The organism is Streptomyces sp. NPDC048603, assembly GCF_043199475.1.
In the GTDB taxonomy this organism is placed as follows: Bacteria; Actinomycetota; Actinomycetes; order Streptomycetales; family Streptomycetaceae; genus Streptomyces.
The window spans coordinates 55640-169444 of the sequence record NZ_JBICVY010000010.1; the positions used below are offsets into that span (position 1 = coordinate 55640).

The following is a 113805-nucleotide window of genomic DNA, read 5'->3' on the forward strand; positions in this document are numbered from 1 at the left end:
GAAGCGCGGCATCTTCCCGCCGGTGAGGCCCATCATGTCGGTCCACACCAGTACCTGCGCGTCGCAGTCGGCGCCGGCCCCGATGCCCACGGTCGGGATGTGCAGCGACCGGGTCACCTCCGCCGCCAGCTCCGCCGGCACGAGCTCCAGCACCACGGCGAACGCGCCCGCGTCCTGTGCCGCCTTCGCGTCGCGCAGCAGCTGGTGCGCCGCCTCGTCGCCGCGGCCCTGGACCCGGTAGCCCATGGCGTTGACCGACTGCGGGGTCAGCCCCAGGTGGGACATGACCGGGATGCCCGACTGCACGATCAGCTCGGTCTGGCGCAGCGAGCGTTCGCCGCCCTCCAGCTTGACCGCGCCGACGCCCGCCTCCTTGACCAGCCGGGTGGCGCTGCGCAGGGCCTGCACCGGGCCCTCCTGGTACGAGCCGAACGGCATGTCCCCGATGACCAGGGCGCGCTTCGTGCCGCGGACCACCGCGGCCGACAGCATGGTCATCTCGTCCATCGTCACGGGGACGGTGGTGTCGTAGCCGAGGTGGCAGTTGCCCATCGAGTCGCCGACGAGGATGACCGGGATGCCGGACTCGTCGAAGACCGACGCGGTCATCGCGTCGTAGGCGGTGAGCATGGGCCACTTCTCGCCGCGTTCCTTGGCGAGGGTGAGGTCGCGGACGGTGATGCGCCGGGTGCCCTTGCCTCCGTAGAGGACGGGGCCGGATGTTTCGCGGGCAGGCGAAACGGGGGCATGCGTCATTGCAACTGCTCCTTGTGTCATCTCGAGGCACCCTGACGGTGTCCCCGGACTCACTCACATCGTCGCACCCGGGCGGGCCGGGGCGGAAGTATCGGGCCGGGTGCGGCGGCACACAGGAGCCGGGCGCGGCGGCGTGCAAGGGCCGGGTACGGAAGCTCCCCGCCCCGGCGGCGGCGCGCGCGGGCGGAATGTGCGCGTTTCGTGACAAGGGGAACCTGTGTCCTGCGCACCTTCGTCCTCCCGGTCGTACGAACCGGAACGGTACGTCACGGAAGGCTCCGGATATCGCCTAGGGTCAAGGGGCGGGGACGGAGCGCGAGCACGGCAGCGAGGACAGTGGTATGGCACAGGCGTATATGACGGACACCGGGAACGGCGGCTCGGAGCCCGAGCCTTCCGGGTCCCGCGTCCGCCGCCGCCTCGCCGACCTGCGCAAAGACGGGGGCATCTGGAAGCGGGGGATCGTGCTGGCGGTGCTCGCCGGCCTGCTCTCGCTGGTGATGGTCTTCCACGCCTACCTGCCGAACGACATCGGCAACACCGGCAGCCTGATCGAGACCTTCCTCCCCTGGCTCGGGGTGGCCGTTCCGCTTTTGTTCGCCGGCGCGTTCGTCCGGAAGTCCGCCACCGCGCTGCTGGCGATACTGCTGACCCTCGCCGTCTGGCTCAACCTCTTCGGCGGCCTGGTCTTCGACAAGTCCGGCTCGGGCGGCAACCTCACCGTCGCCACCCACAACGTCGACGCCGACAACACCGACCCCCGGGGCACCGCCGAGTCGGTGGCCGCGGCCGGGGCGGACGTACTGGCCCTGACCGAGCTCAAGGCGAGCGCGGTGCCCGTCTACGAGAAGGCCCTGGAGGGCACCTACAAGTACCACGCGGTCGAGGGCACGGTCGGCGTGTGGAGCAAGTACCCGCTGACCAGCGCCCTGCCCGTGGACATCAAGATGGGCTGGATCCGGGCGATGCGCGCCACCGTGAAGACCGAGCAGGGCGATGTGGCCGTGTTCGTCGCGCACCTGCCCTCGGTACGGGTCAAGCTGAACGCCGGCTTCACCGCCAACCAGCGCGACAACAGCGCCGAGGCGCTCGGCCAGGCACTGGCCCACGAGCCGCTGCGCCGGGTCATCCTGCTCGGGGACCTCAACGGCACCATGAACGACCGGGCTCTCTCCCCGGTGACCTCGCAGATGCGCTCCACCCAGGGCGCGGCGGGCGACGGCTTCGGCTTCAGCTGGCCGGCCCAGTTCCCGATGGCCCGGATCGACCAGATCATGGTCCGCGGGATCAAGCCGGAGGCCTCCTGGACCCTCCCGCGCACGGGCAGCGACCACCTTCCCGTCGCCGCCCGCGTCACCGTCCGTCCGTAGGGGCCGGGCCGTCCGTAGGGGCCGGGCCGCGCGTCAGGGCCGGGGCCCCGGCCCTCAGGGGTGCTCGCGCCAGCCGTTGGTGATGGGCAGCCGCCGGTCCTTGCCGAAGCCCTTGGCGGAGATCTTGGTGCCCGGCGGGTATTGGCGGCGCTTGTACTCCGCCCGGTCGACCATGCGGATCGTCTTCGCCACCAGCTCGGCGTCGTAACCGGCCGCCACGATCTCCGCCAGGCCCTGGTCCCGGTCCACGTACCGCTCCAGGACGGCGTCCAGGACCGGGTAGTCGGGCAGCGAATCGGTGTCCACCTGGCCGGGGCGCAGTTCGGCGCTCGGCGGCTTCCCGATGGAGTTCTCCGGGATCGGCGGGGTCTCGCCGCGCTCCCCGGCGGTCCTGTTGCGCCAGCGGGCCAGCCGGAACACGTCCGTCTTGTAGACGTCCTTGATCGGCCCGTAGGCGCCGACCGAGTCGCCGTAGAGGGTGGAGTAGCCGACCGCCAGCTCGGACTTGTTGCCCGGCGCCAGCACGATGTGCCCCTCCTGGTTGGACAGGCCCATCAGCAGGGTGCCGCGCAGCCGGGACTGCAGGTTCTCCTCGGCCAGCCCGGTCAGGCCCAGCGAGCCCATGTACGCGTCGAACATCGGCTCGATGGACACCGTCCGGAAGTGCAGGCCGGTACGCCGGGCCAGCTCGGCGGCGTCGTCCCGGGAGTGCTGCGAGGAGTACTTGGACGGCATCGACACGCCGTACACGTTCTCCGGGCCGAGGGCGTCGCAGGCGAGGGCGGCGACCAGGGCGGAGTCGATGCCCCCGGAGACCCCGATCAGCACCGAGCGGAAGCCGTTCTTGCGGACGTACGCGCGCAGTCCGGTGACCAGTGCCCCGTAGACCTCGGCGTCGTCGTCCAGCCGGTCGGCCTGTCCGCCGGTGACCTCCGGCTCGTACGGCTCCACCGGCTCCCCGGAGACCACCACGCGGTCGATGCGCAGGCCGTCGGCGACCACGCCCTCCGGTGCGTCCGGGGCGGCGGCCGGCAGGTCGAGGTCGACCAGGACGCAGCCCTCGCGGAACTGCGGGGCGCGGGCGATGACCTCGCCGTCGCGGTCGACGACGATCGAGTCGCCGTCGAACACGAGCTCGTCCTGGCCGCCCGTCATGGCCAGGTAGGCGAGGGTGCAGCCGGCCTCCTGGGCGCGCTTGCGCACCAGCTCCAGGCGTACGTCGTCCTTGTTGCGCTCGTAGGGCGAGGCGTTGACCGAGATGAGCAGGCCGGCCCCGGCGGACCGGGTGGCGGGGACCCGGCCGCCGTCCTGCCACAGGTCCTCGCAGATGGCCAGGGCCACGTCCACCCCGCGCACCCGGACCACGGGCTGGGTGTCGCCGGGCACGAAGTAACGGAACTCGTCGAACACCCCGTAATTGGGGAGGTGGTGTTTGGCGAAGCGGAGCACCACCTCGCCCCGGTGCAGGACGGCTGCGGCGTTCTCGGGCGCGCCGGCCGGGCGGCCGAGCCGGGATTCGGTCCCTCCGGCCCGGTCCAGGTAGCCGACGACCACGGGGAGTTCACCGAGTCCCTCGGAGGACAGCCGGGCGGCCAGTTCGAGGAGTGCGGCCCGGGATCCCTCGACGAAGGAGGCGCGCAGGGCGAGGTCCTCGACGGGGTAGCCGGTCAACGCCATTTCGGGGAACGCCACCAGGTGGGCGCCCTGCTCGGCGGAGTGCCGGGTCCAGTGCACGATCGCGTCGGCGTTGGCCGCGATGTTGCCGACGTGTGCGTCGATCTGATTCAGCGCGAGGCGAAGTTGAGGCACGGATCCAGTGTAATCGTCTTTCTGACGCGATGTCCTGGAACCTACGGAGTGACCCCTGTCTCCACGGCGGGAGACAGGGGTCACGGGGGGCCTGGAGGTCAGCTGAGGTTGCCCGACCAGATGGCGTTCTCGTAGCCGACGGCCGCCGGGGAGATCTCGAACTGGAGGCCCTTGGTGCCCTCGGTGAGGCCGTACCCGAAGACCGCGGTGGCCGACTGGCCCGGCAGCAGGGTGCCCTCGAAGGGCTTGTAGACCTCGTCGTCGAACAGCCGGTCCACTTCCACGCCCTTGTCGTCGCGGGCGGAGGGCAGGGCCAGGCGGATCTCGATCTTCTTGTCGGAGCCGTTCTTGATGGTGGCCGTCACCTTGGCCGCCGAGGTGGGGCGGTCCGGCATGTAGGCGTTCGGCTCGGGCTTGTAGCCCTTGACCTCAGTGACGGTGACCTCGACCCCGTCCTGGTAGCGGTAGGTCTTGCCGAAGGCGAGCGGGCTGTCCGGGCCGGGCAGGTCGTCGTAGCTGTCGCTGTCGCCGTACCCGGAGTCGGAATCGGAGTCCGACTCGGAGTCAGAGTCGGAGTCGGAGTCGTCCTCGTAGTCGTCCAGGCTCCGCTCGTAGCGCGCGTCGTCGCGCTTGTCCGCGTCCACGGAGATCTGGATGGTGAAGACGACGCCCACGATCATCGAGAGGAAGGAGAGCGAGCCGAGGACGATGCCGGTGATGGCCATGCCCTTGCGGCCACCGCCCTTGTTGGCCTTGGCGAGGCCCGCGACGCCGGTGCCGATGGCGGTCGCGCCGAAGGTGAACACGACCGCGAAGAGGTACGGCACGAAGCCGAGCACGAAGGCCAGGGCGCCGATGATCAGCGAGCCGAGGGCCAGTCCGTTCTGGTCGGCCGGCGGCGTGAAGGCCGGGCCGCCGGGGTACGGGGCGGCCGGGTAACCGGGGTACTGGCCCCAGGCGTTGCCGGGGCCACCCGGCGCGCCCGGGGTTCCGTACGGCGCGGGGGCGCCGGGCGCGGGCGGGACGAACGCGCCGGGCTGCGGCGCGGCAGCGGCCGCGCCGGCCGGAGCGGGCGGCGCGAAGGGGTTCGGGGCGGAGGCGGCGGCCTCTGCGGGGGCCCCTGCCGGGGCCGGTGCCGGAGACGGAGACGCGAACGGGCCCGGCGCGGCAGCGGCCGGCTCGACGGGGGCCGGCGCCGGGGCGTCGACGGGGGTCGGGGCCGGGGCCGGGGCCGCAGGGGCGTCCGCCGGCGCGGGCACCTTGTCGAGCGACAGCGTGGGCGCGGCCGGGGCTTCGGCGAGCGTGGGCGCGTCGGTCTCGGCCGGCGTCTCCGCCGGAGCCTCGGCCGGAGCCGGGGTCTCAGCGGGGGCGGGCGCCTTGTCGAGGGAGAGCGTGGCCGGTGCCGCGTCCGCCGGTTCGGCGGCCGGGGTCTCGGCGGGTATCGCGACGCCCTCGGTGACCGTCGGCTCGGGCGAGCCGGCGGGCGGGGTGGTGTGCGGCTGGTTCGAGGGCGGCGTGCTCATGCCTGGGACGTTCCTCACGTGGCGGCGATGTCGTGCGGTTTTGCCGCCCAGCCTGTCATGAGCCTGACCCGCCCTCAAAGGGGGTTTGCCCTCGCCGTCCTTCCGTTGCGCGCGTCACGCCACTCCGGGGCAACGAGCCCGCCCGTCCACGCGTCTTGCAGGGCGGATGCGGATGCGGATGCGGATGCCCGCGCGGCATCCCGACGCCGTCCCTGACCCACCCTGCTTAGGATGAGTCGCATTATGTCCACACAAGGTACGCGGTTGATCGCCGCTCTCCTCGGTCTGAGCGCCGCCGCTTACACCGCGTGGGTGCTCGAAGTCGTCCTCTCCACCGGGCTGAACCCCATCGAGACGTACGTCAGCGAGCTCGCGGCCCGGGACCAGCCCCTCGGCGGCTTGTTCCGCGCCACCGACTTCACGGCCGGACTGCTCGCCTTCGCGGGCGGCCTGCTGGCGCTGATCCGGCTGGCCAAGTACCCCGAGACCCGCCGCCTCTGGTCGGTGATCGGCTGGCACGGCGTCGCCCTGTTCGGCGCGGCCACCGCAGCCGACGCCTGGCTGCCGCTCAGCTGCAAGCCCACCGTGGACCCGGCCTGCGCCTCCCGGGAAACCGCCGGGCTGGTGCCCGCCACCCACCAGGCGCACGCCATCAGCAGCAGTCTGGCCATGTGCGGCGCGCTCGTCGCGATCGTCGCGCTCACCGTCGCCGCCCGCCGCTACGGCTGGTTCGCCCCGCTCGCCCGGTACGGCCCCGCACTGGTGGTGCTGGAACTCCTCGCCACCGCCTGGACCCTCGGCGCGATTGCCATGTTCACGGCCGGACGCGGCACCTGGGCGCTCGGCGCCGGCCAGCGTCTGCAGGTGCTGCTGGTCGCGGTCTGGCTCGGCGTGCTCGCGTACTCGGTGTACCGGGAACGCCGGACATGAGCGCCGGGCCGGGTTTGGCACCTGGAGGGAACTGGTCCGGTTTCGTACGGGCCGGCCGGGACGGGGTGCCGCTGCACGTACGCGTCGAGGGCCGCGGACCGGTCTGTGTCCTGTCCGCAGGGCTGGCCCTGAGCTGGTTCGACTGGGACGCCGTCACCGCGCTGCTCGCTCCGCACCGCACCGTGGTCCGCTTCGACCGCCCCGGCCACGGGCTCAGCGCCCCCGCCGCCGTACCGCCGACGGCCGCCGGGGAGGCGCACCGGATCGCCGCTCTGCTCGACGCGCTCGACCCGTGCCTGCCGGCCGGTCCGGTGACGGTGGCCGGGCACTCGATCGCCGGGTTCCACGCGGAGGCGTTCGCCCGCCTGTACCCGGACCGGACCGCGGCCCTGCTCCTGATCGACAGCAGCGTGGAGGAGGACGTCCGTACGACCGCCGCCGGCACCGCCGTACGCACCGCTGCCGCGCGCGCCCTCGGCTCGGCCGTGACCGCCGCCGGGCTGCCCGCCGCCCTGGGACCGCTGGTCCGCCGCGCCGCCGTACGGCTCTCCCGGAGCGGCCGGACCGACGGGGCCGGCCGGACAGGCCCGGCCGGCGGTGCAGGCCGGGCTGACGGTGCCGACAGGGCTGACGGTGCCGACGGGGCGGCCCGGCCCGCGGCCGCGCGGGACCTCGTCCGCCGCTGCTACCGCACCGGCCGGGTCTGGCGCGGGGCCCTGCTGGAGAACGCCCGCTACCCGGACATGGCCGCCGAGGTCCTGGCCCTGCGGAGGACCCGTCCGCTGACCGCTCCGGTCGTGGTCCTCGCCGCCCACGACGGCTCCGCGAGCCGTCCGGCCCTGCGCTGGCTCGCCCGGCAGGCCGCCCTCGCGGACACCCTCGGAGCCCGCTTCGAGGTGGCAGAACCGGCCGGCCACCTGCTGATGCTGGACCGCCCGCACGAGATCGCGCGGGCGGTGCTGGGCGCGGCCGGCCCTGCCTGACGTACCGGACCGGTCCGGACCGGGTCCGGACCGGGGCCGGATCGGACCGGGAGACCGGGCGCGGCCGTACGGGTGAGCGTACGGCCGCGCCGGCCCCGGCGGCGTGCCGCTACTCCTGCGGCTTCGCGCCCCGCTGCTTGAGCATGTCCGCCATCAGCAGCATCTCCGACTGCTGGGCGTCCACCATGCCCTGGGCCAGCTTGCGCTCGACGGGGTTCTCGCACTGCTTCGCGCAGCCCTCGGCCATCGCGACGCCGCCCTTGTGGTGCTCGGTCATCAGCTGCAGGTAGAGGATCTCGGCCTGCACGCCCTCGGCGGTGCCGAGCCGGGCCATCTCCTCCTTGGTGGCCATGCCGGGCATCAGCGCGCCGGGCTTCGTCTTGACGCCGCCCATCTCGTGACCGCCCTGACCGCCGTGGCCACCGCCGTGCCCGGAGTGCCCACCGGACCCGCCGGACCCGCCGGATCCGTCAGACCCAACGGACCCGCCGGACTCGGCCATCCACGCCATCGGCGCCTGACCGGGCTCCACCTTCGGCAGCCCCCACAGGTCCAGCCAGCCCAGCATCATGCCCCGCTGGTTGGCCTGGGTGTTGGCGATGTCGTAGGCGAGGCTGCGGACCGCCTCGTCCTTCGTGCGGTCCCGCACGATGAAGGACATCTCCACCGCCTGCTGGTGGTGGACCGACATGTCCCGGGCGAAGCCCGCATCGGCCGAGGCGTTGTCCGGGGCGTCCGCCCCGGAGCCGGAGGACCCGCTCGCCACGGCGACCGTGGCCGCCGCCGCGAGCACCAGCGCCAGCAGCACCGCGCCGACCGCCACCCGCACCGTACGCGCCGGACGGGCCGCGGGAACGGCGGCGCCGTCGACCACGGCCACGGCCACGGCCACGGCCACGGTCTCGGCTACGGCCTCGGCACCGTCCCCGGCCCTTGTCCCTTTTTCCGCCTGGCTCACTGAGCCGTCACACCCTGCGTGCAGGCGGCACCCGGCTCGGGGGTCTGCGGGCCCTGCACGTACTTGCCGAAGAACGTGTCGACCCGCGGGTCGGCCGCGCTGTCCACGGTCAGCTGCTTGCCCCAGGCGCTGAGCATGATCGCGCCGGACTGCTCCTTCACCGGGCTCATCAGCGAGTACGGGGTCTTCTTGACCTTCTCGGCGAGCTTGTCGATCTCCGCCTTCGGCGCCTTCTCGTTGTACGTCACCCAGACGGCGCCGTGCTCCAGCGAGTGCACCGCGTTGACCTCGGGGATCGCGCTCGGGTAGACGTCGCCGTCGCAGTTCATCCAGCGCGGGTGGTGGTCACCGCCCACCGGCGGGGTCATCTCGTACTTGACCTGGGTCTCGACGTGGTTCCGGCCGAGCTTCTTGGCGTCCCAGTTCTTCTCGCCGTCCACCGGCTTCTTCAGGGCCTCGGTGCGCTTGTTCTCCTTGTCCTTCTGGTCCATCACCACGTAGCCGGCGCCGCCGACGATGCCCGCGACGATCAGTACCGAAACGGTGATCGTGATGATCTTGATGCGGCGGTCCCGGGCCTGCTCGACGCGCCGCATCTCGGCTATCCGCTGCTGCCGGGAGCTGCCGCCCTGGTTGTTGGTCTTGGTGGCCATCTTGGTGTGCCTGTCCTTCTGCTGAGGGGGGTGGGTGGATCGGCGAGGGTCGTCGGCGACCGGACCGGTCAGGTCCGCAGCACCTGAAGGACATGCAGGTCGGGTGCCCGGGCCGGGGGCTGCACCGGCCGCGCCGCGCCCGCCGCCCGCACCGCGGCGACCGGCGCCGGCTCGGCCCCGTGCGTGGCCACGGCGGGCGGTGGCACGGGCACCAGGCCGGGCGTGACGTGCGAGAAGGGGGAACAGGCGGGCAGGTCGTACGGGCACACGTACGAGGCGTGCGCCCGGTGTGCGGGGACGGGCCCGGGGCCGGGCCCGGTGACGGGAGCCGCGGCGCGCACGCCGGGCGGCCCCGGCAGGGCCCCTGAGGCCGGACCGGAAGCCGCTCCGGCGACGCCGTGCGCCACGAGCCGGTCCGCGGCCTCGCCGCCACCCGTACGCGCGCACAGGAACAGCGCTCCGACCAGCGTCCCGAGGGCGCACAGCAGCGCCGCTCGGCGTACTCCGCGCCCGCGCTGCGTGTGAGACCTGCCCCCCATGGGCGCCGATGGTAGTGCTCATGACGCCCGAGCGGTCAGTGCGGGGTGCCCGGTGACTCCGGGGGTGCGTAATCTGGCGGAAACCACGGCCCGCGATACTGGCCGCGCCAGGTCCTGGCGATGGTGGTGCACAGGTCGTCTGAACTGCGAGGATGAGCCCATGGACAAGCAGCAGGAATTCGTCCTCCGGACGCTCGAGGAACGCGACATCCGGTTCGTGCGCCTGTGGTTCACCGACGTGCTCGGCTTCCTCAAGTCGGTCGCGGTCGCCCCCGCCGAGCTGGAACAGGCATTTGACGAGGGCATCGGCTTCGACGGCTCCGCGATCGAGGGCTTCGCGCGGGTCTACGAATCCGACATGATCGCCAAGCCGGATCCGGGGACCTTCCAGATACTGCCGTGGCGCGCCGAGGCCCCGGGCACCGCCCGTATGTTCTGCGACATCCTCATGCCGGACGGCTCCCCCTCCTTCGCCGACCCCCGCTTCGTCCTCAAGCGGATCCTGGCCAAGACCTCCGACCTGGGCTTCACCTTCTACACCCACCCGGAGATCGAGTTCTTCCTGCTGAAGGACAAGCCGCTGGACGGCTCCCGGCCGGTCCCGGCGGACAACTCCGGCTATTTCGACCACACGCCGCAGAACGTCGGCATGGACTTCCGCCGCCAGGCGATCACCATGCTCGAATCCATGGGCATCTCGGTCGAGTTCAGCCACCACGAGGGCGCCCCGGGCCAGCAGGAGATCGACCTCCGCTACGCCGACGCCCTCTCCACGGCGGACAACATCATGACCTTCCGCCTGGTCATGAAGCAGGTCGCGCTGGAACAGGGCGTCCAGGCCACCTTCATGCCGAAGCCGTTCTCCGAGTACCCGGGTTCGGGCATGCACACCCACCTCTCCCTCTTCGAGGGCGACCGCAACGCGTTCTACGAGTCGGGAGCCGAGTACCAGCTCTCCAAGGTGGGCCGCTCCTTCATCGCCGGCCTGCTGCGCCACGCGGCCGAGACGGCGGCGGTCACCAACCAGTGGGTCAACTCCTACAAGCGCATCTGGGGCGGCTCCGGCCGCACCGCCGGCTCCGGCGGCGAGGCCCCCGCGTACATCTGCTGGGGCCACAACAACCGCTCCGCGCTGATCCGCGTCCCGATGTACAAGCCGGGCAAGATGGGCTCCTCCCGGGTCGAGGTCCGCTCGATCGACTCGGGCGCCAACCCGTACCTGACGTACGCGGTCCTGCTCGCGGCGGGCCTCAAGGGCATCGAGGAGGGCTACGAACTCCCGGCCGGCGCCGACGACGACGTGTGGGCCCTCTCCGACGCGGAACGCCGCGCGATGGGCATCGAGCCCCTCCCGCAGAACCTCGGCGAGGCCATCACCCTGATGGAACGCTCCGAACTGGTCGCCGAAACCCTCGGTGAACACGTATTCGATTTCTTCCTGCGCAACAAGAAGCAGGAGTGGGAGGAGTACCGCTCGGAGGTCACCGCCTTCGAACTCCGCAAGAACCTCCCGGTGCTGTAACCGCGGGCCACAGGGCCCATCGGGCGGACAGACACGGCAGGCAGGGCCGGCGACGGTGCGTCGCCGGCCCTGCCTGTGTGCGGGGTGTTCCGGTCAGAACTGGAACGTGCCCTCCGGCGGGATCGTGATGTCGCCGATGGGCTTGGTCAGCAGATCCACTCCGCCCTGCTGGATGTGCAGGACGACGTTGTCGTAGTGGATCTGGATCAGGTTGACCCGCCAGTTCCCGTTGGGGCACACGTCCCGCGCCGACGGCTGCTCGGGAATGGGGAGGTTCACGTTGCTGAAGGTGATCTGGCCGTTGCGCGCCTGGAAGGTCCTCGTCGGGCCGGTCACCTGGTTGAACTCGGTGCCCTGCCCGGGTGCGATGTTGCCGCCCCGGTTCGAGCACACGTACTCGGCCTCGACGGAATCCGCCGTGATGAAGGCGCCGGTGGCGCGGTTGCCCAGGCCCGCTGCCTTGCCGCTGCACGTGATGCCCGAGGTCAGGGACGTGGTGCAGGTGACCGGTCCGATGAAGTGCTCGCCTTGGGCGGTGGCCGTCGTGGTGCCTGCGGCACCGGCGACGACGGTGAGGAGCGCGGTCGCGAGGACGCGTCGCATGGGGTCTCCGTTTCCGTGGAGGGGAGAGAGGTGCGCGACGCTCCTCCAGGGGGCGTCGCCGACAGAGCAATCTCACGCCGGACGCAGAGTCATGCCCGGATTGGGATGCTCGGAGTAGAGACGGTCACCGCGAGGATGACTTTCCCGGCGCGTCTCCTGTCACGGACAGGGGGCCTCGGACGCGCGAGAGCCGGGACACCCGACGGGTGTCCCGGCTCTCGCGCGTTCGGGGGCGTTCGTGCGGTCAGTTGACGACCGGGCGCCAGGCCGCGCGGGGGGCGTCCGGGTCGGGGGTGGTGTCGGTGCGGCGGGTGGGGGCCGTGGTGGCGTGCAGGCGGGCGTCGACGCCCAGGACCACCGTGGTGGTGCCGGTGGCTTCGACCAGGCCCGCCGGGGCGCCGGAGAACATCGTCTGGGACTGGCCCCAGGCCGGGGCGCCGGTCAGCGGGGTGGAGCCCACGGTGCCCTTGTCCGCACGGCCCGAGAGCAGGGTGCCCGCGACGCTCACCGCGCCGTAGCCGGCCTGGCCGCCGTGCTCGGTGACCGGGGAGACGGCCGGCCTGCCCGCGGGGGCGGCGGTGACCAGGGCGGAGCGGACCACGCCGGAGTCGGGGCGGCGGAAGTACAGCCGGACGCCCTGGCCCTCCGGTGCCGCGGTGAGCGGGACGGTGGTCGGCGGGAGGCCGGTCACGAACGGGCCCTGGAGCGGGGCGTCCGCGGCCGGCCGGGTCCAGGCCAGGACGGTGCGGCCGGTGGAGGCGAAGACATGGGTGCGGCCGGCCGCGTCGGTCGCGGTCACCGGGTCGCTCTGCAGGTCGCCGCCGCCCAGCTGCTGCCAGGGGCCGAAGCCGCCGGCCGGCAGCTGGGTGGCGGAGCGCAGGCTGCGCCTGGCGTCGCGTACGTAGACGGTGAGGAGGCCGTTGCGGTCCACCGCGGTCGCGGGGCCGCTGATCGCGGAGTAGCCGTCGGCGTCGGCGGCCTCCGGAGTGCCGGCCGACTGCCAGGCGCCGAAGGTGCCGTCCGGGGTCTTCTGGACGGCGTAGACGACCTCGCGGCGGTAGTCCTGCGGGCGCTGGCCGAGGGTGGTGCGGGTGCCGACGACCGCGATCCGGCCGTCGGGCAGGCGGGCGGCGGAGACCCCGGGGTCGATGCCGCCGCCGGGGAGCAGCACCGGGCCGGTCCAGGCGGCCTGCGGGCCGGCGCCGGCCCGGGTCCAGTACGCCATCCCGCCGTCGAGGGAGGCGAAGGCCCAGAGCTTGCCGCCGGCGCCCTGGACGAGCCAGGAGGTGCTGTCGGCGCGGGTGTAGCGGAGGCTGTGGGCCCAGATGTGGCCGGTCGGCAGGTTGCCGACCTTGCGGTCGCCGCAGCCGTAGGGGGAGCCGCAGTGGTTCTGGTGGTCGGCCCAGCCGTACGTCCGGAGGGAGCCCACCTTCGCCTGGACCGTCTGCGGGTCCAGGCTCCTGGGCAGGACGCCGTTGTGGTAGCCGAGGTAGTTCTGGACCGTGAAGTGCGGGCGGTCCTTGACCTGCGTGTACCGCTCGACGGCGGCCTGGGCGAACCGGGCGCCGAACATGTGGTCCTGGTGGTCGTCCGGGGTACCGCTCTTGGGGTGTTTGCCGGGCGTGGGGTCCTGCATGCGTATCGTCGTCGGCCGGTAGCGGTCGAGGACGCCCGCGATGGTGGATATCGCCTGTTCCTTGGTGTACGTGAACGGCTGCTTGACCGGGCTGTCCTTGGTGAGCACGGAGTTCAGGGCGGGTATCCGCCCGTTCCACAGGCCGCGCAGGCTGTTCGGGCGGTCGGCGCCGATGTGGCCGGCCTCGCGCAGCTGCAGCCACACCAGGTTCACCTGGGGCTTGGCGATGAGGGTGTCGACCTCGGCCTGGCCGCCGCCGGCGGTGGGTATGGAGACGCGGTTCCAGGCGGACGCGCGGTCGCCGGTCGCCATCTCGGCGTAGGCGGCGCGTATGCCGTTCTGCCGGGCCTCGGCGTAGGCGGCGGTGTCGGCCGGCGGCTTGGGCTCCTTGCCCTTGGCGTTGATGCCGTCGGACTCGCCGGAGGTGAGATAGGTGGTGGTGACCTTGGTCCCGGCGAGCAGGGTGCGGCTGACGTCCGGGTTCATGAAGAAGAGGTCGTCGTCGGGGTGGGCGACGATCTGCAGCACCGAGCCGTCGGCGGGGCCGGCCGGGCGGATGCTCGTCTTCCGGTCCGCGGGCTCGCGTGCGGCGTCCACGCCCGTCTCCTGGCCGTAGGCGACGGCGAGGACGCCGGTGGCCCCGGCGGTGAGGACGGTGAGCATGGCCGCGAGGCGGATGCGGAGGGCGGGAAGCATCAGTCACCCCTGAGTGGTCGGTACGGTGCGGAAATTCGCCGAGCAGTCAGATAGAGGCCAAAACGGGGAACTTGGTTCACCGCGTCGGTAGGTGACACCACTCATTCCGGTTGCGAGCGGAGGTGATTGTGCCCCGCGCATTTGTGAAAGGAAAAATCGCCCGGGATGCGGACCGTGAGTGGACGTCAGGTTGTCCGCGATCATCGGGCATTGGTAATGATCATTGTGGTTCGTTTGCGTATGGCCTGATTTGCGGCACCGTCCCGGGCGGGTCGGCTGACCGTCGCGACAGCGCACACGGACCTCCGGATACCGGAAAACGCCTGGTCGGCAGGGGGTTTGGCGCTCCCTGCGGGTGGCCTTGCTGGGATCTGGCGCCGGGGCGGCAAGCAGGCCGGACGCAGTCGCCGGCCTGCTGTGCCCGCACCGCGCACCGCGAATCCGGCAGGTGATGTGATCTTTGACACGTGTGGGCCGTGTGCGGCACCGGACGCCGCCCCGAAGCCTCCTCGACCTGCCCGGAGGCGGCCCGGCCGCGCCTCCGCAGACCGGATCTGACGCAGTGGCGGCGGGGGTCCGGCGCCGCGGGCACGCTGCGGATAGGCTCGGACGGGAACAGGGGCACGGCGCAGGAGCGGGACGAAAGGCGGCGGGATGACGGTCCCGGGACGCAGGAGCAGCACCTTCATCCGGCTGCTGCGCAGCGGGTTCACCGACCCCCAGGCCGCCGCGCGGCTGCTCGACTCCGAGGCGCTGGCCGCCGTACGGGCCGATCCGGTCCTGCTCGACGCACTCGGCGCGACCGCCGACCCCGACCTCGCGCTGCGCGGCCTCGTCCGCCTCGCCGAGGCGCAGCAGGAGTCGGACCCGCCCGCGCTGCTCCCCACCCTCATCACCGCCAAGCCGCTGCGCGACCGGCTCCTCGGGGTGCTCGGCGCCTCCGAGGCCCTCGGCGACCACCTGGCCCGCCACCCGCGCGACTGGCAGGCGCTGGTCACCTACGAGGCGGCCGATCTGCACCCCGGCCTCGCCGAGTTCGAGGAGGGACTGGCCGAGGCGCACGACCCGGTGACCCTCCGGGTCGCCTACCGCCGCTGCCTGCTCTCCATCGCCGCCCGCGACGTCTGCGGCACCACCGACGTCGCCCAGACCGCCGCCGAACTCGCCGACCTCGCCACCGCCACCCTCCGCGCGGCCCTGCGGATCGCCTCCGCCGCGGCCCCCGAGGACGCCGCGCAGTGCCGGCTCGCCGTCATCGCCATGGGCAAGTGCGGCGGCAACGAGCTCAACTACGTCTCCGACGTCGACGTGATCTTCGTGGGGGACGCCGCGAACGGCGCCGACGAGGCCAAGGCCCTGCAGGCCGCCACCCGGCTCGCCTCGCACCTGATGCGGATCTGCTCCGAGACCACCGTCGAGGGCACCATCTGGCCCGTCGACGCCAACCTCCGCCCCGAGGGCCGCAACGGCCCCCTGGTCCGCACCCTCGCCTCACACCTCGCCTACTACCAGCGCTGGGCCAAGACCTGGGAGTTCCAGGCCCTGCTCAAGGCCCGCGCGGTGGCCGGCGACGCCGAACTCGGCGCCGCCTACATCGATGCCATAACGCCCATGGTCTGGCAGGCCGCGGAACGCGAGAACTTCGTCGCCGACGTACAGAAGATGCGCCGCCGCGTCGTCGACAACATCCCCGCCTCGCACGTCGACCGCGAGCTCAAGCTCGGCCCCGGCGGCCTGCGCGACGTCGAGTTCGCCGTCCAGCTGCTCCAGCTCGTGCACGGCCGCAGCGACGCCACCCTGCGCTCCGGCACCACCCTCGACGCCCTGCACGCCCTGGCCGCCGGCGGCTACGTCGGGCGGGCCGACGCCGCCCAGCTCGGCGACGCGTACCGGTTCCTGCGCGCCATGGAGCACCGCATCCAGCTCTACCGGCTGCGCCGCACCCACCTCGTCCCCGAGGACGAGGCCGACCTGCGCCGCCTCGGCCGCTCCATGGGCCTGCGCACCGAACCCGTCGCCGAGCTCAACAAGGCCTGGCGGCGGCACGCCTCCGTGGTGCGCCGACTGCACGAGAAGCTGTTCTACCGGCCGCTGCTCGACGCCGTCGCCCAGCTCGCCCCCGGCGAGACCCGCCTCTCCCCGGCCGCGGCCGGACAGCGCCTGGAGGCCCTCGGCTACGCCGACCCGGCCTCCGCCCTGCGCCACCTGGAGGCCCTCGCCTCCGGAGTCACCCGCAAGGCGGCCATCCAGCGCACCCTGCTGCCGGTGATGCTCGGCTGGTTCGCCGACTCCGCCGACCCGGACGCCGGGCTGCTGAACTTCCGCAAGGTGTCCGACGCCCTCGGCAAGACCCCCTGGTACCTGCGGCTGCTCCGGGACGAGGGCGCCGCCGCGGAGAACCTCGCCCGGGTGCTGTCCGCCGGCCGCCTCGCCCCCGACCTGCTGATGCGCGCCCCCGAGGCGGTGGCCCTCCTCGGCGACCCCGAGGGCCTGCAGCCGCGCACCCACGAGGCCCTGGACCAGGAGGTGCTGGCCGCCGTGGGCCGGGCCGAGAACCCCGAGGCCGGCGTCGCCGCCGCCCGCGGGGTCCGCCGGCGCGAGCTGTTCCGTACCGCCGCGGCCGACCTCATCGCCTCGTACGGCACCGAGGACCAGCCCGTCACCGAGGACCCCGGCGTCCTCGTCGACCGGGTCGGCGACGCCGTCTCCGACCTCACCGCCGCCACCATCGGCGGAGCCCTGCGCGCCGCCGTACGCCACCACTGGGGCGAGACCCTGCCCACCCGGTTCGCGATCATCGGCATGGGCCGGTTCGGCGGCCACGAACTCGGCTACGGCTCCGACGCCGACGTCCTCTTCGTCCACGAGCCGCGCGAGGGCGTCGACGAGCAGGAGGCGGCGAAGGCCGCACAGACCGTCATCGCCGAGATGCGCCGCCTCCTCCAGCTCCCGACCGCCGACCCGCCGCTGCTGATCGACGCCGACCTGCGCCCCGAGGGCCGCTCCGGCCCGCTGGTCCGCACCCTCTCCTCCTACGCCGCCTACTACCGGCGCTGGTCGCTGGTCTGGGAGAGCCAGGCCCTGCTGCGCGCCGTACCGGTCGCCGGCGACGAGGACCTCGGCCGCCGCTTCACCGAGCTCATCGACCCGCTGCGGTACCCGGCGGAAGGGCTCGGCGAGGACGCGGCCCGCGAGATCAGGCGGCTCAAGGCCCGGATGGAGTCGGAACGCCTGCCGCGCGGCGCCGACCCCACCCTGCACACCAAGCTCGGCCGCGGCGGACTGAGCGACGTGGAGTGGACGGTCCAGCTGATGCAGCTCCGCCACGGCTGGGCCGAGCCGGGCCTGCGCACCACCCGCACCCGTGCCGCGCTGGCGGCGGCCTCCGCGGCCGGACTGATCCCCACCGACGAGGCCCAGGTCCTCGACGAGGCGTGGGTCCTGGCCACCCGGGTGCGCAACGCGGTGATGCTGGTCCGCGGCCGGGCCGGGGACACCTTCCCCTCGGAGGCCCGCGAACTGGCCGCGGTGGGCCGCTACCTCGGCTACGGAGAAGGCCGGGTGGGCGAGATGCTGGACGACTACCGCCGCGTCACGCGCCGCGCCCGCGCGGTGGTCGACGACCTCTTCTACGGCGCGTAGCGGCGGCCCCGGCGGCGGCCCGCCCCGCCCTTCAGCCCCGGGACGGCCGGTGCGGCCCCAGTTCGCGGAGGACGTCCGCCAGCTGGGGCGCGGTCAGCGGCACCGACGGCAGTGCCGTGGCCTGCGGGCGGAGGCCGTCCAGGAAGAGGGACAGGCAGCGGCGCCAGCCGTCCGGGACGACGGCCGTGAGCGCCGGGACGGCGCGGCCGAGGGCGGCCAGGGTGAACAGCAGGTCCTCGCAGGCGAGGTCCGGGCGTACGGTCCCCTCGCGCTGCCCGCGTTCCAGCAGCAGCCGGACCGTCTCGTGGTTGTGCACGTGCACCTCGTCCAGCGAACGGACCCCCTCCAGGCCCGTGGTCATCAGGTCGTTGGTGCCGCGGTCGGCGGCCAGCACCGTGAACACCGCCTCCAGGTAGCCGGTCAGGCCCGTCCAGGCGTCCGCGGCGGCGCGGGCCTCCTCGCCCGCTTCCACCGTCCCGGCCAGCGCGCCCCGGAAGACCTCGTCGACCAGGGCGGCGCGGGTCGGGAAGTGCCGGTACAGGGTGGCGTTGCCGACGCCGGCCCGGCGGGCGATGTCGTCGAGCGGGGCCTCCAGGCCCTGCGCGGCGAACGCCTCGCGGGCCGCCGCGACCAGCCGCTCCCGGTTGCGCCGGGCGTCCCGCCGCACCGGCCCCGACTGTTCCGTTCCGCTCCGCACCATGCGTGCCCAACTCCTCGCCGTCCGGGCCCGGTCTCCCGGCCCGATCCACCGGGGATCACTCCCCGGTACGCATGGTAGCCTCGGCGCCGAGAAACGGGGAGGGCTCCCCGTTTTCGGCTCGGGAGGGGACGGTGACCATGAAGGACGCGACGGGCGCGGCACTGGTGCTGGGCGGCGGCGGACTGCTCGGCGGCGCATGGACCATCGGGATGCTGGCCGGACTGGCACAGGAGGGGGTCGACCTCACCGGCGCCGACCTGATCCTCGGCACCTCCATGGGAGCGGTGACCGGAGCCCGGCTCGCCGCCGGGCAGCACCTCGACCGCCTCTACGCGGCGGAACTGGCCGGAGGCAGCCCGGTCGACGTCACCGTCACCGCGGGCCAGACCGCCCGGTACCTGTGGGCGGCGCTCGGCTCCCGCGACCCGGAGCGCGCGATCCGCCGGCTCGGCCGGGCCGCGCTGGCCGCCCGTACGGTCCCCGAGGCGGAGGTCTTCGCCGCGGTGGACACCCTGCTCGACGGGGTCCGGGACTGGCCCCGCAGGGACGTGCGGTTCGCCGCCGTGGACGCCCTCTCCGGAGCCCTGCGCACCTTCGGCGTCCGCTCCGGGGTCAGCCTGACCGAAGCCGTCGCCGTCAGCTGCGCGGTCCCGCTGGTCTGGCCCGCCGTCACCCTGGACGGGCGCCGCTGGATGGACGGCGGCACCCGTTCCACCGCCAACGTCCACCTGGCACACGGCTACGGCCGGGTCGTCGCGCTCGCGCCGGTCCCCAAGGCCGTCGGCCCGCACCCGGACGCCCGGACCCAGGGCGCCGAACTCGCTGCCGCGGGCTCACGGGTGAGCGTGCTCACCCCGGACCGCGCGGCCCGGAGGGCGATCGGACGGAACCTCCTCGACCCCCGGCGCCGCACCGCGGCGGCCCGGGCCGGCCACGCCCAGGGCGTCACGAGCGCGCCCGCGGTGGCCGGGGTGTGGCACCGCCAGGACGCGTGACGGAGAAGGGGAGAGAGAAGAGGGAGGAGAAGGAGGGGGCGCTCAGGCCCGGGCCCGGACCCTGACCCGGGTCAGCAGGGCAGCCGCCGGATGCGGGCCGGTCTCCCGCGGGTGCTGCGGCAGGCGGTGGGGGAGGGCGCCGTACCAGGCGCGCGAGACGGCGTAGCCGAAGGCCAGGCACAGCATGCCGCCGACCGCGTCCAGCCAGAAGTGGTTGGCGGTGGCGACGATGACCACGAGGGTCGCGGCCGGGTAGAGCAGGCCCAGGATCCGGGCCCAGGGCGCCGCGGCCACGGCGAAGATCGTCAGGCCGCACCAGAGCGACCACCCTATGTGCATGGAGGGCATGGCCGCGTACTGGTTCGACATGTTCTTGAGGTTCCCGGAGGCCATCGAGCCCCAGGTGTGGTGCACCAGGACGGTGTCGATGAAGTCCTGGCCGTTCATCAGCCGGGGCGGCGCCAGCGGGTAGAGGTAGTAGCCGACCAGGGCCACACCGGTGGTGGCGAACAGCACCAGGCGGGTGGCGGCGTACCGGCCCGGGTGCCGGCGGTAGAGCCACACCAGCACGCCGATGGTCACGATGAAGTGGAGCGTGGCGTAGTAGTAGTTCATGCCCACGATCAGCCAGGTCACCGAGTTCACGGTGTGGTTGACCGTCTGCTCCACGGCGATGCCGAGCGACTGCTCGACGTCCCAGATCCAGTCGGCGTTCCGCATCGCGGCCGCCTTCTGCTCGGGCACCGCGTTCCGGATCAGCGAGTACGTCCAGTAGCTCACCGCGATGAGCAGGATCTCGAACCAGATCCGGGGGCGACGGGGGGTGCGGAGCCGGCCCAGAGCGGCACGCCGGTCCTCCGGGCGGTTACCCGTTCCGCTTGTGGCGGGTGACGAGGTGTCCGTCCGGGTCTCCAGTGTGTTCACGCTCGATTCACCCATGGGGAGAGAGTCTGCCAGATGGCCGACCACGGGCGATCCTCCCTCGGGACGGTCTTCCGGCCCACCCGTCCGCCTTGGGGACGATACGTCCCGGAGTGCCGCACCGGGCATCTTCCGGGGAACTTCCCGCAGCCGCTCCGGACATACCGGCCAAAGCCCCGCCTCAGGCCCGGCCCGGCCCCGAGGCGGTGCTGCCCCGGACCACCAGCTCCGGCATGAAGACGAACTCGCTGGGCGGGGCGGGCGTACCGCCGATCTCCTCCAGCAGGGTCCGAACCGCCGCCTGCCCCATGGCCTGCACCGGCTGCCGGATGGTGGTCAGCGGCGGGTCGGTGAACGCTATCAGCGGGGAGTCGTCGAAGCCGACGACCGAAACGTCCTGCGGGACCCTCAACCCCTGCTGCCGGGCGGCCCGGACGGCACCCAGCGCCATCATGTCGCTGGCGCACACGATCGCCGTGCAGCCCCGCCCGATGAGCGCGGTCGCGGCGGCCTGCCCGCCCTCCAGCGTGTAGAGGGAATGCTGGATGAGCTCCTCCGCCTCCGCCTCGGTCATGCCCAGCCGCTCCTGCACGGCGGCCCGGAAGCCCTCGATCTTGCGGAGCACCGGCACGAACCGCTTGGGCCCGACCGCCAGCCCGATCCTGCTGTGGCCCAGCGCGGTGAGATGGGTCACGGCCAGGTGCATCGCTGCCCGGTCGTCGGGCGAGACGAAGGGGGCCTGCACCTTGTCGGAGAAGCCGTTGATGAGGACGTACGGAACGCCCTGCCCGCGCAACTGCTCATAGCGGGTCATATCGGCGGTGGTGTCCGCGTGCAGTCCGGAGACGAAGATGATGCCCGAGACCCCGCGGTCGACGAGCATCTCGGTGAGCTCGTCCTCGGTGGAGCCGCCGGGGGTCTGGGTGGCGAGCACCGGGGTGTAGCCCTGCCGGGTCAGTGCCTGCCCGATGACCTGGGCCAGCGCCGGGAAGATGGGGTTGTCCAGCTCGGGGGTTATCAGCCCGACCAGTCCGGCGCTGCGCTGCCGCAGCCGTACGGGCCGTTCGTACCCGAGGACGTCGAGCGCGGCCAGCACGGACTCGCGGGTGCCCGCGGCCACGCCGGGCTTGCCGTTCAGGACCCGGCTGACCGTGGCTTCGCTGACCCCCGCCTGAGCTGCGATATCGGCCAGCCGCGCGGTCATAGGACCGGACCTTACAAGGTCTCCGCTCATGCTGCCCACCACGTGCACGAATCCGCGGGAAGCAGCACGCTGCGGGCGCCGGGCTCGACGGGGGCGCTCGACAGCACCGGGCGTCCCGGAACGGGCATTTCGACCGGTTCCGGCCGGGTGTTGACCGTGCAGGCGAAGCCCGGCCGGGAGAAGAACAGCACCCCCTCCGGCGAGGGCAGCCAGCGCAGCGGCCCGGAATCGGGGGAGCCGAGGCCGGGCAGCGCCCGGCGGAGCTCCAGGGCCGCCCGGTACAGCTCCAGCGTGGAGTGCGGGTCGCCGGTCTGCGCGGCCACGGTCAGCCCGGCCCAGTCGGCGGGCTGCGGCAGCCAGCTCCCGCCGGGCCCGAATCCGTACGGCGGCTCGGTCCCGGACCAGGGCAGCGGCACCCGGCAGCCGTCGCGCAGCCCGTCCTGGCCGGCCGTACGCCGGTACGCCGGGTCCTGGCGGAGGTGCGGCGGCAGGTCGGCGACCTCGGGCAGGCCGAGCTCCTCGCCCTGGTAGACGTACGCCGACCCGGGCAGCGCCAGCATCAGCAGGGCGGCGGCCCGGGCCCGGCGCAGGGAGCCGTACCGGGTGCGGTGGCGGACCACGTCGTGGTTGGACAGCACCCAGGTGGTGGGGGCGCCCACGGCATGGGTGGCGGCCATCGACTCGTCGATCACGGTCCGGATGGCCGGGGCCTCCCAGGGGCACTTCAGGAAGCGGAAGTTGAACGCCTGGTGCATCTCGTCCGGGCGGACGTACAAGGCCAGCCGCTCCGAGCTGGGCGCCCAGGCCTCGGCGACCCCGATGCGCTCGGCGCCGGGCGTTCCGTAGCGGTCGAGCAGGGCCCGCCAGGAGCGGTGGATCGTGTGCACGCCCTCCTGGTCGAAGAAGGGCAGCGGCTGGGAGCCGATCAGGGTGGCCTGCTCGCCGGCGCCCACGTCGGGCAGTCCGGCGGCCTTGACCATGCCGTGCGCGACGTCCACCCGGAAGCCGTCCACGCCGAGGTCCAGCCAGAAGCGCAGCACGGCGGCGAACTCCTCCGCGACCTGCGGGTGCTCCCAGTTCAGGTCCGGCTGCTGTGGGGCGAACAGGTGCAGGTACCAGTCGCCGGGGGTGCCGTCGGGGTCGGTGACCCGGGTCCAGGCGGGGCCGCCGAAGACCGACTCCCAGTCGTTGGGGGGCTCGGCGCCGCCCGGGCCGCGGCCGGGCCGGAAGTGGTAGCGGTCCCGGAGGTCCGGGCGGGCGAGCGCCTCCCGGAACCACACGTGCTCGTCGGAGGTGTGGTTGGGGACCACGTCCACGATCACCCGCAGGCCCAGCGCGTGGGCGGCGCGGACCAGGTCGCGGGCGTCCGCGAGCTCGCCGAAGAGCGGGTCGACGGACCGGTAGTCGGAGACGTCGTAGCCGCCGTCGGCCTGCGGGGAGGCGTAGAAGGGGGTCAGCCAGACGGCGTCCACCCCGAGCCGGGCCAGGTGCGGCAGCCGCTCGCGGATCCCCCGCAGGTCGCCGACGCCGTCTCCGTCGCTGTCGGCGAAGGAGCGGACGTACACCTGGTAGATCACGGCATCGCGCCACCAGCCGCGGCTCGCCGCGGCTCCGCTTGCAAGGTTGCGGCAAGTGTTTCCAGCGGCACGGCAATCGCTTGCAAGGCCGCGATCGGTGAGCTCCTGGGTCATACCGGGTCAACGCGAGGGGCACCCAACGGACACGCGGATGTAACAATCGCCTCCGCTTGCAGAAAATTGCGGCAAGGTCTTTCGGTCTGCTTTCAGCCTTGTTACGTTCCTGGCAACTCGGGACCGCGAGGGCGCGGCCGGGATCATCGAAGGAGTTCATATGCGGCGTGGCATAGCGGCCACCGCGCTGGTCGCGGCCCTGGCGCTCGCGGCGACGGCTTGCGGCGGTGACGACAAGGACAGCGGCGGCGACGCGGCGACCGGCGGAGAGCTCTCCGGCACGGTCACCTGGTGGGACACCTCCGGCGACGCCGAGAAGGCGACCTTCCAGAAGATCGCCGAGGCCTTCACCGCCAAGCACCCGAAGGTCACCGTCAAGTACGTCAACGTCCCGTACGGCGACGCGCAGAACAAGGTGAAGAACGCCTTCAGCAGCGGCTCCGACGCGCCCGACGTGATCCGCGCCGACGTCGGCTGGGTCGCCGACTTCGCCTCCCTCGGCTACCTCGACGAGGTGCCCGCCGGGACCGCGAAGAAGGTCGACGCCGACTTCCTGAAGCAGGCGGCCGCCAGCGGCAAGTACGAGGGCAAGACCTACGCCGTCCCGCAGGTCATCGACACCCTCGGCCTCTTCTACAACAAGAAGATGCTGGCCGACGCCGGGGTCCAGCCCCCGAAGTCCCTGGAGGAGCTGAAGACCGCCGCCGCCACGATCAAGGCGAAGACCGGCAAGACCGGCCTCTACCTGCGCGGCGACGACTCCTACTGGAGCCTCCCCTACCTCTACGGCGAGGGCGGCGACCTGGTCGACGCCAAGACCAAGACCGTCACCGTCGACAACGAGGCCGGCGTGAAGGCCTTCAAGGCCGCCCGCGACCTGGTCACCTCCGGCGCCGCGACCACCAACGCCACCGACGGCTACGTCAACCAGCAGACCGCCTTCAAGACCGGCCAGGTCGCCATGATGATCAACGGTCCGTGGGCGGTCGCCGACACCTACGCCGGTGACCAGTTCAAGGACAAGGCCAACCTCGGCGTCACCGCCGTCCCGGCCGGCTCCGCCGCCCAGGGCGCCCCGCAGGGCGGCCACGACCTCGCCGTCTACGCCGGTTCCAAGAACCGCTCCGCCGCGCACGCCTTCGTCGAGTACATGACCTCCCAGGAGGTCCAGGTGCAGACGACCAAGGAGCTCAGCCTGCTCCCGACCCGGACCGCCGCCTACGAGCAGCCGGACGTCAAGGGCAACGAGATGGTCGCCTTCTTCAAGCCCGCCGTGGACAAGGCCGTCGAGCGCGCCTGGATCCCGGAGAACGGCAGCCTCTTCGAGCCGCTGAAGGTCGAGTGGACCAAGGCCGTCACCGGAGCGTCGAGCCCCGAGGACGCGGCCAAGGCCGCCGGCGCCGAATTCCGCAAGATCCTCAAGGGCTGGAAGTAAGGATCACGATGGCTGTCCACACCAGCCAGTCGGTGGCGAAGGCCGCGGGTGAGGAGATCACCCGCGGCCCGAGCCGCGGGCGGCTCCGCCGCGCACTGGCCACCCACTGGTACGCCTGGACGATGGTCGCCCCCGTGGTGCTCGTCCTCGGCGTGATCATCGGCTGGCCGCTGGTCCGCGGCGTCTACCTGTCGCTGACCGACGCCAACGAGCGCAACGTCGCCCGCACCATCGGCGCCAACCACATCGAGGCCACGTACGAGTTCGTCGGCCTCGACAACTACACGGCCGTGCTCGGCGACCCGGTGTTCATGCAGCGGCTGGTGTGGACGGTGATCTGGACCGTCGCCTGTGTGTCGATCACCTTCGTGCTCGGCCTGGCCCTGGCCAACATGCTCAACCGGAACTTCCGCGGCCGGGCCGCCTACCGGATGGCCCTCATCCTCCCGTGGGCCGTCCCCGGCTTCGTGTCCGTCTTCGCCTGGCGGTTCCTCTTCAACCGCGACAACGGCATCCTCAACAAGCTGCTGGAGGGCGGCGGCATCGCCGGCGTCCCGTGGCTGGACGACCCGACCTGGGCCAAGATCGCGGTCATCGCCGTCAACGTGTGGCTCGGCGTCCCCTTCATGATGGTCGCGCTGCTCGGCGGCCTGCAGTCCATCCCCGGCGAGCTCTACGAGGCCGCCGAGATGGACGGCGCGAGCGCCTGGCAGCGGTTCCGCCACATCACCCTGCCCGGACTGCGTACCGTCAGCATGACGGTGATCCTGCTCTCCACCATCTGGACCTTCAACATGTTCCCGGTGATCTTCCTGCTCACCCGGGGCGGGCCGGGCGACGCCACCGAGATCCTGGTCACCCAGGCCTTCCGCGAGGCGTTCGTGGAGAGCCCCCGCGACTTCGCCGGATCGGCCGCCTGGGGCGTGCTGATCCTGCTGCTGCTCATGTTGTTCGCGCTGGTCTACCGGCGTTCGCTGCGCAAGCAGGGAGAGGTGTGGTGACCATGGCCACCTCCGTACGCAACCCCCGCACCGTCCGCCCGCGCGGCACGCGCTCGCCGCTGGCCTCCTTCGGCCTGCACGCCACCCTGGCGGTCGCGTCCGTCATCGCCGTCTTCCCGGTGCTGTGGGTCCTGCTGACCTCGCTCAAGCCCGCGAACCAGGCGATGACCACGGACTTCGTGAAGGAACCCACCTTCGCGAACTACGAGCACCTGCTCGACGACACCCACTTCCTGGACTGGTTCGGCAACTCGGTGCTGGTCGCCGGCGTCACCACCGTCCTCGGCGTGTTCATCGCCGCCACCACCGGCTACGCCGTCAGCCGCTTCAAGTTCCCCGGCATGCGGCCGCTGATGTGGACCCTGCTGATCACGCAGATGTTCCCGATGGCCATCCTGATCGTCCCGCTCTACAACCTGATGGGCGACATGGGGCTGCTCAACCAGCCGCTCGGCCTGATCATCACCTACCTCACCATCGCGGTGCCGTTCTGCGCCTGGATGATGAAGGGCTTCTTCGACACCATCCCGGTGGAGATCGACGAGTCCGGCCGGGTCGACGGCCTCAACCCCTTCGGCACCTTCTGGCGGCTGATCCTGCCGCTCGCCAAGCCCGGCCTGGCCGTCACCGGCTTCTACTCCTTCATCACCGCCTGGGGCGAGGTCGCGTACGCCTCCGCCTTCATGGTCGGCGAGGAGAACCTCACCCTGGCCGGCGGCCTGCAGACCTTCGTCACCCAGTACACCTCCAACTGGGGTGCGATGACCGCCGCGTCGGTGCTCATCGCCGTCCCCGCCGCCGTCTTCTTCGTCTTCGCCCAGCGCCACCTGGTCGCAGGCATGACGGCCGGCGCCACCAAGGGCTGACCGCGGGGCTGACCCCGCCGCGGTCGACGAGGGCCCGGGCCTCCGCACAGGGCCCGGGCCCGCCCAGCCGACGCACGTACCGCCTACGCACGCACCGCCCGACGCACGTACCCGTTCCAGCACGGCACCGCCCCCGACCACGGCGGCGCCGTCCCACCCCGAAACCTTCAGGGATGACATGACCCAGCACCTCGCTGCCCCCGCCGCCGCACCGACCACCGGCACGCACACGGGATGGTGGAGAGACGCGGTGATCTACCAGGTCTACCCGCGCAGCTTCGCCGACGGCAACGGCGACGGCATGGGCGACCTCGCGGGCGTGGTCGGCAGACTCCCCTACCTCAAGGAGCTCGGGGTCGACGCCGTCTGGCTGAGCCCCTTCTACGCCTCCCCGCAGGCCGACGCGGGCTACGACGTCGCCGACTACCGGGCCATCGACCCGATGTTCGGCACCCTGCACGACGCCGACGCGCTGATCCGCGAGGCCCACGCCCTGGGCCTGCGCATCATCGTCGACCTCGTGCCCAACCACTGCTCCGACCAGCACGAATGGTTCAAGCAGGCGCTGCGCGAGGGCCCCGGCTCCCGGGTGCGCGAGCGCTTCCACTTCCGCCCCGGCAAGGGCGAGAACGGCGAGCTGCCGCCCAACGACTGGGAGTCCATCTTCGGCGGCCCCGCCTGGACCCGCGTCGAGGACGGCGAGTGGTACCTCCACCTCTTCGCCCCCGAGCAGCCCGACTTCAACTGGGACCACCCGGCCGTCCAGGACGAGTTCCGCTCGATCCTGCGCTTCTGGCTGGACCTGGGCACCGACGGCTTCCGCGTGGACGTCGCCCACGGCCTGGTCAAGGCCCCCGGCCTGCCCGACATCGGAGCCAGGGACCAGCTCAAGCTGCTCGGCAACGACGTCATGCCGTTCTTCGACCAGGACGGCGTCCACGAGATCTACCGCTCCTGGCGCCGGATCCTCGACGAGTACGAGGGCGACCGCGTCCTGGTAGCCGAGGCCTGGACGCCCACGGTCGAGCGCACCGCCCGCTACGTCCGCCCCGACGAGATGCACCAGGCCTTCAACTTCCAGTACCTGACGACGGACTGGGACGCGGCGGCCCTCCGCGAGGTCATCGACGGCTCGCTGGAGGCGATGCGCCCCGTCGGCGCCCCCACCACCTGGGTGCTGTCCAACCACGACGTCACCCGGCACGCCACCCGCTTCGCCAACCCGGCCGGCCTCGGCACCCAGCTGCGCGAGCCGGGCGACCGCGAACTGGGCCTGCGGCGGGCCCGCGCGGCGACCCTGCTGATGCTGGCGCTGCCCGGCTCGGCTTACGTCTACCAGGGCGAGGAGCTCGGCCTGCCCGACGTCACCGACCTGCCAGACGAGGTCCGCCAGGACCCGTCGTTCTTCCGCGCGGCCGGCCAGGACGGCTTCCGCGACGGCTGCCGCGTCCCGATCCCGTGGTCCGGCACGCAGGCCCCGTACGGCTTCGGCACCGGCGGCAGCTGGCTGCCGCAGCCCGACTCCTGGGCGGAGCTCAGCGTCGAGGCGCAGACCGGCGACCCGTCCTCCACCCTGGAGCTCTACCGCACCGCCCTGCGGCTGCGGCGCGAGCGCCCGGAGCTGGGCGCGGGCGACGGGGTGGAGTGGCTGGCCGACGCCCCGGCGGGTGTCCTGTCCTTCCGCCGCGGCGATGTCGTCTGCACGGCGAACACCACCGGTACGGCGATACGGATCCCCGTCCCCGGCGAGGCCCTGCTCTCCAGCGGCGCCCCGGCCGAGGACGGGCTCCTGCCCGCCGACACCACGGTGTGGTGGCAGGTGACGTCGGGGTGACCCAACCTCTCCGGCTGACGGACATCGCCGCGCAGGCCCAGGTCAGCGAGGCGACGGTCAGCCGTGTGCTCAACGGCAAGGCGGGCGTGGCGGCCGGCACCCGGCACAAGGTGCTCGCCGCCATGGACCTGCTCGGCTACGAGCGCCCGGTCCGGCTGCGCCGCCGCAGCAACGGCCTGGTCGGCCTGCTCATCCCCGAGCTCACCAACCCGATCTTCCCGGCGTTCGCGCAGGTCATCGAGCAGGCGCTGGCCGGGCACGGGTACACGCCGGTGCTGTGCACGCAGACCCCCGGCGGGGCGACGGAGGACGAGCTGGTCGAGCAGCTGGAGGAGCGCGGCGTCACCGGCATCGTGTTCCTCTCCGGCCTGCACGCCGACCGCGCCGCCGACCCGGCCCGCTACCAGGGCCTGGTGGCGCGCGGGCTCCCCTTCGTCATGATCAACGGCTTCAACGAGCACGTGAACGCCCCGTTCGTCTCCCCGGACGACCGCGCGGCGGCCCGGATGGCGGTCCGCCACCTCGCCGACCTCGGCCACGAACGCATCGGCCTCGCCATCGGCCCGACCCGTTACGTGCCCTCGGCCCGCAAGGCGGAGGGCTTCCGCGCGGCGATGGCGGAACTGGGCCTGCCGTGCGCCGAGGCGGACGTCCAGCCGACCCTGTTCAGGGTCGAGGGCGGCCACGCGGCGGGCGGCGCGCTCATCGACCGGGGCTGCACGGGCATCGTCTGCGGCAGCGACCCGATGGCACTCGGCGTGATACGCGCCGCGAGGGAGCGGGGGCTGCGCGTCCCGGAGGACGTCTCGGTCGTCGGCTTCGACGACTCCCCGCTGATCCCGTTCACCGACCCGCCGCTGACGACCGTGCGGCAGCCGGTGCGGGCGATGGCGACGGCCGCGGTCGGAGCCCTGCTGGAGGCGGTCGGCGGTACGCCGGTCCAGCGCACGGAGTTCGTCTTCCAGCCGGAGCTGGTCGTACGCGGCTCCACCGCCCAGGCCCCGTAAGGGGCCCCACGAACTCGGGGCACATCCCCGAGACCCCGCCAGGTGCCGGGGCCCTCTGTCCAGGGCCCCGGCGCTGTCGTTTCGTCGCGTCTCGTCAGCTGTGCGGGGTGGCGTGACTGCGAGAGTTATCGGTGGAGCGGTTCCTCGGAGAGGGCGTCACGGAAGGCCTGAACGATGTCCTCGGGTGCCGGCGAATCGCCGGACGCGCACCGCAGGCGGTCCGCGAGTGCGCTGTCGTTCCGCTCTTCGAGCAGCGCGTGGCAGTCGTCGCAGAGATAGATCCGGCTGGGCAGGGTGAAGGACCTGGGTGATGCCGATCTGGGCGCGAGTCGGTACGTCCAGGTCACGTCCGGCCGTCCGCAGATCAGACAGGCCTGGTGGCTCCAGGTGATTTCGGGTCCTTGTGGGTCCGGGTCGGGACTGTAGGACCCGTGGTATTCGCGCATGGCGGGCCTCGGGAGACGGGGTGGACCGTCAGTTGCCGGTTCCGGTGGCGGGGGCGAGTTTCCAGACGCCAGAATAGCGCCGGATGTCCCAGCCCCGGTATTTGACGTGGACGACCGGTGGGTATCCGGGCCAACTGATGTGGTAGGCGACCATGGGGAACTTCGTTCGGTCCGCCTCGTGGGCACCGAAGTCGCGGTTGAGGTCGTGAGCGTAGGTGCCGGTCGATCCTCGGACCGGATCGTCCGAGTGGTGTCCGTTCGCGGTCGCGTCGTTGGTGTCGCACGTCCAGTCGGTCTCGTTGGGGACGCTGACTCCGCAGTAATAGTCGTAGCTGAAGGAATACGGGTCACCGCTCCAGTGATCAGTCAAGAGCCCCAGGGTCCAACGGTGCGATGAGCCCCCGTGTAGCGTCTGTTTCAGCTGCACTTTGACGGAGGCCTTGACCGTGCACCTTCCGTTGTCGCACCGGTCGAGCTTGGCCATCCCGGAGTCGGATTTGTAGTGGAAGCTGTCGGCCTTGTTGTTGCCGTGCAGGCTGTATCCACGTGGCGTGACCGTCCGTAACTCCCTCTCGGGGCCGTTCGTGGTGGTGACACTGCCATCCTGTGCGGCCTGCTGGGCGTCGCTGGGTGACGAGCCGCTCCTGGCCGGGGTGATGGTGACGTTTCCCGTGTCCAGCCGGGTGATCAGCGACGAGCCGTCGCCGAACTCGACCACGGTTTGGTAGTACTCCGACTCGGTTGGATCCGACGGACGCGGTGCAGTACCGGTTGCGAGCAAGGCGGCGGCAACGGCGCAAGCTGCTGCCGTGAATCGCCGGGAACCGATCTTCCGGAGGCGTCCCGACGCCGGCCTCAGGGCTGACCCGCTCTCACTCTGTAGGCTATTGGTGACTCTGTGTCGCATCCCTGCATTCTTGCCTGAAGGGGTGGAAGAAGCCGGAAGGCGCACTCGTCGACCGGGGCTGCACGGGCATCGTCCGCGGTGGCGACTCGATGGCGCTCGGCGCGATACGCGCCGCGCGGGAACGGGGCCACTCGGGGCACATGCCCGAGACGCCGCCAGGTGCCGGGGCCCTCTGTCCAGGGCCCCGGCGCTGTCGTGTCCGGCCGGCTATCTGCGGGTCGCGTGGCCGAGGAAGGCGCCCCAGGCGGTGGGGGAGAGGCTGAGGTGGGCGCGGTGGGGGCGCTTGGAGTCCCGGACGAGGACGGCGCCGGGGGAGCCGGCTGCCTCGACGCAGTCAGGGCCGTCCGCCGTGCTGTAGCTGCTCTTGAACCAGGCGACTTCGACGCACTCGTTGCTGTCGCTCGGGCTGTAGCTGCTCTTGAACCAGTGCAGTGCCGCGCGGTCTCCGTGGGACAGTTCGATTCTCATGTCTCCCCCAGAAGCTTTTCGATGAAGGCCAGCGACTCCCGTGGGGTGAGAGCCTGTGACCGGATGATCCCATACCGCAGTTCCAGTAGCTGGATGCTCTTGGCGTCCGTGATCAGACGGCTCGGCAGCTGACCTTCGACGTACCCGACGCTGGAGCCGTCCCTGAGTTTCAGGACCTGAAGGTGTCCACCCATGCCTGCGTGGTCTTCGCAGTTGGTCGGCATCACCTGGATCTCAACGTTGCGCATCCTTCCGATGTCGAGCAGATGAGCCAACTGTCCACGCAACAGCTCGCGCCCTCCTATCGGCCGTTCCAGCGTGACCTGCTCCATCACGAACGACAGGGCGGGCGGCGGCTGCCGTTGGAGCACTTCTTGCCGGGCCATACGCGCAGCCACGTACCGCTCCACCTCGTCCGGAGTGAACGCCGGCCGCCGCATCTCGTACAGCGCTCGGGCGTACTCCTCGGTCTGGAGGAGGCCGTGAACGTTATGGTTCCCATACGCGTTGAGCTCTACCGCAGTGGACTCCAATTGGGCCAGATCGCGCACCCTCTTGGGATAGCGAGCCTTCTCGATATCGGCCTTCATCGCCGAGATCTTCCCAGAAGCCCCAAGAATCTCATCGGCCTTGTCCAGGAATTCCGGGCGGGGAATGCGGGCGCCGCGCTCGATCTTGTAGATCAGTTCCTGGCTGTACCCCATGCGCGTACCGAACTGCGCGCGGTCGAATCCGCCCGCCTCGCGCCACATTCTCAGCTGCCGCCCCACAGCGGCGATCACCGCTCCGGACTCGTCCTCGGGATCGAGCTCCCAGCTCGACTCGTCCGTGCCGTCTGTGCTCAACTTCCACCTCCGCGTGGACTGGCGGTACAGGTCGGGACCGCCCTGGACACGGGCCGTACACAGCGGCCCCGCCCCTTCTCAGGCTACGCACGGCCGACCACGCTGAGTGACGTGAATCAGGAAATCTCCTTCGCCGTCACCCTGCCCGCGACCCCGCGCGGAGCCCGCCTCGCGCGTCGGCTGGCCGTCGCCCAACTGGCGGCTCACTCCGTGCCCTTCGAGGACGCGGCGCAGGTCGTCGCGGAACTCGCCGGCAATGCCGTGACGCACGGCCGCGTGCCGGGACGCGGCTTCCGCCTGTCCATGGACGTACGGCCCGGCCGCACGCTCCGTATCGAGGTTTCCGATACCCGGTCCGAGACCGCTCCGCCGCTCGCGGTCCAAGTCCCGTCGGTCGAGGCGGAGTCCGGCCGCGGACTGTTCCTGGTGTCGGCTCTCGCCGCGCGCTGGGGTGCGCACCAGGAACTCCCGCCCCTCAAAACGGTGTGGGCGGAAATCGATCTTTCCCCCGCCAATTCACCGGATCGGGGATCCCGCGACCCGGCCGACCGTGCCTCGGTTCGGCTCGACGCCTAAGGGCAAACAACCGGGGGAAATGACCTCGCCAACCTCCCCCCTCCCCCTCTCACTCGGACGGGTGAAATGGGCCAAGCCAGCTGGCGAATATGCCAATTGGCGGGGCAGGATCTGCCCGACAACCCCAGACACGCGAACGGCCCCCGTACGGGACTGGCATCCCGGCCGAGGGCCTCGCCGCAGAGGAAGCTACAACCTTCCCGATGGCTGATCAGAACCTTAGCGCGCCCAGGCGCGCCCTGTACGGCATCCAGCACGACAACCGTGTCCTGCGTGACCGGTACGTGAAGATCGCGAACCACCTGGCCCAGCACCGCGAGCTGAGCATCACGGCGATCGGACTGGCCACCCACATCCAGTCGCTCCCGACGGGCGCCAAGGTGACCATCAAGTCCCTCTCCGAGCGCTTCCCCGAGGGAGAGGTACGCATCGCGGCCGCCCTGCGGGAGCTGGAGGAACACGGCTACCTGCGCCGATACCGGGACAGGCTGCCCTCGGGGCGCATGGTCAGTCACGTCGTCTCGTACAACGTCCCGCACGCCTTGCGGCGGGACGACGAGCCCGCGCCGGAGCCGCCCGCCCCGCTGCGGGAAGCCCCCGAGACGCCGGAGGCACCGGAGCCGGAGGCCCCGGACGGGCCGACGCTTCCCGCCACGCCCGCCCTGCCGCAGCCCTCCGCCGAGGCAACCCCCGAGCTGCACGCTCAAGCAGCGGAACTGCTCGCACGGCTGCGGCTGCGCGACCCCCGCCTCATCCTCTCCGAACGGGACGTGAACCGGCTCGCCCCCGCCGCCACGGCCTGGCTGGAACGCGGCGTCCGGCCGGCCGTGGTCAGCGGTGTGCTGTCCGAGGGCCTCCCGCCGGAGCCGATCCGGGCCCCCGCGGCGCTGCTGGCGCACCGGCTCCGCGAACTCCTGCCGCCCGTCCTCCCGGCCGCCCATCCGTCGGCGCCGCTGCCCCCGGACCTGACGATCCACCCCCTCCGGACCTGTGACGACTGCGACCTGGCCTTCCGCGCCCCGGCCCCGGGCCGCTGCGTGGACTGCGCCGCCAAGCCGGCCGCCACGGCGGCCTGAGCGTGACGCGGATGGCGGCGACAGCTGCCGAGCCGTCCGGCCATGATGACCAGGGGAGAGCGCGCGCAGTGGACCGACATCGTCTGACCTGCGACGGATTGGTGAAGAGCCATGGGGGTGGGTTCCGGCTCGGCCCCCTGTCCCTCGACGTGACCGAGGGCGTGACCTGCCTGGTCGGCCCGAACGGCGCCGGGAAGTCGACCTTCTTCCGGCTCGCGGCAGGGCTGGAGAAACCGACCTCGGGCACGCTCCGGCTCGACCGGAGCGAGGGCGCGGGCTCGGGACGTCCCGCGGCCCTGGGGTACCTCCCTCAGGATCCGGAACTGCCCGCGGGGGCGACCTGCGAGGAGTTCCTGCACTACGTGGCCTGGGTCCACCGGATTCCCGCCCGGCGGCGCGCCTCGGCGGTGAGCGGGGCCCTCGCCCTGACGCACCTGTCCGACCGCGCGACGAGCAGGATCCGGACGCTCTCCGGTGGCATGGCCCGCCGGCTCGGCGTCGCCCAGGCTCTGATCCACGACCCGGCGGTGCTGCTGCTCGACGAACCCACGGTCGGACTGGACCCGAGGCAGCGCATCGCCCTGCGGGAGACGATCTCCGCCGTGGCCGTCGACCGCATCGTCATCGTTTCCACCCACCTCGTGGAGGACGTACGCGGTCTGGCCGACCGGGTCGTCATCCTCCACGGCGGTGACGTCGTCTTCGACGGGGACGTGCCGGCCCTGGAAGGGACGGCCGATCCCGACGCCCCCGGGGACACCGACCTGGAGCGCGCCATCGCGGCCCTGATGGGAGCCCCGGAATGAGGACGCCGGCTCTGCGCTACGCACTCAGGACGCTCGTCGGGCCATGGGCGGTGCTGCCCGTCATCGCCCTCGAAGTCATGAACTTCGTCCAGCGCGGCATGCCCTGGCGGGGGGAAGCCCTGTGGACGGTGGACTGGTTCGCCATCGCGCTCTTCATCCTCGGACCCCTGCTGGCCGGTGCCGCCGCGGTCGACGCCTCCCGCCTGTCCCGGGACGGGAACATCCACCTCGTCCTGGCCACCGAGCGGCCGTACCGTCCGTACCTGAGGGCCGCCGCATGGTGCGCGGGCCCCGTCGTGGCCGTGCACCTGCTCACCATCACCACCGGCCTTCTCGTGAGCGGCATCCACGGTCACCCGCAGTGGCCCGGACTCACCGGTGCGGTACTCGTCCAGGTCCTCGCGGTCTGCTGGTACGTCGCCATCGGTTCCGCCGTCGGCCGGCTGGCCGGCCCGCTCGTCGCCGGAGCCACGGCCGCGGTCGGCGCGTTCACGCTCCTCCACCTGCTGGGCGGGGGGAGCGGCGGACGCTTCGAGCCGCTCGCCCTGGGCGGGGCGACCGTCTCCCGGCTCGGCTACGAGTACGCCGCCGGCTATCTCCTGTCCCAGATCGTGCTCTTCTCCCTCACGGGTGCGGCACTGCTCCTGCTGCCGCTGCGCCTGCGCTCGGGCAGGAGGGTCCCCACGGCAGGGGGCGCCGCCGTACTCGCCGCACTCCTGGTGGCCGTCATCGGGAGCCGGTACACCCTGCCGGACCAGCGGCTGGTCGCGAAGGCCGAGAGGCCGTCCGACTGCACCGGAACCACACCCGAGGTCTGTCTCTACCCCGAACACCGGCGCTTCCGCGGCCAGATCCTCCGGCACGTCGACATGCTGACCGAAGCGGCGCGGTCCCGCGGATACACGGCCCTGGTACCCCGGCGCATCGAGGAACTGAGCCGCACCCACCGGGTGACGTCACCGGAAGTCGCCGGCCTGGAAGTCCCCGCCGACGCCTACACGACCGGCAGGGTCACCCTCGAAGACGTGGCCTCCGCACTCGTCCGCCCCCTGCACTGTGCGGGCCTGTACGAGGAACCGGGTCCTGGAGTGAACTACTGGCGGCGGGAGTTCTCCCTCTACGCGACCCTTCTCGGCACCGCCGGGGCCGAGGTCGATCCCCGGGAGTTCCCGGAGCCGGCCCGGATCCTGACACCGGAGGAAGCCACGGACATCAAGGCCGACTACGCGCGGTGCCGGCTGGAGGGTGCGTGACCGGCCGCTTCACCCTGGTCCGCGCCTGGGCCGGCGTGCACGCCGGACGGCCGGCACTGGTCCTCCTCCTGGTCTGCATGTTCTTCGGCTATCCCACGTCCCGGCCCGGCTACTACCGGTGGGCCGTGATCATGGAGGAAACCGTCACCCCACCCCAGTGGGCCGCTGCCGCCACGGCATTCACCCTCTCGGCGGCCCTGTACGTGCTACGCCCTACGAGGACCACCCACCTGGGGCGGTACGCGGTCCAGGGTCCGTGTAGGCGAACCGAATGACCCGGACTCGATCAGGGAATAGCCCGCACAAGCGGAGAACAGGGATGGCGCCAGGCAAGCAGTAGACATCTGGGTCGTCATCGGCGGGCTCGCCGTCCTCAGCCTCGCCGGCACCTTCACCGCCGCGCTCTTCGTCAGGGTGCACCGCATACGGTCCAGACGTCGCGGAGGACCTTCCAGGTCTTCATGCGGGCGAAGAGGTGCTCAACGCGGGTGCGGACTTCAGTCGATGGTTTCTCTGCAATCACTCGACATGGAAAGGCGGATCGGCGCAGGCCAGACTTTCTGCGTAGCCGGATCCGCAAACGATCAGCGGGTGACAGCAGCCGCGTGATCGCCAGGCTCGCGCCGCGCCGCTCGCGACGGCGGTCTCTCAGGACCGCGGGCCACCAGTGGTTCAGCAGTACATCGACGAGAACGGAGTTCGCCTGTGAGTTTCAAGCGCACGTCGGCCATCGCCCTGTCCACACTCGCTCTGGCAGCCGCCGGCACGGCCGTGACTGCATCGCCCGCCGCTGCGGACGGCAGTTGCGCCGCGGCCACACTCTGCCTGGACGAGGACAAGTACCTCGCCAGTATCGATATCACGTCGAAGACCACCGTCAAGAACTGCATCAAGCTCCCCAGGTTCGGTCAGGAGCGCTTCGTAAACGGCATCAGGTCCTACGCGAACAAGCTGCCGGTCAGTGTCGATGTCTACTGGTACGACGGCACCAAGTACATACAGGAGGGGACGATCCGTCCCGGCGGCTCCAGCAGGGACACCACCGCGGTGTACAAGTTCGGCATGAGCGGGGCCACATGCACGGGTGGCGGTAACCCCAACATCCTGCTCACCTGACGTACCTCTGTGGCAGCCGGTGGCGTGCCACCGGCCCAAGCCCCTGGCCTGGCGGCGAACTGCCGTCAGGCCGGGGGCTCGCCGTACTGCCGGCGGGGCCGGCTCTCGACCTGCCTCGCCGAACCGATCACGGCACCCGGCGCCCGCATCAACCTCAGCTTGTTCGTGCCGGACACTCGTTGACCGCGTCAGCGGCCACCTCCCGCGCCTGCTTGGCCGCGCGGCGGGCATGATCGAGCAGTGGGCACGCGACCACCGGCAGGCATTCCGTATTCCGTTCCGCGGAGTGAGCCACACCGCGATCTGGGGACGCTGCGCCGACTGCGTATCCGCGACGGCCGCCACAGCGGCCCGACCGATCGCTCCTACCCGTCGAAGGCAGGGAGGGCGAGGGCGATGGCCCCATAGACGAAGGGGGCGGCGAAGACGAGCCCGATGGTGGGCCCGAGCAGGTCCGAGGCCTGGCGGCCCCATCCTCCACCGCAGCCGACCATTGAACTCGGCCGGCTCGGGTCGTACGCGATCCGGATGGTCTCTTTCTCGGACGAGCTGAAGAAGGAGTGAGTCGTCCCGCCGGTGTCGGTGTACGCGTACCTGACCGTGTTGTCGAGCCAGACCCGCGACGCGTCGTCGGGCCAGACCCGCGACGCGTCGACGGGCCAGACCCGCGACGCGTCGACGGTGATGCCGTGACGGGGGAGATACCAGTTGTCCCAGGCGGCCCAGAGGGCGGAGGCGACCCAGGAGATGACCTTGATGCCGAGGGCGCCGGTGAGCAGCACCGCGACCGCACGGCCCACGTGCTCTCCGGCGATGCCGACGATGACGGAGAATGCCACGTGTGCCACGTGCGCCACGCTGATGATGAGCTTCGTCCCCTTGACGCGGGTCCGCACCGGGTCTTCTCCGGCCTCTTCCTCTTCCTCGCCGGCCTCGTCGGGAGACGGCAGGCTGCGTGTGGTGACGAGCGTGGAGCCGTCGATCCCCTCATCGTCGCCTGCGCGCTCGGGCAGCGCGACGTTCACCGCATCGGCGAAGGCCCTGGCGGCGGCGCGACTCACGCCCTCGATCCGGTGAAGCGCCGATTCGACGCCGGCCGGAGCCGTCAACTCGACCGCGACGACGCGCCCTTCGGCATGGACCCACCGGATCGCCGCGAGTGGAATGTCCAACTCTTCGTGCGGGCGGCGGAGGACCAGCTCGTCGCCCTCGGAGCGGAGTTCGGTGCCCTCTTTACCCTGGAGAACGGGTATGGACGAAGTCATCGACATGGGCGTGATCGTAAAAGGTGAACCGCAGACCGGTGAAGGCGGTGCGGGGGTTCTGGTCGGGTTCCGTGCTGCCGTACGGTCCCCACATGGTCACCATGGTTCTCATCGGCTACGCCGCCCTCTCCGTGGCGGTCTTCTTCTTCGCCCTCATGTGGGTCTGGGGCGAGCAGGACAACGTGAAGAAGGCAACGGAGTTGGACGAGATCGGCATAGAGGTCCAGGCGTACCTCACGTACCTGGAGCCGATCCGCGACACGACGACCGCGCGCGTGGTGTACACGTTCCGGGGGCCGAACGGCGAGGAGGGCCGGCACCAGACGGGGGTGAGCATCTCCCCCGTACACGTCGTGGGCAACACGTACCCGCTCGTTCACCATCCCCGGCTCCTGAACCGACTGCAGATGGGGACGAAGAAGACGGTCCGCAAGGTGCGCCAGGACCGCGAGGCCGAGCTGAAGTCCGCCAAGCGGCTCGCGCTCACGTCCTTCGTGGTGTGCGCCCTGGCGGTCGGCGGCCTCGCCCTCAGCCCCTGAACCGCCCCCGTCGGTCGGCCCACGAGCGCGGCCGGGTAGCCATGCGGCCCCCTCGCCCGCTGTCCGGCCGCGGGCCAGGACGGCAGCGCCGTCGGCGCGCTATTGCCAATTCAACTGAATTCGCAGCGGCGCGGTCACCCCGTCCTGAGCCACTGCTTCCCTGTGGCGAAAGCCGACTTCAGGCCCTGCCCGCTTACTCTTGGTGGGCAATGTTGAACCCTCGGTGATCAGGTGAAGGGGTCCGCGCGTCATGCTGTCAGATGACCTGAAGAAGTACCTTGACGACAATCCGGCATTTGCGACCGTCGCCACGATCCAGCCCGACGGCAGCCCTCAGCTCTCGGTCGTGTGGATCAAGCGGGACGGTGACGACATGCTGTTCTCCACGACCGTGGGGCGTCGCAAGGAGCTCAACCTTCAGCGGGATCCGCGCGTGACGATCATGATCAACCCCCCGGACGCCCCCTACACCTACGCCGAGGTGCGCGGGACGGCCAGCATGACCACCGAGGGCGGCCCCGAGCTGATCGACGAGCTCTCCCGCAAGTACACCGGGAAGGACTACGCGGACTTCAACCCCGCATCCGCGCAGGACAGTCAGCGCGTGGTCGTCCGCGTCACCCCGCGCAAGGTGGTCGGCTCACTGTGAGTCCGGCGCACTCGCCCCGGCCGGTCGCACTCCGACCGGCCGGGGCGTTTGTGCGCCGGGTGGAGCTGTTCAGTCGAGGCAGAACTCGTTGCCCTCGATGTCCTGCATCGTGATGCAGGACTCGTTGATGCCGTCGGCACGCTGCACCAGCACGCACACGGCGCCCAGCGCCTCCAGCCGTGCGCGCTCGGCCTCCAGCGCGGCGAGGCGCTCCTCGCCCACGAGCCCGGTGCCGGCCCGCACGTCGAGGTGCACCCGGTTCTTGACGACCTTGCCCTCGGGCACGCGCTGGAAGAACAATCGCGGGCCAACACCCGTGGGATCCACGCAGGCGAACGCCGAACCCTGGTGCTCGGCCGGCAGCGAGCGATCGAAGGCGTCCCACGTGTCGAACCCCTTGGGCGGCGGCGGTACGACGTACCCCAGCACCTCACACCAGAAGAGGGCGACGCGCTCGGGCTCCGCGCAGTCGAAGGTGACCTGGAACTGCTTGATCGATGCCATCGGGCCACCGTAACAGGGGACCCGAACGCGCAAATCCCTTTTATCGCCGGCATGTTGGCCGGGGGCTGACCTGCACGGGTCGTGCCCGCAGCGGACAGGCCGGCAGTCCTCAGACCCGGAGCGCGTGGACGAAGCCCCAGATCACCAGCGGAGCAAGGATCAGCACCCCGAAGAGGGACAGCCACGTGACCACGTGGTCGAGAATCCGCTGGAACGGATTCCGGGGCACGAGCACGTCCGATGGCTTCCGCGGGTCGTAGCTGGCAGGGACCCAAGGCTGGGCGCTCACGTGTTTGAACAAGCGGGTAGTGCCGGTGCTGTCCGTGTACGAGTACGTCCACGGCCTGTCGGCCTGCACCGCAATGACGGTCATGCCGTTCCTGCGCAGGCGGCGTTCGTGGAACAACGACCCGCCGAAGAACATGCCGAGCCAGAACAGCAGGACAATGAGGCACCCGAATATCCCGCCGAGGACGATGCGGCCGGGGCCGTCGGGACCGTCCGCATCGTCGACGAGGACCGCGGACAGGGCGATGACCGCGGCCAGGAACCCCAGCGAGAACCACGCGAGGCCGCGCCGGAACCTCTGGACCCAGGTCCTGGCGAAGGTGTGCACGACGACCAGGGTGCCGCCGTCGACCTCCTCGGCAGGAGCGGGCAGCAGCGCGTTCACGGCGTCGGCGAAGGCGACGGCCGCCGCCGCGCTCACGTCGTCGATCCGGTGAGCGGCCGGTGTCGCTCCCGCGAGAGCCCGCAACTCGATCGTCACGCTGCGCGTCTCGGCATGGACGCGGGCAATCGCCCTGGCGGGAACCGTCAACCGCTCGCCGGTACGCTCCAGGACCAGCTCATCCAGCTCCCAGCGCAGAACCGAGGAGCCCCGCCCCTGCAGGATGGGAATAGCGGATGTGTTGGACATGGGCAAGATCGTAAGGAGGGAATGGGGGCTTCCGGCGGGAACAGGTCTTCCGTCCCACCCCGTGGACGGGGCGCAGCCAGGAGCGGTGGTCGTACGCGCGGGTACGCACCGCGCCCGCCCTAGAGTGATCTTGTCGACCGGCGGGGGAGCCGGTCAGGGAGGGGGAGTCATGGCGTTCCGCAGGATTCTGACCGCGCTCGGCAAGAACGGGCCCAGTGTGGAGACGGTGGTGGAGACCCCGGAGGTCCGTCCGGGCGGGATGCTGCGCTGCGCGGTGACCGCGGTGGGCGGCGCCGCCGACGCCGACATCGAGCGGATCGGGTTGGAGCTGGTCGTGCGGGCCGAGGACCACGAGTTCGACCGTGCCGCCTGGAAACACCCCTACACGGTGGCGACGGCCGACTTCGACGGCTTCCGGCTGGCCGCCGGCGAGACGGTGACGCGCCACGTCGAGATGCAGGTTCCGTGGGAGATGCCGCTCACGCACGGGCGGGGGGAGGCCATCCCCGGCGGCAGGGCCGCCGTCCGTACCCGGCTGGCCGTCGACAAGGCGGTGGACCAGGGGGACTTCGACGAGATCCAGGTGCACGCGCTGCCGGCCCAGGACGCGATCCTGCAGGCCTACGCGGACCTGGGGTTCCGTATGCACGAGGCCGAGGTGAAGATCGGCCTCCTCAAGCAGGCGCCGAACATGCGGGCCCGGCAGACGGCGAAGTACTGGCAGGAGATCGACCTCTACTTCCCGGAGTCCTCGGAGTGGGCGCGGCACGAGCTGGAGACCGTCTTCATCGCCCGCGAGGACTCTCTCGACGCCCACCCGGGCGGCAACCCGCCGGCCAGGTTCGTCTACGCCGATCTGGATCAGGCGGCCTGGACGGAGAGCCTGGACCGGCACCTGAAGCGCTTGTACATCGTCTAGGCGTGTCGTGAAGGCGCCGGGGTCCTCTGTCCAGGGCCCCGGCGCCGTCCTGTGCGGTGGTGACGAGACGGCGCTCCGGACCCAGTTCTGTGTCGCGGTGCCGGTGCGGACGGTTCCCGACCCCCTCGGGGCCCGTGCCTATGATCACCTCGCTGGGGAATCAGTGACGCCCGCCTGCCGACCGGCGGCGTCACTCTCAAGGGGGGCAGCAACCATGGTCACGGGAACGACGCCATCGGACGAGGACGAGTCGAACAGTGACTCGTCCGCGGGCAGGAGGCCGATCCGCCGCATCCTGATGAGGAGCGGTGCGCTCGTGGCCTTGATCTGCGCCGTGATCGTCGCGTACTTCTTCGTTGCCGGCCGCATCCCCGGCGACTCGATGGATGTCGCCTGGGAGAACTATGAGATCTGGGCCATCGACGAGGGGGACCGGGAACGGCCGCACGACGGCGACGGGTCCTGGCTGGTCGGGGACACGCTGGTGCGGAGCGGGTTCAACGGGGCGGCCGGCCAAGACGCCGGGACCGGCCGGAAGGTCTGGGAGTACCGGTCGCCGGGCAGTTCGAAGCTCTGTGCTGCCGTGGCCGATGTCGAGCACTCCGTCCTGGTCGTCACGCGCGACGACGAGAACCGGCCCGCCTCGGCCAGGAGGCAGTTGTGCAGCACGCTCGCCGGGGTCGACATGAAGAACGGCCGCGAGATCTGGCGCACCCAGGTTCCGGCCGCACCCCGCGAAGGGCGCCCGGTGTACAACGAGCGTGTTCAGGTGACCGCAGGCGGCGGCCTGACCGTGCTCACCCACCAGGGACTGCGCGCCGTCGACGTACGCACCGGGGCGCCCCGCTGGACGGCGGCCCTTCCCCCCAACTGCGTGCCTGCCCTCGCGCGGCCGGCCCTGCGGCACGTCGGCGCCCTCCTCGCCTGCGATGGCACGGAGAAGAAACCGAACGGGATCGCCGACGATGCCGAACTGCACGCTGCTGCCTTCAACCCGGCCACCGGCAAGCTCCTGTGGTCCACCCCGATCGGCGACCGTGACCCGGAGACGTGGCGCAGCGGCGACGTGCGCCTCCTCTCCGCCGACCCGCTGGTCGTGGGCACCGTCAAGGACACCTATTCCTTCAACGGGGACGGCCGGCCCAACCCGACCCTCGGAGGGACGTCGACCAGCAGCCACTCGGTGATGGACGACACCATGCTCTATACCGCCGACCTCACCGGAGGAGGCACAGGAAGGAGCGGGAGGAAGAGCCCCTACACGCATGCCGTCCGCGCCCTCGACCTGACCACCGGCCGGATCGCCTGGGTGTCCGACCTCGACTTCGACATCCACGCACTCCATCTCCGCGATGGAAAGCTGACCGTGGTCGGCGAAGACCGTGAACTGTACCTGTACACCGCCCCGAAGCTGTACGTCCTCGACGCCGCCACCGGCAAGGAACTCGACGCCCGCCGCTTCCACTACGGTGTGGTTCCCGTGGGCGATGCCTTCGAGTACAAGGATCTGCTCATCGTCGGCAGCGAGGCGTACAGACGTTCGTGACTCGATGACGGCGCGGTCTACTGCCGGTTGGCCCATGAACTGAGCTTCGGTTCTTGTTCCCGACCGAGCCGCCCTCGCCGGCATCTCTCGGACGGTCGACTCCCAGGGGGGTGAGGCCGGCGGTCGCTCCCGGGCGCTTCAGCGGAAGGCGGGGAGGGCGAGGGCGATGGTGCCCCAGACGATGAGCGCGGTGAGGGCCACGAAGACCAGCGTCACGGGCAGCCACTTGAAGACGGCACCCAGGCTCTTGCACGCGACCACGCGGGCGGGGTGCCTGGGGTGGTAGGCGACGTGGTACGTCTCGCCGCGTCTGCCGTCGGGGTCGGGGGCGGGGCGGAGCCTGCCGTCGGTGGCGGTGTAGCCGTAGGAGACCCGGCCGTGGATGAGGACGGGCTGCGCCTCCATCGTGATGCCGTGGCGGGGCAGGTACCACTCGTTCCACACGATCGACACCATGCGGACCGCGAGCCGGCCCATCGGCAGGCCGGTGCCGCCGAGCAGCAGCACCGCGAGCGCGCGGCTCACGTGATCCCCTGCGATCACCACCCCCGCGGCGAGGGCGACGAGCCCGAGGCCGACCGCGATCAACGTGCAGCGGATGACGAACTCGGCCGGCTGCATCGGCTCCGCATCCTCCTCGCCGACCGCCTCCTCGCCGTCCGCCTCCCGGCCGGCGTCCGCGTCGTTCAGGGGCGTGACCGTCACGAGGGTCGAGCCGTCCACCGGGTCCTGGTCGGCGCGGCGGTCGGGCAGCGAGCCGTTCACCGCTTCCGCGAAGACGGTGGCCGAGGCACGGCTCACGCCCTCGATCCGGTACAGGGTCGACTCCGTCCCGGCCGGGGCCGTCAGCTCCACGGCCACCACCCGCCCGTTCGCGTGCACCTGCGCGACGGCGGCGAGCGGGATGCGGACCTCCTCGTGAGGGCGACGCAGGAGCAATCCGCCGCTGTCGGCGCGGAGTTCGGCGCCCCGGTCACCCAGGAGGACGGGTATGGACGAGATGATCGACATGCGCGAGATCGTAAGGGGTGGGTGTTCCCCCGAGGTATCCCGAAGACGTACGGTCACCGCTGTGGACATGGTCATCTTCGTACTCGTCGCGTTCGTCCTGGTGGGCGGCGGCCTGCTCCTCTTTGGTCTGATGACGTTCGGCGGTGAGAGGGAGGTGCTCAGGAAGGCGAGGGAACTGGAGGAGACGGGCGCCGAGGTCCCCGCGGTCCTGGTCGCGCTGGAGCCACTGGTCCGCACCGACACCCTGCGCGCCCACTACGAATACCGGACGGCGGGCGGCGAAAGGGCCCGGCACACGACGGGCGTCGCCCCCAACCCCCTGCACGTCGTGGGCGAGAGGTACCCGCTGGTGCGGCTGCCGCGCGTGACGACCAATGTCCACCTGGGCACGATGGCCGCGGTGCGCAAGGAGCGCCGGGACCGCGAGAGGTACGTCCGCCATGCCGTGTGGACGATGATCGTCGGCTTCGCGGCGTGCGCAACGGCCGCGACGGGCCTCGTCCTCGTCCCCTGACCCGGCGGGCCGGCAGTGCGATGCCGGGCGCCGGAGCCCTCTGTCCAGGGCCCCGGCGCCGACCTGTGCGGAGGGCCTAGGAGACGGCGTACCGCACCCAGTTCTGGGTGGCGGCGCCGGTGCAGACCACCTGGCGGACCTCGCGGCGGCTGCCGGACGGGTTGGCGCCGTCGTCGAGGCACAGGCCGGTGGCCGCGTTCTTGACGGCCACCTGGCTGCCGCCGAGGTCGACGAGCTCCCAGCGCTGGATCGCCCCGTCGTGGCAGACCTGCTGGGTGACCCGCGAACCGGGGACGGTTCCGTCGGCGCCGATGCACCTGCCGGAGTGGCGGGGCTGCATACGGGTGGTGGTCGGGTCCGCGGCCGTGAACATCGTCGCGAACTCCTGGTGGTAGGCGGTCTTGCAGCCGAACTGCTGGACCACGGCGCCCGGATCGCGGGACGCGCCCTGGATGTCCAGGCACTTGCCGGTGGCGGCGTTGACGTACTTGTGCGCGCCACCCGGTACCGCGGCGGCGGAGGAGGAGGACGGGGAAGGCGTCCCGGCCGGGGCGGCCTGGGCGTAGCCGATGCCGCCGGTCAGGGCGGCCGTGACGGCCAGGGCCAGGGTGGCGGAACGCATGCGTGACACGGTCGTACGGGCCATGGGGATCTCCCGGATGCTCGCGGTGACGACAGTGATGAGCGGTGATGTGCGGTGATGTGCGGTGACGTGCGGTGACGTGCGTGACGAGTGGTCAGGCACATGCCGGGGGTCTGTGACGGTGTCCCTGTCGAGCCTCCGGCGCAGCCATATCCCACCGGAAGCCGGTGCTCCCCGGCGACTGGATTACCGGCCATTCCCTGCATGTCGGACACGCCGCGATCGGAATGGCTTGCCCCGGCATCAACGGACCGGTACCGCGCCCCGGTTCGGTCCGGGCTGCCATGATCGGAAACAATTCTGCAATCTCTTGCGCAAGGTCTTGCAACACAAGGGGGTGCCCCCTACGGTCGCCACAATCCCCACCTCTCCGCCAGGAGGCCCCCATGCCCCCCACGCGCAACACCAGACCCCCACGTCGCACCACCAGAGTGGTGGCCGCCGCCACCCTCGCCGCCGCGACCCTCACCGCCGGGGCCACAGCCGCCACCCCCGCCGCGGCCGTGCCGCCCGGGGGGAAGGACGTCACCGCCGTCCTCTTCGAGTGGCGGTTCGCCGACGTCGCCCGGGCCTGTACCGACTCCCTCGGCCCCGCCGGATACGGCTACGTGCAGGTGTCCCCGCCCCAGGAGCACGTGCAGGGGTCCCAGTGGTGGACCTCGTACCAGCCGGTCAGCTACAAGATCGCCGGGCGGCTCGGCGACCGGACCGCCTTCAAGAACATGATCGATGCCTGTCACGCCGCCGGCGTGAAGGTGATCGCCGACTCCGTCATCAACCACATGGCCGGCCCGGCTGACCCGGGCGCCACCCTCACCGGCACCGGCGGGTCCACGTACTCCAAGTACTCCTACCCCGGCCTCTACTCCGGCGCCGACCTGGACGACTGCCGCGCCGAGATCTCGAACTACCGGGACAAGGGCAACGTCCAGAACTGCGAACTGGTCAAGCTCGCGGATCTGGACACGGGTGAGGAGTACGTGCGCGGCCGGATCGCCGCCTACCTGAACGACCTGCGCTCGCTCGGCGTCGACGGCTTCCGCATCGACGCCGCCAAGCACATGCCCGCCACCGACCTGGCGAACATCAAGTCCCGGCTGACCGACCCGAACGTCTACTGGAAGCAGGAGGCGATATTCGGCGCGGGCGAGGCCGTCGACCCCGCCGAGTACCTGCCGAGCGGCGATGTCCAGGAGTTCCGCTACGCCCGGGACCTCAAGCGGGTCTTCGAGAGCGAGAACCTCGCCTACCTGAAGAACTTCGGGGAGGCGTGGGGGTACATGCCCTCCGCGCAGTCCGGCGTCTTCGTCGACAACCACGACACCGAGCGCGGCGGCGACACCCTCAACTACAAGGCAGGCTCCGCCTACACCCTCGCCAACGTCTTCATGCTGGCCTGGCCCTACGGATCCCCGGACGTCCACTCCGGCTACGAGTGGAGCGACAAGGACGCCGGCCCGCCGAACGGCGGCACCGTGAACGCCTGCTACCAGGACGGGTGGAAGTGCCAGCACGCCTGGCGCGAGATCTCCTCCACGGTCGCCCTCCGGAACACGGCCCACGGTCAGGGTGTCGTGAACTGGTGGGACAACGGGGCGGACCAGATCGCCTTCGGGCGCGGCAGCAAGGCCTACGTCGCCATCAACCACGAGGGTGCCCCGCTCACCCGCACCTTCCAGACCTCCCTCCCCGCCGGGGACTACTGCGACGTGCAGAGCGGCAGCCGCACCGTCACCGTCAACGCATCCGGGCAGTTCACCGCCACCGTCGCGGCCGGAACCGCCCTCGCCCTGCACACCGGCGCCCGCACCTGCGCCGTCGGGTCCGTGACCTCCGGCGCGTCCTTCGGCGTCACCGCCACCACCGTCCCCGGCCAGAACATCCACGTCACCGGCGACCACCCCGCCCTCGGCAGCTGGAACACCGGCGCCGCCCCCAGGCTCGACCCGGCCGCCTACCCCGTCTGGAAGCTCGACGTCACCCTGCCCGCGGGCACGACCTTCGCCTACAAGTACGTCCGCAAGGACGCCTCCGGAAACGTCACCTGGGAGAGCGGGGCCAACCGCTCCGCCACCGTCCCCGCCAACGGCAAGGTCACGCTGACCGACACCTGGCGCAACTGACCGCCGCCCCGCCCCCCTGCCTCCCCGACCAAGGAGCCCTGCCTTGATTCGCCCCGCAGCAGGCACCGTCGCGGCCGCCCTGGCCGTGACCCTCCTGCCCGCCCTGCCCGCCACCGCGGCGGGCGCGCGCCCGCCCGCACCGCCCTCGGACGCGAAGCTCGCCGCCGAGCCGGCCCGGCACGACCTCACCCGGGAGCAGTTCTACTTCGTGCTCCCGGACCGGTTCGCCAACGGAGACCCGCGCAACGACCGCGGCGGGCTCACCGGCGGACGCCTGGACACCGGCTTCGATCCGGCCGACAAGGGCTTCTACCAGGGCGGCGACCTCAAGGGGCTGACCGACCGGCTGGACTACATCAAGGGCCTGGGCACCACCGCGATCTGGCTGGCGCCGATCTTCAAGAACCAGCCGGTGCAGGGGACGGGGGAGGACGCTTCCGCCGGCTACCACGGCTACTGGATCACCGACTTCACCCAGGTCGACCCGCACTTCGGCACCAACGCCGACCTGACGAAGCTGATCGACAAGGCCCACGCCAAGGGCATGAAGGTCTTCTTCGACGTCATCACCAACCACACCGCCGACGTCGTCGACTACGAGGAGAAGTCCTACGGGTACCTGTCGAAGGGGGCGTTCCCGTACCTCACCAAGGACGGCGTCCCCTTCGACGACACCGACTACGCCGACGGGAAGGGCGGGAAGAGTGGGAAGGACGGGAAGAGGAAGTTCCCGGCGGTCGACCGGGACTCCTTCCCCCGCACCCCCGTCGTCCCCGAGACCAAGAAGAACCTCAAGGTCCCCGCCTGGCTCAACGACCCCACCATGTACCACAACCGGGGCGACTCCACCTTCGCCGGGGAGTCGAGCGAGCAGGGCGACTTCGTCGGCCTCGACGACCTGTGGACCGAGCGCCCCGAGGTCGTCACCGGGATGGAGCGGATCTACGAGAAGTGGGTCCGGGAGTTCGACATCGACGGCTTCCGCATCGACACCGTCAAGCACGTCAACACCGGCTTCTGGACCCAGTGGGCCACCGCCCTGGACGCGTACGCGGCGAAGCAGGGCCGCCCCGACTTCTTCATGTTCGGTGAGGTGTACTCCGCCGACACCGCGGTCACCTCCCCGTACGTCACCCGCGGCCGCCTCGACGCCACCCTCGACTTCCCCCTCCAGGACGCCGTCCGCGCGTACGCCGCCCAGGGAGCCGGATCCGACCGCCTGGCCAGGGTGTTCGCCGACGACCACCGCTACACCACCGACAAGGCCAACGCCTACGAGCAGGTCAGCTTCCTCGGCAACCACGACATGGGCCGCTTCGGCACCTTCCTGAAGCAGGACCGCCCCGGTGCCCCCGAGACCGAACTCCTCGCCCGCTACCGGCTCGCCAACGAGCTGATGTTCCTCACCCGCGGCAACCCCGTCGTCTACTACGGCGACGAGCAGGGCTTCACCGGCGCCGGCGGCGACAAGGACGCCCGCCAGACCCTCTTCGGCTCGAAGACCGCCGACTACCTCGACGACGACCAGCTCGGCACCGACCGCACCCACGCGAGCGACGCCTACGACGACCGGCACCCGCTCTACCGGCAGATCGCCGGCCTGTCCCGGCTGACCGGAGCCCACCCGGCCCTCCGCGACGGCGTCCAGACCGAGCGCCTCGCCGAAGGCTCCGTATACGGCTTCACCCGCAGTGAGAGCAGCGGCCGTACCCGCCACGAGTACGCCGTCGCCGTCAACAACGGCGACGCCCCGGTGACCGTCGACCTCCCCGTCGACAGCGCCGTCCGCACCCGCTTCCGCACCCTGTACGGCGGCCCCGACACCGGAGCCGACACCGGCGCCCGGGTCACCGCCGACGGCCGGCTCCGCCTCACCGTGCCCGCCCTCGGCTCCGTCGTGGCCCGTGCCGAAGCCCCGCTGCCCGCCCCCGCCGCCGCCCCCGCGGTCACCCTCGCCGCCCCGGCCGCCGGAGCCACCGGCACCGTCGAGGTCTCCGCCGGCGTCACCGGCGGCGGCGCCCTGAACCGGGTCGTCTTCGCCGCCCAGACCGGCAACGGGCCCTGGCAGGTGCTCGGCTCCGCCGACCACGCCCCCTACAAGGTCACCCACCACCTCACCGCCCCGGCCGGCACCCCCGTCCGCTACAAGGCCGTCGCCGTGGACACCTCCGGACGGACCGCGAGCGCCCGCGCCGAAACCGTCACCGGCACCCCGCCCGCCCCCGAGACCCCCACCGCCACCCAGCGCGACTACGCCGTCGTCCACTACAACCGGCCCGACGGGAACTACACCGACTGGCGCCTCTACACCTGGGGCGACATCGCCGAGGGCGAGTCCAGGCCCTGGCCGCAGGGAGCCCCCTTCACCGGCCGCGACGCCTACGGCGCCTTCGCGTACGTCCGCCTCAAGCCCGGCGCGAGCTCCGTCGGCTACCTGGTCATCGACAAGGACGGCACCAAGGACGTCGCCGCCGACCGCACCATCGACGTGACCAGGACCGGCGAGATCTGGCTGGACCAGGGCAAGGAGGCTCCCCGGCCGCAGCGCCCGGCCTACCCGCCGCAGGACACCACCAAGGCCGTCCTCCACCACCAGCGCCCCGACGGCGCCTACGACGGCTGGGGCCTGCACGTCTGGAGCGGGGCCGCCACCCCCACCGACTGGTCCAAGCCGCTGATGCCCGCCCGCTTCGACTCCTACGGCGCGGTGTACGAGGTGCCGCTCGCCCCCGGCGCCGGCTCCCTCTCCTACATCCTCCACAAGGGCGACGAGAAGGACCTGCCCGCCGACCAGTCCCTCGACCTGAAGGCCACCGGCCACGAGGCATGGCTGCTCTCGGGCCGCGAGAAGTACCTCCTCCCGCAGCCCGCCGGCAGCTCCGCCGCCCTCGACCTCACCACCTCGCACGCGATCTGGATCGACCGCGACACCCTCGCCTGGAACGCCCCCGAGTCCGCCGCCTCCCTCCAGCTCCTCGCCTCCCGCGCGGGCACGGTCAAGGCGGAGAACGGCACCCTCACCGGCACCGCCGACGCCTCCGTGCTGCGCCTGACGGCCGGCGCGCTGACCGACGTACAGAAGCGGAAGTTCCCGCACCTGGCCGGGTACAGGGCGTTCACCGTCGACCCCCGCGACCGCGACCGGGTACGCGAGGCCCTGCGCGGCCAGCTCGTCGCGAGCGCCCGCGCTGCCAACGGCGCCGTCCTCGCCGCCACCGGCGTCCAGCTCGCCGGGGTCCTCGACGACCTGTACGCCAACGGTGCCACGCTCGGCCCGGTCTTCACCCGACACGGGGTGACCCTGTCGGTGTGGGCGCCGACCGCCCAGAAGGTCGCCCTCGAACTCGACGGCCGCACCGTCCCCATGCGCCGCGACGACACCACCGGCGTCTGGTCCGCGCAGGGCCCACGCTCCTGGAACGGCAAGAAGTACCGCTACGCCGTCACCGTCTGGGCCCCGAGCACGCAGGCGCTGGTCACCAACCTGGTCACCGACCCCTACTCCACCGCCCTGACCACCGACTCCACGCACAGCCTGGCCGTGAACCTGGCCGACCCGGCGCTCGCCCCGCAGGGCTGGCGCGACCTGCGCAAGCCGGCCGCCGAGCCGGCCGCCCAGGCACAGATCCAGGAACTCCACATCCGCGACTTCTCCGTCGCCGACCGCACCTCCCGCCACCCCGGCCAGTACCTGGCCTTCACCGACGCCGCCTCGGCCGGCATGAAGCACCTCCGCGCCCTGGCTGCCGCCGGCACCTCCTACGTCCACCTGCTCCCGGCCTTCGACATCGGCACCATCCCGGAGAACCCGGCCGACCGCACCGAACCCTCCTGCGACCTGGCCTCCCACGCGCCGGACTCCGAGGAGCAGCAGGCGTGCGTGACCGCGGCCGCCGCCAAGGACGGCTACAACTGGGGCTACGACCCGCTGCACTACACCGTCCCGGAGGGCTCGTACGCGAGCGACCCGAACGGCACCGCCCGCACCGTCGAGTTCCGGCGCATGGTCCAGTCGCTGAACGGCGCCGGACTGCGCACCGTGATGGACGTGGTCTACAACCACACCGTCGCGTCCGGCCAGTCCGACAGGTCCGTCCTGGACCGCATCGTCCCCGGCTACTACCAGCGGCTGCTGCCCGACGGGAAGGTGGCCACCTCCACCTGCTGCGCCAACACCGCTCCCGAGAACGCCATGATGGGCCGCCTGGTCGTCGACTCGATCGTCACCTGGGCCAAGGAGTACAAGGTCGACGGCTTCCGCTTCGACCTGATGGGCCACCACCCCAAGGAGAACATCCTCGCGGTCCGCAAGGCCCTCGACGCCCTGACCGTCGAGAAGGACGGAGTCGACGGCAAGGCGGTCATCCTCTACGGCGAGGGCTGGAACTTCGGTGAGGTCGCCGATGACGCCCGCTTCGTCCAGGCCACCCAGAAGAACATGGCCGGCACCGGCATCGCCACCTTCTCCGACCGGGCCCGCGACGCGGCCCGCGGCGGCGGCCCCTTCGACGAGGACCCCCGCGTCCAGGGCTTCGCCTCCGGCCTGTTCACCGCCCCCAACGGGTCGCCCGCCAACGGCACCCCGGACGAGCAGCGCGCCCGCCTGCTGCACGCCCAGGACCTGATCAAGGTGGGCCTGACCGGCAACCTGGCCCCGTACCGCTTCACCGACAGCGGCGGCCGTACGGTCACGGGCGCGCAGGTCGACTACAACGGTCAGGCGGCCGGATATGCCGCCGCCCCCGGCGACGCCCTCGCCTACGCGGACGCCCACGACAACGAGTCCCTGTACGACGCGCTGACGTACAAGCTGCCCGCCGGCACCGCGGAGTCCGACAAGGCCCGCATGCAGGTCATCGCCATGGCCACGGCGGCCCTCTCCCAGGGCCCGGCGCTCTCCCAGGCCGGCACCGACCTGCTCCGCTCCAAGTCCCTGGACCGCAACTCCTACGACAGCGGCGACTGGTTCAACGCGATCCACTGGGACTGCCGGAACGGCAACGGCTTCGGCCGCGGCCTCCCGCCGGCCGCGGACAACCGGGCGAAGTGGCCGTACGCCAAGCCCCTCCTCACCCGGCCCGCCCCCGGGTGCGCGGAGATCGGGGCGGCCTCCGGTGCCTACCGCGACCTGCTGCGGATCCGCACCACCGAACCGGGCTTCGCCCTCGCCACGGCGGCGGAGGTCCAGGACCGGCTGGCCTTCCCGCTGTCCGGGACGCAGGAGACCCCCGGTGTCATCACCATGACCCTGGGTGACCTGGTGGTGGTCTTCAACGCGACGCCCACCGAGCAGGCCCAGCGGATCCCGTCCCTCGCCGGGACCCCCCACCGCCTGCACCCGGTCCAGGCCTCCGGCTCCGACCCGGTGGTCAAGCGGTCCTCGTACGACACGGCCGCGGGCACCTTCACCGTCCCGGCCCGCACGGTCGCGGTCTTCACCCGGTAGTCCGCCGGGCCCGACGACAGGACAAACCGGTACATCGAAGGATGTACCGGTTTTGTCGTTCCTCGCGTCGATTCAATGATCTTCGCCGGTCCGTACGGTTTTTCGCATGTCATCACCGAACGGTCGGACCGGAACACCGGACGTGCCGACGTGGCGGACAGTGGCCACGCCGGTCCTGTTCACCGTGGCCCTCCCGCTGGCCGTGTTCTACGTTCTGCGGTCACAGGGGGTCAGCCAGTGGCTGGCGCTGACGCTCAGCGGGGCGGTCCCGGCGGTGCGCATGGCCTTCGAGGCCGCAGCGCGGCGCCGCGTGAACGGCTTCGAGGCATTCATGATCGGCATGCTGGCGGTGCGCATCGTCACGTCGCTGCTCACCGCCAGTCCGCGGGTCATCCTCGTCAAGGACGCCGGACTCGGGGCGGCCGCCGGGCTCTGGATCCTGGGCTCGCTCCTCGTGGCGAAGCCCCTCGCCTTCCAGGTCGGCCAGTACTGGAACGGGCCCGCCGCCGCGCGCGCCCGCGAAGCCGCCTGGAGCGTCTCGCCGGCGCTGCGCAGCGGACTGACCCGGCTGACGGTCCTGTGGGGCTGTGCCCAACTGCTGGACTGCGGTGCCGGAGTGCTCGTCGCCCTGCTGCTGCCGGTGGAGGCCGTCCCGGCACTCAACCGGGCGAAGGGACTGGCCGTGCTGTGCGCCGTCCTCCTCGTCACCATCGCCTACAGCCGCCGCCACGGGCGGCGACACGCACTGTCCCTCTTCGGTTCGGCACCCCTGAACACCAGAAGGGAAGGCTGATCACCATGACTCGCCACCGGACTGCGTCCCGCGCTCCCGAGGCGCTGCGCGAGACGCTCGCGGAGCTGCGGCGACTGGCCGCGCTCCCGCTCGAACACGGCCGGACGCTGCCGTCGGGCGCCTACACCTCCCCCGAGATGTACGGCTGGGAGGTCGAACGGATCTTCCGGCGGGAGTGGCTGTGCGTGGCACGGGCCGACGAGATCCCCCGGCCGGGGAGCTATCTGCGGCTGGACGTCCTCGGCGCGCCCCTGGTGATCACCCGGGACGAGGAGGGCGAACTGCACGCCCTGTCCCGGGTGTGCCGCCACCGCTTCATGGACCTCCTGCCGCCCGAGACCGCGCCCGAGCAGGGCAGCCTGAAGCGGCTGACCTGCCCGTACCACACCTGGACCTACCGGCTGAACGGCCGGTACGCGGGGCAGCTCGCCGGTGCTCCGCTGATGCAGCGGGTCGAGTTCGACCGGGCCGGCTGCCGGCTCCCGGCGTACCGCGTCGAGGTCTGGAACGGCTTCGTCATGCTCAACCTCGACCCCGGCGCGGCACCGGCGGCAGCCGGACTGCGCGGGCTGGAGCCCCGGCTGAGCGGCCATGGCATCGCGGACTGGGTGACCGTCCACACCCAGACCTGGGAGGGCGTACCCGCCAACTGGAAGGTGGCGGTGGAGAACGGCTCGGAGAACTACCACCACATGGGTACGCATGCGGCGACCCTGGATCCGGTGCTGCCGGGCCGGGACACCGAGGTCGACAACTGCGACGGGCGCTGGTTCACGATGTTCACGCCCCTGTCGGACCCCGGGCGGGGCGGCGCGGGCACGGCGGGGCGTGAGGGATCCGGCCGGGAGCCGCGGCCGGGAATGCTCATCGCCGGGATCTTCCCCCAGTTCGTCCTGGCGGTCCTGCCCGACAGTGCGGTCGGCATCCGCTGGCTGCCCACCGGTCCGTCCACGCACGACACGCGGATCACGGCCATGGTCCCGCCCGGAGTGCCGGACGCACCCGGTTTCGCGGAGCAGTTGGCCGGCATGCGCGATCAGATCGCCCGGATCCAGGAGGAGGATCTGGTGGCCGTCCGTGGCGTCCAGCGCGGCCTGACGTCCCGCCCGGAGCCGTCCGACGGCCGGTTCTCCCATCTGGAGCGCCCTCTGTGGCAGTTCCAGCGCTACCTCGCGGAGCGGCTGCTGTGAGATCGCGTTCACCTGGTCGGGAAGGGGCGCGGTCACACCACGCTGAGCCGGTCCAGCCGCTTCTCCAGCAGGATCACCCCGTAGACCCGGCCGTCCTTCCCTACCTTGTTGGGGAGCTCCCCGACCACCCGGTAGCCCGCGCCCTGGTAGTACGCGAGCAGCCGGGGGTTGGTGGAGACGCAGTCCAGCCGCGCCCGCTCCCGTCCGGTCCGGGCGATCCGCCGCTCGGCATGTTCGAGCAGGCGGCGTCCGGTGCCGGCGGGAGCGGTCGCGCGTTCCACCATCAGCCGGTGCACGTAGCCCGCGACCGGGGGCTGAACCCCCCACGCCTCCTCGTCGGACCACCACAGCTCGTAGGCGCCGACCAGCCGGCGGTCCTCGTCGGCGGCCAGCCACACCTCGCCGTCCCGCATCCGCTCGCGGAAGTGGGCCTTGTCCTTGTCACCGACCTTCCACTGGTCGATCCCGGTGCTCTTCATCCAGCGTGCGGCGGAGTCGTACAGGGCCACCAGTGTCCCGGCGTCCTTCTCCTCGGCGTGCCGGAACACAATCCCCTCATCAATGATCACGCGGGAATTATGACGCGGCGATGATCATCAACACAGCGGGGGATCAGCACTGGATCACCGCCGGACCACCAACGGATCGCCAACGGATCACCAACGGGGCGGGGGCACCAGCCGGGCCAGCCGCCCCACCAGGTCGCCGAACGGGCCGTCGGCCGGCTCGCCCGCCAGCATCCGTACCGCGATCTGCGCCATCTCCTCGTCATAGGCGGCACTCACGGCCACCAGCGCGGCGAAGTCGTGCACGAGCTGCAACTCCAGCTCCGCCCGCGGGATCCGCCTGCCCTCCAGCCAGATCAGGGCCGTCGACTCGGCGAGCGACACCCACGACCGCACCACGAGCTCCAGCCGCGCGGGCGGTTCCGACACCCCCAGGTGGACCAGGATCTGCTCGTACGCGGCCCGCCGGACCTCGTCGATCATCGCGTTGGCCCGGCTGCTCCCGGCCGCCGGGCCGCCCCGCATCAGCGCCGAGAATCCGGGCCCGTGTTCGTCGACGAAGGAGAAGAACCGCCCCATCACCCGCAGCAGCCGCGCCCCGAGCGGCCCTTCGTGCGGCTCCTCGAACCGGGCCGCCAACTCGTCGGCGGCACGCCGCAGCGCGGCCTCGTACAGGTTCTGCTTGCCGGGGAAGTAGTGGTACACCAGCGGCCGCGATATACCCGCCGCCGCGGCGATCTCGTCGATCGACACGTCCTCGGGCGACCGCCGGCTGAACAGCTCCAGCGCCACCGAGATCAGCTGCCGGCGCCGCTCCTCGACACCCATCCTCCGCCGCACACCGGTTGTCATGTGTGACACCTTACCCACCGGCCTGCCCGTTCCGCTTGGCCGGATTTCACGCATGAGCGCGCTGTGTCCCGTCCCCAACTCCCGGTGACCTGGCGGCCGGTGTTCGCCTGGTTCGTCCCGGCGGCCGCCGGGCGAACGGAGGTTTTCGGCCAACGACCCGTCTCAGAGGTCCAGGACCAGGCGGTCGCCCGTGGCGCGGGAGACGCAGAGGAGCATGGAGTCCTCGCGTTCCGCATCGGTGAGGAGGGTGTCGCGGTGGTCCACCCCGCCCGCCAGGACGCGGTGCCGGCAGGTGCCGCAGAAGCCCTGGCCGCAGGAGTAGGGGGTGTCGGGGGCGGCCCGGCGGATCGCGGTGAGGGCGGATTCGCCGGCGCCCACCTCGACCGTGGTGCCCGAGCGGTGGAGTTCCACCGTGAAGGGACGCGCGTCCCCGGTGGGGGCGCCGGCCGGGGCGAAGCGTTCCAGGACCACCTCGGTGCCGGGCCGGACGGCGGAACGGACCGCCTGCATCAGGGGTTCCGGGCCGCAGCAGTAGACCAGGGCGGCCTCGGGGACGGCGGTCAGGTCCGGCAGGCCCTGCTCGTCCTCCGGGACGACGGTGACGCGGTCGCCGTGGACGGCGAGTTCGTCCAGGAAGGGCATGGAGGCGCGGCTGCGGCCGCAGTAGAGCAGGGTCCAGTCCGCGCCGGCCGCCTCGGCAGCCGCCAGCATCGGGAGGACCGGGGTGATGCCGATGCCTCCCACGACGAAGGCGTACGACCCCGCCGGGCGGAGGGCGAAGTGGTTGCGGGGCGGGCGGACGTCCAGCGTCATGCCCGGCCGGAGGGCGGCGTGGGCTTCCGCCGAGCCGCCGCGGCCGTCCTCCACCAGGCGTATCGCGATCCGGTAGCGGCCCGTGTCGGCCGGGTCGCCGCAGAGGGAGTACTGGCGGACCAGGCCCGAGGGGAGGCGTATGTCGAGGTGGGCGCCCGGGGTCCAGGGCTCCGGTTCCGGGGATTCCAGGGTCAGCAGGGCGACGCCCGCTGCCGGCTCCGTGCGCGAGGTGATCCGCGCGGGGATCCAGCGGCGCGGGGAGCGGCCCGAGACGGGGACGGGCAGGGCCGGCAGCGGCCAGAGCGGGGAACGGCGGATGCGGGTGCGCAGGGTGCGGCGGGTGAGGTAGGCGGTGCCTGCCAGGGCGGCCAGTTTCAGTGCGCGGTTCATCGGGCGGTTCATCGGGCGGTACCGCCGTTCGCGCCAGGCGAGCTAGCCAGATAGGCCACCGCCTGGGCCGTGGACCCCTCCTGCGAGGGGTGGTAGGTGCGGGAGAGGTAGGTGGGGATCGAGCGGAGCATCGCGCCCGTGGCGGGCAGGGTGCCCCGCTGTCCGGCCCGGTAGAACTGCCCGAACGTCGCCCGGCCTTCGTGCAGCGTCGGGTCGTTCTCCATGAAGAAGCGGGCGCCGCGCTGCCACAGGAAGACCAGGGCGGTGAAGGCGGTGGCCCAGGTGCGGGCGCGGCGGCGGTAGCCGCCGTCCACGTGCATGAAGAGGTCGAAGGCGACCGAGCGGTGTTCCACCTCCTCGGCACCGTGCCAGCGGAGCAGGTCGAGCATCATCGGGTCGGCGCCGCGCCGGTCCAGTTCGTCCGCGTTGAGCACCCAGTTGCCCAGGAACGCCGTGTAGTGCTCGATCGCCGCGATCATCGCCACCCGCTCCAGGAGCCACCAGCGCTGTGCCCGGCCCGGCGGGAGGGTGCGGTCGCCGAGGAGCTTCTCGAACAGCCAGTCCACCTGGGCGGTGTACGGCGTCGGGTCCAGGCCCAGGCGCTTGAGGTGGGGGAGTACGTCGTCGTGCGCGGCGGCGTGCATCGCCTCCTGGCCGATGAAGCCGACCACGTCCTCCCGCAGGCGCTCGTCCTTGATCAGCGGCAGTGCCTGCTTGTAGACGTGCACGAACCACCGCTCGCCCGCCGGGAGGAGGAGGTGCAGCACGTTGATGGTGTGGGTGGCGAAGGGGTCGCCGGGCAGCCAGTGGAGGGGCGTGTCCTGCCAGGAGAAGGAGACGTTCCGTGCCTGCAGGTCTATGTGTTCCGACGCCACGCGGGCGGGGGCGGGAGCGGGCGGCTTATTAGACATGGCGTCAATGTACTGAGGGGTAAGGCATGTGCAAACCCCCTGTGCACCGCCTTCTTCCGCCCGTTCACATGTCCATGGCCCCGGCACGGCCCGACAGGGCCCCACACGGGAGCGGTCAGCGCAGTACGCCCGCCTTCGTGCCGTCCGCCAGCCGGCCCGTCAGCTCCACCTGCGCCCCCTCCGGGGCCTTCACCGCCAGGTGGTTGCCGCCGCTCCGGCCCGTCGCGCCGCCCGAGACGGAGAGGGAGGTGAACTGCCCGCTGCCGGCTGCCAGGACGTACCACTGCCCGCCCTTCGACTTCCACAGCACGCCCGCCAGGACGCGCGGTTCGCGCGGCCCGCACGCCGGGGAGCCCTCCGCCTGCGCGGCGGCCGTGGCCGCCGGCGCGCCCGGGGCGAGGAACGAGGCCTGCACCCGGTCCGCGGTGCCCCGCCAGGTCTCCGCCCGGGAACACAGCCACATCGCGGTGCCGTTGCCCTCCGGCAGCGCCTGCTTCGCGTACGTCCAGGAGTTGACGGCGCGCACACCGTGCGAGCGTACGGAGGACAGCAGGCAGGCCGGCTTCGCCCAGTCCGCCGCCACCGCCTGGGCCGCCTGGGTACCGGGGGAACCCGCGGCACCCGGGGCGCCCGGGGTGCCCGAGGTGAGGCGGGCCGGGGTGAGTTCGCCGAGGTCCGTGACCAGGGTGGTGGTGCCGGCCGCGGTGAGGGTCAGCGCGTTCCAGGAGGTGCACGCGCCGGACGCGGGCGGCGAGGGGACCGGCGGGGTGGCGCCGTCCGGGGTCAGCCGGAGCGGGGCCGGGGCCTCGGCCGGCTTCACCAGGTCGCGTACGGAGACCGCGGTCACCCAGGGCGCGGTCAGGTAGCGGACGTTGCCGTCCACCCGGCTGAGCACCAGCGCGCCGGAGGTCTCCGCGCCGGCCCCGTCGGTCCGGGCGAAGTCCAGTGCCGCGCCGGCCTGGCCCGCGCGCGGCTCGGCGTACCGGACCACCCGCAGGCCGTCGTGGAGCAGGACCACCACGGCCTGGTCCACCTCGCCCGCGTAGAGCAGCTGGGCCGGTCCCATCGGCGGGCCGGAGGGGGTGCCGGGGGTGGCCGAGACCACCACGCCGGCGCCGGGCCGGGCCCACACGGCCAGCGCCCGGCGCAGCAGCGCGGTGTCGCCGGTCCGGGAGCCGCGGGCGGGCCAGGCCGAGAAGTCCGTACGCGAGGCGGTGCGCCAGGCGGTGGGCGCGGCCCGGGTCAGCAGGGCCGGGTCCAGGGCCTGTTCGGCGGCGGCGTTGCGCGCGTACGGCGGGGCGGCCGGGCCGTCGGCTCCCCAGCCCCCGCCCGGCAGGCCGACCAGCGCGCCGCAGACCAGCAGGGCGGCACCGGCGGCGAGCGCGGTCCGCCCGTACCGGCGGCGGCGCAGCAGGTCGGTGGGCCGGGCCTGGAGCACGCACGGGTCGAACTCGGGGGAGGAGAGGAGCAGTGCCTCGACCACCTGGCCGTTCGGCGGACCGCTGGACGGGCCGTTCGACGGACCGCCCGCCGGGCCGCTCCCCGGGCCGTCCGCCGTTCCGTCCGCCGGAGGCGCGGACTCGGCGAGCGCCCCGGCCGGGTCGGCGACGCCCGCACCGGCCAGCACCCGCAGCAGCTCCGCCTCGGGCAGCCGCTCCAGCACCCGCAGCGCGCAGGCGGCCCGGGCAGGGCCGCTCAGTCCGGCCAGCCACTGGTCCAGGGCCAGTTCCTCGGCCCCGCCCGAGCGCGGGAACAGCCGCAGGCCCCAGACCTGCGGCAGCAGCGGCGGCAGCTGGGCCCGCCGGGGCAGGGCCCGGAAGGTCAGCGGGAGCCCGGCCTCCAGGGCCGCGCGCAGCACCCGCTGCCGGACGTACGCGTACCCGGGACCGGACGTGCCGCCGCGCTGCGCCGGCACCGCGGCGGAGGTCCGGCCGGACCGCTCCGTGCCGCGACCGCGCGGCAGGGCCCGCTGGGTCAGCGCGTGGGCGGTCAGCACACGGCGCTTCCGCCCGAGCGAGGGAGGCAGCACCAGATGGGCGATCCGCACCAGCCGGGGGTAGTGCTCGACCAGCGCGGCCTCGGCCTGGTCGAGCCCGACGGCAGCGCCGGGAGCGGGTTCGGCGGGTCGGGTGGCGGTGTCCGGAGCAGTCACGTTCAGCAGAACGAGCGAACGGTCGGCGGGTCACCGGACGCCGTCAGCCCGGAAACCAATCGGTCAAAAACGGTCGACCGGCCGCGTGCCGCCGTCTACGATCATGATCGGCGGCATCGCGTGCCGGTCACCGACCGGGTGAGGCATGGAGGTTCCGCGAGGTGCCCTTGGAGGCATTCACCCATGGCAGTAGAGCTCAACCACACCATCGTTTTCTCCCGTGACAAGCGGGAGTCCGCCGAATTCCTGGCGCACGTCCTCGGTCTCGAGATCGGGGTCGAATGGGGTCCCTTCATCCAGCTCGACATGAGCAACGGGGTCGGACTGGACTTCGCGACCGTCCCCGCCGAGATGGCCGAGAGGATGATCCCGCAGCACTACGCGTTCCTGATCTCCGACGAGGAGTTCGACGCCGCCTTCGAGCGGATCCGGGCGCGCGGGATCACGTACTACGCCGATCCGCAGATGAAGCGGGAGAACGAGATCAACCACGAGCACGGCGGCCGGGGCCTGTACTTCCGGGACCCCAGCGGGCACGGCATGGAGATCATCACCCGTCCGTACGACCTCACCGGGGCCGAGTAGCCGTGTAGCGGGGAGTCTGCCTCGACCGGTCACCGCCGGCCGGTCGCGGCACGGACCCTCAGGCCGTCAGGCGGGCGCGCAGGGCGTCGACCGACTCGTCCGGGATGCCCAGGCCCTCGCGGACGTACTTCTCCATCGATCCGTAGCGCGTGCTGACCTCGTCCAGCGCGGCCTCCAGGTACGCCGGGACCACGCCGATCAGCGCGAGCGCGATGTCCGGGTTGCCGCCGGCCGCCGTGAAGCCCTCGATCATCGGGGCGAAGGCCTGCCGGACCGCAGGGTTGACGGACAGGTACTCGGCCATCAGGGTCTCGTCGTCCGCGCCCAGCAGGGCCAGCACCACCGTCGCGCCCCATCCGGTGCGGTCCTTGCCCGCCGTGCAGTGGAACAGCAGCGGACCGGCCTCCGGATCGGCGAGCTCGGTCAGCAGGGCGCGGTAGGCCGCCTGGCCGGAGGCGGAGCTGACGAAGGACCGGTAGATGTCGCCGAAGAGGGCCTCCGCCTTGCCGCCGCCGAGGTGTTCCTCCGCCTTGATCGGGTCGGCGAGGATGTCCTTGAGCTGGGCCGCGACCGGCACCCGGCCCGAGTTCATCTTGTCGGCCAGCACGTCCTCCACCAGCAGCCGGGCCCCCTCGGGCACCCGGTCCGGGTGGTCGTCGCGCTCGGCGCCGGTGCGGAAGTCCAGGACCGTACGCACGCCCAGGGCGGCCACCGCCGGGTCGGCCGCAAGGTCCAGCCGGTCGAGCTGCCCCGAGCGGAGCACCAGGCCCTCGCGGACGGTGCGGCCGCCGGCGAGCGGGGTGCCTCCGAGGTCGCGGAGGTTGGCGACGGTGGTGGACGGGATGGCGGTCATCGTGGCGGCTCCTGGGGCACGAACGGGCCGGACGGCCGGGCAGCCGAACAGCCGGCTCAGCTGTACAGCTGAGTCATATGATTTTCCGACGTTTTGTTGAGGAAAGGTAATCGACGGTGATCGAGAGCCCGACCCCGATCCCCAGCGCGACCAGGTGCCCGACGTCCGTGAACGTCCGCTCCCGCCGAAGCACCGGCTGCAGCGCCAGCGCCAGCAGCCCCGCCCGGACCCCCGTGCGCACCGGTCCGCGGGGCAGCGCCGAGGTCATCGCCCCCAGCACGGCGTTGAACCCGTAGCTGGTCCCCACGTCCAGCGCCCGCCGGGTCTGCGTGCCGGGCGAGGTCGCGCGCAGCGCCCCGTAGACGAGCAGGGTGGCGGTGGTGTGCCCGAGCAGGAAGACACCGGCCGTCCACCAGGCCCCGTACGCGTACTCGGCGTACCCGAGGACCGCGAGCAGCAGCAGCGCGTACGCCAGCGGCATCGGTTCCTCGACCACGAAGGCGCTGCTGAGCAGGGTGTCCCAGCGCCCGGCGGCGAGGTTGTCGACGTTGGTCGAGCAGCCGCGCAGGATCCGCTCCCGCTCGGCCGGTTCCAGCCGCTCCAGGGCGTACGCCCCGAGCTGGACGCCGCCCGCGTACACCGGTGCCAGGAGGAGAGAGGTCACCCGATCATGATCCGGCATACGGGTCGGGCGAGCGCGGGCGGGGGCGTGCGCGGGAGCGCGAGCGGGAGTGTCATGCGACAAGTTGCAGGTCACCCGCTCTCCCCGGGCCGCGCGGCAGGTGGCACCATGGAGCGGCCATGCCAAAGGAATCCGCGCCGATGCGCGTCACACGGGCCGCGATGTTCGCGGCGGTGTGCGTGGCATTGGCTGCGATGGGGCATTCGTCCATGTCCGGTACGGATGTTCCGGCCGGTGGCCTGATGTCGGCCTTCGGAGTGACCGCCGTACTGGCCTGGCTGGGCGCCGGCCGGCGCCGCGGGCCCGTGGGCATCACGGTCTCGCTGCTGACCGTCCAGGGCGTCCTGCACACGGTGTTCTCGGCGGCGCAGGCCGGAGCGGCCTCGGCCGCGAGCCGCACCCTCACCGCCGCGCCCGCCGTGCCTGCCCCGCCGGCGGCAGGGCACGCACACCACCACATGCCGGAGACGGTGACGGGGGCGACTGCGGGTCCGGGCACGGGTCCCGCCGCGGACATGGGCGCCGGCCTGCCCATGGACGCCGTGTCCATGCACGGCATGCCCATGGATGGCATGGACGGCATGGCGGGCATGGTCGGCATGGCCGGGCACGGCGGTCTCGGCATGCTGGCCGCCCACCTGACCGCCGGGCTGTTCTGCGCGCTGTGGCTCGCCCGGGGCGAAACCGCCGTCTTCCGGCTGGCGCGCGCCCTGCGCGTGCTGGCCGTCTCGGCCGCCGGGCCGGTGCGCCGGGTACTGGCCCTCGCGCGGGCATGGGTGCCCGCGCCGCCGCCCCGCCCCGCGTTCGCCCGTCCCTTCGTACGCCCGCGCCGGCTGCGCGGTGCCGTGCACGACCATGCCGTGGTGCGGCGGGGCCCGCCGCGGGGGCCGTGCACCCGCGCCACGGCCCCCGGCCGTCCTGCCTTCGCCTGAACCTGCGGCGAACCGGCGTGACCTGGGGCCCGTTTCCCCATGTCTTCGCCAACACCTAGGACCGTCATGGCCATTGACGACATACCCGACGCCCGCGTCCGGGACATCAACGACAACGACAACGACAACGACGACGTCAGCGTCAACGACAAGACCGACGAGAGCGCCGGGGCCGCCGCTCCGGCACCCAAGGCCGGCAAGAGCGGCTGGGCGGCCGTCCGCCCGCTGCTGCTGCGCCTGCACTTCTACGCGGGCGTGCTCATCGCCCCGCTGCTGTTCCTGGCCGCGGTGACCGGCCTGCTCTACGCCCTCTCCTTCCAGGCCGAGAAGATCATCTACTCGGACGAGCTGACCGTCGCGAAGGTCGGACAGTCCGCGCTGCCGCTGAGCGAACAGCTCAAGGCCGCCCAGGAGGCCGCACCCAAGGGCGAGGTCCTCGGGATCTGGCCCGGCCCCGACGCCGAGGCGACCACCCGGGTGATCATGGAGAGCCCCGAGGTCGGTGCCGAGGAGACGCTCACCGTCTTCGTGGACCCGTACACCGCCGAGGTCCGCGGCAAGCTGGCTACCTCCGGTGACGCCCTCCCGCTGCGCGCCTGGCTGAGCGAGTTCCACGCGAGCCTCCAGCTCGGCGAGACCGGCCGGATCTACAGCGAGCTCGCGGCCAGCTGGATGTGGGTGGTCGCACTGGGCGGACTCGCCCTGTGGATCGGCCGGCGGCGCAGCCGCAAGGCCGATCTGGTGGTGCCGGACCGGAAGGCGGCGCCGGGCCGCCGCCGGACGCTGTCCTGGCACGGCGCGGTCGGCCTGTGGGCCGCCGCCGGCCTGGTGGTGCTCTCCGCGACCGGTCTGACCTGGTCGACGTACGCCGGTGAGAACATCGGGCAGCTGCAGGACCGGCTCGGCGGGGCAACCCCGTCGGTGTCCGCCTCCCTGAACGGCGGCGCTGACGCGGGCGGCGACGAGCACGCCGGTCACAAGGTCGACGCGGACGGCAACATGGTGATGCCGCCCCGGGCCGACGTCGGCGTGGACAAGGTCCTCGCGGCCGCGCGGGCCGCCGGGGTCACCGAGAGCGTGCAGATCACCCTGCCGGCGAAGGGCAAGGGCTACGTCGTCAAGGAGCGGGACAAGACCTTCCCGGTCCACCTGGACGCGGTGTCCGTGGACCCGGCGGACGGCAAGGTGATGGACGAACTCCCCTTCGCGGACTACCCGGTGCTGGCCAAGCTCACCCGCTTCGGCATCGACGTCCACATGGGTCTGCTGTTCGGCCTGGTCAACCAGCTGGCCCTGGCCGCTCTCGCCATCGGGCTGATGTTCCTCGTCTTCTGGGGCTACCGCATGTGGTGGCTGCGGCGGCCCACGAAGGAGCGCACCCTGTCGGTCGGCCGCGCGCAGCCGCGCGGCGCCTGGCGGAAGCTCCCGGTGACCGTGCTGCTGCCGCTGGCCGCGGTCACGGCGCTGGTCGGCTGGTTCATCCCGCTGCTGGGGATCAGCCTGGCGGCGTTCCTGGTGATCGACGTGCTGCTCGGCCTGGTGGCGGGCCGCCGGGCCAAGGCCGCCGCGGCCTGACCGGTGACTGCGGCCTGATCGGTGACGGCGGCCTGACCGTGGTCGCCGCCGGATGAAGGGCGGGCCCGTACTCCCGGAGGGGGAGTACGGGCCCGTTTTCGTGCTCAGGGCGCGTATTTGTAGCCCACCCGGCGGACCGTCTGGATCGCACCGCGGTGCTGCGTGCCGAGCTTCCGGCGGAGCCGGGCGACGTGGACGTCGACCGTACGGCCGTCACCCACGTGGCCGTAGCCCCAGACCGTGGTGACCAGCTGGTCCCGGCTGTGCACCCGGTGCGGGTGCGCGACCAGGTGGGCCAGCAGTTCGAACTCCAGGTAGGTCAGGTCCAGCTCACGCCCGTCGACCTCGGCCGTGCGCCGCGTCGGGTCGATCCGTACGAGGGCGTCCCCCGTGCCGGTCGCGGCCGAGGCGGCCGGCACCCCGGCGGGGGCCCGGTCGGCGGCGGGCGCCGGGGCGACGGGCTGCGGCACGAGGCCGAGCGGCGGCTGCTGGTCGGCCGGCACGAGGACCAGGTAGCCGATCATCGGCGGCTGGCCCGGGAGGGTCGGCAGGGTGTGCGGCGGCGCGGGCAGCCAGGTGGCGCCGGGCGGCAGCAGGTCCACGACCCGGGCCACCTCGTCCCGGTCCACGGCGCGCAGCCGGTGCCGGGGGAAAGGGGCGGGAGCGGAGGCGGACGCGTGGGGATGGGCGGCGATCGCAGCGGAGGAGAGGGTACGGGTGTTCGGCATGAGTGGTCAGCTCTTTCACGCGAGTCGGCAGATGACTGGACGTAGTCGTGCCGCGCAGACCGAAGGTCTTCAGGGAGCCGTTGTCGGGTCCGGGAAGGCTTTAGAGGGCCGGCGCGTTCTCCGCGCGACAACACACCCGGTCGAAGTCGTGGTGCTGACGGGACGGCCAGAACGGCTCGAGGTCGCTGCGACCGGTCGAGGTGTGCGGGTGGCTGGCCATGGCGCCATTGAATCAGACAGGGGCCGCCCGGGGCAGTGCGCGTCTCAGCCAATGGATCGGAGTCTCATATTCAGCGCCGCATTCCGGATTTGTCCTGAACTGAAGCGCTCATTCCGCCGGTTCGGGGAGGAGGGCCTTGCCGGGGCGTCTCGCATGGTGGCCGCTCAGAGGCTCCCCGGGTGCGTACGGAGGGGCCCGGAACACGGCGACGCCCGCCGGGCGCGAGGGCTCGGCGGGCGTCGTGCGTGGCGGGCGTCGTACGGGAGGCGTCGTACGGGGCGGGCGTCGTGCGTGAGGGAACCTCGTGCGCGCCCGGAGTCAGACCAGGCCGGCCTTCTCCAGGCCGGTGCAGCAGGTGTCCACGATCAGGCGGGTGACCACGTACGGGTCCACGTTCGCGTTGGGGCGGCGGTCCTCGATGTAGCCCTTGCCGTCCTTCTCGACCTGCCACGGGATGCGGACCGAGGCGCCGCGGTCCGAGACGCCGTAGCTGAACTCGTTCCACGGGGCGGTCTCGTGCATGCCGGTGAGGCGCTTGTCGATGTCCGCGCCGTAGTTCTTCACGTGGTCCAGCGGCTTGCTGCCCTCGCCCAGCGCCTCGCACGCCGCGATGATCGCGGGGTAGCCCTCGCGCATCGCCTTCGTGGAGAAGTTGGTGTGCGCGCCGGCGCCGTTCCAGTCGCCCTGCACCGGCTTCGGGTTGAGGGTCGCCGAGACGTTGAACTCCTCGGCCGTGCGGTAGAGCAGCCAGCGCGCGATCCACAGCTGGTCGGCGACCTCCAGCGGACCGACCGGGCCGACCTGGAACTCCCACTGGCCGGGCATGACCTCGGCGTTGATGCCGGAGATGGCCAGGCCCGCGGTGAGGCAGTTGTCCAGGTGCTTCTCGACGATCTCGCGCCCGAAGATCTCGTCCGAGCCGACGCCGCAGTAGTAGCCGCCCTGCGCGGCCGGGAAGCCGCCGACCGGGAAGCCGAGCGGGCGGGCCCCGTCGAAGAAGGTGTACTCCTGCTCGATGCCGAAGATCGGCTCCTGCCCGGCGAACTTCTCCGCCACCGGGCGGAGCCGGGCCCGGGTGTTGGAGGAGTGCGGGGTCATGTCGATGTTCAGGACCTCGCACAGGACGAGGAGGTTGTTCCCGCCGCGGATCGGGTCCGGGCAGGAGAAGACCGGCTGCAGCACGCGGTCGGAGGCGTGGCCCTCGGCCTGGTTGGTGCTCGAACCGTCGAAGCCCCAGATGGGGAGTTCCGCGCCGTCCTCAAGGATCTTCGTCTTGGAGCGAAGCTTCGCGGTCGGCTCGGTGCCGTCGATCCAGATGTACTCAGCCTTGTAGCTCACGGGGCCCCATCCTCAGACTCTGCGGGTGCTGCCTGCACTTCGGGTACTGCCTGCGTATTGCCTGCACTGCGGGTACTGCCGGGCACTGCGGGTCGCTGCGGTGATGACCGCAGCGTGCCCCGTCGCGATTTCCCGTCCGTTGCCCGTGTGTGAACCCCGTGTTACCGGGGGTTCCGGCCCAGGTCGGGTCCCCGGTGCGGGTCGGCGAGGGTGCGCCCGTCCGGGGGGTCGCGCCGTAGGGCAGACTGGCCGCGTGACCATTTCGTACGATTTGACCGCCGAGTCGACGGGCCGTCCCGGCCCCCTGCCCCGCATCGGCCTGCTCGGCACCGGCCCCTGGGCCCACCGCACCCACGCCCCGGCCCTCGCCGCCCACACCGGCTCCGAGTTCGCCGGTGTCTGGGGCCGCCGCCCGGAGGCCGCCGCGGAACTGGCCGGGAAACACGGCGTGAAGGTGTACGAGGACCCCGACGCGATGTTCGCCGACTGTGACGCCGTGGCCTTCGCCCTGCCGCCGGACGTCCAGGCCCCGCTCGCCGTGCGTGCCGCCGAGGCCGGCTGCCACCTGCTGCTGGACAAACCCGTCGCCACGACCGTCGCCGACGCCCGTGCCGTCGCCGGGGCCGCAGAGCGGCACGGCGTGGCCTCGGTCGTCTTCCTCACCCTCCGGTTCGCCGAACCCGCGGCCGGCTGGGTGGCGGAACAGGCGGGCCGGCGGGGCTGGTTCACCGCGTCAGCGCACTGGCTCGGCGCGGTCTTCGCGCCCGGCGGCGAGTCCGGCGCGGCCGGCGCGCCCAGCCCGTACGCCGACTCGCCCTGGCGCCGGGCCAAGGGCGGACTGTGGGACGTCGGGCCGCACGCCCTGTCCGTCCTGATCCCGGTGCTCGGGGACGTCACCGGCATCACCGCCGCCCGCGGTCCCGCCGGCACGGTCACCCTGCTGCTCCGGCACGAGACCGGCGCCGCCAGCACCGCCGTGCTCACCCTGGCCGCGCCGCGCGCGGCGGCCGGCGTGGGCCTGGAACTGCGCGGATCCGAGGGTGTGTTCACGCTGCCCGACTGGGGCGACGTACCGGGGGCGTACGGGCGGGCGGTGGACGCGCTGCTCGCCGCGGCCCGTACCGGGGTGCCCGATCCGCGCGGGGCGGCGTTCGGCCTCCGGCTGACCGAGATCCTGGCGGCGGCGGAGGACCGGCTGGCGGCGGAGGACCGGCCGGCGACGGAGGGCTGAAGGTCGAGGGGGCCTACTTGATAAGGGCGTTCGCCACGATGATCGCCACGCCGATGGTCGCGTCCGCCGCGCCGATCGCCAGCGCCGAGAGCAGCCGGTAACCCCTCCGCAGGGCGATGAGGGAGCCCCACCCGAACAGCAGTGCGGTGTTCAGGCCGAGCCCGACGGCGGTGGTGTCGGACTCGGCCCAGCCGGTGACGCCGGCGAGGACCAGCAGCAGGACGGACGGCAGGGTGGCCGCCACCATCGGCCACTCGCGCAACAGCGTCACCATCAGCAGGTGCCAGCGGTGCCCGGCCGAGCCGCGCCGGTGGGAGGACATGTGGTGCGCGTACCCGTGGGCGAGCGCGGCGGTGATCGCCGTCACCAGCACCCAGCTGGCGTCGTAGAAGGGGGTGTACTCGTCGCCCTTCCGCTGCAGCGCGGCGAGCAGACCGCTGGCCAGGACCGTGCCGTACACCCCGCCGAACAGCAGGTCCGACACCCCCTGCGGGGTGTGGGGGGACGGCTCCTGCACCCCTCCGCGGGGATCGGCGGCCGGGGCCCGGTCGGGGGTCGGCTGGTCGGCGGCCGGCTGGTCGGCGGTCACGGTGGTCCTTCCGCTCAGGTCGATGATCTGCCCCGTTCAGGGCTTTTGTCCGACCTGCCTCACCCTACGAGACCCGAGTGTCGGATTCCTGTATGCGGCTGCGACCTGCGGTGACCTCCGCGACCACCCGGACGAGCGCCGCCAGGGCCTCGCCGAAGGCCCGGTCCGGCAGGGCGGCGTATCCGACGACGAGGCCCTCGCGCGCCGCACCCCGGACCGGGTGCGCGGGATGCCGGTAGCCGGACAGCCCGTCGAGCGCGATGCCCGCCGCGCGGGCGGCGGCCAGCGCGGCCGCCTCGGTACCGGGCGGCAGCTCCAGCACCGCGTGCAGCCCGGCCGCGATCCCGGTCACCCGGACCTCCGGCGCCCCGGCGGCCAGGGCCGCGACGAGCCGGTCCCGCCGGTCCCGGTAGCGCTGCCGCATCCGGCGCACCTGGCGGTCGTACGCGCCGCACTCCAGGAAGTCCGCGAGGGCCAGCTGGTCCGGGGTGCTCGCCCAGGACTCGCGTACGCCCTTGGCCGCCAGTACCTCGTCGCGCACCCCGTCCGGCAGCACCAGCCAGCCGAGCCGGATGGCGGGGGAGAGGCTCTTGCTCAGCGACCCGGCGTAGACCACGTGCCCGGGAGCCAGGCCCTGCAGGGCGCCGACCGGCTTGCGGTCGTAGCGGAACTCCCCGTCGTAGTCGTCCTCGATGACCAGCGCCCCGGGGTGCGACCGGGCCCACTCGGCGGCGGCCGCCCGGCGGGCCGGGTGCAGCGTCCCGCCGGTCGGGAACTGGTGCGCGGGGGTGAGCAGCAGGGTCCGCGCGCGGGCGGGGAGGGTGTCCGGCAGGTCGGTCCGGGCGCCGTCGGCGTCCACGGGCACCGGGTGCGGGCGGACCCCGGCGGCGTTCAGGATGCCGTGGTGGAAGGGGAGGCCGTACGCCTCGACGGCCCAGTCCCGGGGGCGGACGGCGGCGAGCAGCCGCAGCCCGTTCGCGAAGCCGGAGCAGACCACCACGTGCTCGGGGTCGGCCCGTACGCCGCGGGCCCGGGCCAGGTACGAGGCGAGGGCCCGGCGCAGCTCGGGGCGGCCGCGCGGGTCGCCGGGCCCGAAGGCGTCGGTGGGTGCGGCGGTGATGGCCCGGCGCGCGGAGGCGGCCCAGGCGGTCCGGGGGAACGCGGAGGGGTCGGGTTTGCCCTGCGCCAGGTCGAACCGGGGCGGGCGGCCGATGGCGCCGGGGGCGGGTGCGGCGGGGTCGAGGCAGGCGGGGCCGGCTCCGGTGGATCCGGGAGCGGGGCCGGGGCCGGTGGAAGCGGGTCCGGTGCCCGCGCGTCCGGGACCGGCGGGTCCGGTGCCCGCGGGCGGGCCGTCCGCGCGAGCCAGGCCCTCGGCGACCCGGGTGCCGGAGCCCTGCCGGGCGGTGAACCAGCCCTCGGCGACGAGCTCGGCGTACGCGTCGGCGACCGCGCCCCGCGCGATGCCGAGGTCGGCGGCCAGGGCACGGTACGGCGGCAGCCGGGTCCCGCCGGCCAACCGCCCGCTCCGCACGGCCTCCCGCAGCACCCGCGCGAGCGCGGGCCGGCGCGGCCCGTCCGGCGGGAGCTCCAGGTGCAGGTCGCTGCCGGTACCGGTGCCGGTGCCGGTGCCGGTGCCGGTGCGGGTCGTGCCGTCCGTGCCGTCGCGGGTCATGCGCCGACCCTACGCGCGAGCCGCCACCCGGCCGTCAGGCAGCACTCCCGCCGCCGGACGCGTCACGCCGTGCGGGACATCGCGTCCCGGACGGCCTCCTCGGTGCGGGCCACCACGGCCGTGCCGTCGTCGGCGGTGATGATCGGGCGCTGGATGAGCCTGGGATGGGCGGCCAGGTGGGCGATCCACCGGTCACGCGCCTCCGCGGTCTCCTCGCGCGGCAGCTCCCGTACGCCGGTCTCCCTGGCGAGCGGGTCGGACGTACGGGTGATGTCCCACGGCTCCAGGCCGAGCCGGCCCAGCACCTCGCGGATCTCGGCCTCGTCGGGCACGTCGTCGAGGTAGCGCCGGACGGTGTACTCGGCGCCCTCGGCGTCGAGCAGCTGCACCGCGCTGCGGCACTTGGAACACGCGGGATTGATCCAGATCTCCATGCCCCCAGCCTAGGTCCGACCTTCCTGGCCAGGGCCTTTGTCAGTGCCGGAAAGTAGAATCGAAGGCAGAACGACAGAACGCCAACTACCGTTTGGGAGGCTGTAGATGGCCGCTGCCGCGATCATTTCCCCGCCGAGGAAGAAGCCGCTTCCGGCGGGTCTGCCGCGCGAGTGGTACGAGTCCCACAACCGCCGCCTCAAGGCCATGCGCCTGGCCATATCCCTGCTCGACTCCGGCACGTACGACGCCGAGCGCGCCACCAACCGCAAGATCCGCACCATGGCGGTCCGCACCGGCATACGGCGCCCGTCCAACACCACCTGCCGGATGGTGCGCTCCCTGATCCGCGACGCCCACTGACCGCACGGACCACGCGAATCGCACGGACCACGCGAATCGCACGGACCGCACGGACCGCACGGATCACACGGACCCGGTGAGCTCCCCAGAGGCAGGAACGGAGACGGGGGCCGGGGCCGGAGCCGGATACGGCTCCACGACCCGTACGAGGCCGGTGTGGGTACCGGTACCGCTCCCGGTACCCACGCCCGCGCCGGCCGCCCCGTCGTCCAGGCCGGACCAGATCACACCGACGAGAAGGCCCGCGGCGGCCGCCGTCGCCGTCACCGCCGCCATGCGCCGCCGGTACTTCCGAGGTACCCGCATCCCGGATCCCCTTTCGCTCGGCCGCCGGCATCGGACGTCCGGCTTCCGGTTCTGTCGCCGTCGAGCGAACCACGGGAACCGCCCGCGCGGCACCCCTCGCCATCAATTGCGCACATCATCACAACAAACTGATCATGCGGTGCCCACACCCGGCCGCTCACGACCCGGCCGTGGGGACGGACAGCACCAGCACCGCCACGTCGTCCCGGGGGCCGCCGTCCGTGAAGGCCGCCAGGTCCCGCCATACCGCCGATGCCACCGCTGCCGGGGGATCGCCCGGCAGCGACACCACCGGGACCCGCACCAGCAGCGGGTAGAACAGGCCGGCCGCGTCCCTGGCCTCCGTCACCCCGTCCGTGTGCACGAGCAGCCGGTCGCCCGCCCGCACCGGTACGTCGACCACGGCCGGCGGCGCCGCCTCCACGAGCCCCAGCCCCAGCGGAGGCGCCGGATCCACCGCGAGCTCCTCCGCGGCCGTCCCGCGCAGCAGCAGCGCCGGAGGGTGGCCGCAGGAGACCACCCGCACCAGGTCCCGGCCGGGCGGGAACTCCACCAGCAGTGCCGTGGCGAACAGCTCCGTGTTCTCCTCCCCGGCCGCGTCCTGCACCAGCCGCCGGTCCAGCCGGGCGGCCACCCGGCCCAGCTCCGGATCGTCCAGCACCCCCTCGCGGAAGGCGCCGAGCAGTGAGGCGACCGTCCCCACCGCCGCCAGCCCGTGCCCCTGCACGTCCCCCACCAATGCCCGTACCCCGTAGGGGCTGTCCCGTACGTCGTACAGGTCACCGCCGACCAGGGTGCCCTGCTGCGCCGCCCGGTAGAGCCCCGCGCAGCGCACCGGGCCCACCTCCTCCGGCACCGGGGGCAGTACGGCCATCTGCGCCGCCTCAGCAACCGTCCGTACGCTCACCAGCTGGGCGTCCCGGCGCTTGCGCACCCAGGCGATGACCACGCTGAGCAGACCCACCGCCGCGACCGTCCACAGGTCCGTGCCCTGGGCGTTCCCCACGCCCACCCCCAGCGCCGACAGGGCGAACAGCAGCACCACGCCCAGGGCGAACAGCGCCGTCCCCGTCGCCCCGTACGCGAACGCCGCCATCGGAGGCACCGCCGCCAGGAAGTAGCCCAGCTCCACGGTGCCGGGGGTGGCCCGCTGTGCGAGCACCAGCACCACCGTGGCCACTCCGGGTGCGGCCCGCGCCCAGCGCGGCGGCGGCGCCCCGCGCAGCCACCCCGGCTCCTGGCGTCCGCGTCCCCGTCTCACCCCTCCACCCTCCTGCCCCCGCCGGGCCCGCGCACCCCGGCCGCGCCGTCGGGGGCCCTCCGGGTGGCCGCCGGGCCGCGCCGCCCCGAGAGTGGTCCCGTGTCCGACGATCCGCACGCGCAGGCACAGAGCGCGGCCATGAGCACCCGCCTCAACTGGCTGCGCGCGGGCGTGCTCGGCGCGAACGACGGGATCATCTCCACCGCCGGCCTGGTGGTGGGCGTGGCCGGAGCGACCACCTCCCGGACCGCACTGCTCACCGCCGGCGTCGCCGGACTGCTGGCTGGCTCGCTGTCCATGGCGGCCGGGGAGTACGTGTCCGTCAGCTCCCAGCGGGACTCCGAGCGGGCCGCCCTCGACGAGGAGCGCCGCGAGCTCGCCGAGGACCCCGAGGCGGAACTCGACGAGCTCACCGACCTGCTGGCCGAGCGCGGCCTCACCCGGGACGTGGCCCGGGAGGCCGCCGTCCAGCTCACCGAGCGCGACGCGCTGCGCGCCCACGCCCGGGTCGAGCTGGGCATCGAGCCGGACGAGCTGGCGAACCCCTGGCACGCGGCCCTCGCCAGCTTCACCGCCTTCACCGTCGGCGCGCTGCTGCCGCTGCTCGCGATCGTGCTGCCCGAGCCCTCGCGGCGGGTCCCGGTCACGGTGACCGCAGTGCTGCTCGCGCTCACCCTGTGCGGATGGCTGAGCGCCCGGCTGGGCGATGCCCCGGTACCCCGCGCGGTCCTCCGCAACGTGCTGGGCGGGGCCCTCGCCATGGCCGTCACGTACGCCGCCGGCAGCTGGCTGGGCGCGGGCTGACCCCGCGCCTCCTCCGGCGCGGGCCACTCCGTTCGGCGCGGGCTCGGACGCGCCGGGGCGCCTTCCCGCACAATGAAGCACATGCGGATCGCGGTCACCGGCTCGACCGGTCTCATCGGCACGGCCCTCGTCCGTTCGCTGCGCGCCGACGGGCACGAGGTGGTCCGCCTCGTGCGCCGCCCGCCCGCCGCCGCCGACGAGGCGCGCTGGGACCCGGGCACCGGATACGTGGACCCGGCAGCCCTGGCCGGCTGCGCGGCCGTGGTGAACCTGGCCGGCGCGGGCGTCGGCGACCACCGGTGGACCGAGGCGTACAAGAAGGAGATCCGGAACAGCCGGGTGCTCGGCACGACCACCCTGGCCCGGGCGGTCGCGGCCCTCGAAGAGCGCCCGTCGGTGCTCCTCAACGCCTCCGCCGTCGGCTACTACGGGGACACCGGCGACCGGGTGGTGGACGAGGGCTTCCCGGCGGGCGAGGGCTTCCTGTCCTCGGTGTGCGTGGCCTGGGAGGCCGCCGCCGCACCCGCCCACGAGGCGGGCGTGCGCACCGTGTTCGCCCGTACCGGGCTGGTCGTGGCCCGCGAGGGCGGGGCGTGGGGCCGGCTGTTCCCGCTGTTCCGGGCCGGCCTCGGCGGCCGGCTCGGCGACGGCCGCCAGTACTGGCCGTTCATCGCCCTGCACGACCACGTCGCGGCGCTGCGCCACCTGCTCGACACGTCCGCGCTGTCCGGGCCGGTGAACGTGTGCGCCCCCGAACCGCCGACCAACCGCGAGGTCACCGCGGCGATGGGGCGGGTGCTGCGCCGGCCGACCCCCTTCCCGGTGCCGGCCCCGGTGCTGCGGCTGGCCCTGGGGGAGATGGCCCAGGACGTGCTGGGCAGCCACCGGACCCGGCCCGTACGCCTGCTGGAGTCAGGCTTCGCCTTCCGGTACCCGGACATCGAGGGCGCCCTCCGGGCGGCACTGGACCGCGGCCGGGGCGCCTGAGCCAGACCTCAGGCCGAGTGAACCGAGCCCGGAACGGCAGAAGCCCCCGCCGGTGTGGGCGAGGGCCTTCGTGTTGACGATCAGGTCAAGCGGAGCGGGTCCCGGAAATAGAGGACCACCGCGATTCCGATCCCCGGCTCGTGTACGTAGACCACGGTGACGGCTTCGGCGGAGTCCTTCGCCAGCGGGGTCGTGTATGTGTACTCGACGGCCGTGCCGGGGAACCGGGCAGGGATCGGGCGGCCCGCCGTGGGGTCAAGCTCGATCGACTCCAGGGCCTCACGTACCCGGTCCTGCTCGCCGGGCGTCAGCCGCTCGAACGACTCCACGGCGGCGGGGAGTTCTTCGAGGGGTTCGCTCATGTGCTGCTGCCTCCGGGATGCGCTGCGGCCAGAGCATCCATGATGGCAGGCGAGTTGGCGATGGTAAGCCGGTGACGGTAGGCGCGCACCACGGCGGCGACGGGCTCCAGGTCGTTCGTGGGCGCCGAGCCGATGGCCTCCGCCAGCTCCCTCTCGAAGTTCTCGCGGTCGCCGGGGAACCCGAAGCGGCCGAGTGCGTTGCGGAGGTCGTCCACTGTGCGGACGTCCGGCAGGTCCGTAGGGCTCTCGTGGGCCTGGGCGCTCATGGTCGTCTCCTCCGGTGGCCGACGCTTGTCGCTCTGGGGCTTGAGCCTGCTGTGGAACCACCCCACCAGTTACACAGTATCGGCTCGATGGCGTCATGCTGCGGGGTCGGGTCGACCGTGCGGAAACAACGCAGCTCCCGCCGGGGCAGAACGGGGCGCGCAGCGGTCACGCCTCCGGCGGTACGACCGTACGGCATGCGGCAGGGCGGGTGAGGCTTCGCCGAACGGCGGCGCGAGGCCGGCGTCCGGAGCCGCTTCATGCTTCTGCCCGCTCGCGCGCAGCCCGTGCCCACCGCGTGCGCCGCCTGAGCCCTTTCCGTCAGACACGGCCGGAACCATCCGGCCCGGATCGGTGTGCGACCGGTCGTGCCCCGAAAGCGACCGGTGTGCGTCCGGATCCGGTCGTAATTCTGGAGCCGAACTCGGGTATTCCTGGATCCCGTTGGGGAAAGAGGACCAGACAAGCCGCGCCGACCTCGGGGAGGGGCACGTGCTCAGCAGCGCACACCACGCAGACGTCGTCATTGTGGGAGCCGGAGTCTCAGGACTCGCCGCGGCACACCACCTCATCGCAGCGGGGGTCTCAGTCACCGTCCTGGAAGCCGCGGACGACCCCGGCGGCAGGATGGCCACGGAAGTGACGGCCGAGGGCTTCCGGCTCGACCGGATCGGCCGGCTCCTCGACACCTCCCACCCGGAACTCGACCGCACCCCCGGGCTGGAGGACCTGGCGCTGCGGCCCTTCGCGCCGGGCGCGCTGGTCCACACCGAGGACGGCCGCCGGCTCCGCGCCGGGACGGTCACCCCGGTCCGCGCCCTGGCCGGCCGCTCGCTGGACCAGGCCCGGCTGGGCGCGGTCCTCGGACGGCTGGCCGCCATGCCGGTGGAACGGGTGCTCGCCCGGCCGGAGCGCACCGCCGAGGCCGCCCTGCCGGCCCGCGGCGGGGCACTGCTGCGGCCGCTGCTCGCGACCCTGCTCTGCGATCCCGCGCTGGGCACCTCCAGCAGGGTCGCCGACCTGGCGCTGCGCGCCTTCGCCCGGGGGCGGCTGGGGGTGCCGGAGGGCGGGGCGGCGGCGCTGCCGGAGCGGCTTGCGGCGGCGCTGCCGCCGGGCACGGTGCTGACCGGGGTCCGGGTCCGGTCGGTCTCGGTGAACGTGGTCACCACCGAGGACCACGGGGAGTTCCGATGTCGGTCGGTCCTGCTGGCGACGGGGGCGCGGGCGGCGGCGGACCTGCTGCCGGGGCTGCGGGTGCCGGCGTTCCACGAGATCACCGTGCTGCACCACGCGACTCCCGGGCCGCTGTCCTGGGACGGCTCGCTGCTCCTGGACGCGGACCCGCGGTGGCCGGTCTCGCACACCGCGGTGATGAGCGCGGTCGACCCGACCCGTGCCCCCGCCGGGCGGGCCCTGGTCACCACCACGGTGCTCGGCCCGCCGCCGCCGATGCGGACGGTGGCCTCCCGGCTGGCCCGGCTGTACGACACGGCCACCGGCGACTGGGACCTGCTGGCCGTGCACCACACCGCCGAGGCCGTGCCGGCGATGCCGCCGCCGTACGACGTGCGGCGGCCGGTCCGGGTGCTCTCCGGGCTCTACGTGTGCGGGGACCACCGCGACACCAACACCGTGCCGGGGGCGCTCCACTCGTCCCGTCGTGCCGCCGCCGCGATCCTCCGCGACCTCGGCATCCCTCTCCCCACCCCCGACCCGGCGGTCCCGGCCGCGGCCTGACCCCTGCCCTGCACTGCCCGGCCCTGCCCGGCCCGGACCTGCCCCGCAGGCCCGGGGCCGGGCCTCAGTGGAGGGACGAGACGCGGTCGCGGTACTGACGGACCGCGGCCGCCTCGCGGTACGGCTCCAGCCGCCGCTCGAAGTCCCGTACGTACTCCACCGCCCGCACCGACCGCATCTCGTTCGCCTGCTGCGCCGCCTCCGCGCCCAGCGCGCACGCCTGTTCCAGCTCACCCAGCCCCAGCCGGGCGGTGGCCAGGACCACCCGGCAGAACAGCCGGGACCGGGCGAGGCCCGCCGCGCGGAGCTGCAGCGAGCGTTCCGCGTGCTGCGCCGCCGCCCGGTACTGCTGCAGGTCCCGGTGGCAGTGGGCGAACTCGTCCGCCAGCTGCGCCTCGTCGTAGAAGCGCGCCCAGTGCGGCACGTCGTCCCCGGGCCGGGCCGCGCCCAGCGCCCGTTCCGCCCGCACCAGCGAGGCCGTCGCCGCCCGCACCTCACCCAGCACCGCGTGCCCCCGCGCCTCCGAGGAGTGCAGCAGGGCCTGCACCACCGGCGGCGGCCCGGAGCCCACCCCCTGCTGCGCGACCCGCGCGAGCTGCACCGCCTCCCGGCCGTGCCCCAGGTACACCGCCTGCCGGCTCATGGTGACCAGCACGTACGAGCCGTACGGCCGGTCGCCCGCCGCCTGGGCGAGCCGCAGCGCCTGCACGAAGTACCGCTGGGCCAGGCCGTGCGCCGCGATGTCGTACGAGGTCCAGCCCGCCAGCCGGGTCAGGTCCGCCGCGGCCGCGAACAGCCGCCGCCCGGTCGTCTCCCCGTACGTGCCCCGCAGCATCGGCTCCGCCTCGTGCTCCAGGTACCGCACCAGCGCCTGCCGCGCGTGCCCGCCGCCGTACGCCTGGTCCAGCGTCCGGAACAGCTCCGCCACCGACCGCAGCGCCGCGATGTCCCCGGCGGTCACCCGCTGCCCGGGCCCCCGGTCGACCTGCCGCTGCCGGGGCACCTGGCTCGGCCGGCCCTGCAGCGGGACCCGGGCCGCGGCCGCGTCCCCGCGTCCGACCCGCTCGTCGGCCCGGCCGATCAGCCAGTCCCGGCTCGGCACGACCAGCCCGGCCGGGGTGAACGCGATCTTCCGGAGCTCCGCGTGGGAACCGGAATCCTTGCGCCACAGCCCGCTCGCGATGTCCACGGCCTCCTCCGGCGTGGCGGCGAACTCCAGCCCGGCGTAGACCGGGGCGCACGCGTCCAGGCCGAGGTCCTGCGCCGAGAGCCGCCGGCCCAGCCGACGGGTGAACACCTCCGCGATCAGCGCCGGGGTGGTGCCGCGCGGCTGCTGCCCGCGCAGCCACCGGGTCACGGAGGTCTTGTCGTACCGGAGATCGAGTCCGTGCTCGAGGCCGAGCTGATCGACCCGGCGGGCCAGCCCCGCGTTGGAGAAGCCCGCTTCCGCGATCAGCGCCGCGAGCTGCCGGTTGGGGACGCGCTGCGCAGGTCGTTCCGTCATCAGCTTCCACGGTTTCCTGGGGTGACGGACCGGTCACCCGGCCCTGTGAACGGCGTGAATGTAGCGGCGAACTTCCCTCACACCGCCCGCTCTGCCCCACATTCATCCGATCGTGTGCAGAATCTGCACGGCTCTTTACGGACCGGGGTGTCATCCCCGCGTACGCTGCGCCCCATGAGCCGCCCGCACCACCCCCCGCATCACCCTCCACAGCACCCGCCGCCCGGTGCGGACCTCCGCGGTGCGGCCACCCCCGAGACCACCGCCCCGCTGCCCGCCCCCGAACTGACCGAGTCGGAGTGCCGGCGCTGCGGCACGCTCATCGCCGGCCTGGACGGCCGCTACGCCTGCGGGGTGTGCGGCTGGGTCAACGACCACTCCGAGGGCCACCGGCGGCTGCCCCGCGCGGACGAGGACCCGGACCGGCCGCGGGGCCGCCGGAAGCGGAATACGAACCCGCCGTACCCTTGCTGAGTGCGTTACGTGCATACGGCAGGTTCTATGAGGAGGCGCTGCGGTGGCTGAGCTGCGGTTTGTCCGGCTGGGCTTCGGCCCGGACGCGGTCGAGTACACCGAGGCCTGGGAGGAGCAGCGGCGGGTCCACGCCGCGCGCTTCGCCGACGAGACCGAGGACACCTGCCTCCTCCTGGAGCACCCGCCCGTCTACACCGCGGGCCGGCGCACCGAGGACAGCGAGCGCCCCCTCGACGGCACCCCCGTCGTCGACGTGGACCGCGGCGGCAAGATCACCTGGCACGGCCCGGGCCAGCTGGTGGGGTACCCGATCATGAAGCTGCCCCGCCCGGTGGACGTGGTCGCCCACGTCCGCCGCCTGGAGGAGGCGCTGATCCGCACCGCCGCCGACTTCGGCCTGGAGACCACCCGGGTCGAGGGCCGCAGCGGCGTCTGGGTCCTCGGCGACCCCGTCGAGGACCGCCCGAAGCCCGGCGGCCTGTCGCTGGACTTCGACCCCCGTCTCACCGACGAGGAGTTCGACCCCCGGCTGAACGGCCCCGAGTACGCGCCGTCCAACGCCGGCCAGCGCCGCGAGGACCGCAAGCTCGCCGCCATCGGCATCCGCGTCGCCAAGGGCGTCACCATGCACGGCTTCGCACTCAACGTGAACCCGGACAGCACCTGGTTCGACCGGATCATCCCGTGCGGGATCCGCGACGCCGGTGTGACCTCCCTCTCGGAGGAACTGGGCCGCGAGATCACCATCGCCGAGGTCCTTCCGGTGGCCGAACGCCACCTGGCCGAGGTGATGGCCGGGGCCGCACTTGCCCCGCGCGAGATCGAGCGTCCGGTGGGGACCCCCGCCCCCGCGGAGTCACCCGCCTGACCTACCGACGGGTAGGCCGGTCAGGGAATGCCCCCGGGCACTCCCGGGTTGGCCGGACGTAAGAGCGTACGAAAATACGGGCGTACCCTGGTGGGCGCCGAGGAATCACAGTCACAGGGAGCCGGTCGTGTCCGCAGTCGCACCCGACGGACGCAAGATGCTGCGCCTGGAGGTCAGGAACAGCCAGACCCCCATCGAGCGCAAGCCCGAGTGGATCAAGACGCGGGCGAAGATGGGCCCCGAGTACAAGGCGATGCAGAGCCTCGTGAAGAGCGAGGGCCTGCACACCGTGTGCCAGGAGGCCGGCTGTCCGAACATCTACGAATGCTGGGAGGACCGCGAGGCCACCTTCCTCATCGGCGGTGACCAGTGCACCCGGCGCTGTGACTTCTGCCAGATCGACACCGGCAAGCCCGAGGCCCTGGACCGGGACGAGCCGCGCCGCGTCGGCGAGTCCGTGGTCACCATGGACCTGAACTACGCCACCATCACCGGCGTCGCCCGCGACGACCTGGCCGACGGCGGCGCCTGGCTCTACGCCGAGACCGTGCGCCAGATCCACCAGCAGACCGCCGGCCGCGAGGGCGGCCACACCAAGGTCGAACTGCTGGCCCCCGACTTCAACGCGGTCCCGGAGCTGCTGGACGAGGTCTTCGCCTCCCGCCCCGAGGTCTTCGCGCACAACATCGAGACCGTGCCGCGCATCTTCAAGCGGATCCGCCCCGGCTTCCGCTACGAGCGCTCGCTGGAGGTCATCACCAAGGCCCGCGCGTACGGCCTGGTGACCAAGTCCAACCTGATCCTGGGCATGGGCGAGGAGCGCGAGGAGGTCAGCGAGGCCCTGCGCGACCTGCACGCGGCGGGCTGCGAGCTGATCACCATCACCCAGTACCTGCGGCCGACCCCGCGGCACCACCCCGTGGAGCGCTGGGTGAAGCCGGACGAGTTCGTCGAGCTCGCGAAGGAGGCCGAGGAGATCGGCTTCTCGGGCGTCATGTCCGGCCCGCTGGTCCGGTCCTCGTACCGCGCCGGCCGCCTCTACAACCAGGCGATGGAGAAGCGGGCCGAACAGCCCGCGGCGCCTGCCGCCGGGACTGTGTGAACTCACGCACAAATTCTTACCAAGCGGTAACCAATAGTGACGCGGCCCCTACGCTCGTAACAACGAGCCGTAGGGGCCGCGTCAATGTTTCATGGCTGTTTGACCGCGGGGTCACTCAGGAGTAACACCGAACAGTGATGCTGGCTCCACGCACCGCGACGACGAAAGACTGAGAGAGGGAAACATCATGCAGGCCGCGCCCGTCCGCGCCATCGCCATCCCGACCCTTGGTGACGCCATCCGCGGCATCGAGTCGATGCTCATCCGCGGCGCCCGCCGCAACGCCTGGACCGCCGTCCTGGAGGACCGCCGCCGGGCCCGCGACCGGGTCGAAACCGAACACGTGCTGGAGGCCGTGGCGACCCGGACCCCGCAGGCCACGTAAACTTCGCCTTATGGCGAGGAAGTCGAACGCAGACACTGCGAACCCCGGGCGATTCAAGCAAATCGCCATGACGTACAAGATGACGCGGAAGGCCGATCCCAAGATCGGATTCATTCTCGCGGCGGTGGCGCTCGTCACCTTCGGTGTCTTCCTCGGAATCGGCTTCCTGATCGACCACCCGTGGTACCTGGGCATCCTGGGCTTCCTGGTGGCGTTCCTGGCGACCGCGATCGTCTTCGGGCGGCGCGCCGAGCGGGCTGCCTTCGGGCAGATGGAGGGCCAGCCCGGTGCGGCCGCGGCCGTCCTGGACAACGTGGGCCGGGGCTGGACCACCACTCCGGCCGTGGCGATGAACCGGAACCAGGACATCGTGCACCGTGCGGTCGGCAAGGCCGGCGTCGTGCTGGTCGCCGAGGGCAACCCGAACCGGCTGAAGCCCCTGCTCGCGGCCGAGAAGAAGAAGATGGCCCGGATCCTGCCGGACGTACCGGTCTACGACATCATCGTCGGCACCGGCGAGGGCGAGGTCCCGCTCAAGAAGGTCCGGACGACCCTGTTGAAGTACCCGCGCGTGCTGCCCGGCCCCCAGGTCACCCAGGTCAACGACAAGCTGCGGGCCATGGGCGACCTCATGAGCAACATGCCGCTGCCGAAGGGCCCCATGCCGAAGGGCATGCGGATGCCGCGCGGCGGAAAGATGCGCTGACCTGACATTCGTACGACAAGACGTATACGAAGAAGGGGCGTCCCCTGAGCCGAAAGCCCGGGGACGCCCCTTCTTCGCGTCTTCTGCGCGTCTTCTGTGCCTCTGCTTCGCGTTCTGCTTCGCGTTCCGCGCTGGAGCGTGTCTCTAGATCCGGACCTGGACCGCGCGGGAGATCCGGTCGTGCAGGCCGCGTCCGTCACGGTCCCAGACCAGAGCCGGGATGACCAGGAGCAGCAGCACGGTGCGCAGCAGCACCCGGAGGATCCCCAGCCGTCCGCCGCCCTCCGCGACCACCCGCAGGCCCATGACGCGCTTCCCGGGGGTGAATCCCACGGTGCCCACCGTCAGCACGGCCAGTACGGCGAACACGGGCAGGGCCCAGTTGCCCGCACCCACCCAGTCGCGGTTCGTGATCAGGCCGAACGCGATCAGCTGGCAGGCCAGCCAGTCGATGAGCACCGCCCCCAGCCGCCGCCCGAAGCGGGCCACGGAGCCTGGGCCGTGCTGCGGCAGGCCGAGCTGCTGGCCCGGGTAGCCGAAGTCGACGCCCATCTCCTCGGCGGCCGCACGGGGGCCGGAGAGCCATGATCCGATTGCTTGCCTGTTGTCCACCCGACCACGGTACCCGGGTGGCTCAAGCACTCCTCGACGGGACCCTGGTTAACTTGTGCGAAACAAATGGGTCATGCTTGAGAAATCCCGTCTGCTTATGGTCGGGTCAGCGTGCGGCACCGCACTGACGCACCACGAGCTATAAAGCCCGCCCTGCCCCGGGGTCGGGAGTAGGAGGAGTTGGATGTTCCAGAACGCCGACGAAGTGAAGCAGTACATCGAGGAGAACGACGTCAAGTTCGTCGACGTCCGCTTCTGCGACCTGCCTGGTGTGATGCAGCACTTCACCATCCCGGCTCGGGCATTCGACCCGGCGGAGGAGCTCGCCTTCGACGGCTCCTCGATCCGCGGCTTCCAGGCCATCCACGAGTCCGACATGGCGCTGCGCGCCGACATCAGCACCGCGCGCCTGGACCCGTTCCGCCGCGACAAGACGCTGAACATCAACTTCTTCATCCACGACCCGATCACGGGTGAGGCCTACAGCCGCGACCCGCGCAACATCGCCAAGAAGGCCGAGGCCTACCTCGCCTCCACCGGCATCGCCGACACCGCGTTCTTCGGTCCCGAGGCCGAGTTCTACGTGTTCGACAGCGTGCGCTTCGCGACCTCCGCGAACGAGGGCTTCTACCACATCGACTCCGAGGCCGGCGCCTGGAACACGGGCTCCGAGGAGAACAACCGCGGTTACAAGGTCCGCTACAAGGGCGGCTACTTCCCGGTCGCCCCGGTCGACCACTTCGCCGACCTGCGCGCCGAGATCTCCCTCGAGCTGGACGCCCAGGGCCTCCAGGTCGAGCGCCAGCACCACGAGGTCGGCACCGGCGGCCAGGCCGAGATCAACTACAAGTTCAACACGCTGCTGGCCGCGGCCGACGACCTGATGCTCTTCAAGTACATCGTGAAGAACGTCGCGTGGAAGAACGGCAAGACCGCGACCTTCATGCCGAAGCCGATCTTCGGTGACAACGGCTCGGGTATGCACGTGCACCAGTCCCTGTGGGCCGGCGGCGAGCCGCTGTTCTACGACGAGGCCGGCTACGCGGGCCTGTCGGACACCGCCCGCTACTACATCGGCGGCATCCTCAAGCACGCCCCGTCGCTGCTCGCCTTCACCAACCCGACGGTGAACTCGTACCACCGCCTGGTTCCGGGCTTCGAGGCCCCGGTCAACATGGTGTACTCGCAGCGCAACCGCTCCGCCGCCATGCGCATCCCGATCACCGGCTCGAACCCGAAGGCCAAGCGCGTCGAGTTCCGCGCGCCGGACCCGTCGTCCAACCCGTACCTCGCCTTCTCGGCGCTGCTGCTCGCGGGCCTCGACGGCATCAAGAACAAGATCGAGCCGATGGAGCCGATCGACAAGGACCTCTACGAGCTCTCGCCCGACGAGCACGCGAGCGTCCCGCAGGTCCCGACCAGCCTGGAGGACGTCCTCAAGGCCCTGGAGGAGGACCACGAGTATCTCCTGGCCGGCGGTGTCTTCACCCCCGACCTGATCCAGACCTGGATCGACTACAAGCGGACCCACGAGATCGCCCCGATCGCGCAGCGCCCGCACCCGCACGAGTTCGAGCTGTACTTCGACCTCTAGGCAACAGGCGAAAGGCCCCGCCGCTCTCCACGGAGAGCGGCGGGGCCTTTCCCTTTCTCCGGATCTGTTCAGCTCAAGGCCAACATCAAGGCCGGGAATCTCGGCAAGCCGGGCTCCGCCCGAGGTGTACGAGCCTGCCGGGTTCGTCGGTGTGGATCTCGGCATCGTCAACATCGCCACGTACGAGGACCTTCGCCGAGGCGGGTGCCGCGGGCGGGAAGCGACCGCGACACCCGCCACGGCGGGAGGGTCTTCGGGAGCGTGAGAAGACGGGGAGAACGACGGTCAGCTCAGGGCTGCGGCGTTCGGCACGACCACTCCGTACAGGTCGGCGATCGTCGCCAGAGCGGCCTTGTGCACCTGCTGCGCCGACATGTCGCCGGCCGGGGACGGCAGCGGGCGCGTCGCCGAGGCGGCGGCGACCACGGTGGGCTGGTTCCCGCGCAGGAACGCCCCCTCTGTGGTGAACGTGACGCACATGTTCGTCATGAACCCGGCGATCACCACGTCCTTGTTGCCGGCCTCGTCCACGCGCTTGGCCAGGTCGGTGTCGACGAAGCCGTTCGGCTTGGTCTTCACCACGACCGGCTCTCCGTAGATCGGCGCGACCTTGGGGTGGATCTTCCCGATCTCCGCGTTGACGTCGTACGGAGTGCCCTTGCCGCCGTCGTTCACGACGTGGATGACCTTGCCCCCGGCCTTGCGGGTCTTCTCCAGCAGCGCGGCCGCCTCGTCCAGGGCGGGCTTCCACCCCTCCAGCTCCATCACGCCCTGGGTGTAGGTGTTCTGGTAGTCCACCATGATCAGAGTGGAGGTGGAGAGCTTCGCGGGAGTGTCCGGCAGACCGTTCAGCTTCCGCAGGGTCGTCGTCTTCGAGACGTCCACCGCCTCGGCCGAGGCCACGGCCACGGCCGCGGCCTTCGGCTTGGCGTCCTCGTTGCCCTTCTCAGAGTCGCCGGAACATCCCGTGGCCAGAAGGGCCACGCCGGTGAAGGTCGCGGCCAGGGCGGTGGCGGTCAGGCGCTTGCGTATCGACTGCATCTTCGTTTCCTCAGCCCAGCTCGTTGACGGACGGAACCACGACGCCCCAGAGGTCCTCGATGGTGGCGAGCGCACCGGCGTGGACCTGCGCGGCGGGCACCTCGGCACCGAGGGCGGGCAGCGAGCGGGTGGCGGAGGCGTCGGCGACGACGGTGGCCCGGTTGCCGCGCAGGAACGCGCCGTGGGCGGAGTACTGGATGCACATGTGCGTCATGAATCCGGCGATCACCACGTCCTGGTGGCCCGCCTTGTCGACCAGCTCGCCGAGGTTGGTCTCGTTGAAGGCGTTCGGGGTGGTCTTCACCACGACCTCCTCGCCCTCGACCGGGGCGACGGACGGGTGGATCCGGCCGATGTCCTGGCGGATGTCGTACGCGCCGCCCTCGCCACCGTCGTTGATGACGTGGATGACGGTCGCGCCGGCCTCACGGGCCCGGGCCAGGAGGAGGGCGGCGGCCTCGAGCGCGGCCTGCCACCCCACCAGCTCCATCACGCCCTGGGTGTAGGTGTTCTGGTAGTCCACCAGGATCAGGGTGGAGGAGGCCAGGACGGCCGGGGTCTGGTCGAAGCCGCTGAGGTCGCGCAGGGTGGTGGAAGGCATGGTGGGACCGTCTTTCGGAAGGAGTCGGGGAGCCCGCGAAGGGCACGCCTCCACGCTAGGAACTCCGCCAAGTGACGGCAATGTCATGTAACTTGCAGATACCGACACCCGCAGCTCAGCGAACGGATCCTGCCGTGGGCGACATCGACCGGTTCATAGTGGTGCTCCTCTTCGAGGGCGTCGATCTCCTCGACGTCACGGGCCCTCCGGAGGTCTTCGCCCTGCTGCAGCGCGAGACGGGGAACGCCGGCGGGTACCAGGTGTCGCTGGCCGCCGAGACGATGGAACCGGTCACCACCTCCGCGGGGGTGCGCATCATCCCCGACATCACCTTCCGGGAGGCCGCCGAGCGCTCCATCGACACCCTGCTGGTCCCCGGTTCCGTCGAGGTCGACGAGGATCGCCGCGTCCACGCCCTCACCGACCCCGGCATCGTCGAATGGGTCGGCAGGCTGGCCGACAGGTCCAAGCGGGTGGCCTCCGTCTGCGTGGGCGCGCACCTGCTCGCGGCGGCCGGCCTCCTCGACGGGAAGCGCGCCACCACCCACTGGTCCACCGCCCAGCAGCTCGCCGCCGACCACCCGGCCGTGAACGTGGACGCCGACCCCATCTTCATCCGCGACGGCAAGGTGTGGACGGGGGCGGGCATCACCGCCTGCCTCGACCTGTCCCTGGCCCTGGTGGCCGAGGACTTCGGCGAGGCCATGGCCCTGCGTGTGGCGCGGCAGATGGTCATGTACCTCAAGCGCCCCAGTGGGCAGAGCCAGTTCAGCGTCCCCACCGAGGCGGTCGCCACGACCCGCCGGATGGAGGACCTGCGGCACTACGTCACGCAGAACCTCGGCGGCAAGCTGACCATCCCGGGCCTCGCCGAGTACGCGCACATGAGCGAACGGCAGATGACCCGCGTCTTCAAGACCGAGCTGGGCACGACCCCGGCCGCGTACATCGAGTCGGCACGGGTGGAGACGGCCCGGAACCGGCTGGAGTCCACGGACGACACCCTGGACCGCGTCGCGGCGCTCTGCGGCTTCGGCACCGTCGACACGCTGATCCGCGCCTTCCGGCGCAAGCTGAACACCACGCCCACGGAGTACCGCAACCGGTTCCGGCACTCCGGCTGACATCGCCTGCGGACGCACCCTTACGGCGTTCCCCGGATGCGTGACTGCCGCGCCTGGAAAGGGTGTTGAGGCTTACGGGCCAGTGGTGCTCCGCGAGGACTGTGACATGATCGATCATTCAGCCTCGTCATGAGGGGGAAGCACGCCGCATTCGTGCGGAATCCGGCGTGTGAGGACAGGGTGGGGGGTCACCGTGGGGAACATCATCAAGGGAGGCAACGCCTTCGTACCGTCCGTACCGCTGCGGATCGCCGTACGGAACGGGCTGGACGCCGCGGCGTTGCTGCTGACGGAGGACGGGCGGGTCCGGGGGGACGGGGACGTCGTGTTCCACGGCGCGCCCTCCCATCCGTCCGGCGCCGTACGGCTCCTCGGAGGCGAGGACGGCACGGCTTGGGTGGAGGCCGGTCTCACGGCGGTCGAACCGGAGATCGTCCGGGTGCTGGTGATCGGCGCGACCGAGACGGGCTCCATGCGGGACGTCGACGGGCTGTCGGTGGACGCCCTCGCGCCCGACGGCACGTCCGTCGCCCGCTACGACGTGACGGACGGCGGCGCCGAGACGGCCATGGTGCTGGCGGAGCTGTACCGGCGGGCGGGCGGCTGGAAGTTCCGCGCGGTGGGCCAGGGATATCTGGGGGGCCTGGCCGAACTCGCCGCGGACCACGGTGTGGACGTGGCGGAGGACGGAGCGGAGCCGGCACCGGGGCCGGCGCCGGAAGTGGTGCCGGAAGTGGTGCCGGAAGTGGTGCCCATGCCGACGGTGGCAGCCGTACCGCAGCCCACGGTGACCGTGTCCGAGCCGGCGCCTGTCGCGCCGCAGCCCATGGCGCCGGCCGGGCCCGCCCTGGTGGCTGCGCCGGTCGGGCCGGCCGACTCGTGGACGTACGGGCCGGTGTTCGAGCCGTACACGACGAGCGGCGAGGACAACGACGTGATCTCGGTGGACGGGCTTCCGCCGGGTCCGGTGGTCGTCGAACTCGCGGTCAAGGGTGACGGGTACACGGGGCTGTTCCCGCTGGACCGGCGCAACAACAAGAAGCCCTACCTCGTCAGCAGCACGGAGCCGAACTTCCGAGGGCGGCTGATGACGCTCGCGCCCGAGCGCCGTCCGCTGCGCCTGCGGCTGCGCGCGGCCGGGCCCTGGAAGATCCGGGTCTTTCCGCTGGCCGACGCCCACCGGCTGACGGAGGAGTGGCTGGAACACGGCGGCCCCGACGTCCTGCTCCACACCGGCGGCCCGGCGGACCTCACCATCCACTACAAGGGCAGCTCCAATCTCTCCGCCTACCTCTACGAACTCCGCGAGCACAAGGACCCCGCCGTCCTGCCCGAGAAGCGGCTCCTCTTCAGTGAGATCGGGCGGCGGCGGGAGACCGTGCCGCTGCCGGAGGGGCCGGTCATCGTGCGCCTCAAGAGTGCGGACGGCCCCTGGCGGGCACGGCTCAAGAATGTCCAGGCGGACAGCCGGCCGGTGGTGCACTCGCCGGTCCACGCGGCAGCGGCACCCGCCCCGGCCCCGCGCCCTGTGACGGGCGGCGGCGTGGCCAAGGAGGAAGGCATCAGCGGCAAGCTGCGGAACTGGGTCCGGCGGGGCACCCGCTGAGCATGTGCGGCGAGCCGGACAGGCCGCGGGCCGCCCCCCGGTCGGGGTGGCGGCCCTCCGCGAGTGGCGGCCTGCGCCGTGTGCGCCCGTGCGGGGGCGCTCGGCGTCAGCCCAGGATCGTCATGCCGCGCGTCAGCTCGCGCAGCGAGCGGACCGCCAGCTCGGCCGGGGAGCCGGGCCCGGTGGCCTCCGCGTCCGTCTCGGACCAGACCTCCAGGGAGACCCGGATCGCGTCGGTGGCCGCGGCGGCCAGCAGGCGGACCTGCAGCGGGTCCGCGGACGGGCCGGCCAGCCGGGCGACGACCGGGACGAGCTCCTCCTCCGAGTCCTGGTTCACGCGGTACCAGACGGCCCTGAGGGCAGGGTCCCCGGCGGAGGCGCGGAGCAGGCCGCGGGTCCAGTTGAGGCCCTCGGTGACGGCGACCGTGCCGCTGAGGGAGCGGGTGACGGCACGCTCCAGCGCCTCGGCCAGCGGAGTGCCGGGCTCCTCCTCGGCGAGCAGTGCCCGCCACTGCTCTCCGCCGCCCGCGAGCAGCGGCGCGACCGCGTCCTGCTTGTTGCGGAAGTAGCGGTAGAAGGTGCGCAGTGCCACGCCGGCGCGGTGCGCGATCTCCTCGGCGGTGGTGCTGTCGGGGCCTTGTTCGGCGAACAGCTCGCAGGCGGCGCGGGCGATGTCGAGCTGGGTGGCGGCCTTGCGCCGTTCGGTCAGCGACAGTGCGGCTGTCGGACCGGTTCTGGGGGAGTACGGACGAGGGGATTTCACGAGAGGAAAGGGTACTCCTGGTCAGCCGTGACAAATACCTCCATTGCCACTATGGCAAAACGTGTCACGGACTCGTACGCTCGGCGCATGAACCGTTACGAAGGACGTCGCGTCCTCATCACCGGCGGCGGCTCCGGCATAGGCCAGGCCACCGTCCACCGCATCCTGGCCGAGGGCGGCCGGGTCCACGCCGTCGACGTCAACGAGGCCGGCCTCAAGGCCACCGCGGACAAGGCGGCCGCCGACGGCACGGCCGGCCGGCTGACCACCGCAGTGCTCGACATCTCCGACGAGAGCGCGGTCAAGGAGGGCGTGGCCGCGTCAGTGGACGCGCTCGGCGGAATCGACGTACTGGTCAACGCCGCGGGCATCCTCCGGTCCGAGCACACCCACAAGACCACCCTGGACCTCTGGAACAAGGTCATCGCCGTCAACCTGACCGGCACCTTCCTGATGATCCGTGAGTCGATCCCGGCCCTGCTGGCCGGGGACAAGCCGGTCATCGTCAACTTCAGCTCCACCTCGGCCGCGTTCGCCCACCCCTACATGTCCGCGTACGCGGCCACCAAGGGCGGCATCCAGTCCATGAGCCACTCCCTGGCCGCCGAGTACAGCAAGCAGGGCCTGCGGGTGGTCTGCGTCGCCCCCGGCTCCATCGAGAGCGGCATGACCACCGGCAACGGCCCCGGCCTGCCCGAGGACACCGACTGGTCGCTCTTCGCCAAGCTCGCCCCGGCCCTCGGCCAGGGCTTCGCCGGCCCGGAGACCGTCGCCGGCGTCGTCGCCATGCTCGGCTCCGAGGACGGTGCCTTCATCACCGGCACCGAGATCCGCATCGACGGCGGCACGCACTACTAAGCACGTCCGCCACCGCCACCCCTTCCGCCGGCCTCAGCCGCGGAAGCGGTCCCAGAGCCGGGGGAACCGTTCCGCCAGTACGGCTTCGTTCTCGAAGTCCAGCGGAGCGCCCTCCGGCTCCGCCGGTTGCAGGGGGATCCCCAGATCGGGTGCGACCACCCCGGTGAGCTGCTCGTACGCCTCGTCAGCCGAGTACCCCAGCTCCTCGCCGTCCCCGTCGATCTCCTCGTCGAACTCGCCCAGCAGCTCCGCCAGCCGGTCGGGCTCGTGGACGCCGCCCTCGAACACCTCCCGCCCCTGGCCGATCAGCCAGCACCGGAAGTAGTCGAAGGCGTCGTCACTGGCACCGTCGAGGAGCACCCAGGCGGCGCCCCACAGCTCCCAGGTGTACGCCCGGTTGTACCGGGACTCGAAATGCCGCGCGAAGTCCAGCACGGAGTCCGGATCGAGCCGGGTCAGCCGCTCCACGAGCAGCTCGGCGTGCTCCTCGGGGTCGCCCTCGGCGGCCTCGCGCGTGCTGTCGATGATCGCCCAGAACTCCGTCTCGTCCATCACGGCTCCAAGGATCCTGGCTCGGTCCGCGCCCCGCCACCGCGCGTACGGCCAAAGGCCCCATCCCGCATACGGCCAAAGGCCGGTGTCCGGTCCCCGCGAGGGGACGGACACCGGCCTTTCGCCGATGGAACAGGGCGGTGCCGGGAGTGCCGGGCGGCCTTACAGGCCGTAGCGCTCCCGGGCCTCCTTCACGGCCGAGGCCGGGACCTCGCCGCGGCGCGCCAGCTGGGCCAGCGCGGCGACCACGATCGACTGCGGGTCGACACCGAAGTGGCGGCGGGCGCCCTCACGGGTGTCGGACAGACCGAAGCCGTCCGTACCAAGCGAGGTGTAGTCCTGCGGCACCCACTGGCTGATCTGGTCCGGCACCTGGCGCATCCAGTCGGACACCGCCAGGACCGGGCCCGGAGCACCCTCCAGCACCTTGGTGACGTACGGGGTGCGCTCCTCGCCGCGCAGCAGGGCCTCGTCGGCCTCCAGCGCGTCGCGGCGCAGCTCGCCCCAGGAGGTGGCGGACCACACGTCGGCGGACACGTTCCAGTCGGCGGCCAGCAGGCGCTGCGCCTCCAGGATCCAGTGGATCGCCGTACCCGAGGCCATCAGCTGGATCTTCGGGGCGTCGGCGGCCGGGGCGGCCTCCAGGTCGGCGGCGGTGTTGAACCGGTACAGACCCTTGACGATGCCCTCTTCCACACCCGCCGGCATGGCCGGCTGCGGCTTCGGCTCGTTGTAGACCGTCAGGTAGTAGAAGACGTCCTCGGGGTTCTCCCCGTACATCCGCTCCAGACCGTCCTTGACGATCACCGCGATCTCGTACGCGAAGGCCGGGTCGTAGTTGAGCGAGGCCGGGTTGGTGGCCGCGATCAGGTGCGAGTGGCCGTCGGCGTGCTGCAGGCCCTCACCGGTCAGGGTGGTGCGGCCGGCCGTGGCGCCCACGATGAAGCCCTTGCCGAGCTGGTCGGCGAGCTGCCACATCTGGTCGCCGGTCCGCTGCCAGCCGAACATCGAGTAGAAGATGTAGAAGGGGATCATCGTCTCGCCGTGCGTCGCGTACGACGTGGCGGCGGCGATGAAGTCGGCCATGGCGCCGGCCTCGGTGATCCCCTCGTTGAGGATCTGGCCGTCCTTGGCCTCCTTGTAGTACATCAGCTGGTCGCGGTCGACCGGCTCGTACGTCTGGCCCAGCGGCGAGTAGATGCCGGCCGACGGGAAGAGCGACTCCATACCGAAGGTGCGGGCCTCGTCGGGGACGATGGGCACCCAGCGCTTGCCGGTCTCCTTGTCCCGCATCAGGTCCTTGACGAGCCGGACGAAGGCCATGGTGGTGGCCATCTCCTGCTTGCCGGAGCCCTTGAGCAGCGGGGCGTAGGACTTGTCGGCCGGCTGCGGCAGGGCCACCTGGTGGACCCGGCGGGCCGGGGCCGGGCCGCCGAGGGCCGCGCGGCGCTCGTGCAGGTAGCGGACCTCGGGGGAGTTCTCGCCCGGGTGGCCGTAGGGAACGACGCCGCTCTCGAAGGCGCTGTCCGGGATCGGGAGTCCGAGCAGGTCACGCATGCCCTTGAACTCGTCGATCGTCAGCTTCTTCATCTGGTGGTTCGCGTTCTTCGACTCGAACCCGGAACCCAGGGTGTAGCCCTTGACGGTCTGCGCCAGGATGACCGTCGGCGCGCCCTTGTGCTCCAGGGCGGCCTTGTACGCGGCGTAGACCTTGCGGGGCTCGTGGCCGCCGCGCGAGGTGTGGAAGCACTCGGCGATCTTCGCGTCGGTCAGCAGGCCGCCGAGGGCCACCAGCGCCGGGTCGCCGCCGAAGAAGTGCTGGCGGATGTAGGCCGCGTCACGCGTGGCGTACGTCTGGAACTGCGCGTCGGGGGTCTCGCGCAGGCGGCGGACCAGGGCGCCCGTGGTGTCGAGCTGGAAGAGCTCGTCCCAGGCGGAGCCCCACAGGGTCTTGACGACGTTCCAGCCGGCGCCGCGGAACTGGGCCTCCAGCTCCTGGACGATGCGGAAGTTGGCACGCACCGGGCCGTCGAGGCGCTGCAGGTTGCAGTTGACGACGAAGGTCAGGTTGTCGAGGCGCTCACGGGCCGCGAGGGCCAGGGCGGCGGTCGACTCGGGCTCGTCCATCTCGCCGTCGCCCAGGAAGGCCCAGACGTGCGAGTTGGAGGTGTCCTTGATCTTGCGGTTCTCCAGGTAGCGGTTGAAGCGCGCCTGGTAGATCGCGGAGAGCGGGCCGAGACCCATGGAGACCGTGGGGAACTCCCACAGCCAGGGCAGCCGGCGCGGGTGCGGGTAGGAGGGCAGGCCGTTGCCGCCGGACTCCTGCCGGAAGTTGTCGAGCTGCTGCTCGGAGATGCGCCCGTCGAGGAAGGCGCGGGCGTAGATGCCGGGGGAGGCGTGGCCCTGGATGTAGAGCTGGTCGCCCGACCCGTCGGCCTCCTTGCCCCGGAAGAAGTGCTGGAAGCCGGTCTCGTAGAGCCAGGCCGCCGAGGCGAAGGTGGCGATGTGGCCGCCGACGCCGTACTTGGAGCCGCGGGTCACCATGGCGGCCGCGTTCCAGCGGTTCCAGGCGGTGATCTTGGCTTCCATCTCCGCGTCACCGGGGAACTCGGGCTCCGCGGAGGTGGGGATGGTGTTGACGTAGTCCGTCTCCAGGAGCTTCGGCAGGGCGAGCCCGGCGGCCTCGGCGTGCTGGAGGGTGCGGCGCAGGAGGTACTCGGCGCGGCGCGTACCGGCAGCCTTGGCGACGGCGTCCAGGGAGGCCGCCCATTCGGCGGTCTCCTCGCTGTCGCGGTCCGGGAGCTGGTCGAGCTCGCTCGGAAGCTTTGCTACGGAGTCGGACATCGGAGTGCGCCGCCTTCCAGAGTGAGGAGGGGGGTGAAGAAGGAACCCTGACGGGCAGGACAGGGTCGATGGACCCGGTTGGGGCCCGCGAAGACTGTAAGACCCTGATCGATGATCGATCAAACAAAAGTGGTCGCGAATTGGTCGAGAAGGCAAAAGTCGGCACCGGGTGCCATGAATATAGGCACCCGGTGCCGATCAAATCAGGACAAAGTAGCCGCTCAGGCCCGCGGAGCGCAGCCCAGAACGTGACGCTTCACCAGCAGACCGATCTCCGGATCCTGCCGCCGGAAGGCGTGGATCAGCGCCTCGTGCTCCTCCGCGTACGACTTCTGGACGGTCCCCAGCCAGCGGATCGACAGGGCCGTGAACACCTCGATGCCCAGGCTCTCCCAGGTGTGCAGCAGCACGCTGTTCCCGGCCGCCCGCACCATCTCCCGGTGGAAGCCGACGGTGTGCCGCACCTGCGCGGTCCCGTCCTCCCGCCGGTCGGCGTCCCACAGCGCCTCGACGTGCGGCTCCAGCGCCGAGCAGTCCACCGCCAGCCGCGGCGCCGCCAGCTCGGCCGCGATCTGCTCCAGGCCGGCCCGGACCGGGTAGATCTCCTCCAGGTCCGCCGCCGAGAGGTTCCGCACCCGTACGCCCTTGTTCGGCGCGGACTCGATCAGCCGCAGCGTCTCCAGCTCGCGCAGCGCCTCGCGCACCGGCGTCTGGCTGACCTCGAGCTCGACGGCGATCCGCCGCTCGACGATCCGCTCGCCGGGCTTCCAGCGCCCGCTGACGATCCCCTCCACGATGTGCTCGCGGATCTGCTCGCGCAGCGAGTGCACGACGGGTGGGGTGATCATCGGTGCTTCATCTCCTGAGGGGGCGCGCAGCTGAAGATGCGTAGACAGGTAGACAATACGGCGGAGTAGCCCCGAGCGAGGCGTCCGAGGTCGGGGCCACCGGGTGAGGCTGGTAACAACCACCGCGCGAACGGTCACCCGGGGTCGTCGGCGGGGGCGTTCCCGGCCGCCGCCAGGATGTCCTGGATCAGCGCCCCGAGCGCGGGCGCGTGCCGCGGCTGCCGCCCGACCAGCCCGGCGATCTCGGCGATGACGCGGTCCCGCTGGGCGGGGGTGGCGGGGGGCCGGGGTCCGGGCGGGGGCGGGACGCCGTCGAGTACGGCGGCGAGGGCGAGGTGGACGGCACCGGCGAACGACTCCTGGCCGACGAGGAGCTCCAGCATGCTCAGCCCCCGCAGCAGACGGGTGTCGATCTCGGGTGCGGCCATGAGGTGCCGGAGCCGTTCGCCCGCGGCGGGGCGGTCCTCGACGTATTGGTAGGCAGCGGGGATCCCGTCCGCGCGGGCGAGGCTGAGTACGGCGAAACGCAGGGCTGCCCAAGGTGATTCCGGGTCGGATCCGAGCAGTGTGAGGGCCTGGGGATGGAGCAGGGCCGTCGCATGTTCGGCGAGGTAGCTCCGGGACTCTTCCAGAGTCGTCAGGTCGCCCCAGGCGTCGAGCAGTTCGCCGGTGATGTACGGACGGAAGGCCTCGTCCGGGTCTCCGGACTCCGCCTCGCGGGCGATCCGGAGGTGCTCGACGGCTTCCGGGAAGATCACAGCGAGCTCCTCCAGAGCCGTCTCGGTCTCGGGCGACCGGAGCTCTTCGGCATGTGCGTCCCAGAAGGCACGGGACGCGGTCCAGCTGGGGCAGTCGATCCACTCCATGGCCAGGTCGAGTGCACCTTGGGGAAGAGTCCACCAGGACGGGAGCCCGGCCCCGGTCACGTCGCGCCAGAGGCCGGCGGCCAGGGAGGCCCTCCGGCTGTCCGTCCGGCACTGGACGCGGAGGAGCTGACGCGCATGGACGGTGAACTGATCGGGCACCTGGGCCGGCGTCGAATCGCGTGCGAGGGAGATGAGGGTGTGCAGGCCCACCGCCGGGTCCGTGGAGGCGGTCTCGAACTCCGCGCGCTGGAGGGTCAGGCGGCGGACGGCCTCGGGGTGCCCGCCGAGAGCCTCCTCCACCCTGGTGTAGGCCATCAGGGTGTCGTGCGCCGGGGCCGAGCGCGAGAGGTTCTCGAGCGTCGCGGCGATGAGGCGGCCATGGGTGGCGGGGTCCCGGGCCAGCGAGAGGCAGAGGTCGGTGGCCTCGGCGATGTCGGTGACCGCTCCGGACGGGTCTCCGGTCTTGGCCCGGCAGCTGGAGCGGTTCCCGAGGGCTCTGACGAGGTCGGCCAGGTGGGCTGCCGGATTGCTCTCGGCGAGTGTGCGGATGAGCCCGATGGCTTTGGTGCTCGTGACGAGTGCGGCCTGAACGTCTCCCGTCTCCTCCTGGATGACGGCGAGACAGTCGAGGGACAGGGCGAGGTTGGGGAGGTGGGCGGCCGGGTTGCCGTCGGCGAGGGTGTGGTGGAGACCGACGGCTTCGACGGCGATCGTGAGCGCGCCCTGCCCGTCTCCTGTCTCCAGCTGGAACGCCGCCAGGTTGTGGAGCGTCTTGGCAAGATCGGGGAGGTAGGCCGACGGGTTGTCGCGGCTGAGTCTCCGGCGGATGGCGACCGCTTCGCTGATGGTCGCCATCGCTCCCTGCCAGTCCCGGCCCTCGGCCTGGGCGGCAGCAAGGTTGTGCAGTGCGCCGGCCAGGCTGGGCAGGTACGCGGCGGGGTTGCCGTCAGCGAGGGTGCGGTAAAGATCGGCGGCTTCGAAACTGGCCGTGAGCGCCCCTCGGCTGTCGCCGGTCCCCGCCCGAAACGCGGCGTGATTGATGAGAGAGGTGGCGAGGTCGGGCAGGTGGGCCTCACCGTTGCTGTCGACGAGGTCGCGGCAAAGGCCGATGGCTTCCGTGCTGGTGGCCAAGGCGCCGTGCGCATCCCCGATCCCGTGTTGGGTGGCCGCGAGGTTGGAGAGGGACGCCGCCAGGTCGGGCAGGTGGACCGCAGGGTTGTCCTTGGTGAGCCTTCGGTGGATGGTCACGGCCTCAGTGACGGTGACGAGTGCACCCTGCCGGTCGCCGGTCTCGCATTGTCGACCGGCCAGGTTGTTGAGGGACTTCGCCAGGACCGACAGGTGGGCCACGGGGTTGTCCCGGGTGAGCCTCCGCTGGATGGTGACGGCTTCGGTGATGGTGGCGAGCGCGTGCTGTCGGTCTCCCGTTCCGGCCTGGAAGCTGGCCAGGTTGTTCAGCGCGCCGGCCAGGTCGGGCAGGTAGGCCGCCGGGTTCTTGTCGGCGAGCATGCGGTAGAGCCCGGTGGCCTCGGTGCTGGTGGCCAGCGCGCCTCGTGTGTCGCGCGTTCCGGCCTGGAAGCTGGCGAGATTGTTGAGTACGCCGGCGAGCTTGGGCAGGTGGGCCGGCGGGTTGTCAGCGGCGAGGGCCCGGCACAGGCCGGTGGCTTCGGTGATGGTGGCGAGGGCACCCTGGCGGTCCCCCGTCCCCGCCTGGAAGGCCGCGAGGTTGCTGAGGGACAGGGTGAGATAGGGCAGGTACGCCGACGGGTTGCCATCCGCGACCGACCGGTACAGGTCGGTGGCTTCAGTGCAGGTGGTGAGTGCACCTTCGCTGTCTCCCGTCCTGTCCTGGGCTCCTGCGAAGTTGGTGAGGGAGTGGGCGAGGTCGGGCAGGTGGGCCGCCGGGTTGTCAGCGGCGAGGGCCCGGTACAGGCCGGTGGCTTCGGTGATGGTGGCGAGGGCTCCCTGGTGGTCGCCGATGTCCGTCTGGAGAGCCGAGAGGATGTTGAGCGTGCCGGCCAGGAGAGGCAGACAAGAGTGCGGATCGCCCTGCGCCTCCAGCCGGTAGAGGTCCGTGGCTTCCTGCGCCAGGGCCACCGCCTGCCTGTCCCTGCCCTCCCCGGACCGTGAAAGGGCCACCTCGCAGAGCACGCCCGCGAGATCGGCGCGGAACACCTCTTCCCGAAGGCCCGCGAGTTCACGGATCAGGGTGATACCGCGGCCACCTGCCACGGCCGCATGGTGGACGAGCGCTGCGCGCAGGTAGGGGTTCGTGTTCGTCATCAGGGAGGCGTCGGCCGTCTGCTCCCGGAGCAGATCGATCATCGCCCGCGCAACCTCGTACGCGGCGTGCGAGCCTTCGCCCGAGTGGCGCAGGTGGCTGACGAACTCGCGGTGGTACAGCCGGTAGACCGCCTGCACGCCGTCGGTGTCCTCCACGACGTAGCGGCCGTAGGTGTTCAGGAGCCAGTCCACGTCACCGGGGCCGTAGACGACCCCATCCTGGTTCAGGGCCGAGGCCGCTGCCTCCCAGACGCCGCGGGCGGGCATGCCGTTGCCCGCGCTCCAGGCGAGGGCGGACAGCAGGTCCTTCGCCGCGTTCGGCAGGAGTACGCCGTTCTGTTCCCGCCGGGGGCCGGTCTCCAGGTCCTCGGTGAAGGCGGCACTGATTGAGGACGGGATCGCGTCTTCCCAGTCCTCCGCCCGGTCCTCCGGGCCCGATGCGGCGAACCGCCTGAGGACGGAGTCGACCGCCATACGTGCGAACAGGAAGCCGCCCGCGTGCGGGGATGCCCGTCCGGTGATGAGGTCCGCCGCGGTCGAGGCCTCGTCGGTGGCGAGGTGGCGGGCGAGCAGGCGGCGGAGGCAGTACCGGCGGATGTCGTCCGCCGTGTCGGCCTCCCCGTTCAGGTCGACGGCGCGGGCGCGGACGTCCAGCAGGCGGCTGACCGCCTGGTCCAAGCGCTCCGCGGGGTCCTGGACGGGGCGGAACGGACGGTCCCGGGAGCCCAACAGGACGCATGTCATCCGGCTCAGGGGGGCGAGGAGCCGTTCCACGATCGGGTGGGCCGCGTCGGGGGCCGCTTCGTCCAGGCCGTCCAGGACCAGTGCCGGGAGGCCGCGGGTGCCGGTGTCCGGCCAGTGCTTCTCCACTGCGGCGATCAGGGCCGCCGGGGTCTCCGGGACGGGAAGGCGCAGGCGGTCGGCGATCGCTTCCGCCAGCTGCTGGACCGTGAAGCCCCGCAGGTGGAGGGAGACGTCCACCGAACCCTCGCCCGGGTCGGGGTCCTCGGGGGCGAGGGCCCCGTGCGCGACGATGTCCGCCCGGTGGGAGGGGTCGGAGAGGGTGGCGATGCGGCCCAGGACCGCGGACTTGCCGCTGCCCGCGCTGCCCGTGACCAGGAACAGGCCCGGCTGCCGGGCGCTCAGCCATGACGTGATCTCCCCGAGCACACGCCGGCGGCCGCTGAAGAACCAGCCCTCGTCGTCCCGGGCCGCCCCCCGGCTCGCCTGGACCAGGTGCTCGACCAGATCCGGCTCCCGGACGTCCCTCCGCAGCGGGTTGTCGAACATCAGACGCGGTTCGCCGAACATCGCCGGGACCGGGCGGTGGCCCACCTCCTCCGGCCATTGCGCGAGCACGGTGTTGATCACCGTGGCGCCGCTGACCCGGCCGTTCCGGCTGCTCCACTCGTGCCGGTAGTCCTCGGAGCGCGGTCCTTCGCGCAGGACGCGGGTGAGGGTGCCCAGCAGGATGCCGGACGCCTCGGCCTTCTCCTGCGGGCGGCTGCTCGCGATCACCCCCAGCCACGCGGACCGGCCCGGCGGGAGGTTGCGCGCGGACAGCCTGGCGAAAGCCGTCTCCAGTGACTCCAGCACCCCCGCACCCGCATGGCAGGTGTCGATGATCAGCAGCATCTGGTCCGCCCTGCTGCGCAGCGCCGCCTCGGTGAGCGAGGCGGCCGAGTACGTCTCGTCGGCGTACTCCGGGTCCGCCGTGTCGTGCAGGACGAGGCGCAGGTCCCGGCCGTCCCGCACCCCGTGACCGGACCACAGGACGATGACGGGGCCGCGGTCACCGGTCGCGCTCCAGTCCGTTGCCCAGTCCCTCACCGCACCGCGGACGGACGCCTGTCCCGGGTCCGCGACCACGGTCGGCGTGAAACCCCGTTCGGCCAGCAGGCCGCACAGCTCCCGCATCTGGCCGGTGGCCCCCGTGAGGGTGCGGAACCGCGGGCTCGCGTGGTTCTCCACCACGATGCCCAGCGCCGCTCCCCGGATCCCGTCAGAACGGTCACTCGCCATCCGGGCCTCCCACCAGGCTCAGCGCCGTCACCGTCGTCTCCGGACGGTCCGTGACCCGGACGGCCAGGCGGTACGCGCCGGGGGACGGGGCCGGGAAGGACACGGCGTAGCGGCCCTCGCCCAGCGGGCGCACCGTGCGGATCGGCGGCTCCGTGCCGTCGGCCGGGCGGAGCTCCGCGGTGAGGTGGAGCCCGTCGTGGTCGCGGGTCTCCGACGGGACCGTCACCGAGACCTCGTACGGGACTCCCGGTGCGAGCAGCGGGGGAGCGAGGACGCTCAGCGGGACGGACTCCCGCTCCCCGTCCCGGTGGAAGGGGGCCTCCCGGCCGAGGAGTCCTGCCAGTGCGTCCCGTACGCCCTGGTTGTTCTGGAGGGAGCCGTGCTGCTCGCACGGGGTGTGGGACTCGTCCACCTGGTAGCCCGTGCCGTCCGCGTTCGCGGGACGGGCCGCCAGCCGGGGGACCGTGCCGTCGCCCAGTTCGTCCACGCCGTCGATCAGCCACAGCGGGACCAGTTCGTCCCCGGTGAGTTCCGCGGTGGTGTGCGTCGGCTGGCCGATGCCCGTGACGGCGTGGAGGGGGGTGGGCGAGGGGCGGCCGGCCGCCGCCCGGCGCAGGTCCGCGTGGAAGGCGGCCGCGTCCCGCAGCAGCCCGTGATCGACCCCCGGGAGTCCCGGCAGGTCACGGGCGTACGCGAGCCCTCCCGCGCCCGCCCCGGCGCCCGCGCCCGCCACACACGCGTAATCCGGGGTGAGCTGGTGCAGGGAGGGGAGGCTGCGGGCGAAGTCCGTCAGGTCGAGGCCGAACGGGCCCCAGCCCCGGCGGAGGCCGTTCACCAGGTGGGCGAGGGCATCGAGGGAGCCGCGGTGCGGGGTGCCCAGGGTGATCACGCGGCGGGTGACCTCGTGGCCGCCGAGGCGTTCCACGTAGTGGCGGGCGACCAGGCCGCCCAGGGAGTGGCAGACCAGGACCACCCGGGCGTCGCGGCGCCCGGGGGCGGAGGCGCGCCACCCCTCCAGCCGCCGGTCCACCGCTTCCTTCAGGCGCTCCGCGCTGTAGCGGCAGGACAGCCGCCAGTCGTACGGGAAGGGGAGCAGGTTCTCGCCGGGCGTCAGGGTGAAGGAGCGCTCCAGCGAGCCCAGCAGGCCGGTGTAGCCGTCGACCGGGTGCCAGATGCCGGGGATCGCGTGGACGTCCGGCATCAGGCCCACCGGCACGACGCCGTCTCCGGGGTGGCCGTCGCCGGTGTCTTTCGGGAGCCGCAGGGCGCGCAGTGAGCCGCCGAGGGTGCGCAGGCCGTGCCAGAGGGCGGCACCCGACAGGTCCCAGACCGGTCTGCCGTCGGCGTCGGCCAGCCGGCTGCCCATGATCCCCGGTACCACCACGACGAGATCGGTCACCTGTGCACGTGCCATGCGAGCCCCCGTCGGTCGTCCCTCGACGGGTCAGCGTAAGGCGACGGCGCCCTTGTCCGGAGGTGTTCCGGACAAGGGCGCCGTCGTGTGCCGTGCGACCTGCGGCCACGAGGGCCGCGCAGCCTTACAGGCCGAGCTCGACCTCGAACTCGCCGGCTTCCAGGATCGCCTTGACGGCGGTCAGGTAGCGGGCGGCGTCCGCGCCGTCCACCAGACGGTGGTCGTAGGACAGCGTCAGGTACGTCATGTCGCGGACGCCGATGACGGTGCCCTCGGCGGTCTCGATGACCGCCGGACGCTTGACGGTGGCGCCGATGCCCAGGATGGCGACCTGGTTCGGCGGCACGATGACGGTGTCGAACAGCGCACCGCGCGAGCCGGTGTTGCTGATGGTGAAGGTCGCGCCCGACAGCTCGTCCGGCGTGATCTTGTTGCTGCGGACCTTGCCGGCCAGGTCGGCGGTGGCCTTGGAGATGCCGGCCAGGTTGAGGTCGCCCGCACCCTTGATGACCGGGGTCATCAGGCCCTTCTCGGAGTCCACGGCGATGCCGATGTTCTCCGAGTCGAAGTAGGTGATGGTGCCCTCGTCCTCGTTGATCCGGGCGTTGACGACCGCGTGGGCCTTCAGCGCCTGGGCCGCGGCCTTGACGAAGAACGGCATCGGGGAGAGCTTGACGCCCTCACGGGCCAGGAAGCCCGCCTTGGCCTTCTCGCGCAGCTTCATGATCTTGGTGATGTCCACCTCGATCACGGAGGACAGCTGGGCCTGTCCGTGCAGCGCCTTCATCATGTTGTCGCCGATGACCTTGCGCATGCGGGTCATCTTGACGGTCTGACCGCGCAGCTCGGACACCGCGGCGGCCGGGGCCTTGGCGGCCGGGGCGGCAGCGGCGGCGGCCGGAGCCGGAGCGGCGGCAGCGGCCTTGGCGGCCTCGGCGGCAGCCAGGACGTCCTGCTTGCGGATACGGCCGCCGACGCCGGTGCCGGTGACCGTGTTCAGGTTGACGCCGGACTCCGAGGCGAGCTTGCGCACCAGCGGGGTCACGTACGCGCCCTCGTCACCGGAGACCGCCGGGGTGACCGGAGCCGGGGCGGCGACCGGGGCGGCAGCCTGGACCGGAGCCGGAGCGGCGACCGGGGCGGCAGCCTGGACCGGAGCCGGAGCGGCCACGGGGGCGGCGGCCTGGACCGGAGCCGGGGCGGCAGCCGGGGCCGGAGCAGCAGCCGGGGCCGGGGCGGCCGGGGCGGCGGGCGCGGCCGGAGCCGCACCGGCGACACCGATCACGGCGAGACGGGCGCCGACCTCGGCGGTCTCGTCCTCGCCCACCAGGATCTCCAGCAGGGTGCCGGAAACCGGCGCGGGGATCTCGGTGTCGACCTTGTCGGTGGAGACCTCCAGCAGCGGCTCGTCGGCCTCGACCGACTCGCCGACGGCCTTCAGCCAGCGGGTGACGGTGCCCTCGGTGACCGACTCGCCCAGGGCGGGCAGGGTCACGTCGGTGCCGGAGGCGGCGCCGGCCGGTGCGGGGGCGGCCGGAGCCTCGGCGACCGGCGCCGGGGCGGCGGGGGCCTCGGCCACCGGGGCCGGAGCGGCCGGGGCCTCGGCGACGGGCTCGGCAGCCGGAGCGGCGGCCGCGGCCGGCGCGCCGGAGCCGTCGTCGATGACGGCCAGCTCGGCGCCGACCTCGACGGTCTCGTCCTCGGCGACCTTGATCGAGGCCAGGATGCCGGAGACGGGCGAGGGGATCTCGGTGTCGACCTTGTCGGTCGACACCTCGAGCAGCGGCTCGTCGGCCTCGACGCGCTCGCCCTCGGCCTTCAGCCAGCGGGTGACAGTGCCCTCGGTGACGCTCTCACCGAGCGCCGGCAGGGTTACGGAAACCGCCATGGTTTCTGTTGCTCCTAACGGAATTGCGGAAATGGTCGGTCGTCGCGCCCGTGACTGGAATTAGTCGTGTGCGTGCAGAGGCTTGCCGGCCAGGGCCAGGTGGGCCTCGCCGAGCGCCTCGTTCTGGGTCGGGTGCGCGTGGATGAGCTGCGCGACCTCGGCCGGCAGGGCCTCCCAGTTGTAGATCAGCTGGGCCTCGCCGACCTGCTCGCCCATCCGGTCACCGACCATGTGGACGCCGACCACGGCACCGTCCTTGACCTGGACGAGCTTGATCTCGCCCGCGGTCTTCAGGATCTTGCTCTTGCCGTTGCCCGCCAGGTTGTACTTCAGGGCCACGACCTTGTCCGCGCCGTAGATCTCCTTGGCCTTGGCCTCGGTGATGCCGACGGAGGCGACCTCGGGGTGGCAGTACGTGACGCGCGGCACACCGTCGTAGTCGATCGGGACGGTCTTCAGGCCGGCCAGACGCTCCGCCACCAGGATGCCCTCGGCGAAACCGACGTGCGCGAGCTGCAGGGTCGGGACGAGGTCACCGACGGCCGAGATGGTCGGCACGTTGGTCTGCATGTACTCGTCGACCAGGACGTAGCCGCGGTCCATCGCGACGCCCTGCTCCTCGTAGCCCAGGCCCTGGGAGACCGGACCACGGCCGATGGCGACCAGCAGCACCTCGGCCTCGAAGGTCTTGCCGTCGGCGAGGGTGACCCGCACGCCGTTCTCGGTGTACTCGGCCTTGTCGAAGAAGGTGCCGAGGTTGAACTTGATGCCGCGCTTGCGGAAGGCACGCTCGAGGATCTTGGAGCTGTTCTCGTCCTCGACCGGCACCAGGTGCTTCAGGCCCTCGATGACGGTGACGTCGGTGCCGAAGGACTTCCACGCCGAGGCGAACTCGACGCCGATGACGCCGCCGCCCAGGATGATCGCCGACTCCGGGACGCGGTCCAGGACCAGCGCGTGGTCGGAGGAGATGATCCGGTTGCCGTCGATGGTCAGGCCCGGCAGCGACTTCGGCACGGAGCCGGTCGCGAGCAGGACGTGGCGGCCCTGGATGCGCTGCCCGTTCACGTCGACGGAGGTCGGGGAGGACAGACGGCCCTCACCCTCGATGTAGGTCACCTTGCGGGAGGCGACCAGGCCCTGCAGACCCTTGTACAGGCCGGCGATCACGTCGTCCTTGTACTTGTGGACACCGGCGATGTCGATGCCCTCGAACGAGGTCTTCACGCCGAACTGCGCGGCCTCGCGCGCCTGGTCCGCGATTTCGCCCGCGTGCAGCAGAGCCTTCGTGGGGATGCAGCCGTTGTGCAGGCAGGTGCCACCGAGCTTGTTCTTCTCGATCAGGGCAACGTCCAGACCCAGCTGGGAAGCGCGCAGCGCTGCGGCGTAACCGCCACTGCCACCGCCGAGGATCACTAGGTCGAAAACGGTGCTGGCGTCGTTCGCCACGTCACGTCCTCCATGCATGTGCGCCGGGCACCGGTCCTCTCATGACCGGGCGGCGGCTGGTATTCGGCCGCTTATTTTCGGCCCTGTGGTGGGGGCCCTGTCCTGCCGAGGACCCATCTTCGCATGACCGAACAAACAGCGCGGCCCCGGGCTTCCCCGCCCGGGGCCGCACATGATCGCCGATCTCGCTCGAGTACTAGCCGAGGTCGCCGGTGGCGGTGCGCTCGGCCAGCCGGACCAGGGTCCGCACCGCGGAGCCGGTGCCGCCCTTGGGGGTGTAGCCGTACGGGGCGCCCTCGTGGAAGGCCGGGCCCGCGATGTCCAGGTGGGCCCAGGTGATGCCCTCGCCGACGAACTCCTGCAGGAACAGGCCGGCCACCAGGCCGCCGCCCATCCGCTCGCCCATGTTGGCGATGTCGGCGGTGGGGGAGTCCATGCCCTTGCGCAGGTCGGCGGGGAGCGGCATCGGCCAGGAGGCCTCGCCGACCTCCTCGGCGATCTCGTGGATCGAGGTCCGGAAGGCGTCGTCGTTGGCCATGATGCCGAAGGTGCGGTTGCCCAGCGCCAGCACCATGGCGCCGGTCAGGGTCGCGACGTCGACGATCGCGTCCGGGTTCTCCTCCGAGGCGCGGGTCAGCGCGTCGGCCAGGACCAGCCGGCCCTCGGCGTCGGTGTTCAGCACCTCGACGGTCTTGCCGCTGTACATGCGCAGGACGTCGCCGGGGCGGGTGGCGGAACCCGAGGGCATGTTCTCGGCGAGCGCCAGCCAGCCGGTGACGTTGACCGGCAGGCCGAGCTTGGCCACCGCGACCACGGCGGAGAACACGGCGGCGGCGCCGGACATGTCGCACTTCATGGTCTCGTTGTGGCCGGCCGGCTTGAGGGAGATGCCGCCCGAGTCGTAGGTGATGCCCTTGCCGACGAAGGCGAGGTGCTTCTCCGCGTCCGGGTGGGTGTAGGCGATCTTCACCAGGCGCGGCGGGTTCTCGGAGCCCTTGCCGACGCCCATGAGGCCGCCGTAGCCGCCCTTGACGAGCGCCTTCTCGTCCAGCACCTGGACCTTGACGCCCAGCTCCTTGGCCGTGGTCTGGGCCACGGCGGCGAAGGCCTCGGGGGTCAGGTCGTTCGGCGGGGTGTTGATCAGGTCGCGGGCGATGTTCACCTCGGCGGCGACGATCTTGGCGCGCTCGGCGGCGGCCTTGTGCTCCTTGTCGCGCGGCTTCGCGCCCAGCAGGGTCACCTCGGCGAGCGGCAGCTTGGGGCCGCCGTTCTCCTTGGCCTTCTTCTCGCCGCCCTGGTACGCGGTGAAGGCGTACGCGCCCAGCAGCGCGCCCTCGGCGACGGCGGTGACGGCGGAGGCGTCCTCCAGCGGCAGCGCGAAGGCGGCCTTCTTGGCACCGGACAGGGCACGGGCGGCGACGCCGGCGGCCCGGCGGAGCGCCTCCTCGTCGTAGGACTCGTCCTTCTCCGGGAGCGGGCCGAGGCCGACCGCCAGCACGACCGGGACCTTCAGGCCGGCCGGCGCGTGCACCTTGGTGACCTCGCCCTCGGCGCCCGAGGCACCCAGGGCGTCGAGCACGGCGGCGAGCTTTCCGTCGAACGCCGTGTCCACGGCCTCGGCGCCGTGGGCGACGACGGGGCCCTTGGCGCCCTTCGCCACACCGACCACGAGGGCGTCGGCGCGCAGCGTCGCGGCGCCGGCAGTGCTGAGAGTCAGAGCAGTCACGGTAGTGAGGTCTCGCTTCCGTATGTGTGATGTGGGGCTGTGGCCCATGCCGGGGTCGCCGGCCGTCCGCGATCGTACTTCCGGCCCGGGCGGCCGCCGGAACCGAGCGTACGCGTACGCCACCGTCCGTACGGCACTCGAAGGTTTGGCAAGTTGTTCGATCAATGCGCCGCCAGGTTCACCCATCTGTGGCGACTGTTCAAGGTTTGCCTATTCGATCGGACGGGGTCCGACAGACTCGAGCCACTCTCGCAAGGGGACGCGGGGTCCCTTTGCATGATTTCCACAGAGCCTCCCCGGCCCGGCACCGACCGCCAGGGCCGTGTCGAGGGATGCCTGCGGGGGGAAAGGCCGACATGGTCAAAAGGAACCGGATGAACAGGGCTGCCGCCGTATGGGCCGCGGCAGCGCTTGTCTCCGTGGCAGCACCCGCGGTCCCGTCCGCGACGGCCCTCACGCCGTCCGCCGACGCCGCGGCACCCGTACCGGCCGCGGAGGCGGCCGTCACACCCAGGATCGACCTGAAAGTGCTGGTCGTCGACGACGGCGGCAGCTCGATCGAGGCGATCGTCGCGGAGCTGAAGGACACCGGGGTCCCCTTCACCCGCGTCGAGCTGGGCAGTCCGAACCGCCCGGTCATCAACGAGGCCTTCCTCAGCGAGGCCAGGGACGCCGCCACCGGCCGGCCGCGCGCCAAGTACCAGGGCGTGGTCCTGCCGAACGAGGACCCGTTCGGCGCCGGCTCCGCCGAGATGGCCGCGCTCACCGCGTACGAGACGGCGTACGGAATCCGCCAGGTGGACGCCTACACCTGGGCCCACCCCGGCGTCGGCCTCGAGTACACCGACAACGGCGGGTACGCCGGCGAGCTCGACGGCACCAAGGCCGCGATCACCGCGGCCGGCAAGACGGGCCCGTTCGGCTACCTGGGCGGCGAGGTCGTCTTCGAGGACAACTCGGCCCTGATCCCGGAGAGCTACGGCTTCATGGGACAGCCGCGCCCCGGCTACACCAGCTACCTCGACGCACCCGTCGGCTCCGGCCGTGCCTCGCTGCTCGGCGAGTACGTCCACGACGGGCGCAGCGAGCTCGTGGTCACCTTCGGCTACAACCAGTACCAGCGGCAGTACCGGCTGCTCGCCCGCGGCATCGTGGAATGGCTCACCCAGGGCGTCCACCTCGGGCAGAGCCGCAACTACTTCGCCGTCCACGTCGACGACGTCTTCGCGCCGGACGCCCGCTGGAACACCGAGCTGAACTGCACCCCCGGCGACTACGCCTGCCCCGGCGGCGAGGGCCTGGAGAGCGAGATCCGGATGACCGCCGCCGACGCCGTGTACGCGGCCCAGTGGCAGCAGCGGCAGAACTTCAAGCTGGACATGGTCTTCAACGCCGGCGCGGGCGAGGAGTGGAAGACCGAGCACGGCGGCACCGACGCGATGACCGCACAGCTCCTCGCGGACCGGGCCAAGTACCGGTGGATCAACCACACCTACACCCACCCGTTCCTCGGCTGCGTCCAGGACACCACCGCCATCCCGTGGAAGTGCGCCCTCAACGCGCAGGGCCAGACCCAGTACATGAGCCGCTCCGAGATCGCCGCGCAGATCCGCGACAACCACAACTGGGCCACCGCGCGCGGCATCCAGCTGGACCGCTCCGAACTGGTCACCGGCGAGCACTCCGGCCTGAAGACCCTGCCGCAGCAGCCGCAGGACAACCCCAACCTGGCCGGCGCCCTCGCCGACAACGGGGTCAGGTGGATCGCCAGCGACAACTCCCGCGAACCCGCCCAGCGGGCCGTGGGCAACGCCCTCACCGTGCCCCGCCACCCGATGAACGTGTACTACAACACGGGCACCAACAAGGAGATGGCCGACGAGTACAACTGGATCTACACCAGCCGGGCCGACGGCGGCAGCGGCATCTGCGAGGACAACCCCGGCACCTCCACCTGCCTGCCCGTACCCCTGGACCCGGAGACCGGCTACCTGCAGCAGATCGTCCCGCAGGAGGCCCGCATCGCGATGCGGCACGTCCTGGCCAACGACCCGCGGCCGCACTACGTCCACCAGTCCAACCTGGCGGAGGACCGCACCCTCTACCCCGTCCTCGACGAGGTCCTCGGCACCTACCGCACCCTGTACGCGGCCAACACCCCGATCGTGAACCAGAGCCAGAAGGACACCGGCGTCGAACTCCAGCGCCGCGCCGCCTGGGACAAGGCAGTCGCCGAGAACAAGGTCACCGCCTACCGCATCGGCGGCACGGTCACCGTCAAGGCCCCCGCAGGGATCCTCGCCCCGGTCACCGTCCCCGAGGGCACCCGCAAGCAGCTGCTCCTCGGCACCACCGCGTACGGCACCGCCTACGCCGGCACCCGCTCGGCCTGGACCGGGCCGGAGCTGCTCCAGTCGGCCGTCACGCTCAAGCTGCCCAGCTGACGACAGGCCACAGCCGACTGCTGACGACCGGCCACAGCCGGCTGCCGACGACAGGCCACAGCCGGCTGCCGGCAACCGACCACAGCTGACTGCCGACAGCTGACGCGACACCTCTTCCGCCGGCGCTCGACACGTCCGCGAGCGCCGGCTCCTTCACGTCCTGGGGGGACACATACCCATGAGTCATGGGCGTCACGTCACCATGCTCACCGAAGGAACCTATCCGCACGTCCACGGGGGCGTCAGCACCTGGTGCGACCAGCTCGTCAGGGGGATGCCGGAAGTCGACTTCAACGTCATGGCCCTCACCGGCACCGGCCGTGAACCGGTCGCCTGGGAACTGCCCCGCAACGTCTACCGGCACACCGCCTTCCCGCTCTGGGGCCCGCCGCCCGCCCGCAGCCGCCGCACCGCCCTGCGCGGCCGCGCGCACCGCCGCTTCCTCCGCCTCTACGAGCAGTTCCTGCTCTCGCTCCTCGATCCGGCGCACAGCGGGCCCGGCTTCGGTGCCGCCCTCCGCGAACTCGCCCTGCTCGCCCGGTCCGGGCGGCTCGCCCCGGCCCTCCGCTCCGAATCGGTCCTGCGCACCCTGATGGCCGTATGGACCCGCCCGGACCTCGCAACCGCCGGCGCCCGCCCCACCGTCCACGACGCCCTCACCGCCACCGACCTGCTGGAACACGCGCTGCGCCCGCTCACCGTACGGATCCCCCCGGACAGCGTCGCGCACGCCGTCAGCAGCGGCCTCGCCACCCTCCCGGCGCTCGCCGCGAAGTACCTCGACGAGGTGCCGTTCCTCCTCACCGAACACGGCATCTACCTGCGCGAACGCTATCTCGGATACCGCAGTGACCGGCAGCGCTGGCCGGTCAAGGCCCTGCTGCTCGGCTTCTACCGGGAGCTCAACTCCGAGGGCTACCGGCAGGCCGACCTGATCACACCGTGCAACCGCTACAACCGTCGCTGGGAGGAACGGGGCGGCGCACCCGGCGAGAGGATCCGCACCGTCTACAACGGAGTGGACCCGCACCGCTTCCCCGAGGCCGGACCGGAACCGGAGGTGCCCACCCTGAGCTGGTGCGGCCGCATCGACCCGATCAAGGACCTGGAGACCCTCGTCCGCGCCTACGCCTTCATGCGCGAGGAGCTCCCGGCGCTCCGGCTCCGCCTGTTCGGGCCGGTCCCGGCGGGCTGCGAGGACTACCGGCTGCGACTGGAGAAGCTCGCGGCCGAGCTCGGCGTCACGGACGGGATCAGCTACGAGGGGCGCATCGAGCGGGTCGCGGACGCCTACGCGGCCGGCAGCGTCGTGATGCTCTCCAGCATCAGCGAGGGCTTCCCCTTCAGCATCATCGAGGCCATGTCCTGCGGGCGGACCACCGTCTCCACGGACGTGGGCGGGGTCCGCGAGGCGGTCGGCGACACCGGACTGGTGGTCCCGCCGCGGGAACCCGAGACCATGGCCCGGGCCACGCTCGCCCTGCTCCGGGACGACGCGCGCCGCGCCGAACTCGGGCGGCTGTCCCGGCAGCGGGTGGTGGAGAAGTTCACCCTGCACCAGTCGGTGGACGGCTTCCGCCACATCTACCGCGAACTGGCCGGCCGGCCCGTGGCCTTCCCGCCGCACACCGGCGGAAGCCCCTCCCGGCAGCGGGAACTCGCGGCCGAGGGGAGCACCTGGTGAGCGGATCCCTCTGGCTGAAGCCGCCCGGCCCCGGGGCCGGCACCCTCCCGGCGATCCCGCGGCCGCGCGGCGGCGCCCGTACGGCCACGGACACGGCGGCCACGGCCACGGACACGGCCACGGTCACCGGCGACGGCCCGGCCGCCGACCCGATGGAGGAACTCGCCGACCGGCTCGGCACGTTCGTCTCCGCCGCCGTGCACCCCGACGAGATCGCCGCCGTCCTGGAGTCCGACGGCATGACGGACGAGCACATCCGGCTCGCCTACGGCCGCGAGGACTCCTTCACCCTCGCCGAGGACCTGTACGCGCGGGTCCCGCGCGAGTTCCCCGAGCCGGCCGCCCCGCCCGACCCCTGGCGGGTCTCCCTGGCCGCCTGCCTCCTCCGCGGCGTCATCTTCGTCCTGCCCGGGCTGGCGTACCTGCTGGGCGGGCCGCTCCTGGACGGACCGCCCGACCGCCTCGGCCTGCCCGCCGGAACGGTCACCCTCCTCGCGGGCGCGCTGATCGGCTGGGTCTGGGACCAGACGCTGTCCCACCGGGCGTACTCCTGGCTGGGCCTCGGCGACCGGGCGGCCGCCGGCCGCACCCTGCTGGTGGGCGCGCCGGCCGGGGCGCTGCTGGGCACGGCCGCCGCGTGCGCGGTGCCCGGCGGGCCGGCCTTCTCGTACGCCTTCGCGGCCGGACAGGCCGTCTACGTCGGTGCCGCGACGGTGCTGCTGGTCCTCGGCCGGGAGCGGCTGCTGCTCTGCGCGCTGGCGCCGATGGCGGCCGGCGCGGCGGCCTCGCTCGCCGTTGACCTGCCGACCGCCCTCCGGATCGGCCTGCTGGTGCTGTCCCTGCTGGCGGCGTGCGCGCTGGCGGTGGGGGAACTACCGGTGGCGGCGGGCGTACGGGCGGCCCGGTCGGCGCTGCGGCGGCTCCTCGCGCGGCGTACGGAGGAGGGCCCGGTGCGGTGGCGGGTACTGCGCGGCGCCGAGGACGACTTCGCCCCGCGCGGACCGCGGCTGGCGGACTCGGTGCCGTTCGGGATGTTCGGCCTCGGCACCGGTCTGCTGGTGCTGTACGCCGCACTGGGCGAGGTACTGGCCGGAGCGGCGCCGACGGCGGTCGCGCTCACGCTGAGCATGGGCCCGGCGGAGTGGCTGCTGCACCGGTTCCGCAGCGGCAGCCTGACCGGGCTGCGGGCGGCGCGTTCGCCGGGCGCGTTCCGCCGGGCGATGCTGGCCACGCTGGCCCGCTGCCTGGCGGCGTACCTCGGGGTGCTGCTGGTGCTGGGCGTGGTGGGCACCCTGCTCTGGCCCGGTGCGCCGCAGGTCACCGCCTCCCGCCTGGCCATCCTGCTGCTGCTGGGCACGGTGATGTGGAGCGGCCTGCTGCTCCAGTCCTTCGGTGCGATCCGGCTCGCTGCGGCGGTGGTGGCGGCCGCGGCGGTGCTCCAGGCCGCGGTCGTCCTGACCGGCCTGGCGCCGGCCCGCACGGCACAACTCGTCGTCGCCGCAGCCGCCGCCACCGCCCTCTCGACCCTGGCCTGCACCCTCCTGGGCCGCGCCACCGCCCACCGCTGACGCCGCGACCGTGCGGGCGGGCGTGCCGACCCCGTGCCGTGTGGGCGGGCTGCCGTACCGCGCCGCCGTGTGGGCAGGCGTGCCGCAGGGCGGCACGGGTGGGCACACGGCACACCGGCCCGCGCCGGACGCGCAGCGTGTCCCCGCACCCCGTCCCCGCAGACGGGTCGGACCCCGTCCGGGCGGAGCTCCGCTCCAGGGCGGGCGCCAGGGCCGGCGGAGCCCCGCCCGGGGCAGCGGCTGCGGCCGGGCCCGGCCATCGCTTCGGTGGGGCGGGAGCGTTGCCTGCGGAGCGGCGTTCCGGTGTGCCCACCCTCCCCCAAGCTCTCGACTTCGCTCGAGCAGGGGGGACCCCCATCGCCCTGCGGAACGCCTGCCCACACCTCGGCCGAACGCCCGCCCACACCTGCCGCGGAGCCGCGCCCACACCTACGGCGGAGGGGGCCGGACACCACGGCCGCGCCGCCGCCCGAGCCTCGGCGGAGGCGCCGCCCGAGCCTCGGCGGAGCCGCCCGCCTCACTCACCCCACGGAGAGAACATGCTGCTGGTCCCCTACTACGAGCACCCCGCCGAACAACCCGAAGCCTGGGCCGCACTCACCCGCTCCGCCGACCGCCTGCACTCCGTGGTCCTGAACCCCGCCAGCGGCCCCGGCGCAGCCCCGGACGAGGCCTTCGCCGCCGCCGCGGCCCGCCTCCGGGACGCCGGTGTCGCCGTACTCGGCTACGTCGACACCGACTACGGCCGCCGCCCGCACGCCGACGTGGTCCGGGAACTGCTCCGGCACCGCGACTGGTACGCCACCGACGGCGCCTTCCTCGACCAGGCCGCAACCGGCCCCGAGTCCCTGCCTCACTACCGTCGGCTCGCCGTCGCCGCCAGCGCGGCCGGCGCCCGGACCCTCGTCCTGAACCACGGGACCCACCCGCACCCCGGGTTCGCCGAACTCGCCGACCTGCTGGTCACCTTCGAAGGGCCCTGGGAGGCGTACCGGGACGAACCGGCGCAGGTGCCGCCGGAATGGACCGCCGGGCATCCGGCCTCCCGGTTCTGCCACCTCGTCCACGGCGTTCCGCCCGGCACGGCCCCCGCCGCCGTCTCCGCCATCGCCGCGACCCGCCACGCCGGCGTGCACGGCGCGGTGTCCGGCACCGGAGCCCACCCGTGGCAGAGCCTCCCGTACGACCTCTGACCGGCACCGGCACCGGCACCGGCACCGGCACCGGCACCGGAAACGGCACCGGCGCCGCCGCCGGAGACGTCCCGCCGGTCAGACCGGCAGGACCACGTGCACCCGGTAGCCCCCGCCGTACCGGGGCCCCGCGAAGCAGGTGCCGCCCAGCGCCCCGGCCCGCTCCCGCATGCCGAGCAGGCCGTGCCCGCCGGCCGGCACCGGGGAGGCCGGGACGGTGGCCGGTTCGGGGGTGTCCGTCCCGCCGTCGTCCAGCACCGTGATCTCCACCGAAGTGCCCACCCGCACCACACTGACCTCGGCCTTCGCCTCCGGACCGGCGTGCTTGCGGACGTTCGTCAGCGCCTCCTGGATGACCCGGTACGCCGCCAGGTCCACCGCGGCCGGCAGGGCCGACCCCTCCTCCGGACCCT

97 protein-coding genes (2 of these 97 only partly in view) are annotated in these 113805 nt (G+C 72.2%); 47 read left to right on the forward strand and 50 right to left on the reverse strand.

Translation table 11 applies throughout. The annotated features are described in order from the left end of the window. On the reverse strand, positions 1-756 hold the 5' portion of the coding sequence (panB, locus tag ACGFQ9_RS24890) for a 3-methyl-2-oxobutanoate hydroxymethyltransferase (protein ID WP_393576631.1). It extends 108 nt beyond the left edge of the window; only the first 756 of its 864 coding nucleotides appear in the window; its start codon is at positions 754-756; its stop codon lies beyond the left edge, outside the window. A gap of 341 nt (positions 757-1097) precedes the next feature. Between panB and ACGFQ9_RS24895 the strand changes: the two genes are divergently transcribed. After that, positions 1098-2126 carry an endonuclease/exonuclease/phosphatase family protein gene (locus ACGFQ9_RS24895; protein ID WP_393576633.1) on the forward strand — a complete coding sequence of 343 codons (1029 nt, stop codon included), beginning with the start codon at positions 1098-1100 and terminating at the stop codon, positions 2124-2126. A 54-nt stretch (positions 2127-2180) separates the two neighbouring features. Here ACGFQ9_RS24895 and ACGFQ9_RS24900 read toward each other — a convergent pair whose 3' ends face one another. Both ACGFQ9_RS24900 and ACGFQ9_RS24905 read right to left on the reverse strand, forming a co-directional pair. Further along, positions 2181-3935, reverse strand: coding sequence for an NAD+ synthase (locus tag ACGFQ9_RS24900; protein ID WP_393576634.1), 1755 nt, complete (start codon positions 3933-3935; stop codon positions 2181-2183). 98 nt (positions 3936-4033) lie between these two features. Then, a complete protein-coding gene (locus ACGFQ9_RS24905) occupies positions 4034-5458 on the reverse strand; it encodes a DUF4190 domain-containing protein (RefSeq protein ID WP_393576635.1) in 1425 nt (474 codons plus the stop codon). A gap of 243 nt (positions 5459-5701) precedes the next feature. Between ACGFQ9_RS24905 and ACGFQ9_RS24910 the strand changes: the two genes are divergently transcribed. Both ACGFQ9_RS24910 and ACGFQ9_RS24915 read left to right on the forward strand, forming a co-directional pair. Further along, complete coding sequence (locus ACGFQ9_RS24910) at positions 5702-6388, forward strand: DUF998 domain-containing protein (protein WP_393576637.1); 687 nt, start codon at positions 5702-5704, stop codon at positions 6386-6388. After that, positions 6385-7371 carry an alpha/beta fold hydrolase gene (locus tag ACGFQ9_RS24915; RefSeq protein ID WP_393576639.1) on the forward strand — a complete coding sequence of 329 codons (987 nt, stop codon included), beginning with the start codon at positions 6385-6387 and terminating at the stop codon, positions 7369-7371. Before ACGFQ9_RS24910 ends, ACGFQ9_RS24915 begins: the two co-directional genes overlap by 4 nt. 109 nt (positions 7372-7480) lie before the next feature. Here the strand turns inward: ACGFQ9_RS24915 and ACGFQ9_RS24920 are convergent, their stop codons facing one another. The 3 genes from ACGFQ9_RS24920 to ACGFQ9_RS24930 form a co-directional block, all read right to left on the reverse strand. Further along, positions 7481-8179, reverse strand: coding sequence for a DUF305 domain-containing protein (locus ACGFQ9_RS24920; RefSeq protein ID WP_393577084.1), 699 nt, complete (start codon positions 8177-8179; stop codon positions 7481-7483). A gap of 146 nt (positions 8180-8325) precedes the next feature. Further along, positions 8326-8982: a DUF3105 domain-containing protein gene (locus ACGFQ9_RS24925; protein ID WP_393576641.1), complete on the reverse strand. Its 657-nt coding sequence runs from the start codon at positions 8980-8982 to the stop codon at positions 8326-8328. A gap of 68 nt (positions 8983-9050) precedes the next feature. Further along, positions 9051-9521, reverse strand: coding sequence for a hypothetical protein (locus tag ACGFQ9_RS24930; protein WP_393576643.1), 471 nt, complete (start codon positions 9519-9521; stop codon positions 9051-9053). 160 nt (positions 9522-9681) lie between these two features. On the opposite strand from ACGFQ9_RS24930, the gene ACGFQ9_RS24935 reads away from it, so the two are divergent. Then, positions 9682-11043: a glutamine synthetase family protein gene (locus ACGFQ9_RS24935; RefSeq protein WP_365110299.1), complete on the forward strand. Its 1362-nt coding sequence runs from the start codon at positions 9682-9684 to the stop codon at positions 11041-11043. A gap of 93 nt (positions 11044-11136) precedes the next feature. On the opposite strand, the gene ACGFQ9_RS24940 is transcribed toward ACGFQ9_RS24935, so the two are convergent. Both ACGFQ9_RS24940 and ACGFQ9_RS24945 read right to left on the reverse strand, forming a co-directional pair. Next, positions 11137-11646 (reverse strand): hypothetical protein, encoded by a 510-nt coding sequence (locus ACGFQ9_RS24940; protein WP_393576646.1) that lies wholly within the window; start codon positions 11644-11646, stop codon positions 11137-11139. Positions 11647-11890: 244 nt separating this feature from the next. Then, a complete protein-coding gene (locus tag ACGFQ9_RS24945) occupies positions 11891-13978 on the reverse strand; it encodes a PIG-L family deacetylase (RefSeq protein WP_393576648.1) in 2088 nt (695 codons plus the stop codon). A 654-nt stretch (positions 13979-14632) separates the two neighbouring features. Between ACGFQ9_RS24945 and ACGFQ9_RS24950 the strand changes: the two genes are divergently transcribed. Then, positions 14633-17620: a bifunctional [glutamine synthetase] adenylyltransferase/[glutamine synthetase]-adenylyl-L-tyrosine phosphorylase gene (locus ACGFQ9_RS24950; protein ID WP_393576650.1), complete on the forward strand. Its 2988-nt coding sequence runs from the start codon at positions 14633-14635 to the stop codon at positions 17618-17620. A gap of 31 nt (positions 17621-17651) precedes the next feature. Here ACGFQ9_RS24950 and ACGFQ9_RS24955 read toward each other — a convergent pair whose 3' ends face one another. Continuing rightward, positions 17652-18320 (reverse strand): TetR/AcrR family transcriptional regulator, encoded by a 669-nt coding sequence (locus tag ACGFQ9_RS24955; protein WP_393576652.1) that lies wholly within the window; start codon positions 18318-18320, stop codon positions 17652-17654. 137 nt (positions 18321-18457) lie between these two features. Between ACGFQ9_RS24955 and ACGFQ9_RS24960 the strand changes: the two genes are divergently transcribed. Continuing rightward, positions 18458-19315, forward strand: coding sequence for a patatin-like phospholipase family protein (locus tag ACGFQ9_RS24960; RefSeq protein WP_393577085.1), 858 nt, complete (start codon positions 18458-18460; stop codon positions 19313-19315). A 42-nt stretch (positions 19316-19357) separates the two neighbouring features. Here ACGFQ9_RS24960 and ACGFQ9_RS24965 read toward each other — a convergent pair whose 3' ends face one another. The 3 genes from ACGFQ9_RS24965 to ACGFQ9_RS24975 all read right to left on the reverse strand — a co-directional run bounded on the left by ACGFQ9_RS24965 (position 19358) and on the right by ACGFQ9_RS24975 (position 23131). Next, a complete protein-coding gene (locus tag ACGFQ9_RS24965) occupies positions 19358-20254 on the reverse strand; it encodes a phosphatase PAP2 family protein (protein WP_393576654.1) in 897 nt (298 codons plus the stop codon). 163 nt (positions 20255-20417) lie between these two features. Next, positions 20418-21440, reverse strand: a complete 1023-nt coding sequence (locus ACGFQ9_RS24970) for a LacI family DNA-binding transcriptional regulator (RefSeq protein WP_393576656.1) — start codon at positions 21438-21440, stop codon at positions 20418-20420. Between the two features lie 26 nt (positions 21441-21466). Then, positions 21467-23131: a glycoside hydrolase family 13 protein gene (locus tag ACGFQ9_RS24975; protein WP_393576658.1), complete on the reverse strand. Its 1665-nt coding sequence runs from the start codon at positions 23129-23131 to the stop codon at positions 21467-21469. Positions 23132-23291: 160 nt separating this feature from the next. On the opposite strand from ACGFQ9_RS24975, the gene ACGFQ9_RS24980 reads away from it, so the two are divergent. The 5 genes from ACGFQ9_RS24980 to ACGFQ9_RS25000 all read left to right on the forward strand — a co-directional run bounded on the left by ACGFQ9_RS24980 (position 23292) and on the right by ACGFQ9_RS25000 (position 29274). After that, positions 23292-24566 carry an extracellular solute-binding protein gene (locus ACGFQ9_RS24980; protein WP_393576660.1) on the forward strand — a complete coding sequence of 425 codons (1275 nt, stop codon included), beginning with the start codon at positions 23292-23294 and terminating at the stop codon, positions 24564-24566. 8 nt (positions 24567-24574) lie between these two features. Further along, positions 24575-25567 carry a carbohydrate ABC transporter permease gene (locus tag ACGFQ9_RS24985; protein WP_393576662.1) on the forward strand — a complete coding sequence of 331 codons (993 nt, stop codon included), beginning with the start codon at positions 24575-24577 and terminating at the stop codon, positions 25565-25567. 2 nt (positions 25568-25569) lie between these two features. Beyond that, positions 25570-26433 carry a sugar ABC transporter permease gene (locus ACGFQ9_RS24990; RefSeq protein ID WP_393576663.1) on the forward strand — a complete coding sequence of 288 codons (864 nt, stop codon included), beginning with the start codon at positions 25570-25572 and terminating at the stop codon, positions 26431-26433. 178 nt (positions 26434-26611) lie between these two features. Continuing rightward, positions 26612-28267: a glycoside hydrolase family 13 protein gene (locus tag ACGFQ9_RS24995; protein WP_393576665.1), complete on the forward strand. Its 1656-nt coding sequence runs from the start codon at positions 26612-26614 to the stop codon at positions 28265-28267. Beyond that, positions 28264-29274, forward strand: a complete 1011-nt coding sequence (locus tag ACGFQ9_RS25000) for a LacI family DNA-binding transcriptional regulator (protein WP_393576667.1) — start codon at positions 28264-28266, stop codon at positions 29272-29274. Before ACGFQ9_RS24995 ends, ACGFQ9_RS25000 begins: the two co-directional genes overlap by 4 nt. A 474-nt stretch (positions 29275-29748) precedes the next feature. Here the strand turns inward: ACGFQ9_RS25000 and ACGFQ9_RS25005 are convergent, their stop codons facing one another. The 3 genes from ACGFQ9_RS25005 to ACGFQ9_RS25015 form a co-directional block, all read right to left on the reverse strand. Continuing rightward, the gene (locus tag ACGFQ9_RS25005) at positions 29749-30438 is read right to left on the reverse strand and encodes a hypothetical protein (RefSeq protein WP_393576669.1); all 690 of its coding nucleotides are present in this window, start codon (positions 30436-30438) and stop codon (positions 29749-29751) included. Positions 30439-30834: 396 nt separating this feature from the next. After that, positions 30835-31095, reverse strand: coding sequence for a DUF397 domain-containing protein (locus ACGFQ9_RS25010; protein WP_393576671.1), 261 nt, complete (start codon positions 31093-31095; stop codon positions 30835-30837). After that, on the reverse strand, positions 31092-31940 hold the full coding sequence (locus tag ACGFQ9_RS25015) for a helix-turn-helix domain-containing protein (RefSeq protein WP_393576673.1): 849 nt from the start codon (positions 31938-31940) through the stop codon (positions 31092-31094). The genes ACGFQ9_RS25010 and ACGFQ9_RS25015 overlap by 4 nt, the downstream gene beginning before the upstream one ends. Positions 31941-32051: 111 nt before the next feature. Between ACGFQ9_RS25015 and ACGFQ9_RS25020 the strand changes: the two genes are divergently transcribed. From ACGFQ9_RS25020 to ACGFQ9_RS25045, 6 genes are all read left to right on the forward strand, one after another. Next, positions 32052-32516, forward strand: coding sequence for an ATP-binding protein (locus tag ACGFQ9_RS25020; protein ID WP_393576674.1), 465 nt, complete (start codon positions 32052-32054; stop codon positions 32514-32516). Between the two features lie 203 nt (positions 32517-32719). Further along, positions 32720-33592 carry a helix-turn-helix domain-containing protein gene (locus ACGFQ9_RS25025; RefSeq protein ID WP_393576676.1) on the forward strand — a complete coding sequence of 291 codons (873 nt, stop codon included), beginning with the start codon at positions 32720-32722 and terminating at the stop codon, positions 33590-33592. Positions 33593-33660: 68 nt separating this feature from the next. Then, positions 33661-34398: an ATP-binding cassette domain-containing protein gene (locus tag ACGFQ9_RS25030; protein WP_393576678.1), complete on the forward strand. Its 738-nt coding sequence runs from the start codon at positions 33661-33663 to the stop codon at positions 34396-34398. Further along, a complete protein-coding gene (locus tag ACGFQ9_RS25035; protein ID WP_393576680.1) occupies positions 34395-35651 on the forward strand; it encodes a hypothetical protein in 1257 nt (418 codons plus the stop codon). Before ACGFQ9_RS25030 ends, ACGFQ9_RS25035 begins: the two co-directional genes overlap by 4 nt. Continuing rightward, complete coding sequence (locus ACGFQ9_RS25040) at positions 35648-35926, forward strand: hypothetical protein (protein ID WP_393576681.1); 279 nt, start codon at positions 35648-35650, stop codon at positions 35924-35926. Before ACGFQ9_RS25035 ends, ACGFQ9_RS25040 begins: the two co-directional genes overlap by 4 nt. Before the next feature lie 430 nt (positions 35927-36356). Next, a complete protein-coding gene (locus ACGFQ9_RS25045; RefSeq protein ID WP_393576682.1) occupies positions 36357-36767 on the forward strand; it encodes a hypothetical protein in 411 nt (136 codons plus the stop codon). 365 nt (positions 36768-37132) lie between these two features. Here the strand turns inward: ACGFQ9_RS25045 and ACGFQ9_RS25050 are convergent, their stop codons facing one another. After that, a complete protein-coding gene (locus tag ACGFQ9_RS25050; RefSeq protein WP_393576683.1) occupies positions 37133-38038 on the reverse strand; it encodes a hypothetical protein in 906 nt (301 codons plus the stop codon). Positions 38039-38124: 86 nt separating this feature from the next. Here ACGFQ9_RS25050 and ACGFQ9_RS25055 point away from each other — a divergent pair, with 86 nt between their 5' ends. Further along, positions 38125-38571 (forward strand): hypothetical protein, encoded by a 447-nt coding sequence (locus ACGFQ9_RS25055; protein ID WP_393576684.1) that lies wholly within the window; start codon positions 38125-38127, stop codon positions 38569-38571. Positions 38572-38821: 250 nt separating this feature from the next. Beyond that, positions 38822-39220: a PPOX class F420-dependent oxidoreductase gene (locus ACGFQ9_RS25060; RefSeq protein WP_393576686.1), complete on the forward strand. Its 399-nt coding sequence runs from the start codon at positions 38822-38824 to the stop codon at positions 39218-39220. Between the two features lie 69 nt (positions 39221-39289). Here the strand turns inward: ACGFQ9_RS25060 and ACGFQ9_RS25065 are convergent, their stop codons facing one another. Together ACGFQ9_RS25065 and ACGFQ9_RS25070 are read right to left on the reverse strand one after the other, a co-directional pair. Then, complete coding sequence (locus ACGFQ9_RS25065; protein WP_393576687.1) at positions 39290-39724, reverse strand: VOC family protein; 435 nt, start codon at positions 39722-39724, stop codon at positions 39290-39292. 109 nt (positions 39725-39833) lie between these two features. After that, positions 39834-40643 (reverse strand): hypothetical protein, encoded by an 810-nt coding sequence (locus tag ACGFQ9_RS25070; protein WP_393576688.1) that lies wholly within the window; start codon positions 40641-40643, stop codon positions 39834-39836. A gap of 169 nt (positions 40644-40812) precedes the next feature. On the opposite strand from ACGFQ9_RS25070, the gene ACGFQ9_RS25075 reads away from it, so the two are divergent. Together ACGFQ9_RS25075 and ACGFQ9_RS25080 are read left to right on the forward strand one after the other, a co-directional pair. Continuing rightward, positions 40813-41562 (forward strand): sporulation protein, encoded by a 750-nt coding sequence (locus ACGFQ9_RS25075; RefSeq protein ID WP_393576690.1) that lies wholly within the window; start codon positions 40813-40815, stop codon positions 41560-41562. Between the two features lie 316 nt (positions 41563-41878). Next, positions 41879-43108 carry a PQQ-binding-like beta-propeller repeat protein gene (locus ACGFQ9_RS25080; RefSeq protein WP_393576692.1) on the forward strand — a complete coding sequence of 410 codons (1230 nt, stop codon included), beginning with the start codon at positions 41879-41881 and terminating at the stop codon, positions 43106-43108. A gap of 138 nt (positions 43109-43246) precedes the next feature. Here the strand turns inward: ACGFQ9_RS25080 and ACGFQ9_RS25085 are convergent, their stop codons facing one another. Further along, entirely contained in the window at positions 43247-44119 is an 873-nt protein-coding gene (locus tag ACGFQ9_RS25085; protein ID WP_393576693.1) for a hypothetical protein, read from the reverse strand. A gap of 61 nt (positions 44120-44180) precedes the next feature. Between ACGFQ9_RS25085 and ACGFQ9_RS25090 the strand changes: the two genes are divergently transcribed. Beyond that, positions 44181-44633, forward strand: coding sequence for a hypothetical protein (locus tag ACGFQ9_RS25090; protein ID WP_393576694.1), 453 nt, complete (start codon positions 44181-44183; stop codon positions 44631-44633). 76 nt (positions 44634-44709) lie between these two features. Here ACGFQ9_RS25090 and ACGFQ9_RS25095 read toward each other — a convergent pair whose 3' ends face one another. Next, positions 44710-45255, reverse strand: coding sequence for an RICIN domain-containing protein (locus tag ACGFQ9_RS25095; protein ID WP_393576695.1), 546 nt, complete (start codon positions 45253-45255; stop codon positions 44710-44712). 407 nt (positions 45256-45662) lie between these two features. On the opposite strand from ACGFQ9_RS25095, the gene ACGFQ9_RS25100 reads away from it, so the two are divergent. The 4 genes from ACGFQ9_RS25100 (at position 45663) to ACGFQ9_RS25115 (ending at position 54828) form a co-directional block, all read left to right on the forward strand. After that, positions 45663-47399 (forward strand): carbohydrate-binding module family 20 domain-containing protein, encoded by a 1737-nt coding sequence (locus ACGFQ9_RS25100; RefSeq protein ID WP_393576697.1) that lies wholly within the window; start codon positions 45663-45665, stop codon positions 47397-47399. Positions 47400-47442: 43 nt separating this feature from the next. Next, a complete protein-coding gene (gene pulA / locus ACGFQ9_RS25105) occupies positions 47443-52845 on the forward strand; it encodes a pullulanase-type alpha-1,6-glucosidase (RefSeq protein ID WP_393576699.1) in 5403 nt (1800 codons plus the stop codon). A gap of 106 nt (positions 52846-52951) precedes the next feature. After that, a complete protein-coding gene (locus tag ACGFQ9_RS25110) occupies positions 52952-53638 on the forward strand; it encodes a VC0807 family protein (protein WP_393576701.1) in 687 nt (228 codons plus the stop codon). Positions 53639-53643: 5 nt separating this feature from the next. Further along, positions 53644-54828 carry an aromatic ring-hydroxylating dioxygenase subunit alpha gene (locus ACGFQ9_RS25115; RefSeq protein ID WP_393576702.1) on the forward strand — a complete coding sequence of 395 codons (1185 nt, stop codon included), beginning with the start codon at positions 53644-53646 and terminating at the stop codon, positions 54826-54828. A gap of 32 nt (positions 54829-54860) precedes the next feature. Here the strand turns inward: ACGFQ9_RS25115 and ACGFQ9_RS25120 are convergent, their stop codons facing one another. From ACGFQ9_RS25120 to ACGFQ9_RS25140, 5 genes are all read right to left on the reverse strand, one after another. Then, the gene (locus ACGFQ9_RS25120; RefSeq protein ID WP_393576703.1) at positions 54861-55397 is read right to left on the reverse strand and encodes a GNAT family N-acetyltransferase; all 537 of its coding nucleotides are present in this window, start codon (positions 55395-55397) and stop codon (positions 54861-54863) included. Between the two features lie 87 nt (positions 55398-55484). Beyond that, positions 55485-56186, reverse strand: coding sequence for a TetR/AcrR family transcriptional regulator (locus ACGFQ9_RS25125; protein ID WP_393576705.1), 702 nt, complete (start codon positions 56184-56186; stop codon positions 55485-55487). A gap of 162 nt (positions 56187-56348) precedes the next feature. Beyond that, positions 56349-57389, reverse strand: a complete 1041-nt coding sequence (locus tag ACGFQ9_RS25130; RefSeq protein WP_393576707.1) for a PDR/VanB family oxidoreductase — start codon at positions 57387-57389, stop codon at positions 56349-56351. A gap of 8 nt (positions 57390-57397) precedes the next feature. Then, complete coding sequence (locus ACGFQ9_RS25135) at positions 57398-58300, reverse strand: metal-dependent hydrolase (protein WP_393576709.1); 903 nt, start codon at positions 58298-58300, stop codon at positions 57398-57400. Positions 58301-58415: 115 nt separating this feature from the next. Beyond that, positions 58416-60452: a hypothetical protein gene (locus tag ACGFQ9_RS25140; protein WP_393576711.1), complete on the reverse strand. Its 2037-nt coding sequence runs from the start codon at positions 60450-60452 to the stop codon at positions 58416-58418. A 183-nt stretch (positions 60453-60635) separates the two neighbouring features. Between ACGFQ9_RS25140 and ACGFQ9_RS25145 the strand changes: the two genes are divergently transcribed. Next, on the forward strand, positions 60636-61037 hold the full coding sequence (locus ACGFQ9_RS25145; protein ID WP_393576713.1) for a VOC family protein: 402 nt from the start codon (positions 60636-60638) through the stop codon (positions 61035-61037). Positions 61038-61095: 58 nt separating this feature from the next. On the opposite strand, the gene ACGFQ9_RS25150 is transcribed toward ACGFQ9_RS25145, so the two are convergent. Both ACGFQ9_RS25150 and ACGFQ9_RS25155 read right to left on the reverse strand, forming a co-directional pair. Beyond that, positions 61096-61890, reverse strand: coding sequence for a tyrosine-protein phosphatase (locus ACGFQ9_RS25150; RefSeq protein ID WP_393576714.1), 795 nt, complete (start codon positions 61888-61890; stop codon positions 61096-61098). A 73-nt stretch (positions 61891-61963) separates the two neighbouring features. After that, positions 61964-62554 (reverse strand): rhomboid-like protein, encoded by a 591-nt coding sequence (locus ACGFQ9_RS25155; RefSeq protein WP_393576716.1) that lies wholly within the window; start codon positions 62552-62554, stop codon positions 61964-61966. Between the two features lie 137 nt (positions 62555-62691). Here ACGFQ9_RS25155 and ACGFQ9_RS25160 point away from each other — a divergent pair, with 137 nt between their 5' ends. Both ACGFQ9_RS25160 and ACGFQ9_RS25165 read left to right on the forward strand, forming a co-directional pair. Then, positions 62692-63504 (forward strand): hypothetical protein, encoded by an 813-nt coding sequence (locus tag ACGFQ9_RS25160; protein ID WP_393576718.1) that lies wholly within the window; start codon positions 62692-62694, stop codon positions 63502-63504. A 66-nt stretch (positions 63505-63570) separates the two neighbouring features. After that, the gene (locus tag ACGFQ9_RS25165) at positions 63571-65079 is read left to right on the forward strand and encodes a PepSY-associated TM helix domain-containing protein (RefSeq protein WP_393576719.1); all 1509 of its coding nucleotides are present in this window, start codon (positions 63571-63573) and stop codon (positions 65077-65079) included. A 104-nt stretch (positions 65080-65183) separates the two neighbouring features. Here the strand turns inward: ACGFQ9_RS25165 and ACGFQ9_RS25170 are convergent, their stop codons facing one another. Then, positions 65184-65807, reverse strand: a complete 624-nt coding sequence (locus tag ACGFQ9_RS25170; protein WP_393576721.1) for a winged helix-turn-helix domain-containing protein — start codon at positions 65805-65807, stop codon at positions 65184-65186. A gap of 538 nt (positions 65808-66345) precedes the next feature. Then, a complete protein-coding gene (gene glnII / locus ACGFQ9_RS25175) occupies positions 66346-67365 on the reverse strand; it encodes a glutamine synthetase (protein ID WP_393576722.1) in 1020 nt (339 codons plus the stop codon). A gap of 271 nt (positions 67366-67636) precedes the next feature. On the opposite strand from glnII, the gene ACGFQ9_RS25180 reads away from it, so the two are divergent. Next, a complete protein-coding gene (locus ACGFQ9_RS25180; RefSeq protein ID WP_393577087.1) occupies positions 67637-68596 on the forward strand; it encodes a Gfo/Idh/MocA family protein in 960 nt (319 codons plus the stop codon). Between the two features lie 13 nt (positions 68597-68609). Here the strand turns inward: ACGFQ9_RS25180 and ACGFQ9_RS25185 are convergent, their stop codons facing one another. From ACGFQ9_RS25185 to ACGFQ9_RS25195, 3 genes are all read right to left on the reverse strand, one after another. Beyond that, the gene (locus ACGFQ9_RS25185; protein WP_393576723.1) at positions 68610-69185 is read right to left on the reverse strand and encodes a hypothetical protein; all 576 of its coding nucleotides are present in this window, start codon (positions 69183-69185) and stop codon (positions 68610-68612) included. A 64-nt stretch (positions 69186-69249) separates the two neighbouring features. Further along, positions 69250-70857: a PLP-dependent aminotransferase family protein gene (locus ACGFQ9_RS25190; RefSeq protein ID WP_393576724.1), complete on the reverse strand. Its 1608-nt coding sequence runs from the start codon at positions 70855-70857 to the stop codon at positions 69250-69252. A gap of 62 nt (positions 70858-70919) precedes the next feature. Continuing rightward, positions 70920-71291, reverse strand: coding sequence for an ArsC/Spx/MgsR family protein (locus ACGFQ9_RS25195; protein ID WP_393576725.1), 372 nt, complete (start codon positions 71289-71291; stop codon positions 70920-70922). Positions 71292-71397: 106 nt separating this feature from the next. Between ACGFQ9_RS25195 and ACGFQ9_RS25200 the strand changes: the two genes are divergently transcribed. Further along, positions 71398-71652 carry a hypothetical protein gene (locus ACGFQ9_RS25200; RefSeq protein WP_393576726.1) on the forward strand — a complete coding sequence of 85 codons (255 nt, stop codon included), beginning with the start codon at positions 71398-71400 and terminating at the stop codon, positions 71650-71652. A gap of 63 nt (positions 71653-71715) precedes the next feature. Here ACGFQ9_RS25200 and ACGFQ9_RS25205 read toward each other — a convergent pair whose 3' ends face one another. Both ACGFQ9_RS25205 and ACGFQ9_RS25210 read right to left on the reverse strand, forming a co-directional pair. Continuing rightward, positions 71716-71958, reverse strand: coding sequence for a hypothetical protein (locus ACGFQ9_RS25205; protein ID WP_393576727.1), 243 nt, complete (start codon positions 71956-71958; stop codon positions 71716-71718). Between the two features lie 157 nt (positions 71959-72115). Continuing rightward, a complete protein-coding gene (locus tag ACGFQ9_RS25210; protein ID WP_393576728.1) occupies positions 72116-73219 on the reverse strand; it encodes a PP2C family protein-serine/threonine phosphatase in 1104 nt (367 codons plus the stop codon). Positions 73220-73357: 138 nt separating this feature from the next. Here ACGFQ9_RS25210 and ACGFQ9_RS25215 point away from each other — a divergent pair, with 138 nt between their 5' ends. Together ACGFQ9_RS25215 and ACGFQ9_RS25220 are read left to right on the forward strand one after the other, a co-directional pair. Then, entirely contained in the window at positions 73358-74023 is a 666-nt protein-coding gene (locus tag ACGFQ9_RS25215) for a VIT family protein (RefSeq protein WP_393577089.1), read from the forward strand. A 72-nt stretch (positions 74024-74095) separates the two neighbouring features. After that, positions 74096-75010 carry a TIGR01777 family oxidoreductase gene (locus ACGFQ9_RS25220; protein ID WP_393576730.1) on the forward strand — a complete coding sequence of 305 codons (915 nt, stop codon included), beginning with the start codon at positions 74096-74098 and terminating at the stop codon, positions 75008-75010. An 80-nt stretch (positions 75011-75090) separates the two neighbouring features. On the opposite strand, the gene ACGFQ9_RS25225 is transcribed toward ACGFQ9_RS25220, so the two are convergent. Beyond that, on the reverse strand, positions 75091-75372 hold the full coding sequence (locus ACGFQ9_RS25225; protein ID WP_393576731.1) for a hypothetical protein: 282 nt from the start codon (positions 75370-75372) through the stop codon (positions 75091-75093). Next, positions 75369-75638, reverse strand: a complete 270-nt coding sequence (locus ACGFQ9_RS25230; protein ID WP_393576732.1) for a hypothetical protein — start codon at positions 75636-75638, stop codon at positions 75369-75371. Before ACGFQ9_RS25230 ends, ACGFQ9_RS25225 begins: the two co-directional genes overlap by 4 nt. A 490-nt stretch (positions 75639-76128) precedes the next feature. Between ACGFQ9_RS25230 and ACGFQ9_RS25235 the strand changes: the two genes are divergently transcribed. Continuing rightward, positions 76129-77373, forward strand: coding sequence for an FAD-dependent oxidoreductase (locus ACGFQ9_RS25235; RefSeq protein ID WP_393576733.1), 1245 nt, complete (start codon positions 76129-76131; stop codon positions 77371-77373). A gap of 64 nt (positions 77374-77437) precedes the next feature. Here the strand turns inward: ACGFQ9_RS25235 and ACGFQ9_RS25240 are convergent, their stop codons facing one another. After that, a complete protein-coding gene (locus ACGFQ9_RS25240; RefSeq protein WP_393576735.1) occupies positions 77438-78877 on the reverse strand; it encodes a regulator in 1440 nt (479 codons plus the stop codon). A gap of 174 nt (positions 78878-79051) precedes the next feature. On the opposite strand from ACGFQ9_RS25240, the gene ACGFQ9_RS25245 reads away from it, so the two are divergent. From ACGFQ9_RS25245 to ACGFQ9_RS25265, 5 genes are all read left to right on the forward strand, one after another. Then, complete coding sequence (locus ACGFQ9_RS25245; protein WP_393576736.1) at positions 79052-79351, forward strand: hypothetical protein; 300 nt, start codon at positions 79052-79054, stop codon at positions 79349-79351. Positions 79352-79394: 43 nt separating this feature from the next. Further along, entirely contained in the window at positions 79395-80219 is an 825-nt protein-coding gene (lipB, locus tag ACGFQ9_RS25250; protein WP_393576737.1) for a lipoyl(octanoyl) transferase LipB, read from the forward strand. Between the two features lie 127 nt (positions 80220-80346). Next, on the forward strand, positions 80347-81321 hold the full coding sequence (gene lipA / locus ACGFQ9_RS25255; protein ID WP_393576738.1) for a lipoyl synthase: 975 nt from the start codon (positions 80347-80349) through the stop codon (positions 81319-81321). A 187-nt stretch (positions 81322-81508) separates the two neighbouring features. Further along, complete coding sequence (locus ACGFQ9_RS25260) at positions 81509-81706, forward strand: hypothetical protein (RefSeq protein WP_393576739.1); 198 nt, start codon at positions 81509-81511, stop codon at positions 81704-81706. A gap of 10 nt (positions 81707-81716) precedes the next feature. Further along, entirely contained in the window at positions 81717-82412 is a 696-nt protein-coding gene (locus tag ACGFQ9_RS25265; protein WP_393576740.1) for a DUF4191 domain-containing protein, read from the forward strand. 144 nt (positions 82413-82556) lie between these two features. Here the strand turns inward: ACGFQ9_RS25265 and ACGFQ9_RS25270 are convergent, their stop codons facing one another. Next, a complete protein-coding gene (locus tag ACGFQ9_RS25270) occupies positions 82557-83024 on the reverse strand; it encodes an RDD family protein (RefSeq protein WP_393576741.1) in 468 nt (155 codons plus the stop codon). Positions 83025-83208: 184 nt separating this feature from the next. Between ACGFQ9_RS25270 and glnA the strand changes: the two genes are divergently transcribed. Then, complete coding sequence (gene glnA / locus ACGFQ9_RS25275; RefSeq protein WP_393576742.1) at positions 83209-84618, forward strand: type I glutamate--ammonia ligase; 1410 nt, start codon at positions 83209-83211, stop codon at positions 84616-84618. 285 nt (positions 84619-84903) lie between these two features. On the opposite strand, the gene ACGFQ9_RS25280 is transcribed toward glnA, so the two are convergent. After that, positions 84904-85659 carry a cysteine hydrolase family protein gene (locus ACGFQ9_RS25280; protein ID WP_393576743.1) on the reverse strand — a complete coding sequence of 252 codons (756 nt, stop codon included), beginning with the start codon at positions 85657-85659 and terminating at the stop codon, positions 84904-84906. A gap of 10 nt (positions 85660-85669) precedes the next feature. Next, positions 85670-86260 (reverse strand): isochorismatase family protein, encoded by a 591-nt coding sequence (locus ACGFQ9_RS25285; protein ID WP_393576744.1) that lies wholly within the window; start codon positions 86258-86260, stop codon positions 85670-85672. Positions 86261-86394: 134 nt separating this feature from the next. On the opposite strand from ACGFQ9_RS25285, the gene ACGFQ9_RS25290 reads away from it, so the two are divergent. After that, positions 86395-87384 (forward strand): GlxA family transcriptional regulator, encoded by a 990-nt coding sequence (locus ACGFQ9_RS25290; protein ID WP_393576745.1) that lies wholly within the window; start codon positions 86395-86397, stop codon positions 87382-87384. A gap of 193 nt (positions 87385-87577) precedes the next feature. Beyond that, positions 87578-88990: a TerD family protein gene (locus ACGFQ9_RS25295; RefSeq protein ID WP_393576747.1), complete on the forward strand. Its 1413-nt coding sequence runs from the start codon at positions 87578-87580 to the stop codon at positions 88988-88990. Positions 88991-89096: 106 nt separating this feature from the next. On the opposite strand, the gene ACGFQ9_RS25300 is transcribed toward ACGFQ9_RS25295, so the two are convergent. Then, entirely contained in the window at positions 89097-89753 is a 657-nt protein-coding gene (locus ACGFQ9_RS25300) for a TetR family transcriptional regulator (protein ID WP_393576749.1), read from the reverse strand. An 87-nt stretch (positions 89754-89840) separates the two neighbouring features. Here ACGFQ9_RS25300 and ACGFQ9_RS25305 point away from each other — a divergent pair, with 87 nt between their 5' ends. Next, positions 89841-90611, forward strand: coding sequence for an SDR family NAD(P)-dependent oxidoreductase (locus tag ACGFQ9_RS25305; RefSeq protein ID WP_393576751.1), 771 nt, complete (start codon positions 89841-89843; stop codon positions 90609-90611). A gap of 33 nt (positions 90612-90644) precedes the next feature. On the opposite strand, the gene ACGFQ9_RS25310 is transcribed toward ACGFQ9_RS25305, so the two are convergent. From ACGFQ9_RS25310 to ACGFQ9_RS25345, 8 genes are all read right to left on the reverse strand, one after another. Next, positions 90645-91166, reverse strand: coding sequence for a DUF4240 domain-containing protein (locus ACGFQ9_RS25310; protein WP_393576753.1), 522 nt, complete (start codon positions 91164-91166; stop codon positions 90645-90647). A gap of 159 nt (positions 91167-91325) precedes the next feature. Beyond that, positions 91326-94007 carry a pyruvate dehydrogenase (acetyl-transferring), homodimeric type gene (gene aceE, locus ACGFQ9_RS25315; RefSeq protein WP_393576755.1) on the reverse strand — a complete coding sequence of 894 codons (2682 nt, stop codon included), beginning with the start codon at positions 94005-94007 and terminating at the stop codon, positions 91326-91328. 221 nt (positions 94008-94228) lie between these two features. Continuing rightward, entirely contained in the window at positions 94229-94852 is a 624-nt protein-coding gene (locus ACGFQ9_RS25320; RefSeq protein ID WP_393577090.1) for a GntR family transcriptional regulator, read from the reverse strand. Positions 94853-94989: 137 nt separating this feature from the next. Continuing rightward, positions 94990-100026, reverse strand: a complete 5037-nt coding sequence (locus ACGFQ9_RS25325) for an AAA family ATPase (protein ID WP_393576757.1) — start codon at positions 100024-100026, stop codon at positions 94990-94992. After that, positions 100016-101440, reverse strand: coding sequence for a hypothetical protein (locus ACGFQ9_RS25330; RefSeq protein WP_393576758.1), 1425 nt, complete (start codon positions 101438-101440; stop codon positions 100016-100018). The genes ACGFQ9_RS25325 and ACGFQ9_RS25330 overlap by 11 nt, the downstream gene beginning before the upstream one ends. Before the next feature lie 124 nt (positions 101441-101564). Next, entirely contained in the window at positions 101565-103328 is a 1764-nt protein-coding gene (gene sucB / locus ACGFQ9_RS25335) for a 2-oxoglutarate dehydrogenase, E2 component, dihydrolipoamide succinyltransferase (protein WP_393576760.1), read from the reverse strand. 60 nt (positions 103329-103388) lie between these two features. Beyond that, on the reverse strand, positions 103389-104777 hold the full coding sequence (gene lpdA, locus ACGFQ9_RS25340; RefSeq protein WP_393576762.1) for a dihydrolipoyl dehydrogenase: 1389 nt from the start codon (positions 104775-104777) through the stop codon (positions 103389-103391). A gap of 196 nt (positions 104778-104973) precedes the next feature. Further along, positions 104974-106503: a leucyl aminopeptidase gene (locus ACGFQ9_RS25345; RefSeq protein WP_393576763.1), complete on the reverse strand. Its 1530-nt coding sequence runs from the start codon at positions 106501-106503 to the stop codon at positions 104974-104976. Positions 106504-106877: 374 nt separating this feature from the next. Between ACGFQ9_RS25345 and ACGFQ9_RS25350 the strand changes: the two genes are divergently transcribed. The 4 genes from ACGFQ9_RS25350 (at position 106878) to ACGFQ9_RS25365 (ending at position 113392) form a co-directional block, all read left to right on the forward strand. Beyond that, positions 106878-108947 (forward strand): hypothetical protein, encoded by a 2070-nt coding sequence (locus tag ACGFQ9_RS25350; protein ID WP_393576764.1) that lies wholly within the window; start codon positions 106878-106880, stop codon positions 108945-108947. 178 nt (positions 108948-109125) lie between these two features. Further along, the gene (gene pelF, locus ACGFQ9_RS25355) at positions 109126-110631 is read left to right on the forward strand and encodes a GT4 family glycosyltransferase PelF (protein ID WP_393576765.1); all 1506 of its coding nucleotides are present in this window, start codon (positions 109126-109128) and stop codon (positions 110629-110631) included. Then, complete coding sequence (locus tag ACGFQ9_RS25360; RefSeq protein ID WP_393576766.1) at positions 110628-112199, forward strand: hypothetical protein; 1572 nt, start codon at positions 110628-110630, stop codon at positions 112197-112199. The genes pelF and ACGFQ9_RS25360 overlap by 4 nt, the downstream gene beginning before the upstream one ends. A gap of 539 nt (positions 112200-112738) precedes the next feature. Continuing rightward, complete coding sequence (locus ACGFQ9_RS25365; RefSeq protein WP_393576767.1) at positions 112739-113392, forward strand: spherulation-specific family 4 protein; 654 nt, start codon at positions 112739-112741, stop codon at positions 113390-113392. A 78-nt stretch (positions 113393-113470) separates the two neighbouring features. Here the strand turns inward: ACGFQ9_RS25365 and ACGFQ9_RS25370 are convergent, their stop codons facing one another. Then, positions 113471-113805: the 3' end of a sensor histidine kinase gene (locus ACGFQ9_RS25370; protein WP_393577092.1), read on the reverse strand. Its footprint extends 919 nt past the window's final position; 335 of the gene's 1254 nt are visible here — the last part of the coding sequence; its start codon lies beyond the right edge, outside the window; the stop codon is at positions 113471-113473.

What these genes read in the sequence shown, in the direction of transcription:
- ACGFQ9_RS24895 (WP_393576633.1), top strand. Translation starts at nt 1,098, where the DNA reads ATGGCACAGGCGTATATGACGGACACCGGGAACGGCGGCTCGGAGCCC.
- ACGFQ9_RS24905 (WP_393576635.1), bottom strand. Translation starts at nt 5,458, where the DNA reads ATGAGCACGCCGCCCTCGAACCAGCCGCACACCACCCCGCCCGCCGGC.
- ACGFQ9_RS24910 (WP_393576637.1), top strand. Translation starts at nt 5,702, where the DNA reads ATGTCCACACAAGGTACGCGGTTGATCGCCGCTCTCCTCGGTCTGAGC.
- ACGFQ9_RS24915 (WP_393576639.1), top strand. Translation starts at nt 6,385, where the DNA reads ATGAGCGCCGGGCCGGGTTTGGCACCTGGAGGGAACTGGTCCGGTTTC.
- ACGFQ9_RS24925 (WP_393576641.1), bottom strand. Translation starts at nt 8,982, where the DNA reads ATGGCCACCAAGACCAACAACCAGGGCGGCAGCTCCCGGCAGCAGCGG.
- ACGFQ9_RS24930 (WP_393576643.1), bottom strand. Translation starts at nt 9,521, where the DNA reads ATGGGGGGCAGGTCTCACACGCAGCGCGGGCGCGGAGTACGCCGAGCG.
- ACGFQ9_RS24935 (WP_365110299.1), top strand. Translation starts at nt 9,682, where the DNA reads ATGGACAAGCAGCAGGAATTCGTCCTCCGGACGCTCGAGGAACGCGAC.
- ACGFQ9_RS24940 (WP_393576646.1), bottom strand. Translation starts at nt 11,646, where the DNA reads ATGCGACGCGTCCTCGCGACCGCGCTCCTCACCGTCGTCGCCGGTGCC.
- ACGFQ9_RS24945 (WP_393576648.1), bottom strand. Translation starts at nt 13,978, where the DNA reads ATGCTTCCCGCCCTCCGCATCCGCCTCGCGGCCATGCTCACCGTCCTC.
- ACGFQ9_RS24950 (WP_393576650.1), top strand. Translation starts at nt 14,633, where the DNA reads ATGACGGTCCCGGGACGCAGGAGCAGCACCTTCATCCGGCTGCTGCGC.
- ACGFQ9_RS24955 (WP_393576652.1), bottom strand. Translation starts at nt 18,320, where the DNA reads ATGGTGCGGAGCGGAACGGAACAGTCGGGGCCGGTGCGGCGGGACGCC.
- ACGFQ9_RS24960 (WP_393577085.1), top strand. Translation starts at nt 18,458, where the DNA reads ATGAAGGACGCGACGGGCGCGGCACTGGTGCTGGGCGGCGGCGGACTG.
- ACGFQ9_RS24965 (WP_393576654.1), bottom strand. Translation starts at nt 20,254, where the DNA reads ATGGGTGAATCGAGCGTGAACACACTGGAGACCCGGACGGACACCTCG.
- ACGFQ9_RS24970 (WP_393576656.1), bottom strand. Translation starts at nt 21,440, where the DNA reads ATGACCGCGCGGCTGGCCGATATCGCAGCTCAGGCGGGGGTCAGCGAA.
- ACGFQ9_RS24975 (WP_393576658.1), bottom strand. Translation starts at nt 23,131, where the DNA reads ATGACCCAGGAGCTCACCGATCGCGGCCTTGCAAGCGATTGCCGTGCC.
- ACGFQ9_RS24980 (WP_393576660.1), top strand. Translation starts at nt 23,292, where the DNA reads ATGCGGCGTGGCATAGCGGCCACCGCGCTGGTCGCGGCCCTGGCGCTC.
- ACGFQ9_RS24985 (WP_393576662.1), top strand. Translation starts at nt 24,575, where the DNA reads ATGGCTGTCCACACCAGCCAGTCGGTGGCGAAGGCCGCGGGTGAGGAG.
- ACGFQ9_RS24990 (WP_393576663.1), top strand. Translation starts at nt 25,570, where the DNA reads ATGGCCACCTCCGTACGCAACCCCCGCACCGTCCGCCCGCGCGGCACG.
- ACGFQ9_RS24995 (WP_393576665.1), top strand. Translation starts at nt 26,612, where the DNA reads ATGACCCAGCACCTCGCTGCCCCCGCCGCCGCACCGACCACCGGCACG.
- ACGFQ9_RS25010 (WP_393576671.1), bottom strand. Translation starts at nt 31,095, where the DNA reads ATGAGAATCGAACTGTCCCACGGAGACCGCGCGGCACTGCACTGGTTC.
- ACGFQ9_RS25025 (WP_393576676.1), top strand. Translation starts at nt 32,720, where the DNA reads ATGGCTGATCAGAACCTTAGCGCGCCCAGGCGCGCCCTGTACGGCATC.
- ACGFQ9_RS25035 (WP_393576680.1), top strand. Translation starts at nt 34,395, where the DNA reads ATGAGGACGCCGGCTCTGCGCTACGCACTCAGGACGCTCGTCGGGCCA.
- ACGFQ9_RS25050 (WP_393576683.1), bottom strand. Translation starts at nt 38,038, where the DNA reads ATGTCGATGACTTCGTCCATACCCGTTCTCCAGGGTAAAGAGGGCACC.
- ACGFQ9_RS25055 (WP_393576684.1), top strand. Translation starts at nt 38,125, where the DNA reads ATGGTCACCATGGTTCTCATCGGCTACGCCGCCCTCTCCGTGGCGGTC.
- ACGFQ9_RS25060 (WP_393576686.1), top strand. Translation starts at nt 38,822, where the DNA reads ATGCTGTCAGATGACCTGAAGAAGTACCTTGACGACAATCCGGCATTT.
- ACGFQ9_RS25065 (WP_393576687.1), bottom strand. Translation starts at nt 39,724, where the DNA reads ATGGCATCGATCAAGCAGTTCCAGGTCACCTTCGACTGCGCGGAGCCC.
- ACGFQ9_RS25070 (WP_393576688.1), bottom strand. Translation starts at nt 40,643, where the DNA reads ATGTCCAACACATCCGCTATTCCCATCCTGCAGGGGCGGGGCTCCTCG.
- ACGFQ9_RS25075 (WP_393576690.1), top strand. Translation starts at nt 40,813, where the DNA reads ATGGCGTTCCGCAGGATTCTGACCGCGCTCGGCAAGAACGGGCCCAGT.
- ACGFQ9_RS25085 (WP_393576693.1), bottom strand. Translation starts at nt 44,119, where the DNA reads ATGTCGATCATCTCGTCCATACCCGTCCTCCTGGGTGACCGGGGCGCC.
- ACGFQ9_RS25095 (WP_393576695.1), bottom strand. Translation starts at nt 45,255, where the DNA reads ATGCGTTCCGCCACCCTGGCCCTGGCCGTCACGGCCGCCCTGACCGGC.
- ACGFQ9_RS25100 (WP_393576697.1), top strand. Translation starts at nt 45,663, where the DNA reads ATGCCCCCCACGCGCAACACCAGACCCCCACGTCGCACCACCAGAGTG.
- ACGFQ9_RS25110 (WP_393576701.1), top strand. Translation starts at nt 52,952, where the DNA reads ATGTCATCACCGAACGGTCGGACCGGAACACCGGACGTGCCGACGTGG.
- ACGFQ9_RS25115 (WP_393576702.1), top strand. Translation starts at nt 53,644, where the DNA reads ATGACTCGCCACCGGACTGCGTCCCGCGCTCCCGAGGCGCTGCGCGAG.
- ACGFQ9_RS25125 (WP_393576705.1), bottom strand. Translation starts at nt 56,186, where the DNA reads ATGACAACCGGTGTGCGGCGGAGGATGGGTGTCGAGGAGCGGCGCCGG.
- ACGFQ9_RS25130 (WP_393576707.1), bottom strand. Translation starts at nt 57,389, where the DNA reads ATGAACCGCGCACTGAAACTGGCCGCCCTGGCAGGCACCGCCTACCTC.
- ACGFQ9_RS25135 (WP_393576709.1), bottom strand. Translation starts at nt 58,300, where the DNA reads ATGTCTAATAAGCCGCCCGCTCCCGCCCCCGCCCGCGTGGCGTCGGAA.
- ACGFQ9_RS25145 (WP_393576713.1), top strand. Translation starts at nt 60,636, where the DNA reads ATGGCAGTAGAGCTCAACCACACCATCGTTTTCTCCCGTGACAAGCGG.
- ACGFQ9_RS25150 (WP_393576714.1), bottom strand. Translation starts at nt 61,890, where the DNA reads ATGACCGCCATCCCGTCCACCACCGTCGCCAACCTCCGCGACCTCGGA.
- ACGFQ9_RS25160 (WP_393576718.1), top strand. Translation starts at nt 62,692, where the DNA reads ATGCCAAAGGAATCCGCGCCGATGCGCGTCACACGGGCCGCGATGTTC.
- ACGFQ9_RS25165 (WP_393576719.1), top strand. Translation starts at nt 63,571, where the DNA reads ATGGCCATTGACGACATACCCGACGCCCGCGTCCGGGACATCAACGAC.
- ACGFQ9_RS25170 (WP_393576721.1), bottom strand. Translation starts at nt 65,807, where the DNA reads ATGCCGAACACCCGTACCCTCTCCTCCGCTGCGATCGCCGCCCATCCC.
- ACGFQ9_RS25190 (WP_393576724.1), bottom strand. Translation starts at nt 70,857, where the DNA reads ATGACCCGCGACGGCACGGACGGCACGACCCGCACCGGCACCGGCACC.
- ACGFQ9_RS25195 (WP_393576725.1), bottom strand. Translation starts at nt 71,291, where the DNA reads ATGGAGATCTGGATCAATCCCGCGTGTTCCAAGTGCCGCAGCGCGGTG.
- ACGFQ9_RS25200 (WP_393576726.1), top strand. Translation starts at nt 71,398, where the DNA reads ATGGCCGCTGCCGCGATCATTTCCCCGCCGAGGAAGAAGCCGCTTCCG.
- ACGFQ9_RS25205 (WP_393576727.1), bottom strand. Translation starts at nt 71,958, where the DNA reads ATGCGGGTACCTCGGAAGTACCGGCGGCGCATGGCGGCGGTGACGGCG.
- ACGFQ9_RS25215 (WP_393577089.1), top strand. Translation starts at nt 73,358, where the DNA reads ATGAGCACCCGCCTCAACTGGCTGCGCGCGGGCGTGCTCGGCGCGAAC.
- ACGFQ9_RS25220 (WP_393576730.1), top strand. Translation starts at nt 74,096, where the DNA reads ATGAAGCACATGCGGATCGCGGTCACCGGCTCGACCGGTCTCATCGGC.
- ACGFQ9_RS25225 (WP_393576731.1), bottom strand. Translation starts at nt 75,372, where the DNA reads ATGAGCGAACCCCTCGAAGAACTCCCCGCCGCCGTGGAGTCGTTCGAG.
- ACGFQ9_RS25230 (WP_393576732.1), bottom strand. Translation starts at nt 75,638, where the DNA reads ATGAGCGCCCAGGCCCACGAGAGCCCTACGGACCTGCCGGACGTCCGC.
- ACGFQ9_RS25240 (WP_393576735.1), bottom strand. Translation starts at nt 78,877, where the DNA reads ATGACGGAACGACCTGCGCAGCGCGTCCCCAACCGGCAGCTCGCGGCG.
- ACGFQ9_RS25245 (WP_393576736.1), top strand. Translation starts at nt 79,052, where the DNA reads ATGAGCCGCCCGCACCACCCCCCGCATCACCCTCCACAGCACCCGCCG.
- ACGFQ9_RS25260 (WP_393576739.1), top strand. Translation starts at nt 81,509, where the DNA reads ATGCAGGCCGCGCCCGTCCGCGCCATCGCCATCCCGACCCTTGGTGAC.
- ACGFQ9_RS25265 (WP_393576740.1), top strand. Translation starts at nt 81,717, where the DNA reads ATGGCGAGGAAGTCGAACGCAGACACTGCGAACCCCGGGCGATTCAAG.
- glnA (WP_393576742.1), top strand. Translation starts at nt 83,209, where the DNA reads ATGTTCCAGAACGCCGACGAAGTGAAGCAGTACATCGAGGAGAACGAC.
- ACGFQ9_RS25280 (WP_393576743.1), bottom strand. Translation starts at nt 85,659, where the DNA reads ATGCAGTCGATACGCAAGCGCCTGACCGCCACCGCCCTGGCCGCGACC.
- ACGFQ9_RS25285 (WP_393576744.1), bottom strand. Translation starts at nt 86,260, where the DNA reads ATGCCTTCCACCACCCTGCGCGACCTCAGCGGCTTCGACCAGACCCCG.
- ACGFQ9_RS25305 (WP_393576751.1), top strand. Translation starts at nt 89,841, where the DNA reads ATGAACCGTTACGAAGGACGTCGCGTCCTCATCACCGGCGGCGGCTCC.
- aceE (WP_393576755.1), bottom strand. Translation starts at nt 94,007, where the DNA reads ATGTCCGACTCCGTAGCAAAGCTTCCGAGCGAGCTCGACCAGCTCCCG.
- ACGFQ9_RS25325 (WP_393576757.1), bottom strand. Translation starts at nt 100,026, where the DNA reads ATGGCGAGTGACCGTTCTGACGGGATCCGGGGAGCGGCGCTGGGCATC.
- ACGFQ9_RS25330 (WP_393576758.1), bottom strand. Translation starts at nt 101,440, where the DNA reads ATGGCACGTGCACAGGTGACCGATCTCGTCGTGGTGGTACCGGGGATC.
- sucB (WP_393576760.1), bottom strand. Translation starts at nt 103,328, where the DNA reads ATGGCGGTTTCCGTAACCCTGCCGGCGCTCGGTGAGAGCGTCACCGAG.
- ACGFQ9_RS25350 (WP_393576764.1), top strand. Translation starts at nt 106,878, where the DNA reads ATGAACAGGGCTGCCGCCGTATGGGCCGCGGCAGCGCTTGTCTCCGTG.
- pelF (WP_393576765.1), top strand. Translation starts at nt 109,126, where the DNA reads ATGAGTCATGGGCGTCACGTCACCATGCTCACCGAAGGAACCTATCCG.
- ACGFQ9_RS25365 (WP_393576767.1), top strand. Translation starts at nt 112,739, where the DNA reads ATGCTGCTGGTCCCCTACTACGAGCACCCCGCCGAACAACCCGAAGCC.